Here is a 111983-nt window from a genome sequence, read left to right as displayed (position 1 = left end):
AGCCGATGACGAGCGCGGTGTCGCCGCTCTTTGCCTCGCCGGTCGCCAGAAGCCGCTCCATCGCGAGCGGAATCGAGGCGGCCGAGGTGTTGCCGGTGGTGCGGATGTCACGGGCGACCGTGACGTGCTCCGGCAGTTTCAGCGTCTTCACCATCGAGTCGATGATCCGCTCGTTGGCCTGGTGGGGAATGAAGACGTCCAGGTCGTCCGAGCTGATCCCGGCCGCGTCCAGCGCCTGCTGGGCGACCTTCGCCATCTCGAACACGGCCCAGCGGAACACCGCCTGGCCCTCCTGCGTGATCGCAGGGAACTTGTCGACCTCGCCGTTGCGGTAGTCCGTCCACGGCACGGTCTGCTTGATCGTCTCGGACTTGTCGCCCTCGGAACCCCAGACCGTGGGGCCGATGGCGGGCTCCTGGGCCGGGCCCACGACGACCGCGCCGGCGCCGTCGCCGAACAGGAAGGCCGTCGCGCGGTCCTCCAGGTCGGTCAGATCGCTCAGCCGCTCCACACCGATGACGAGGACGTACTCGGCGCTGCCCTCGACGATCATGCCCTTGGCGAGGGTGAGGCCGTAGCCGAAGCCCGCGCAGCCGGCCGAGATGTCGAAGGCGGCGGCCTTGGCGGTGCCGAGCTTGTCGGCGATCTCGGTGGCCACGGCCGGGGTCTGCTTGAAGTGCGAGACGGTCGAGACGATCACGCCGCCGATCTGCTCCGCGGAGATCCCCGCGTCGGCGATCGCCTTGCCGGACGCCTCGATCGACATCGCGGCGACGGTCTCCTCGTCGGAGGCCCAGTGCCGCGTCTCGATGCCGGAGCGCGAGCGGATCCACTCGTCGGACGAGTCGATCTTCTCAAGGATGACCTCGTTGGGCACGACCCGGGTGGGGCGGTAGCCGCCCACCCCGAGGATGCGCGCGTACGGGGCGCCCTTGCTGGGCTTGATCTTCGCCATGCTGCTCGGACTCCTTGTCAGGCCGTGTGCTCGGCGATCAGCTCGCGAGCCGCGTCGAGGTCGTCGGGGGTCTTCAGGGCGAGCGTCTGCACGCCCTTCATCGCGCGCTTGGCGAGACCGGTGAGCGTACCGCCGGGGCACACCTCGATCAGCGCCGTCGCGCCGAGGCCGACGAAGGTCTCCATGCACAGGTCCCAGCGGACCGGGTTGGCGACCTGGCCGACCAGCCGCTCCAGCACCTCGGCGCCGGTGGCGACGGTCTTGCCGTCCTTGTTGGAGACGTAGGCCAGCGTCGGGTCCGCGGCGGAGAGCTCCTTGGCGGCCTCGGCCAGCGTGTCGACGGCGGGAGCCATGTGGTGCGTGTGGAAGGCACCGGCGACCTTCAGGGGGACGACCTTGCGCACGCCCTCGGGCTTGTCCTCGGCGAGCGCGGCGAGCTGCTCCAGGGTGCCGGCGGCCACGATCTGGCCGGCGCCGTTGATGTTCGCCGGGGTCAGACCGAGCTTCTCCAGGTGTGCGATCGAGGTCTCGGGGTCGCCGCCGAGCAGCGCCGACATCCCGGTCTCGGTGATCGCGGCGGCCTCGGCCATGGCGAGCCCGCGCTTGCGTACGAGGGTCAGCGCGGCGGTGTCGTCCAGGACGTCGGCGAACGTGGCGGCGGTGATCTCACCGACGCTGTGTCCGGCGACGGCGCCCGGGGTCACGGCACCCAGTGCCGCGGCGGACAGGAGCCCGGCGGCCACCAGCAGCGGCTGGGCCACGGACGTGTCCCTGATCTCGTCCGCGTCGGCCTTGGTGCCGAAGTGGACGAGGTCGAGGCCGATGGCGTCGGACCAGGCGGCGACGCGGTCAGCGGCACCGGGCAGGTCGAGCCAGGGAGTCAGGAAGCCAGGCGTCTGGGCGCCCTGGCCGGGAGCGACGAGTACGAGCACTCTCACACTCTCTCTTGGGGACGGCCACGGCCGCCCGTGGGGACAGGGACGAAGAACACGAGGGGGTTTTGTGGGGCCCCGACAAAACCCTATGGCTGAGGATCCCCGTCGACCAGACGTCCCAGGATCAGCGCGATCCGCAGCGTGAACGCGGAGCGTACATCCGAAGGCGACCAACCGGTGACGTCAGTCACACGTCGAAGCCGGTAGCGCACGGTGTTGGGATGCACGAAGAGCATCCGGGCGGCGCCTTCGAGACTGCTCGCCTGTTCCAGATAGACGGAGAGGGTCTCCAGGAGCGCGGACCCGGCCTCCTCCAGTGGTCTGTAGATCTCCTCCACCAACTGCTCGCGCGCGCTGGGATCCCCGGCGATGGCGCGTTCCGGAAGCAGGTCGTCCGCCAGTACCGGCCGTGGGGCGTCCTGCCAGGCGGAACACGCCTTGAGCCCGGCGGCGGCGGCCTGCGCGGAGCGGGTGGCGGCCAGCAGGTCCGGCACGATGGGCCCGGCGACCACCGGTCCGGCGGCATACGGGCCGATCAGCGACTTGGCCACGGCGAGCGGATTGTCGTTGCCGCCGGCGATGACGACCAGCCGGTCCCCGAGCACCCCGGTGAGCACCTGGAGCTTGGCGTGCCGGGCGGCCCGCCGGATGGCCTCGACGGTCAGCTCGGAGTCCCCGTCGGGGGCGGTGCCGAGCACCACGCACACATGCTCGGGCGAGTTCCAGCCGAGCGCGGCGGCCCGGGAGACGGCGCCCTCGTCGGCCTCCCCGCTCAGCACCGCGTTCACCACCAGCGACTCCAGGCGGGCGTCCCAGGCACCGCGTGCCTCGGCGGCCTGGGCATAGACCTGGGCGGTGGCGAAGGCGATCTCGCGGGCGTAGACCAGGAGCGCCTCGCGCAGCAGGGACTCGTCGCCCGGGGCGGCCACCTCGTCGATGGCGGACTCCATGACTTCGATGGTGGTCCGCACCATCTCCACGGTCTGCCGCAGGGTGATGGCCCGGGTCAGCTCCCGGGGCGCCGTCCCGAACACATCGGTGGAGATGGCCTGAGGGGCATCGGGATGCCGGAACCACTCGGTGAAGGCCGCGATACCGGCCTGGGCGACCAGCCCGATCCAGGAACGGTTCTCCGGGGGCATCGCCCGGTACCACGGCAGCGTCTCGTCCATGCGCGTGATGGCCTGGGCGGCGAGGGATCCGGAGGACTTCTCCAGCCGCTTCAGGGTCGCGGAGTGCGGGTGGGCGTCATGTGCTGCGGCTTCGGACTTACGGGCTTCGGGTTCGGGCACGGGGACAAGACTGCCTTATCCGGACGGGACTGTGCGCTGCCGGGGTCTACGGTGGGGTCCGTGACGGATGTACGGCGCGCGGCTGAGCGCTACCCAGGCGGCGAGGCGGCAGCGGGAATCTCCTCCCGGCACGCCTTCTCCTTCGGCCCCCACTACGACCCGGACAACCTCCGCTTCGGCGCGATGATCGCGTGCAACGAGGAACGGCTCGCGCCGGGCGCGGGCTTCGACGAACACCCGCACAGCCACACCGAGATCATCACGTGGGTGGTGGAGGGCGAGCTGACCCACCGAGACTCCCAGGGTCACGAAACCCTGGTCCGCCCCGGCGATGTGCAACGCCTGAGCTCGGCGGCAGGCGTCCGCCATGTGGAACGCAACGACGGCACCGCCCCGCTCACCTTCGTCCAGACCTGGCTGGCCCCGCTGAACCCCGGCGGCACCCCGGTCTACGAGATCGTGCACGGCATCGCGGATTCGACGCCGTACGCGATCCCGGAGGCGGGCGCGCTGCTGCACGTCCGACGGCTGGGGGCGGGGGAGCGGACCGCGGTGCCGGACGGGGCGTACGTCTACGTCCATGTCGTACGCGGTGAAGTGCGGCTCGACGGCGTGGAGTTGGGGCCCGGTGACGCGGCGCGGATCACGGGCGCACGGGACGCGGAACTGGTCGCGGACGCGGGTGCGGAAGTGCTGCTGTGGGAAATGGCGGCGGCGTTTTCGAACGAGGGCTCGAAACCCGAACGTACGTAGCAGACAGTGCGGTAGTGATCACTGACTGTTTGGCTGGGTTCGAGGCCGCCGGCCCCGGCGCCCTCTCCCGTACAAGGAGAAAGCCCAGCATGAAGACCGTCAGCGCCCTGAAGCACGTCGTCGCCCCCGCCCTCGCCGCGGGAGTCCTCGTGACCGCGTTCGCCGCACCCGCCGTCGCGCAGGAGCCGCCCGGGTCCACGGTGGTCCGCAGCAGCGGGACCGTCTCGCTGAACGCGCGCAGCGGCGTCAGCAACTACGTCACCGTGTCGTCCGCCAGCGGCCGCCTCATAGTCGAGGACCAGTCGGGCATCACCGCGGGACCGGGCTGCACCCGGCTGAGCTCGACCGCGGCCGCCTGCGGCGCCACCGCCACCGCCACCCGGCTCGCCTTCTCGCTGGGCAACTGGTCGGACGTGCTGTCCGTGGGTGTGGCCGTGAGCAGCTCGGTGAACGCCGGATCCGGCACGGACGTCATCACGACCGGCGGTGGCAACGACTCCGTCAACGCCAGTGACGGCGTCGGCGGCAACGACTGGGTGACCTGCGACGGCGGCTCCAGCGACAGCGCGTTCGCCGACCCCGGCGACTCCGTCAGCCGTGACTGCGAGCGCCGGTTCCCCTTGTCCTAGGCGCGACCGTCCTGGGCGAGGTCGGCCGGTGCCACCGGCGGCTACCGGCGCAGCTCCGCCAGTACCGCGTCGGTGAACACCGGCCAGACCTCGACCGCCCAGGGCCCGAACGCCCGGTCCGTCAGCGCCACGCACGCGAGTCCGGCGTCCGGGTCGATCCACAGGAACGTGCCGGACTGGCCGAAGTGCCCGAAGGTGCGCGGCGAGGACGAGGAGCCCGTCCAGTGCGGGGACTTGCCGTCGCGGATCTCGAAACCGAGCCCCCAGTCGTTGGGGTTCTGGTGCCCGTACCCCGGCAGCACGCCCTTGGTCCCCGGGTACTGCACGGTCATCGCCTCGGCCACCGTCCGCGGGTCCAGCAGCCGCGGCGCCTGCACCTCGGCCGCGAACCGCAGCAGATCCTCGACCGTGGACACCCCGTCCTTGGCGGGAGAGCCCTCCAGCGAGGTCGCCGTCATGCCCAGCGGCGCCAGCACCGCCTGCCGCAGATACTCCGCGAACGGGATGTCCGTAGCCTTCGCGATGTGGTCCCCGAGCTGCTCGAACCCGGCGTTGGAGTACAGCCGCCGCTCCCCGGGCGGGGCCGTCACCCGGTGCTCGTCGAAGGCGAGCCCCGAGGTGTGCGCGAGCAGATGCCGCACCGTCGAGCCCGCGGGACCGGCCGGCTCGTCGAGCTCGACCGCGCCCTCCTCGTAGGCGACCAGTGCGGCGTACGCGGCCAGCGGCTTGGTGACCGAGGCGAGCGGGAAGCGGTGCCCGGCCGGGCCGTGGGTACCCAGCACCGTCCCGTCCGCCCGCACGACACCCGCGGCGGCGGTGGGGACCGGCCAGTTCTCGATCAACGCAAGACTGCTCAGCGACATGCCAGTGAGCCTAAGCCGCTCAGAGGTGCAGCCGCATCGAGGGGTCGGGGTCCCGGGTGAAGCCGAGTGAGGTGTACAGCGGTTCGGCGTCCGGGGAGGCGGTGAGCATGACATATCCGGCGCCCTGGTCGCGGAACCAGTCCAGCAGTTCCTCCATGCACGCGCGTGCGTACCCGCGGCGCCGCGCCTCGGGGTCGGTCGCGACGCTGAAGACGTACCCGATCAGCCCCTGTGGATTCCCGGCCCGCCCGATGCGGTACTCCAGCGTGCCCGCGGCCAGAGCCGCCAACGCCCCCGGCCGCTCCGGGTGGTCGACGACGTATGCCGCGAACTCCCCGTCCGGACCGGCCAGTCGGTCGCGCAGGGCCGGCAGCGACCGCGGGTGCCAGTCGGTGGCACCCGGCGCGGCCGCCAGTGAGTCGATCATCACCTGACGCAGCCGCAGTACTTCGACGGCGTCCTCGGTCGTGGCACGGCGTACGAGACTCATGTCCCGCACGCTAGCCAGGGCGATCACGTCATGTCCCGTGGTTTTCTTACCCTTTCGGCTTGCTTGGAGTCCACTCCAAGGCCATAGCGTTGAGCGCATGACGGTGACGGAGACCACGGCCACCAGGACCGACATCTGCGCGGGGCCACTGAGCCCCGGCCGGCGCCCGGACGGCCAGGACAGCTACACGATCAGCGAGGTCGCCGCGTTCACCGGCCTGACCGCGCACACCCTGCGCTGGTACGAGCGGATCGGCCTGATGCCGCACATCGACCGCTCGCACACCGGCCAGCGCCGGTACAGCAACCGCGACCTGGACTGGCTCGACCTCGTCGGCAAGCTGCGGCTCACCGGAATGCCGGTCGCCGACATGGTCCGGTACGCCGAGCTGGTGCGCGAGGGCGACCACACCTATGGCGAGCGCTACGAACTCCTGGAGGAGACCCGCCGGGACGTGCTGTCCCGGATCGCCGAACTCCAGGACACGCTCGCCGTGCTCGACCGCAAGATCGCTTTCTACGGCGACGCCGGGCAGGCCCTGGCGTCGGAAAGGCCCCGATGACCGAGAACAGCAGGATCGCGACCGCACGCCTCGGCGACACAGGCCCCGAGACGGGGGTGCAGGGCCTCGGCTGCATGGGCATGAGCTTCGCCTACGGCCCCTCGGACGCCAAGGAGTCCCGGGCCACCCTGGAACGGGCCCTGGAACTGGGCGTCACCCTCTACGACACGGCGGACGCCTACGGCGCCGGCGAGAACGAACTCTTCCTGTCCCCGTTCTTCCGGGCCCACCGCGACGAGGTCGTCATCGCGACCAAGTTCGCCCTGTCGATCCCGCCGGACGAGCCGACCCGACGGGTCATCCGCAATGACGCGTCCTACATCCGGCAGGCAGTCGAGGCGAGCCTGAAGCGTCTGGACGTCGAGACGATCGATCTCTACTACATGCACCGGCGTGATGTGAACGTCCCCATCGAGGACACCGTCGCCGTCATGGCCGAGCTGGTGCGGGAGGGCAAGGTCAAGCATCTGGGCCTGAGCGAGGTCACGGCCGCCGAACTGCGCGCCGCGCACGCCGTGCATCCCATCGCGGCCGTGCAGTCGGAGTGGTCGCTGTTCAGCCGGGACATCGAGGCGCAGGTGGTGCCCGCGGCCCAGGAGCTGGGCGTGGCCCTGGTGCCGTACTCGCCGCTCGGCCGGGGTTTCCTCGCGGGCTCCTTCGGCTCGGCCGACAAGGACCTCACCGCCGGTGACTTCCGCCGCCAACAGCCCCGTTTCACCGGCGACAACGCCACCGCCAACGCGGCCCTGCTGGCCCCCGTCCGCAAGGTCGCCGACTCCCACGGCGCCTCCCTCGGCCAGATCGCCCTGGCCTGGGTCCAGCAGCAGACCGAGGTCCACAACCTCCCGGTCGTCCCGATCCCCGGCACCCGCAAGCCCACCCGGGTGGAGGAGAACACGGGCGCCACCAGGATCCAACTGACGGGTGAGCAACTGGCGTTGCTGGACCCGATCGCGGCTCAGGTGGCGGGGGACCGGTACGCGGACATGACGTTCACGTCCGCGGGCAGGGAGTGATTCTCACAGCTCCGCCAGCAACTCCGCCTTCTTCACGGAGAATTCCTCATCGGTGACCAGCCCGGCCTGGTGAAGTTCCCCGAGATGACGGATCCGCTCGGCGATGTCGGCCGGGTCGCGGCGGGGAACCGCCGCGACCGGCGCCGGACCGCACTGCCGTACGGCTGCGAGGACCGCCGCCGCGAACGGCAGTGACTCGTGCACCGGCCCGTATCCGAGACCGAACACCACCGCCGCCGGATCATGGTCCACCTGCGCCGGGCCGGTCTCCCCGCGCCGCAGCAGCCGTAGATGACCCTCGAAGACCTCGGGGGAGCGCCACTCGACCCCGCTCAGCTCACTGATCGCGAAGGACTGGTCGCCGGCCTTCCACTTCGCCGAGGACGCGCCCGTCCAGAACCAGCGGAAGGAGACCGTGCGCCCGTCGAAGGACGCCTTGCCGTCGTACGCCTTGAACGACCGGGGCGGTTCGGGCGCCGGCACCAGGAAACGGTCCGCCGGACCGGTCTCCGTCAACTGTGCCGCCAGTTCGTCGGCGTAGTACTCGGCGAGCGTCTCCCGCTCGGCCGGCAGCACCAGCCGGTACGGATCGCACCCTTCCTTCAACTGCCCGTCGGCCGCCTCCAGCAGCGGATCGGCCCCGGGCCGCAGCTCCGCGCGCAGCACCACGGTGCCGCGCTTGCCGGGCGCCAGGGTCACCGCGGAGACCGCCGACAGCGGCACCCGGCGCTCCCCGAGCGCCTGTAGGAGCTTAGGTGTTCGAATCCCCCGTTCGTAACGGATGAGCACGGAGTCGGACTCGAACTCCCAGGCGGCATGAAATCCGGCCAGTACGTCACCCATGCGGCTCATCGTATGCGGCACGAGCTCCTCCGTCGCCTCCTCGCGCAGACCGTAGTTTCTGCGCCTCTACGCGCGTCCGGCCGTCGCGCCGCCGGACAAACCCTCCCGACATTCTTCGTCATCTCCGGCGCAGCGCACCGAGTCATACGCGCCAACTCCGATCCCGGCGAAGTTGCGCACGCTGTCCGTGCCCGGTTCGAAGTACCCGCTGTGCCCCTCGGCGTCCGCCGCCGACAGCACCCGCGCCCCGAACTCCGAGGACATCGGGTCGGCGCCATGGCCGAGCCCGCCCAGCTCCAGGTTCGGCACGTCCTGGATCCAGTCGTCGGCGTCCCGCATCGCCCAGACCCGCGCCGAGGTGCCCAGATGGGCGGCCTTGGCGACGCGCATCCCGGGGCTGCCGGCCACCGCGATGTCGGTCACCCGCTCCGGCGTCGTGTGCGCGGCGACCCCGCACACCACCGAGCCGTAGCTGTGGCAGAACAGCGACACCGGCGCGTTCCCGGGCAGCGCCCGCACGAGCGCGTTCAGCCGCACGGCGCCGCCCGCGGCACGGCCCGCGGTGGCCGAGTCGATGCCGAGTCCGCCGGGCGCGGTGTAGTCGGCCCAGGCGATCACGGCGGTGCGTGTGAACGGGGCGGCGGTGCGCTCGGCCGCGTACAGCGACTGCGCCATGCCGACCGGTGCCGAGTACTTGCGGTAGGTGCGCTGGAAGGTGAGCAGATCGGTGTCGACGCCGGGGACGACGACGGAGACCCGGTCGGCGCGGTCGAGATCGCCGAAGACCTCGGCGACCCGGCCCGAGCCCGCGGGGTCGAAGGCGAGGATGTGCCGGCCGGGGCTCATCAGCGCCTCGTAGCGGTTCATCCGCTCGCCGGCCTCCTGCTGCCCCGCGGGCGAGAGCCGTTTGTCGTGCATGCGCTTCAGCTCGACCTTGCGGGCCTGGAGCAGTGCGACACGGTTGGCGCGGTAGCGCAGCTTCACCGGGGCGCCGTTCATGTTGCCGACCGCGAGCGGGTAGCGGCGCACCAGGGCGGTGCTCTGGTCGCTGGTGAGCGTGGCGAAGAACCGGGACAGCAGCGCGGGCTCGGAGTCCGGGGAGGGCAGCCGGTGACCGGCGATCCGGCCGTGCTCCCAGGCGGACAGCGAGGCCTGGAGCGCGGGCGTCGGGCGCTGGTTGCGCAGGGCGGTCCAGCCGGTGGTCGCCAGCATGACGAACACCACGGCCAGCGCGAGCAGCGCGCGCCAGACGTTCAGTTGCGGGGGCGTGTCGAAGGAAGTCACTGGGAGGACACACTAGGAGAACGAACGAGTCTCCCGTTAACCGAGTGACGGGGATCACGTTTCGTGCTAGCGGAAGTTCAGCTGTCGCGCCAGCTCTCGGTCAGCGCGGGTCCTACCTGTTCCAGGTAGGAGATGGTCAGTTCGCGGATACCGGCCAGGCTGAAGTCGTCGCCCATGCTCCACTGCCGTTCGGTGACCCGCATCACCCCGCCGAAGACCGCCACCGCGAGCCGCGGCCGGGGATCGGCGTCCACGTCGAGGCCCTCCCGCTCGGCCAGCACGCGCGCGATCCGCTCCTCCGTCTCCGCGGAGCGCCGCAGATGCGCGGCGAGCAGCGCGGGCGTCGACTCCACCTGCCGGTACATGCGCAGGTGCAACTCCACCGGTACGACCGACTCGATGACCTCGCTGAGTCCGTCCCAGCCCTCCACCACGGCCTGCCGCAGCGCCTCCATCGGCGCCTCCTCGGGCGGCCGCCGCCGTACGGCCTCGACGTAGTAGTCCTCCGTCATCTCCTGCACGGCGAGGGCAGCCTCCTCCTTGTTCGCGAAGTAGCGGAAGAAGGTGCGCTGGGAGACCTCGACGGCGGCGGCGATGTCGTCGACCGTCGTCTCCTCGTAGCCGCGGGTGGTGAACAGTTCGAGCGCCGCGCGAAGCAGGGCGATCCGGGTGCGCTGCTTCTTGCGTTCGCGGAGTGTTTGCATATCCGTCAGTTACCGACTTGTGAATTGGTTTGTCAATTGTCAGAGGCTGTCACTAGCCTCGGGGCATGACTAGTCAGACCATCGTCGACAAGGCGCCCCAGGACGCCGTCCCGCCCTCAGGGCTTCGTGGGCATCCCTGGTTCACGCTCATAACCGTCGCCGTGGGCGTGATGATGGTGGCGCTGGACGGCACCATCGTGGCCATCGCGAACCCGGCCATCCAGAAGGACCTGGGCGCCACGTTCGCCGAGGTCCAGTGGATCACCAACGGTTACTTCCTGGCGCTCGCGGTCTCCCTGATCACCGCGGGCAAGCTCGGCGACCGCTTCGGGCACCGGCAGACCTTCCTCATCGGCGTGGTCGGCTTCGCGGCCGCCTCCGGTGCGATCGGCCTGTCCAGCAGCATCGGGTTCGTGGTCGCCTTCCGGGTGCTCCAGGGTCTGTTCGGCGCGCTGCTGATGCCGGCCGCGCTCGGTCTGCTGCGGGCGACCTTCCCGGCCGAGAAGCTCAACATGGCGATCGGCATCTGGGGCATGGTCATCGGTGCCTCCACCGCGGGCGGCCCGATCCTCGGCGGTGTCCTGGTCGAGCACGTCAACTGGCAGTCGGTGTTCTTCATCAACGTGCCGGTCGGTGTCCTCGCCCTCGTCCTCGGTGTGCTGATCCTGCTCGACCACCGCGCCGAGAACGCCCCGCGCTCCTTCGACCTGCTCGGCATCGCGCTGCTCTCGGCCGCGATGTTCTGCCTGGTGTGGGCGCTCATCAAGGCACCGGAATGGGGCTGGGGCGACGCCCAGACGTGGACGTTCATCGTCGTGTCGGTGGCGCTCTTCGCCTTCTTCGCGTTCTGGGAGACCAAGGTCCGCGAGCCGCTGATCCCGCTGGGCCTGTTCCGCTCGGTCGCGCTGTCGGCGGGCGTGGTCCTGATGGTCCTCATGGCCATCGCCTTCATGGGCGGCCTGTTCTTCGTGACGTTCTACCTCCAGAACGTGCACGGCATGAGCCCGATCGACGCGGGCCTGCACCTGCTGCCGCTCACCGGAATGATGATCGTCGGCTCGCCGCTCGCGGGCGCGATGATCACGAAGCTGGGCCCGCGGGTCCCGCTGGCGGGCGGCATGGCACTGACGGCGATCGCCATGTACGGCATGTCCACGCTGGAGACGGACACGGGCAGCGGCCTGATGTCCCTCTGGTTCGCCCTTCTCGGCCTCGGTCTCGCGCCGGTCATGGTCGGCGCCACCGAGGTCATCGTCGGCAACGCCCCCATGGAGCTCTCCGGTGTCGCCGGTGGTCTCCAGCAGGCCGCGATGCAGATCGGCGGCAGCCTCGGTACGGCCGTGCTGGGTGCCGTGATGGCCTCCAAGGTGGACAGCGACTTCGCCGGGAACTGGGCGGACGCGGGCCTGCCGAAGCTGACCGCGGCGCAGGAGGCACAGGCTTCCGAGGCGGTCCAGGTGGGCGTCGCTCCGGTGGCCCCGGGTACCCCTCAGGAGATCGCCGCGAAGATCACGGACGTCGCGCACGACACCTTCATCTCCGGCATGAGCCTGGCGTCCCTGGTCGCGGCCGCTGTCGCGGCGGTGGCCGTCGCGGTCGCCTTCCTGACCAAGCGCGGCGAGAACGCCGAGGCGGGAGCGGGCGCGGCCCACATCTAGCGCGGCCCTGTTTCCCCTATCAGGGTGACAGAGCTAAAGATTCCTCGTCCCCGGCACGCGCCGCGGTTCACAGTGGGTCAAGCCCTCCGTACGGCATGTTCCTCAGGCAAGTCCGTACGACCAGAAGGGCACCCGGTGCTGCGGCGCGCTGCCGGAGGGGGACAGCGCGCCGTCGGCCCGAGAATCCGGCGAAACCCCGCTAACGCGGGGGAGCGGACCCACCGGTCGGTGAGCGTTCCGACAGGGACGCCACCTCCGCACGCAGCTGGCGTATCTCCTCCGTCAGCGACTGGATCGCCTGGGTCTGGCGGCGTTCCACTTCGTCGTCCTTCTCGAAGCGGGCGATGAACCACGCCGCGATGTTCGCCGTCACCACACCGAGGAGGGCGATGCCGGAGAGCATCAGGCCCACCGCGAGTATGCGGCCCAGACCGGTGGTCGGCGCGTGGTCGCCGTAGCCCACGGTCGTCATCGTGGTGAAGGACCACCACACCGCGTCACCCAGCGTCTTGATGTTCCCATCCGGCGAGTCCCGCTCCACGGACAACACCGCCAGCGAACCGAACATCAGCAGTCCGACGACCGAGCCCACCACGTACGTCGTCAGCTTGACCTGCGAGGCCATCCGCGCCCGCCGGCCCACCAGCATCAGCGCCGACACCACCCGCAGCAGCTGCAGCGGCCGCAGCAGCGGCAGCACCACCGCGCACAGGTCGAGCCAGTGCCGCCGTACGAAATCCACCCGCCGCTCGGCCAGCCACAGCCGCACCAGGTAGTCCGCCGCGAACGCCCCCCACACCACCCACTCCACCGTCGTGCACGCACGCGCCAGCCCGGGGCCCGCCGGCGTGACCACGATCGGCACGGCGTACGCGACGGCGAACACCACTGCCAGCGCCATCAGCGGCTGTTGCGTGCGCTGTTCCCAACGGACCTGCGCGGTTCTCTCCTTCATCCCGGCATCGTAGGAAATGAGGAAGGGCCGGGAGGCAGATGCCCCCGGCCCTCCAGCCGCTCGCGAGCGGAGCTCTACGCGTCGCCGCCTGCCGCGCCCGGGTCCGCCGCCGACACATCCAGCAACTGGTACCGGTCGATCGCCTGCTTCAGCGCCGAACGGTCCACCTTCCCCTCCTTGGCCAGCTCCGTGAGCACCGCCAGCACGATCGACTGGGCGTCGATGTGGAAGAACCGGCGGGCCGCGCCACGGGTGTCCGCGAAGCCGAAGCCGTCCGCGCCCAGCGACTGGTAGGTGCCCGGCACCCACCGCGCGATCTGGTCCGGAACCGACCGCATCCAGTCGGAGACGGCCACGAACGGCCCCTGAGCGCCGGACAGCTTGCGGGTCACGTACGGCACCCGCTGCTCCTCCTCGGGGTGCAGCAGGTTGTGCTCCTCGCAGGTCACGGCCTCGCGCCGCAGCTCGTTGAAGGAGGTCGCCGACCAGATGTCGGCCTTCACGTTCCACTCCTCGGCGAGGATCCGCTGCGCCTCGACCGCCCACGGCACCGCCACCCCGGACGCCATGATCTGCGCCGGGATCGAGCCCGCGGTGCCCTCGCTGAAGCGGTGGATGCCCTTGAGGATGCCCTCGACGTCCACGTTCTCCGGCTCGGCCGGGTGCTGGATCGGCTCGTTGTAGACGGTGAGGTAGTAGAAGACGTCCTCGCCGGGCTTGCCGTCCGCGGTCGGGCCGTACATCCGGCGCAGACCGTCCTGCACGATGTGCGCGATCTCGAAGGAGAAGGCCGGGTCGTAGGCCACACAGCCCGGGTTCGTCGAGGCCAGCAGCTGGGAGTGGCCGTCCGCGTGCTGGAGCCCCTCACCGGTCAGAGTCGTGCGGCCCGCGGTCGCGCCGAGCACGAAACCACGGCTGAGCTGGTCCGCCATCTGCCAGAACTGGTCGCCGGTGCGCTGGAAACCGAACATCGAGTAGAAGACGTAGACCGGGATCAGCGGCTCGCCGTGCGTGGCGTACGCCGAACCCGCCGCGATCAGCGAGGCCGTGCAGCCCGCCTCCGAGATGCCGTCGTGCAGCATCTGCCCGTTCGGCGCCTCCTTGTACGCCAGCAGCAGCTCACGGTCCACCGACTCGTACTGCTGCCCGAGCGGGTTGTAGATCTTCGCGCTCGGGAAGAAGGAGTCCATGCCGAACGTGCGGTACTCGTCCGGCGCGATCAGCACGAACCGCTTGCCGATCTCCTTGTCCCGCATGAGGTCCTTGAGCAGCCGGACAAAGGCCATGGTCGTCGCGATGGACTGCTGACCTGAGCCCTTCTTCACGGTCGCGTACGTCTTCTCGTCGGGCAGCGCCAACGGCTTCGCCCGCACCACACGGGTCGGGACATACCCGCCCAGCGCGTTGCGGCGGTCGTGCATGTACTGGATCTCCTCGGTGTCCCGCCCGGGGTGGTAGTACGGCGGCGCGCCGGACTCCAGCTCCTTGTCGGAGATCGGCAGGTGCAGCCGGTCGCGGAAGCGCTTGAGGTCGTCGACCGTCAGCTTCTTCATCTGGTGCGTGGCGTTGCGGCCCTCGAAGTTGGGACCGAGCGTCCAGCCCTTGATCGTCTTGGCCAGGATCACCGTCGGCTGGCCCTTGTGCGCCTTGGCCGCCGAGAACGCCGCGAAGATCTTCTTGTGGTCGTGACCACCGCGCCCCAGGTGCAGGATCTGGTCGTCGCTCATGCCCTCGACCATCGCCCGCAGCCGGTGGTCGTCACCGAAGAAGTGATCGCGGATGTACGAACCGGACTCGGTGGCGTAGGTCTGGAACTGCCCGTCCGGCGTGGTGTTCATCTTGTTGACCAGCACGCCGTCCCGGTCCTGGGCCAGCAGCGGGTCCCAGGTGCGGTCCCACACCAGCTTGATGACGTTCCAGCCGGCACCCCGGAACTGCGACTCCAGCTCCTGGATGATCTTGCCGTTGCCGCGCACCGGACCATCGAGCCGCTGGAGGTTGCAGTTCACCACGAAGGTGAGGTTGTCCAGGCCCTCCCGCGCGGCGATGGACAGCTGGCCGAGCGACTCCGGCTCGTCCATCTCGCCGTCGCCGAGGAACGCCCACACCTGCGACTTGGAGGTGTCCGCGATCCCCCGCGCCTCCATGTACCGGTTCATCCGCGCCTGGAAGATCGCACCGATCGGGCCGAGGCCCATCGACACCGTCGGGAACTCCCAGAAGTCCGGCATCAGCCGCGGATGCGGGTACGAGGACAGGCCGTACGGCGCCTTGGACTTCTCCTGCCGGAACGCGTCCAGGTTCTGCTCGCTGAGCCGGTCCAGCAGGAAGGCGCGGGCGTAGATGCCCGGAGAGGCGTGCCCCTGGAAGAAGACCTGGTCGCCGCCGTCGCCCTCGTCCTTGCCCCGGAAGAAGTGATTGAAGCCCACGTCGTACAGGGAGGCGGAGGAGGCGAAGGTGGCGATGTGCCCGCCGACGCCGATGCCGGGACGCTGGGCCCTCGACACCATCACCGCCGCGTTCCAGCGGGTCGCGTTGAGGATCTTGCGCTCGATCTCCTCGTTGCCGGGGAAGAACGGCTCGTCCTTGGTCGCGATCGTGTTGACGTAGTCCGTGCTGCGCATCTCGGGCACGGCCACGCGCTTCTCGCGGGCCCGCTCGATCAGCCGGAGCATCAGGTAGCGGGCCCGCTCGCGGCCGCGCTCGTCCACGGCGGCGTCGAGGGAGTCGAGCCACTCCTGGGTCTCCTCGGGATCGAAGTCAGGAACCTGACTCGGAAGGCCGCCAATGATGATCGGGTTGCGATCGGATCCGGAAGCCACGCTGTTCCTTACCTGTCAGAGGGCTGGTTCTCGGGGCTTGCTTCGGGCTTGTGCTTCGAGGCTTGTTTCTGGGGTTTTGCTCTGTCTGCGCCGTTCCCCATCGTGTACCTCGGGGCGCCAAACGTCATCTCTACTGCGAGGTAATCCAAGCCTGGTCCCCCCGGAGGGTTCCCAAAAGCGCAAAGAGGGCAGAACGGTGTGGCGTGTGTCACCTTGGGGTGTGACGCCATGACGGCAGTTGCGGTGACACAGCCCGGAACGTCACCGTTTCGGCGGTCTGAACGGCCGGGTACTTGCGCGATCCGCCCCGCCCGTGTGGACTACGGCCAACGCCACGCGCACGCGCGCGGCTGAGTTATTCCCGAAGACATGATCAGGAGGCAACCCGTGAGCGCGACCGCGGACCACGCGGAGGAGCGGACCAACCCTGCCGTCAGGCTGGGTTTCCAGCCCGAGCAGGTGGTCCAGGAGATCGGCTACGACGAAGACGTAGACCAGGAACTCCGCGAGGCCATTGAGGAAGTCATCGGCAGCGACCTCGTGGACGAGGACTACGACGACGTCGCCGATGCCGTGGTGCTGTGGTTCCGCGACGACGACGGCGACCTGACGGATGCGCTGGTGGACGCCACCACGTACATCGAGGAAGGCGGCTCGATCCTGCTGCTGACGCCGAAGACCGGACGCGACGGCTACGTCGAGCCGAGCGACATCTCCGAAGCCGCCACGACGGCCGGACTGTCCGCGTCCAAGAGCGTCAGCGTCGGCAAGGACTGGAGCGGCAGCCGTCTGGTGACGCCGAAGGCGGCGAAGTCCGCCAAGAAGTGACCCTCCCCCGGACACACCGGACGGGCTGACTTCGGTCAGCCCGTCCGCGGGCCCTTCGCGATCACTGCGTAGGGTGGTTGCGACCACCCGAACAGCCCCATCGAAGGGACATGCCGGAAATGGCCATCCAGGTCGGCGACAAAGCCCCCGACTTCGAGCTCAAGGACAACCACGGCAAGACCGTGAAGCTGTCCGACTTCCGCGGCCAGAAGAACGTCGTGCTGCTCTTCTACCCGTTCGCCTTCACCGGCGTCTGCACCGGTGAGCTGTGCGAGCTGCGGGACAACCTGCCGAGGTTCGCGGACCGCGACACGCAGCTGCTCGCCGTCTCCAACGACTCCGTGCCCACCCTGCGGGTCTTCGCCGAGCAGGAGGGCTTCGAGTACCCCCTGCTGAGCGACTTCTGGCCGCACGGCGAGGTCTCCCGCGCCTACGGCGTCTTCGCCGAGGACAAGGGCTGCGCGGTGCGCGGCACCTTCGTCATCGACAAGGAGGGTGTCGTCCGCTGGACCGTCGTCAACGGTCTGCCGGACGCCCGTGACCTGAACGAGTACGTCGCGGCGCTCGACACCCTGTGATTCTTGGGTACCAAGGCCTTCGGGCTACGGGAACCCGTCACTAGGATCGATACGTTGATCCGGTATCAAACGCATGGCGGGGCTCCCCGCCCCTGGACATCTATGGAGGACTCGTGGGAGTCAGCCTCAGCAAGGGCGGCAACGTATCGCTGACCAAGGAGGCCCCTGGCCTCACCGCGGTCATCGTCGGTCTGGGGTGGGACATCCGCACCACCACCGGCACCGACTTCGACCTGGACGCCAGCGCGCTGCTGCTGAACTCGTCCGGCAAGGTCGCGAGCGACGCGCACTTCATCTTCTTCAACAACCTCAAGAGCCCCGACGGCTCCGTCGAGCACACCGGTGACAACCTCACCGGTGAGGGCGAGGGCGACGACGAGCAGATCAAGGTCGACCTGGCGGGTGTCCCGGCCGACGTCGAGAAGATCGTCTTCCCGGTGTCGATCTACGACGCCGAGAACCGTCAGCAGTCCTTCGGCCAGGTGCGCAACGCGTTCATCCGCGTCGCCAACCAGGCCGGCGGCGCCGAGATCGCCCGCTACGACCTCAGCGAGGACGCCTCCACCGAGACCGCCATGGTCTTCGGTGAGCTCTACCGGCACGGTGCGGAGTGGAAGTTCCGCGCCATCGGCCAGGGCTACGCCTCGGGCCTGCGCGGTATCGCGCAGGACTTCGGTGTGAACGTCTGATCCAGCAGTAACCCGCGCTCCGACCGCCCGGCGCCGCACGGTTTGCGTGCGGCGCCGGACGCGCAGGGAAACAACCAAAGAAGCTCGACCCGGGGAGGACCAGCATCATGGGCGTCACGCTCGCCAAGGGGGGCAATGTCTCCCTGTCCAAGGCCGCACCGAACCTCACCCAGGTGATGATCGGGCTCGGCTGGGACGCGCGCTCCACCACCGGAGCCCCCTTCGACCTCGACGCCAGCGCGCTGATGTGCAACGGCGGGCGGGTGATGGGGGATGAGTGGTTCATCTTCTACAACCAGCTCAAGAGCCCGGACGGCTCCGTGGAGCACACCGGCGACAACCTGACCGGCGAGGGCGACGGCGACGACGAGTCGCTGCTGATCGACCTCTCCAAGGTCCCCGCCCAGTGCGACAAGATCGTCTTCCCTGTCTCGATCCATCTGGCCGATGACCGCGGCCAGACCTTCGGGCAGGTCAGCAATGCCTTCATTCGCGTGGTGAACCAGGCCGACGGCCAGGAACTCGCCCGTTACGACCTCAGCGAGGACGCCTCCACCGAGACGGCGATGATCTTCGGCGAGGTCTATCGCTACCAGGGCGAGTGGAAGTTCCGCGCGGTCGGGCAGGGGTACGCGTCGGGTCTGCGGGGCATCGCCCTGGACTTCGGGGTCAACGTCTCATAACGCGTTATGAGCAAAAGTCGGGGGCCGGTGGGGAACGTGGGGCTGCCGACTACACTGCGGGTTCAAAAGTTCGTAAAGCCGAGTACGGCTCGGGGGAGACCCGTACACACAGGATTGGGTAGCCAGTGGTTCTGAAAACCTTCGGCTGGTCGTTCGCGGTCACCGCGCTCGGCCTCGTCGCGGCGGTCCTCTACGGGGGGTGGACCGCCTTCGGCGTCGTGGCGATCCTCTCCGTCCTTGAGATCTCGCTGTCTTTTGACAACGCAGTGGTCAACGCCGGGATCCTGAAGAAGATGAATGCCTTCTGGCAGAAGATCTTCCTCACCATCGGCGTGCTGATCGCCGTCTTCGGTATGCGACTGGTGTTCCCTGTCGTCATCGTCGCCGTCACCGCCTCGATGGGCCCGATCGAGGCCGTCGACCTCGCGCTCACCGACAAGGACCGGTACGAGCAGCTCGTCACCGACGCTCACCCGTCGATCGCGGCCTTCGGTGGCATGTTCCTGCTGATGATCTTCCTCGACTTCATCTTCGAGGAGCGGGACATCAAGTGGCTCGGCTGGCTGGAGCGCCCGCTGGCCAAGCTCGGCAAGATCGACATGCTGTCGGTCTGTGTCGCCCTGATCATCCTGCTCATCACCTCGATGACCTTCGCGACCCACGCCCATCTGCACGCCGGCCCGGCGGACAAGGCAGAGACGGTTCTGCTCTCCGGTATCGCCGGTCTCATCACGTACATGGTCGTCGGCGGTCTCTCCGGCTTCTTCGAGGACAAGCTCGAAGAGGAGGAGGAGCGCGAGCACGAGGCGGAGGAAGAGGCCGAGCGCACCGGCAAGCCCCGCTCGGCGGTGCTCCTCGCCGGCAAGGCCGCGTTCTTCATGTTCCTCTACCTCGAGGTGCTGGACGCGTCCTTCTCCTTCGACGGCGTGATCGGCGCCTTCGCCATCACCAACGACATCGTCCTGATGGCGCTGGGTCTCGGTATCGGCGCGATGTACGTCCGATCGCTCACGGTCTACCTGGTCCGCCAGGGCACCCTCGACGATTACGTCTACCTGGAGCACGGCGCCCACTACGCCATCGGCGCCCTCGCCGCGATCCTGCTGATCACCATCCAGTACGAGATCAGCGAGCTCATCACCGGCTCCATCGGCGTCATCCTGATCGGCTGGTCCTTCTGGTCCTCCGTGCGCCGCAACCGCCGCCTCGCGGCGGCCGAGGGAAAAGCGGAGACCTCGGACAAGACTGAGGTCTCGTCCGGGGTGTGACACCGCTCCGAGTGAGGAACGCTTCATGACGGGGCGGCCGGGTCTCCGGCCGCCCCGTTTCGATGGTCCGAGTGTGTGCGTGGGGGCGGGAAATGGGCTGGTTGGACGGGCTGCTCTGGCGTGGACGCGCCGCCCAGTTCGACACGGGCAGTGCGGCGAGCAACGCGATCGAGCTGACCAAACGGCACGGCACGGTCTCGCTGACGAAGCAGGACGCGGCCACCGGGCATCTGCGGATCAATCTGAACTGGCGGATGCGCAGCTCCGACATAGGCGGGCCGCAGCGGGAGAGTCTGCTGCGGCATCCGTTCAAGGCGCTGAAGCCGCCGGAGGTCGTCGGGCACAGCATGAGCATGGTCAACGTGGACCTGGACCTCGGGTGCCTGTACGAGCTGGCCGACGGGACGAAGGGGGTCGTCCAGCCGCTCGGCGGGTTCCTGGGGGACGTCAACTCGCCGCCGTACGTGAAGCTCAGCGGGGACGACCGGTTCGGGTCGGCCTCCGGCGAGACGATGTACGTCAATCTCGACCAGCGGGAGAACATCAAGCGGCTGCTGGTGTTCGTGTACATCTACGACCAGACGCCGGCGTTCGACCGGACGCACGCGACCGTCACGCTGTACCCCAGCAACGGGCCCCGGATCGAGATCGGTCTGGACGAGCGGCATCCGCTGGCCCGCTCCTGCGCGGTGGTGATGATCGAGAACGTGAAGGGCGAGATCGTCGTGCGGCGCGAGGTCAAGTTCGTGTACGGGTTCCAGGCCGAGCTTGACCGGTTGTACGGGTGGGGACTGCAGTGGGGGCGGGGTTACAAGGCGAAGGCGGATCGGTAGACCGGCTACCGTCCGATGAACTGCGGCCCCTGCGGAGGCAGGCGGAAATCTCCCGTCGGGACCGGGACCGGGGCCGGAGTCACCGGGGGCGGGTAGCCGTAGCCGCCGTAGGCGGGCTGGCTGGTGGGCTGGGGGTAGCCGTAGGCGGGCTGGGTCGCCGGCGGGGTCTGCGGGTAGCCGTACGAGGGCTGCGGCGGGACCGCCGTCGTGGGCTGCTCGGGCGGCAGGGGCTGGGCGCGGAGCTCCTCCGCCGGCTCCTCGGGGACCGTCACCTCCGACTCGTCCACCGAGATGCCGAAGTCCGTGGCCAGGCCCTTCAGACCGTTGGAATAGCCCTCGCCCAGGGCGCGGAACTTCCAGCCCTCGCCGCGGCGGTACAGCTCACCGCAGATCAGGGCCGTCTCCTTGCCCGTCTCCGGCTTGATGTCGAAGTGCAGCAGCGGCTCGCCGTCGGCCACGGACGCGTCGTACAGCAGGATGCGCAGCGAACGTACGAGGTCGAAGGTGGCGCCGTCCGCCGATGCGACCAGGTAAATCTGACTGACGTCGGGCTCGACACCGGAGAGATCTGTCTGGATCGTGTCGGTGAGGCCCTCGGCGCCCCGCTTCTTGCCGAGCCGCCAGACCTTCCCGGAGGGGTGCCGGGGCTGGTTGTAGAAAACGAAGTCCTCGTCGGACCGCACCCGACCGTCGGGGCCGAGGAGCAGCGCCGAGGCGTCGACATCCGGGACCCCCTGCCCGGGCGTCCAGCGGAGCACGGCACGTACGGTCGTGGCTTCGAGCGGGACGTTCGACCCCTTCAGCATCGCGTGCGTCATGCGGTCATCCTGCCCTCTCGGTAGTGATCACGACAACGCGGGGGTACATGATCGGCGGATGGTCTCCGCACCCGCGTTACCAGAAATTCATGCCCTGCGGGAACCCCTGACATAGGAATCTACGTACTATTACCGGCCACCTGTGAACAGATCACGGGGGTCGCTCAGCCACCACGGGGGAGTTTTATGCGTCATTTCGGGCACATCGCCCCTGAGGTGCGGCAGCGCCTGTTCCACCGGGAGCCGTGCGAGTTCGACGCGGACTCCCCGGCCCGGCTGCTCTCCACGGCCCTGGGCGCCACGCTCTACAGCCCGGCCACCCGGCCGCGGCTGGCGGACGACATCCGCAAGCAGGCCGCCCGTGGCGTGGTCTCGATGGTGCTGTGCCTGGAGGACTCCATCGGTGACGAGGACGTGGCGGCGGGCGAGGAGAACCTCGTCCGGCAGTTCACCGAGCTCGCCGGCCGCGCGCCGGAGCCGCTGCCGCTGCTGTTCATCCGGGTCCGTACCCCCGAACAGATCCCCGACCTCGTACGACGCCTGGGAACCGGCGTAGGGCTGCTGTCCGGATTCGTGCTGCCGAAGTTCACCGAGGAGCGCGGCATCCCCTTCCTGGAGGCGCTGACGGCCGCCGAGACGGCGAGCGGACGCCGGTTGTTCGCCATGCCCGTGCTGGAGTCGCCCGAGCTGCTGTTCCGGGAGTCCCGGGTGGAGACCCTGGAAGGGATCTTCCGGGCGGTCGACAAGTATCGTGAGAGAGTGCTCGCGCTGCGGCTCGGCGTGACCGACTTCTGCTCCTCCTACGGCCTGCGCCGCGCCTCCGACATGACGGCGTACGACGTCCAGATCGTCGCCTCCGTCATCGCCGACGTGGTCAACATGCTCGGCCGGGCCGACGGCACCGGGTTCACCGTGACCGGCCCCGTCTGGGAGTACTTCCGCGTGCAGGAACGTATGTTCAAGCCCCAGCTGCGCCGCAGCCCCTTCCTGGAGGGCCAGGCCGAGGAACTGCGCGAGGCCCTCATCGAGCACGCCATGGACGGCCTGCTCCGCGAGATCGCCCTCGACCAGGCCAACGGCCTCACCGGCAAGACCTGCATCCACCCCTCCCACGTGCTGCCCGTGCACGCGCTGTCCGTCGTCAGCCACGAGGAGTTCAGCGACGCACAGGACATCCTGCGGCCCGAACGCGGCGGCGGGGGCGTGCTGCGCTCGCAGTACACGAACAAGATGAACGAGGTGAAGCCGCACCGCGCCTGGGCCGAGCGGACCCTGCTGCGCGCCGAGGTCTTCGGAGTGGCCAACGAGGACGTCGGCTTCGTGGAGCTGCTCGCCGCCGGAATCCCCGGCTGACCACCGACAACCAAGGGACGCATGAACAAGGCAGTGAACAACGGGGTCTGGTCCGGCAGCTGGGTCGCCGAGCGACTCGGGGTCGAACTGAAGGGCGACGACACGCTGAAGGACCTGCTGGGCCTGGCCCTGCGCCGCAACCCCAAGCGGGCCCACCTCCTCGTCTCCCATGTGCTCGGCAAACACATCCCGCAGTCACCGACCGTGGTCTACGGCCATGGCTTCACCCTCGGCCGACAGGTGCGGGAGCTGCTGGGCGCCGAGGAGGCGGCCACCGCGGTCGTCCTCGGCTACGCGGAGACCGCGACGGGGCTCGGCCACTCCGTCGCCGACGGCATCGGCCTCGCGCCGTACCTGCACTCGACCCGCCGACCGGTCCCCGGAGTTGCCCCCGCGGGCGGCTTCGAGGAGTCCCACTCGCACGCGACCTCGCACCTGCTGCTGCCCGAGGACCCGGCCCTGCTGGTCGGCGACGGCCCCCTGGTCCTGGTCGACGACGAGTTCTCCACCGGCAACACGGTCCTGAACACGATCCGCGACCTGCACGAGCGCTACCCGAGGCGCCGGTATGTCGTGGTCGCCCTCGTCGACATGAGGTCGGCAGCGGACGCGGGGCGGCTGGAGGAGTTCGCGCGGGAGATCGGCGCGAGGGTGGACCTGGTGGCGGGTGCGAAGGGGACGGTACGACTGCCGGAGGGGGTGCTGGAGAAGGGGCAGGGGCTCGTAACGAAGTACGAGCAGACCAACTCCCCAGGGGCGCGGGGCTGTGTTGAATATGCGGCTACCGCCGCGCGGGGAACTGCGCGACCAGCCCCCACAGACCCGCGCCCGGCAGTCAACCGCATCGACCTCCAATGGCCCCGGGGCCTCCCCGACGGCGGTCGCCACGGCTTCACCCAGGCACACCGAATACGCCTCGAAAACGCCCTGCCGGCCATGGCAGCCCGCCTGGCAGAGGCACTCCCCGACAATGCGCACCGCGTGCACATCCTCGGTTTCGAAGAGCTGATGTACGCCCCCCTCCGCCTCGCCCGCGAGCTGGAGCAGATCACCGGCGACACCGAGATCCGCTACTCCACCACCACCCGCTCACCGGTTCTCGCGGTCGACGACCCCGGCTATGCGATCCGCACCCGCCTCGTCTTCCCGGCCCACGACAACCCGGCGGACGGCCCCGGCGACCGCTACGCCTACAACGTCGCCGGAGCGGGTTTCGACGCCATCGTCGCCGTGGTCGACTCCACCGCCGACACCCCGGAACTGCACGCCCCCGACGGACTGCTCGCGCAGCTCTCCGCGCACACCCCGCACGTCCTGCTCGTGGTCGTCCCCTCCTACGTCCCCGAGCCCCTGTACGTACCCGAAAGGCCCTCGATGCTGCCCGAGCCCCTCCGCGGCCCCGCCTTCTCCTCGTACGCCCCGCAGGAGGTCGGCTGGCTCCTCCAGGACCTGTCCGAGGTCACCCTGGAGGCACCGACCGAGGAGCGCGAGGAGGCCATCCAGAGCGGCGGCGCGCACTACGCGGAGTCACTGCCGGTGGAGTACCAGCCGAGCGCCCAGTACCAGGGCCTGTTCCAGACGGCGCTGGAGGAGTCGGCGTCCCGGCTCGCCCAGGCCGTCGGCGCGGTCACGGAGGTCGTGCTCGCCGAACGCTCCCCGCGCCCCGTACTGGTGTCCCTGGCCCGCGCGGGCACCCCCGTCGGCGTCCTGATGCGCCGCTGGGCCCAGCACCGCCACGGCCTCGACCTGCCGCACTACGCCGTCTCCATCGTGCGCGGCCGCGGTATCGACGCCAACGCGCTGCGCTGGCTCGCCGCCCACCACGACCCGCGTGACGTCGTCTTCGTCGACGGCTGGACCGGCAAGGGTGCCATCACCCGCGAACTGGCCGACGCCATCGAGGAGTTCGAGGCCGCCGAGGGCATCACCGGCTTCGACCCGGAGATCGCGGTACTGGCCGACCCGGGCTCATGCGTACGGACGTACGGCACCCGCGAGGACTACCTGATCCCGTCCGCGTGCCTCAACTCCACGGTGTCCGGCCTGATCTCCCGCACCGTGCTGCGCGCGGACCTGGTCGGCCCGAACGACTTCCACGGCGCGAAGTTCTACCGCGAACTCGCCGGCGCCGATGTCTCGGTGGACTTCCTGGACGCCGTCGCCGCCCGCTTCCCCGAGGTCGCGGACGCGGTGGACGCCCAGGCCAAGGAGCTGCTGTCGGCCGACCGGACGCCGACCTGGGAAGGCTGGGCGGCGGTCGAGCGCATCAGCGAGGAGTACGGCATCCATGACGTGAACCTCGTCAAGCCCGGCGTCGGTGAGACCACGCGGGTGCTGCTGCGCAGGGTGCCGTGGAAGATCCTGGCGCGGGCAGGGGCCGGCGCCGACCTGGACCATGTACGACTGCTGGCGGAGCAAAGAGGGGTACCCGTGGAAGAAGTGGCCGGACTGCCGTACACCTGCGTGGGGTTGATCCACCCCAAGTACACGCGGGGCGCGACGGGCGCCGACGGCAAGGCGGTGTCGCTCTGATGCCGGTGCTGGTGGCCAGCGACCTCGACCGTACGCTCATCTACTCCGCCGCGGCCCTCGCGCTGACCATGCCGGACGCGCGGGCGCCCAGGCTGCTGTGCGTGGAGGTGCACGAGTCCAGGCCGCTGTCGTACATGACCGAGACCGCCTCGCAGCTGCTGACGGAACTCGGCGACGTGGCCCTCTTCGTGCCGACCACGACCCGCACCCGCAAGCAGTACGAGCGCATCAACCTCCCCGGCCCGCAGCCCAAGTACGCGATCTGCGCCAACGGCGGCCACCTGCTGGTGGACGGAGTCTCCGACCCCGACTGGTACGCCCGCGTCACGGCCCGCCTCGCCGACGAGTGCGCGCCCCTGGACGAGATCCGCGAGTACCTGATGGCGACCGCCGACCCGATGTGGGTCCGCAAGCACCGGGTCGCCGAGGACCTCTTCGCCTACCTGGTCGTGGAACGGGAACTGCTGCCCGAGGAGTGGGTGAAGGAACTGGCGGCCTGGGCCGAAAACCGCGGCTGGACCGTCTCCCTCCAGGGCCGCAAGATCTACGCGGTCCCCAAGCCGCTCACGAAGAGCGCGGCCATGCACGAACTGGCGCGGCGCACCGGCGCGGACTTGACCCTGGCGGCGGGCGACTCACTGCTCGACGCGGACCTGCTGCTCGCGGCGGACAAGGGCTGGCGTCCCGGGCACGGGGAGCTGGCGGATGAGCAGTGGTCGGCGCCGCAGATCAGGGCGCTGCCGGAGCGGGGAGTACTGGCGGGGGAGAGGATCCTCAGGGAGTTCCTGAGGGAAACGAAGACGCCGAGGTAGCCGTTCCTGGGGGTGTGGGGGGCAAGAGCCCCCCCACAAAGGGGCGCGGGGAACTGCGCGACCAGCCCCCACACACCCGCAGACGCAATCGGCTCTGCCAGCGGAGCTACCCGCAGCACCCACCACCACAGCAGCCGCCGCCCCCCTGAGGCGCGGGCGCACCCGCACTGGCCGTACCGCCCACAGCCACCGTCGACAACAACTTCACCGTGTCCTCATGCCCCGAAGGACAGGAGGCAGGGTCGGACGACTGAGCCATAGGCCGGCTGACCTCGAACGTGTCACCACAGGTCCGGCACCGATAGTCATAGCGAGGCATGCCGACAGACTAGCCGCCGGAGCCACCCCGCTCCTCACGGATCCGAGCCACCACCCGCCCCACCGACTCCCGCACCCCCTCCAGCTCCATCAGGAAGTGCCAGTAGTCGGGGTGCCGCCCCTCCAGCGTCCCGATCGCCCGCTCCAGCCGCCCCACCGCGTCGTCCAGCGGCCGCGCGTCCCGGGGATCAGGCGTGTTCCGCCCGGCCATGGCCAACCGCTGCGCATCCCGGATCGCGAACCGCGTACGGTCGATCTCGACGGCAGGATCCTTCTGCACGGCGTTCAGCCGCCGCAGCCGGTCCCCCGCGGCGGACACCGACTCGTCCGTGGAGTTGAGCAACGCCCGAACCGTCGACAACAGCGCGGTCGCATCCGGCCAGCGCTGCTCGTCCCGCGCCGCCTGGGCCTCCTTCAGCCTCAGCTCGGCCTGCCGCACATTCTCGACGGCCTGGTCGGGCACGCCCTGAAGGTCCTGCCAGCAAGCCGCCGTGAACCGCCGCCGCAACTCGCTCAGCACCGGGTCGACCTGCCCGGACCGCGTGGTGAGCGCCTGCGCCCGGGTCCGCAGCGAAACCAGCCGATGATCGATCTCGGCGGCCCGCTCGGGCAACCGCTCAGCCTCGACCCTGACCGCCTCGGCCTCCCGGGCCACCCGCTCGGCACGCTCCAGCGTCTGCGGCACACCATGCTGCCCGGCACCCTGATTCAACCGGGTCAGCTCAGGAGCCAGCGCCGCAAGCCGCGCGGCGAGATCATCGGCCCTCAACCCGGACGACCGTACGGCGTCCAGGGCGTTGGACGCGCCGAGCAACCCCTGCCGGGCCCGCTCCACGGCGGGCGCGAGCCGCGCCAACTGCGTCTCCGCCTTGCCGAGCAGCGGCCCGAGACTGTTCTCGAACCTGTCCAGCTCCCGCTTGACGTCGGTGAGCGCGTCCTTGGCCCTGCTCAGCTCCGTACGCGCGCGTACGGCGGCCGAGGCTTCGAGATCGTCCCGGTCGAGATCATGGGCGTCGACGGCCTGGATGTACTGATGACTGACCTCGTCGATACGCCTGCTGACCGCCTGGAAGTCACTGACCGCCCGCCGGGCGGCGGGGGAGTCGTCGACGGCCGTGATGGTCTCTATCGAGATCCGCAGATCGCGCTGGGCGGTGTCCAGTTCGTAGAACGCGGCCGCGGCATCGTCCTTCGCGGCCTGCGCCTCGGCCCGCTGGCTCTCGGCCCGCCCGCCGAACCAGCGCCGGGTGCCGCCGCCGGCGAACGCGGCGGGCAGCACCAGCGCGGCGGCCAGCGGCAGGGCGAGCAGGGTGACGGTGTCCGCGAGTGCCTGCCGTACGGGACGGGGTCGGGGTGCGCGCGGCACCAACGGCGAGTACGGCTGCGATGGTGTCGCCGTCACATCCCTCTCCCGTGCTGTGGTCCGCCCTGCCCGGCGCTGTCATTCTCCCACCGGTTAAGGACGAACACACGGGCCCGTTAGTTCGCGGTTCGGACCGTGACTTTCCCGTCCCCGGTCCGCGCACCGATGACATGCGCGCTCGACTCGTCCCGGGGCACGGACACCTCGACCCCACCGTCGCCCGTCCGGGTAGTCACCCGGTACGTGGCCCGGGGCACCTCAATGGTCACCGACCCGTCCCCGGTACGGGACTCCACCAGGTCCGGTACGACGCCCAGTTCGAGCTTCACCGACCCGTCCCCGGTCTGCGCCCGCACCTCACGCGAGTCGACCTCGGCCCGCACGGACCCGTCCCCGGTCTGGACCCGCAGCGGCCCCCGGGAGTCGGTGACATGCACAGACCCATCACCGGTCCGAATGTTCAGCGGGTCCTCGAAGCCCCGGGCCCGCACACTGCCGTCCCCGTCCTGGACCTCCACGGAGATCCCCCGGGGCACCTCGATCAGATGCCTGGCGGCACAGTCGGCGACGACGCCGGAGCACTTCAGCCGCAACTCGAGCCGGTCGTCCTTCATCTCCCAGGTCACCTTGGGATCGCCCCCCATGACCACGGACCCCTTGAACCATCGGGTCACCCGCACCTCGCCCTCCGGGCTTCCCTCAGCGGCCACGATCTCCAGAGCCGAGTCATCGGAATCGATCACCAGGGTCCGCCCCTCGATCCCGAACGACCGCCGCTCGGGCTCGGTGTCCTCCCCGGCATCAGCGCAAGCCCCGAGCCCACCGACCAGCAACGCAACCACCCCGACAGCCCCGACCCGCCCCAGCCGCACACGCCCCACAACAGCCTCCCCACACCAGTTCCTCGAAGCTCCCACGAGCCTCTACGACCGTACGAACCGAGCCCCCACGCCGACGATCCGGACCGCTACCGGGTTTCGGGTGGGGTTAACCCCCGGGTTTGTGGGGCAGTGCCTCCGGCAAGGTACGCTGTCGACTCATCACGGGTGCGTAGCTCAGTGGTAGAGCGCCTGCCTTACAAGCAGGATGTCGGCGGTTCGAAACCGTCCGCGCCCACGTGTTGTGGAGGTCCCGGCCCTTTCAGGGTCGGGGCCTTCTTTGTGTCAGCTGGCCTTGCGGGTGGGGTGGCCTCGGATTTCGAGGCCGGCGAGGAGGGTTGCCGTGGCCTCGGTGATGGCGTCGACGGCCTGGTCGAAGACCTCGCGGTTGTGGGCGGCGGGGGCTCTGAAGCCGGAGACCTTGCGGACGTACTGGAGGGCGGCGGCCCTGATGTCGTCCTCGGTGGCCTCTTCGGGCATTACCGGGGGGCGGAGTGTCTTGATGCTGCGGCACATGCGTCCAGTCTTACTCCTGGCACTGACAATCCGCCCCCGAGTGGATGTCAGGTCTGTCATGATCGCCGGGTGGCGGCCACCGATCAGCGGGGCCGACCGATGAAGGGCTGGCTTCGGTCATGACTGAACTGCGTGTCGCGATACTTGGGCCCGGTGGGATCGGGGGGCTGCTCGCGGGGCTGCTCTCCCGTGCCGGGCATCGTGCGGTCTGTCTGGCGGGGGAGGGGACCGTCGAGACGCTGCGTGCCGACGGGATTCGGGTGCGTAGTGGCCTGTACGGCGACTTCACCGCGCCCGTGCAGGCCGACACCGTGCTGCGTGAGCCGGTCGACGTCTGTCTCGTCGGGGTCAAGCACACCTCGCTCGACTCGGCGCGCCAGCGCATTCCGGCCGGTGCGCTCGGTGAGGCTCTCCTCGTGCCGTTTCTCAATGGGGTCGAGCATCCTGGTGTCCTGCGGGAGCATCATCGGGCCGATCTCGTCGCGCCCGCTGTGATTCGGGTCGAGTCCACCCGGGTCGCTCCTGGTGTCATCGAGCACGGCAGTCCCTTCGCCGAGATCGATCTGACGTCGGACACTGTTCCGCGTGAGCGGGTGGAGGGGCTCGCTGAAGTGCTCGGGGCCGCTGGGCCCACTACTCGGGTGCTTGCGGGCGAGAGTGGTGTGCTGTGGGCGAAGATGTCCTTCCTCGCGCCGTTCGCGCTGCTCACCACCCGGTACGGGCTTCCGCTCGGTGAGGTGCGGACCCGGTACCGGGACGAGTTGGTCGCGCTCGTCGAGGAGGCCGCCGCCGTCAGCCGGGCCTGTGGTGGGCCGGGCGATCCTGGGCAGGCCCTCGGTCGGTACGACGCCTTCCCGGCCGCCACCAAGTCCTCCATGCAGCGGGACGCGGAGGCGGGGCGGCCCGTCGAGCTCGATGCCATCGGCGGGGCGCTGCTGCGGGCGGCGGACCTGCAGGGTGTGAAGGTGCCGGTGGCCGCCCGGCTGGTGGAGGAGCTGAGGGCCGCGGGGCACTGACGCGGTACGCGCGGGGGCCTCAGCAGATCTTGCCGGGGCCCTTCGCCGTAGCTCTGAGCAGGTCTCGTACCAGGTCGTAGTCGACGGCGGCCGGGCTGCGGAAGCGCAGGCAGCCCTTGCCCATGTCCTGGTCGGCCAGGCGTTCGGTGAAGGCTTCCCGGATGTCGTTTCGCATCAGGTAGAAGGAGATGTACTGCTTCTGGGAGGCGAAGGCGATCTCCGGTTCGCCGTCCCGGGTGTAGACGGGCATGCCGTAAGCCATCACCTCGGTGTGGGTGGGGAGTTCGGTGCGGCAGAGGGCGCGTAGGCGGGTCAGGGGGGTTCTGCGGTCCGCCGGCAGTTCGGCCAGGTAGGCGTCGACGTCCTTCGCTTCGCTGCGCATGTCAGATGCCGAAGGGCTTGGCGTAGCGGATGGTGCCGACGGGCAGGGGGTCGGCGTTGAGGGAGAGGGCCATCAGGGCTTCGTCGGGGACCTCGAAGGGGACGGCGATTCCGTGCGTGGTGGCTCGGGTGAAGCCGAAGCGCGGGTAGTAGTCGGGGTGGCCGAGGACCGTGACGAAGCGTTCGCCCTGGTGCGCGGCGGCGTCGAGGGCCGCCTGGATCGCCGCGCCGCCCGCGCCGGTGCGCTGGTGGTCGGGGTGTACGGCGACGGGGGCCAGGCACAGGGCCGGTACGTCGTCGATGTGGCAGCGGGTCAGCAGGGCGTAGCCGACGGGTTCCGCGGTGGTGCCGGTGGTGCCTGTGGTGACGTAGGAGAGGCCTTCGATCCAGGCCTCGTCGGTCCGCAGCGCGTCCACCAGGTCGGCTTCCAATGGCGTCTCGAACGCGGCCAGGACGATCTCACGGACGGCGTCGATGTCGGCGGCTGTCTCGGGGCGGGCGGTCCAGTGGGGAGTCAGTGGATTCATGGGTTCATTCTGGGCGGTGCGGGGTGCTGCGCGGACGTGGCCAGCCACTCCAGCGCGCTCTCGCCGGCGTCGAGGACGGAGATGTGGCCGTCCTCCGGCTTCAGCCACAGCTCGGCCGTCGGGCACTGATCCGCGAGCCATTGGCTGTGTGCGCTGGGGACCACGCGGTCCTGTTCGCCGTGCAGGAGGAGGAGTGGTGCGGTGATCCGGGCGGGGGCGAAGCCCCACGGGGATGTGTACGCCAGGTCATCGTCGATGAGGGCGGCCGGTCCCGGCTCCAGGGCGGGGCCCACGACCTCTCCGAACCAGGACCACTCCGCCAAGAGCGCGGTGTGGTCGGCCGGAGTGAACATCTCCGGGTCGTACTCGGCGGTCGCCTCGTGGGCCTCCTTCGCCGTACGGCCCTTCGCGGCGGCGCGCAGTGAGGCCACGCCGGAGTTCGACATGCCTGTGAACCAGTCGAGCCCTTCGGCGGTGAACGGGGCAAGGCCGGCCACCGCGGCCACGGCCAGGACCCGGTCGGGCAGGAGGGCGCCGCAGGCCAGGGCGTGCGGGCCGCCACCGGAGTGGCCCAGCACCGCGAACCGGTCGATGCCGAGGGCGTCGGCGACGGCGGCCACGTCACCCGCGGCCGAGGCGATGTCCCGTCCGGGGTGCGGGGTGGAACCGCCGTAGCCGGGGCGGTCGTACGACACCCAGCGGATGCCGAGCCGGGCGGCGGCGGGGAAGAGGGGCTGGGGCGGGGCGCCGATGTTCGGGGTGCCGTGGTGCCAGAGGACGACGAGGCGGGCCGCGGAGTCCACGGAACCGGAGGCTCCGGCGTCTTCGGCGTCGTAGATGTGCAGCGTCCGGCCGTCGCTCAGCTTCAGGTCTGTCTCCCTCACGCCGCGAACCTACTGGCGGCCACTGACATCACGCACCCGTTCGAATGAACCCCGCGAAGCAACTCGCCACCCAAAATCGAACAGGCGTACCATTGCGGCCGTGGCTACGACCTATGACTTTCCGAGTGACCTCCTCGCCGGTCAGGAGGAGCTGCATCAGGTCAGGGCCGAGCTGTCGGCCCTGCTCAAGCGGCTGCCCTGGTCGGTGGAGCCGCTGGACGGATTCAGTGACGACCACGGCTGGCGGAAGATCGAGCGGCCCGCTTCTCCCGGCTGGACCGCCGATGAGCAGGCAGCCGTGGAGAAGCTCCGGCAGCGTGAGCACGAGCTCGCCGTGTTCGTCAGCACCCACCGCTTCTGGGCCGAGGTGGCCATAGCGGATCGTGTCGACGCCCGGATGAAGGCCAAGCACCACCACGGGCCGTCAGGTGAGAACGACTAGGCGCTGGGTCGCCCGCGTCATCGCCACATAGCGGTCCACCGCTCCTTCGACCCCCTCGCCGAACCGCTCCGGGTTCACGACGACCACCAGGTCGAACTCCAGGCCCTTCGACAGCTCCGGAGTCAGCGAGCGCACCCTGGCCGTCTCCCGGAAGGTCGGGTCGCCGATCACACAGGCGATGCCGTCCTCGTTCGCGGCCAGCCAGGTCGAGATGATCGGGTCGCGGTCCGCGAGCGGGGCGTGGACGACCGGGATGCCCGAACTGCGGATCGACGTCGGCACGTTGGCGTCCGGGAGTGCCGCGCGGATCATCGGCTCGGCCTCCGTCATGACCTCCTCCGGCGTCCGGTAGTTGACGCTGAGCGACGCGACCTCGATGCGGGTCAGGCCGATCCGTTCGAGCCGTTCCCGCCAGGACTCGGTGAAGCCGTGCCGGGCCTGGGCGCGGTCGCCGACGATCGTGAAGCTCCGGGACGGGCAGCGCAGCAGCAGCATCTGCCACTCCGCGTCGGTCAGTTCCTGCGCCTCGTCGACGACGATGTGCGCGAACGGCCCGGCGAGCAGATCCGGGTCGGCGGTGGGCAGTTCGGACTCGTCGACCAGGTTGCGCTGGAAGTCCGCGCGGCGCAGCTGGGTCATCAGCCCCTCGCCGTCGTGGTCGGCGGCGATCAGGTTCTCCACGACCTGTGCCATCCGGTCGCGCTGGGCGTCCAGCGCGGCCCGCTGCCGGCGCTTGCGGCGGGCCGCCGCCGGGTCGCCGAGCCGCTGCCGGGCCGCGTCCAGCAGCGGCAGGTCGGACACCGTCCAGGCGTGCGGCGTCGCCTTGCGCTGCAGCAGGCGGACCTCGTCGGCGGAGAGCCAGGGCGCGCACAGGCGCAGATAGGCGGGCACCGACCAGAGGTCGCCGACCAGGTCGGCCGCCTCGATCAGCGGCCAGGCGCGGTCGAGGACCTCGGTCAGTTCCTCGTCCCGCAGCAGCAGCCGGCGGAACGGCTCGGGCGGGACCTGCTCCTCGTGCTTGTCCAGCAGGATGGCGACCAGTTCCTCGCGGATCAGCTCGCGGGCCTCGTTGTGCGGGGTGCTCGGGCCGGGGGCCTGGAACGCCTCGGCCCAGTCGCGGGCGGTGACCCGGACGTCGGCCCAGGGGGTGGTGACCGTCATCGGCTCGGTGGGCGGGTCCTCGTAGAAGCGGACGCCCTTCTCGATCGCCCGCACCAGGTCCGCGGACGACTTCAGCCGGGCCACCTCCGGGTCCGGTTCGTCCGGCGCCCCGGCCCCTTCGGCGACCAGGTCGCGCAGGGTGCAGGTCTGTACGCCCTCCTCGCCCAGGCTGGGCAGGACGTCGGAGACGTACGACAGATACGGCTGGTGCGGGCCGACGAAGAGCAGTCCGCCGCGCCGGTGGCCGAGCCGGGGGTCGGAGTAGAGGAGGTAGGCGGAGCGGTGCAGGGCGACGACGGTCTTGCCGGTGCCGGGGCCGCCGTCGACGACGAGGGCGCCGCGCGATCCGGCGCGGACGATGGCGTCCTGGTCGGACTGGATGGTGGCCAGCACATCGCGCATCCGGTCCGAGCGGTTGGTGCCGAGGCTGGCGATGAAGGCGGACTGGTCGTCGAGGGCGGCGTGTCCCTCGCGTCCGTCGGCGCTGAAGACCTCGTCCCAGTAGTCGCTGATCAGGCCGTCCTTCCAGCGGTACCGGCGGCGGCTGGCCAGGCCCATGGGGCCGGCGTGGGTGGCGGCGAAGAAGGGCTCGGCGGCGGGGGACCGCCAGTCGAGCAGCAGCCGGTGGCCCTCGCTGTCGGTGAGGCCGAACCGGCCGATGTAGACGGGCTCCGGGTCGTCGGCGGCGACGATGTGGCCGAGGACCAGGTCGAGTCCGAACCGGCGCAGGGCGCGCAGTCGGGAGGTCAGCCGGTGGACCTCGGCGTCCCGGTCCATGGCCGCGCGGCCCGCGCCGCCGGGCGCCCTGAGTTCGGCGGCGAGGCGGTCGGACAGTTCGGCGATGTTCTGCTCCAGGCTCTCCGCGATGGCCGCGAAGTGCCGTTCGTCGGCGGCGATCAGTGCGGGGTCGGCCTTCGCGGCGAGCCGCTCGGGAAGGTCGAACGCGCTTCGAACCAGAGGGGCACTCACTTCAGGAATCACTCATTTCCGCAGCTACTGGCGTTGGATGAGCGATTCTGCGGCACCAGGGGGGGCTTGCCGCAAGGCCCCCCATGCGCTATACGTTGAGAGTGGCAAGGGAAGCGAACTCCCTTGCCTTTGTTGTTTCCGCCGCCCCATGGGCCCTCGGACGTGCCCTCAGGCGGGCTGTCCCCGCCGCACCAGATACGTCGCTCCCGCGCCCGCCGCCGCCAGCGCCCCGAAGGACACCCCGGTGGCCAGCCAGCTCGCGCCCATCCACTGCGCGCCGAAGTAGCCGAGCGCCACGCTGTAGGTGGCCCAGGACAGTCCGGCCAGCGCGGACCAGGGCAGGAAGTCGCGGGCCCGGCGGTGTGCGGCTCCGGCGCAGAAGGAGACGACCGAGCGGCCGGCCGGGGCGAAGCGGGCGAGGACGACCAGGGCGCCGCCGCCGCGCGCGAGAGCCGCGCCGAGACGTTCCTGCGCGCTGGTCAGGCGCCGCGAACGGGCGATGGCGCGGGTCACCCGGTTACCGCCGTGCCAGGCGAGGCGGTAGGCCACCAGATCGCCGAGCACGGAGGCGGTGGCCGCGCAGAGCGTGAGCGCCAGGATGTCCGGCACCCGCGCGGCCGTACCCGCTGCCGCCGCGGTGGCGGCCATGATCACCAGCACCCCGCTGGGCAGCACCGGCACGAACACATCCAGCAGGACCGACAGGGCTACGGCCCCGTAGATCCATGGACTGGCGGCCAATGATCCAACACTTTCGAAACTCTCCAGCACCCCGACTCCCCGTTTCCCCCGTGGCTGTACAGCGTACGCCGCAGGCAGTGACGGGTGGTTCACAGGGGGCTCGTGTGTTCAATACGTGATGTTCACCCGGCTGCCGGTCCCCGGGGGCGGGGGCGGTGGGTGTCCCGTAGCACGGAGAGGGGGTCCCGAAACCCAGCAACGTAAGGAAGATCATGGTGGCAGGCATATGTGCGGGCGCCCTGGCGGCGGCCGTGCTCGCCGTCGGCGGCGGTGACGGCGCCGGTGGCTTCGAGATGCGGACGGACGCGCGGTTCGCGCCGCCCGGCGCCTTCGTCCCCTCGGCGGCGCTGACGTACGACATGGAACTGGTCCCGGCCGCCTCGTGGATCGAGGTCGAGCAGCGGACGACGACCGGCGGCGCGACGAGCGTGCGGCTGCGGGTCGAGGGGCTCAAGCCCGGACACGCGTACGGCGTCCATGTGCACCGCAAGCCCTGTGGCGCCGACCCGCTCGCGGCGGGCGGGCACTACCAGCACGTGGTCTCCGCGGAGGCGCACCACGTCAACGCCGAGAACGAGGTGTGGCTGGACTTCACCGCCGACGAGCGCGGCGCGGGCGGGGCGAGTGCCCGGCACTCGTGGGGCTTCCGGCAGGGCGAGGCGTCCTCGGTCGTCCTGCACGAGGAACCGGGCAGCAAGGGCGGCCGGGTGGGCTGCTTCACGGTGCCCTTCGGCTGGGTTGCCTGAGACACGACGACGGCGCCCGTCCCGGTGAAGGGGCGGGCGCCGTCGGCCGGGTCAGGCGGCGACCGGCGTCTGCTCCCGGGGCTGCTCCTCCCGCGCCGGGGAGCGCTTGACGAACAGCCGGTCGAGGCCGAAGGCGCCGGAGCCGGTGAAGATCAGCAGGAACATCGCCCAGCAGTACATCGCGGCGCCCTCACCGCTGTTCTGGATGGGCCAAAGGGCCTCCGGCTGGTGGACCTTGAAGTAGGCGTACGCCATCGCGCCCGAGGAGACGAAAGCGGCGGCGCGGGTGGCGAGGCCGAGCAGGACCAGGCTGCCGCCGACCAACTCGATGACGGCGGCGTACCAGTTGGGCCAGGCACCGGTCTCGACGGTCTGGCCGTCGAGCACGCCGAAGAGGGAAGAGGCGCCGTGGCAGGTGAAGAGCAGTCCGACGACTATGCGGAACAGGCCCAGAGCGTACGGCTGGGCGCTGTTGAGGCGGCCGGTCATGTGGGGGACTCCTTGGGGACGTGGGGACGGGAGTGCCTGTGGGCCCCCCAGGTTAGGCATGCCTAATGGTGCTTGCAAGTTCAACATTCAGCCGAACCCCGGGTTCCACTCCCGTTGCATCGGGCTCCGCTTCCGCCGTAGTGGTACGCAGAACGGCCCTCGCCACCGCGTCCGCGTCCGAAAGTGTGACCGAGTCCACGCCCGGCCTGGCCCCGGCCGCGGTCACCCAGTGCACCCCCTCGGTCGGCACCCCGAACGCGAACCGCGCGGTGTGCGGCCGCCCTTGACGGTCGATCAGGCGGTACGGCCGCCCGGTCACGTCCAGTCCGCCGGTCTCGTAGCCGTCGACCGTGTGCGGGCGGCACCGGCCGGTGCTCAGCAGCCGGGCGAGGAGTTCGTCGGCGGTGCGGCGCAGCCGGGGTTCGGGGAGGCGGGCCTCGACGAGCGTGGTGACGCGGACCGTTGAGCCCGGCACGAGGGGAGAGTGCGCGATCCAGGCGCCGTCCTCCTCGCGCACGTCGAGCCGGGGCCCGAGCACCTCGACCACACCCGCCTCGATCAGGGCCGTCAACTCCTCGATCCGGCGCCGGGGCGGGCCGATGGAGAGGAAGGCGTTGAGCGGGGTGTACCAGTGGTCCAGGTGGTCCCGGCGGGAGGCGCCGGCCAGTCCGCCGTGGTCCACGATCCGCCGCAGTTCGTTGCGCAGATCCCGCAGCACGTCCAGGGCCGCCTTGAGCGGGCCCGCCACATTGCCGAGGGCGGCCTGCTCGGCGTCCGCGCGCAAATACGCCAGCAGCCAGTCGCGCCAGGTCCCGGGCCCGGTGAACTCCCGCCCCGCGTAGGGCCGGGAGATGCGGTCCCAGGACCAGCGCCGGGCCTCCGGTATGCCAAGGTCGTCCAGTACGGCGGTCTCCTGGGCGCTGCGGTGCGGGGTGGCCGGAAAGCGGTCGGCGAAGTCGCCCGGGGCGCCGGTGAGGGCCGTGTAGTAGACCGTCTCCACCTCCTTCGCGACCAGCGGCCATATCTCCGTCAGGAAGTCCGGTGCCTCGCCGGAGTCGGCACGTTTGCGGAAGGCGGCGATCACCTCGGGGGTGAGCAGCAGCGGGCGATGGCGGCCGTAGGGGCCCTTGGCGTTGTCGCCGCGCGCCTGGTAGGGCAGGCCGCGGCGTGAACCGGCGTACAGCCGTGGCTCGTTGCCGGACGGCCGATAGCGCATCCCGGGCCCGGTGCCGACGAAGCGGCCGCCCCGGCCGGTGGTCAACAGGGCGATGTGGTCGAAGAAGTTGAGGCCGAGTCCGCGCAGCAGCACCGGCTCGCCCGGGAGTACGCCCGAGCGGTCGACGTCGGCCGGGTTGGCGGGCGGGACATGGCGCAGGCCGTGCCGTGCGGCGTACCGGGTGTGGTGGCGTTGCCCGGTGTCGGGGGCCGTGGGGAGGTGGCCCTGGGTGAGGACGACGGCGGACAGGCCGGTCAGGGTGCTGCCGTTGTCGAGGGCGAGGGTCTGGTGGCCGTCCGGGGTGTCGTCGAGGCGCGTCGCGCGGGCCGTGTGGGTCTCGACGCGCACCGAGGGCGGTGCCTCGCGGACCGTACGGGCGAACACCCACTCCAGGTAGCGGCCGTAATGGGCGCGGGTCGGGTACTCGTCCGGGCCGAGCGCGCCGTCCGCCCATTCGTACAGGCTCGGGCCCGGGCGCAGTGGGCCCGAGCAGTCGACGCTGTCGTCGGTGAACAGGGTGACCTGGCAGGCGACGGTGTTCATCAGCAGCTCGGGCGACTGGGTGGTGCGCCAGACGCGGCCGGGGCCCGGTGGGGCCGGGTCGACCAGGTGGACGGTCAACCGGGCGCCGGGGGCGAGGAGTTCAGGGGCGGAGGCGCACAGGCGTTCAAGGACGCTGGTGCCGCGCGGGCCGACGCCGACCACGGCGACGGAGGGGCAGGAGGGGGTGGGTGCGGGGACCGTGCTCGGTGCAGACAAAGGGGGTGACTCCCGGGCGGTGGGGCGCATGGCTGGAAGCGGAAGGTCCGCCTCATCATGCCGTCCGGAGGGGGGTGCTCCGAGCCCGGGTCGCGGTGACTGTGGGACGCGTCACAAGTGGGTCAACTCGCCAGCCTACAAGCTGAGTTCGGACTCCGCGAACCGTCCGAGGCCGCGCCCCGCCGCCCTTCTCGGGGCGGGCCTGCTGCGAGCGCAGGTCGCGCGGGGGTGCGGGACGTGCCATGAGCACTCGACCCGCCAGCCTGCGAGCTGAGTTCGGACTCCGCGAACCGTCCGAGGCCGCGCCCCGCCGCCCTTCTCGGGGCGGGCCTGCTGCGAGCGCAGGTCGCGCGGGGGTGCGGGACGTGCCACGAGCACTCGACCCGCCAGCCTGCGAGCTGAGTTCGGACTCCGCGAACCGTCCGAGGCCGCGCCCCGCCGCCCTTCCCGCGGCGGGCCTGCTCTGAGCTCAGGTCGCCAGGGCTGCGGGGCGCGTCGCAGGAATTCAACTTCCCTGCCTACGGACTGAGTTCAGACTCCGCGATCGTCCACAGCCGGGCCCCGCCGCCCTTCTCCGGGCGGGCCTGTTCGAATCTCAGGGTGGCCGAGCGGCCGCGCAGGACCAGGGTCATCAGCTGGTTGCCGAACCAGGGGCCGCCCGTGCGCCGCCAGTCGACGCTCGGCCGGGGCACCCCGCCGTGCCCCGCGATCCGCCGTCCCAGGGCCCGTGCGACGCCGCTCCAGCCGAAGCGGAAGCCGAGGCGGATGTATCGCGGTATCGAGTTGTGGACGGGGGAGCAGGTCAGCTGGACGACCCGGGCCTCGGGTCCGCCGCCCCCGGGCCAGGTCGGTTCGGCCACGTACGCGTGATGGACGTCCCCCGACAGCACGCACACCGTCGCCGGCGCCCCGGGCCCCGAGCCCGCCTCGCGCAGCGCCTCCGCCAGTTCCTCGAAGGAGGCCGGGAAGGCGGCCCAGTGCTCCAGGTCGGCCGCTCGTCTGAGCCGTTCCCCGAACCGGGCCCAGCGCTCGCCCCGGTCACCCCGGCACAGGGCCGCGTCCCACGCCTCGGCGTCATGCACCAGATGCGGGAGCAGCCAGGGCAGGGAGGTGCCGATGAGGAGATGGTCGTAGTCCCCGCGACCGTCCAACGTCTGCGCGCGCAGCCACTCCGCCTCCCCGGGGTGGATCATCGCGCGGCGGTCCTCGTCGAGGACCCGGGCCGCACGGGTGTCGATCATGAGCAGCCGGGTCCGGCCGAAGTCGCGCCGGTAACTCCAGCGCACCGCGGCGGGGTCGGCGTCGGCCTTGCAGGCGAAGACGCGCAACTCGTCGGTTCCGTCGGGGGTTTCGCGTACGGCGGCGAAGAGCGGGTCGGCGGCCAGCTCGGCCGGGGTGAGGTTGCCCAGGTGCTGGTGGACCCAGTACGACATCAGTCCGCTCAGCAGGCGCTCGCGCCACCACGGGGTGGCCCGCATGTCGGCGAGCCAGGCGGCGGAGGTGTTCCAGTCGTCTATGACGTCATGGTCGTCGAAGATCATGCAGCTGGGCACGGTGGAGAGCAGCCAGCGGACCTCGGGGTCGAGCCAGGACTCGTAGTAGAGGCGGGTGTACTCCTCGTAGTCCGCGACCTCGCTGCCCGGCGGCTCGCTCAGGTCGCGGCGGGCGGCGAGCCAGCGGCGGGTGTCCTCGGAGACCTCGTCGGCGTACACCTGATCGCCGAGCAGCAGCAGGACGTCCGGGCGCTCGCCCGCCGGGTCGGCCGCGATCCGGGCGGCGAGGGTGTCCAGCGCGTCCGGCCCGACCGGGTCGTGCCCGCCGTCCGGCGGCGCGGCCCAGCGGCAGGAGCCGAAGGCGACCCGGACGGTGTCCTCCGGGGCCGGGGTGCGGATCACCGAGGGCGGGAAGGGCGACTCGGGCAGCGGCCAGACCTGGGCACCGTCCAGGAAGACCTCGTACGACTGGGTCGTGCCCGGTGTGAGACCGCTCACCTCGACGAGCGCGTAGTGGTGCCCGGCGATCTGGAAGGTCCGGGACGTGCCGCGTGCGCCGTCGCTGCCGCGCACCTCCGCGGCGCACGGACGGCTCGCCTCGACCCAGACGGTCGCCGACGAGCCGTCGGCATACCTCAGCAGCGGTCCCAGCCGCAGTTCGGCCACGAGCGATCCCCTCTCCGTCGTCCCGTACGGTACGGAACGACGGAGGTCACTGGGTAGGTTCCGGGGCCTACGGGATCACCGGGATCACCGGGATCACCGTGTTCAGCAGGCGTTCAGGTAGCTGGTGAGGGCGCTCTTCTCGGCGGTGTCCACGGACAGGCCGTAGTAGTACTTCACCTGGACCCAGGCGCGCACGTAGGTGCAGCGGTAGGCGGTGCGGGACGGCATCCAGGTGGCCGGGTCCTGGTCGCCCTTGGCCTGGTTGACGTTGTCGGTGACCGCGATGAGCTGCGGGCGGGTCAGGTCGTTGGCGAAGGACTGGCGCTTGGAGCTGGTCCAGTTGTCGGCACCGGAGTCCCAGGCCTCGGCGAGCGGCACGAGGTGGTCGATGTCGAGGTCGGAGGCGGCCGTCCAGGTGGCGCCGTCGTAGGGGGAGTACCAGCTGCCGCTGGTGGAGGCACAGGCGGAGTCGGTGACGACGTTCGAGCCGTCGCGCTTGAGGACCGTCTCACGGGTGTTGCAGGTGCCGGAGATGGTGATCCAGTGGTTGAACAGGTCGCGGTCGTAGCCGGTGCGGTCCTCGGTCGCCACGGTGAGCGAGGCGAGGTAGGTGCGGGCCGTGGCGGCGCTGACCGGGGTGGGCAGCGCGGCGGAGGCGGCCGGGCCGTTGAAGAGGCTGACGGAGGCTATGAGGCCGGTGAAGGCGGCGACTATGCTCAGGCGTCGACGCGCGTAGAACTTGGACATGTGAACTCCCATGGGGTGTGGGGGCGTTGGGCGTGCACGAGCAGGGGAATGCTCGCCACGCCGCGTTGCGGGGAGGTGTGCGTTGCGTGAGAAGCTAGTGACACGTGCATGACATGACAAGGTTTACGGCGAAACGATCGCGTACCATGGTCGGAGCAGAAGGGGAGTAGCTCTTCGCCGGACCGTCGACATACTGCTCAGCTCGTCTGAGCCGGCGCCCGGAGGCGGACCTCGATCGGGGGTCCTGCCAGCGAGACCTTCGGCAACGCAGTGCATTGACCGTGTGCTGCCGTGCCGAGGTGTCTTCTTTCGCAAGAGGTACTGCACTCTCGGCGGGGCGGCCCCCGACCGATTGAGGAACCTTGATCAGCTTCAGTGTGATGGCGCTCGTGTTCGGCGTCGTCTTTCTCGCGGAACTGCCCGACAAGACCGCGCTCGCCGGTCTCGTCCTCGGCACCCGCTACCGGGCGTCGTACGTCTTCGCCGGGGTCGCCGCCGCCTTCGCGCTGCATGTCACGCTCGCCGTGGCGGCGGGCAGTGTGCTGACCCTGCTGCCGCAGCAGCTCCTGCACGCGCTCACGGGTGTGCTCTTCCTCGGCGGCGCGGCGATGCTGCTCCTGAAGAAGGACGAGGGCGAGGAGGAGATCCGCAAGCCGGAGAACCAGTCCTTCTGGAAGGTGTCCGGGGCGGGGTTCATGCTGATCCTCGTCGCGGAGTTCGGTGATCTCACCCAGATCATGACCGCGAACCTCGCCGCCCGCTACGACGATCCGCTGTCCGTCGGACTCGGTGCGGTGCTGGCGCTGTGGGCCGTGGCCGGGCTGGGGATCGTGGGCGGCAAGGCGCTGATGAAGCGGGTGCCGCTGAAGCTGATCACGCAGGTCGCGGCGCTGCTGATGCTCGGTCTCGGAGTGTGGAGCCTGTGGGAGGCGGTCACCGGCTGAGCCGGGGCCGAGCTGAACGGCCGGTGAACGTTTTCCGGGGGAGGTGGCGGGATCATGGAACGGTTTTGTACCGTAGAGAAACAAAGTGGATCCCGCTCGTTTTCCCTGACCGGCGGGCGGGACCACCTTGGTCTTTCCGATCCATGCTTTGCCGCCCCGTGCTTTGGAGCTGCCGATGACGGCCACCACCGTGCTCACCTGCCGCGCCCTCCTGCTGGACATGGACGGCACCCTCGTCAACTCGGACGCCGTCGTCGAACGGATCTGGCGCCGCTGGGCCGACCGGCACGGTCTGGACGGCGACGAGGTCATGAAGGTCGTCCACGGGCGGCAGGGCTATGCCTCGATGGCGCTGCTGCTGCCCGAGCGGCCCATGGCGCAGAACCACGCCGAGAACGCGTGGATGCTCGCCGAGGAGACGGCGGACATGGACGGCGTGGTGGCGGTCCCGGGCGCCGGGGAGTTCCTGTCCCGCCTGGTCACGGGGGCCGTCCCGCACGCGCTGGTGACCTCGGCGGATGTGGCGCTGTCCACGGCGCGGATGGCCGCGGCGGGGCTGGCCCTGCCCGACGTCCGGGTGACGGCGGAGTCCGTCGGCGCGAGCAAGCCGGACCCCGAGGGCTTCCTGAAGGGCGCGGCGGAACTCGGGGCGGCCCCCGCGGACTGCGTCGTGTTCGAGGACTCCGGGGCCGGGATCCAGGCCGGGCGGGCCGCCGGGATGCGGGTCGTGGGGGTCGGGCCGCGGGCCGGGATCCACAGGCCGGACGTGGTCGTACAGGACCTGACGCAGATCCGCGTGGAGCCCTTCGCCGACGGGGTCCGGCTGCACGTGGGCTGACCCGGCCCAGGGCATGTCGTTTGGATCAGGCCGGCTGCAAGAAGGGGGCTGGTCGGAGGGGCCGAGCGGGGTCGGATGCGCGTGCCAGGGCCCGCGACGCCGGGCTGATCCAAACGGCAGGCCCTACGGCTCGGACGTCTCCGACTCCAGGCTCGCCCGGGTCTCCGCCGTGTAGACGCCCAGGTCGTCCCGGCCCACGCCGCGGCTCCACTGGTAGTTGCGCAGGGCGTCCTCCAGCGGCCAGTTGAAGTTGCCGTTGATGTCGCCGTTGTAGAGATACAGCTGGCGCAGGCGGAGTTGGAGTTCCGTCACCTCGGGGCCCTTGTCGCCCCGGCGCAGGACCGGGGCGTCGGGCTCCGGCGTCGTCTCCTCGGGCGGGGCCTCCGAGGCCTGCGCCGTGGTCGGTGTCGGGCTGGGGGACGCCGTGGTCGCCGACGGGGACGGGGACGCGCTCGACGCCGACGGCGAGGGGGACTCGCTCTGCGTCGCCGAGGGCGTCGGGGAAGCCGACGTCGGTGATGCGGACGGCGACTTGGACGCCTTGGCCGACGGTGCCGGTGTGCCGTCGGGGACGCTCGCCCGAACCGCCTCCGGCAGGGCCGTGTCCCGGGTCGGGGTGTCGTAGCCGAACAGGCCGCTGGCCACGCCCGCCGCCGTGACGACCGCCACCACCGCCGCCGCCGATCCCAGCAGCAACAGCCTTCCGCGGCGGCTCCTCGGGCCATCCTCCCGCGCCGGGAACTCGTCCGCGTCCGGCGGTGCCTCGAACAGGCTGAGGTCGGTCTCGTTCGGCTCCGCCGGCGGCGGCACCACCGGCACCCGCAGCGGCATCGTCAGCTCCGCGTCCGCGGCGCCCTCCAGCTCCACGTACGGACGTATGCGCAGTGGGTTGAAGTCCTCCGCCGCTGCCGCCTGGGCCTCACGCGCGTCGCGCAGGGCCTCGGACGCGCGTTCCGTGCAGACGCACGACGGGGTGTGGTCGGCTCCCCGCGGTGCCCCGCACTCCGGGCACCCGTGGTCCTTCTGCTCAGTCACGCTCTTTGTCCCTCCCCTCGCGACTCCCCTCGCGAACTCCAGAGATTATGCAGATTTCCTTCACAGCGTCGGCGACGCGCCCCCCGAAACGAGACGATTCACAGGACTCAACAGGCCATAACCGGCCACACCGACCACGATGGAAGGTGCATCGAGCCCTTCGGGAGGCCACGGGAGGTCCGTATGGCCGGGGATACCCACGCGCGGCACGGCACCGCCGTCAAGGAGAACGTGCCGGGCAATGTCCTCGTCCCGATCGGCGCCCTGCTGCTCGGGATGCTGCTCGCCGCCCTCGACCAGACCATCGTGTCCACCGCGCTGCCCACCATCGTCAGCGATCTGGGCGGCATGGATCATCTGTCCTGGGTGGTCACGGCGTATCTGCTCGCGTCCACCGCGGCCACCCCGCTGTGGGGCAAACTCGGCGACCAGTACGGGCGCAAACGGCTCTTCCAGACCGCCATCGTCATCTTCCTCATCGGGTCGGCGCTGTGCGGCATGGCCCAGGACATGCCGCAGCTCATCGGGTTCCGGGCGCTTCAGGGGCTGGGCGGCGGCGGACTCATGGTGCTGTCCATGGCCATCGTGGGGGACCTCGTCCCCCCGCGTGAACGCGGGCGCTACCAAGGGCTGTTCGGGGCCGTCTTCGGCGCCACCAGTGTGCTCGGGCCGCTGCTGGGCGGACTGTTCACCCAGCATCTGAGCTGGCGTTGGGTGTTCTACGTCAACCTGCCCGTCGGGGTCGTCGCGCTCGCCGTCATCGCCGCCGCGCTGCACATCCCGCGCCGCACCGAGCGCCATGTCATCGACTATCTCGGCACGTTCCTGATCGCCTCCGTCGCCACCTGCCTGGTGCTGGTCGCCTCGCTCGGCGGCACCACCTGGGACTGGGGCTCGTGGCAGATCGTCGGGCTCGCCCTGCTCGGCGTCGTCCTCACCGCCGCCTTCGTGGCCGTGGAGCGGCAGGCCGCCGAACCGGTGCTGCCGCTCAAGCTGTTCCGGATCCGCACCTTCACCCTCGCCGCCGTCATCAGCTTCGTCGTCGGGTTCGCGATGTTCGGCGCGATGACCTATCTGCCGACGTTCCTCCAGGTTGTCCAGGGTGTGACACCGACGATGTCCGGTGTGCACATGCTGCCGATGGTGCTGGGGCTGTTGCTGTCGTCGACGCTCTCCGGGCAGATCGTCAGCCGCACCGGCCGCTGGAAGGTGTTCCCGATCGCGGGCACCGGCGTGACCACGCTGGGCCTGCTGCTGCTCCACCAGCTCCACGCCGACAGCTCCACGTTCGTGATGAGCACCTGCTTCTTCGTCTTCGGGCTCGGCCTCGGGCTCGTGATGCAGGTGCTGGTGCTGATCGTGCAGAACGCGGTGGCCTACGAGGATCTCGGCGTCGCCACCTCCGGCGCGACCTTCTTCCGGTCCATCGGGGCCTCGTTCGGCGTCGCCATCTTCGGCGCGGTCTTCGCGAGCCGCCTCGGCGACCAGCTCGCGGACGCCTTCCGCGGCGCCGAACTGCCCGCCGGGGTCTCGGTGGACACGCTGGAGGCGGACCCGCGCGGGATCGCCGAACTGCCCTCCACGCTCCAGCCCGCCGCGGTGGAGGCGTACGCCACCTCCATCACCGACGTCTTCCTCTACGCCGCCCCCGTCGCCCTCCTCGGCTTCGTCCTGGCCTGGTTCCTCAAGGAGGACCGGCTGCGCGGCTCGGTCACCGCGCCGGACATCACCGAGACGCTGGCCAGCAACCCCGTCGAGCGCTCCTCCTACGACGAGGTGTGCCGGGCGCTGTCGGTGCTGGGGACCCGGGAGGGCCGCCGCGAGATCTACGTGACGATCACCGAACGGGCCGGCTACGACCTTCTCCCCGGCGCGAGTTGGCTCCTGCTGCGGATCAAGAAGTACGGCTGGGTCGAGCCGGGCCAGCTCGCCGAGCGCAGCATGGTTCCCCTCCCGGTCGTCCTCGCCGCGGCCCGCCAGGTCGAGGAACGCCGCCTCGCCACCCGGGAGGGCCTGGACCTGGTCCTGACCGAGGAGGGCCGTACGGTCGCCGACCGGCTCGCCCTGGCCCGCGAGGACTCCCTCGCCGAACTCCTCGGCGACTGGTGGACCCCCGACCGCCCGACCGACCTCACCCGGCTCGTCCAGGAACTCAACACCGAACTCTGCGGCTCGGACCGCGAACGGCCCCACAACGGGTCCCGGACGCGGATCAGTTGAGCAGCTCCTTGCTGAACCAGTGCTCGGCATAGGGCTCGTCGTTGTGCGGCTCGGTCTCCGTGTAGCCGAGCCGGGCGTACAGCGCGCGGGCCTCCGTCAGATCGCCGCGGGTGTCCAGGACCATGCGCCCGGCGCCCATCGTGCGGGCGGCCTCCTCGGCGGCCCGGACCAGGAGCGGGGCGCCGCCCTTGCCGCGCAGGGGCTCCTGGACGAACACCCGCTTCAGCTCGGCGGTCCTGGGGTCCAGGAGCCGGACGCCGGCCGTCCCGGCGGGTTCGCCCGCGAAGCGCGCCACCAGCAACGCGCCCTTCGGGGGCGTGAGTTCGTCCCAGCTCTGGGCCGCGATCTCCCGCTCCAGCTCGGCCGGGTCGGTGCGGCGGCCCTCGTGCAGGAGGTAGTAGCGATCGCTGACCTCCGTGTAGTACGCCCGCCAGAGCGCCGTGGCGGCGGGGGAGTCGGCGGGTTCGGGGGCGATCGTCCAGGTCATGGAGGCATTGTCCGACGGTGCTGTTTGGCGGCGGCGCCCGGGGCTACCCGGACCCGGTACCGGTTCGCAAGGAGGGCCGGTTGGGTCGAGATACGTGGAAGGCGTTCATGTCCACTGGCCTCATCATCGCTTTGATCGTGATAGCGGCGCTCGCTGTCGTCGGCGCGGCCGTCGTCCTTCTGCGCGCCCGGGAGCCGGGAACGGGGCGGAGCCTGCGGCGGCGCTTCGGGCCCGAGTACGACCGGGCCGTGGCCCGGCACGACGGTGACAGCAAGGCGGCCGAGCGGGAGCTCGCCGAACGGGTGCGGCAGCACGGGGCGCTCAAGGAGCGGCCGTTGGAGCCCGCGCGGCGCCAGGAGTACGAGGCCCGCTGGGCGGCTGCCCAGGAGCGGTTCGTCGAGTCGCCCCGGGAAGCCGTCGGGGAGGCCGACCGGCTGCTCGCCGACGTCGCCGGGGACCGCGGGTTCCCCGACGGCGGACAGCACGAGGAGCAGCTAGCCGCGCTCTCCGTCCATCACGCCGGTCATGTCGACGGCTACCGCCGCGTCCACCGCGCCGTGGCGGTACACGGCGAGGGCGTCGACACCGAGGAGATGCGCGGCGCCATGGTCGAGGCACGGGAGCTGTTCCGGGAGCTGGTGGGCGCCGAGCCGTCCCGCCGGATGGACCCGGCCCGGGGGCCCGTCCTCGACAAGTCAGGGAACAAGGGGAGTTGAGTGACCATGCCCGAAAGCACCCCGCTCCTGCGCCGTGAGGAGTGCGACAAGCTCGAACTGCGCCTCCAGCACGCCCTCTCCGGGTTCGTCGAGGGCCCCCGCGCCGCCGTCGAGGAGGCCGACCAGGTACTGGAGGAGGTCTCCGAGCGGGTCACCGAGGCGCTGCACCAGCGCCGCCGCACGCTCCGGGGCTCCTGGCAGGACGACGAGTCCGCCGCCGACACCGAGCGGCTCCGGCTCGCCCTGCGGGACTACCGCGAGCTGGCCGACCGGCTGCTACGCGTCTGAGGAACCCTCGCGCCAACGCCGTACGACGTCCTCGACGTCGTACGGCTTCTTTCCGAGCGGAGGACCTGGCGGCGGCTTGAACATCATCTCGCGGATCTTGGCGTTGACCTCTGTGATGATCTTTCGGACCTGGTGTTCCGTGGGCGCCTTCAGGGCCGCTTCCAGGGCGTCCTCCGCCTCCTTGCGCAGGGCGAGGGTGGGCGGGAGGGAGACCAGGCCCTCGCGGGTCATCTTCTGCTTGATCCACCACAGTTCGTCGTACGTGGTGTCCGTGCCCGGCGGCAACGGCTGCCCCGCGCCCGGCAGATGGGCGAATTCACCGCGCCGCTCGGCATCCCGGATCTGCTTGTCCACCCAGGACTCGAACGGGACGCCCGGTGGCTTTCGCTCGGTCATGACTCCATTGTGCCGGACAGGGTCGGGCCGGGCGATTTAGTATGCGGCCGCTGTAGTAAGGACACTTCAGGAGGACGCACGTGCTCGAACTCACCATGGCCGCCGTCACCGCGGCGGAGGAGGGTGCCACGGCCGGCATGCTCATGGCCGACGCGCCCAGCGAGCCGGGCGCCGTGCTCCGCGTGGGCCGGGACAAGTCGGTGTGCCGGCTGGCCACGCCGGACGACTGGCTGTTCGTCTCCCGGGTGCACCTGGAGTTCCTGTGCGGCCCGGACGGTGTCTGGCAGGTGACCTGGCTGCGCGGCTCCCAGCCCGACCCGTCCTCCGAGGTCCGGCTCACCGTCGGCGAGTACGCCCAGACCCTCACCTACGGCGGCACTTTCCGGCTCCCGCGCGGCGGCAGCGGCGAGATCGTCGTCCACGACCGCACCGCCCCGCGCAGCGTCAACGTCGGCTTCTACCACGAGGCCTGAGGAGGGCCCGCTACGCCAGCACCCTCGCCAGCGCGAAACCGTCGTAGCCCTTGGCACCCACCGTCTGGACGGCGGTGCCGCTCAGGCGCGGGTGGCTGCCGATCATCTCGATGGCGGTCCGGGTGCCCCGGATGTCCGGCGCCGTGCTGTCGGCGTCGGTGACCCGGCCCTCGCGGACCACATTGTCGATGATGATCAGGCTGCCCGCGCTGGTGAGCTTCAGCGCCCACTCCAGGTAGTGCGGGTTGTTGGCCTTGTCCGCGTCGATGAAGACCAGGTCGAAGGGGGCAGGGTTCTCGTCGGCCAGGTGGGGCAGGGACTCCAGGGCCGGGCCGACGCGGACCTCGACCACCTTGTCCAGGCCCGCGCGGGCGATGTTGCGGGTGGCCACCTCGGCGTGGACCGGGCTGTACTCCAGGGAGACCAGCCGCCCGTCCGCGGGCAGGGCGCGGGCCAGCCAGATGGTGCTGTAGCCGCCGAGGGTGCCGATCTCCAGGATGGTGCGGGCGCCCTGGATCTGGGCCAGGAGCTGGAGGAGCTTGCCCTGCGGGGCGGTCACGGCGACCTGCGGGAGTCCCGCGGCGTCGCTGTCGCGCAGGGCCGCCCGGAGCGCTTCGTCGTCCGGTGCGAGGTGAGCGGTGAAGTAGGCGTCAACGGCGTGCCAGAGGTGCGACTCGCTCATGCAGTCGTGCCTTTCATATGGCTAGTTAGACCGGCTAAGTAGCGTTGCTAAGGAATATAGTCGCCCGCCGGTCGCCGTGAGCGGCGTACGAGAAACACCGACACCGCCGTGATCCCCAGGACCGCCGCGCCGGTGACCGTGAGCAGCCAGGCCGGGATCCCGGCCACCTCGCGCAGCCGGTCCTCGTGGATCACCTGCTGGAAGGGGTCGTCCGTCGGGGCCCGGCGCAGCAGATGATCGGCGGAGATCGACTCCGGGCGCGGGAACTCCTGGCCGATGGCGGTCAGATACGGCGTCCCGGAGGCCAGCTCGGCCAGCGGACCGGAGCCCGCCTTCACCCGTCCGGCGTAGGTCACCCGAGGGCGTTCGCCGCCGATCCGGGAGGCCGGTTCCATCCGGTGCGCGGCGAGGACGTACAGGCCCAGTGACTGCGGGTTCCCGGCCAGGCGGGACAGGCGCATCGGGTACACGGGCTCGGTGGCGGCGAAGGCGATGTGCAGGGGGTCGAGGTCGCCGCCGAGACGGTCGCCGGTGGCCTCGGGGGCGAGCCGTACGGCCACGTACTCCCAGCGGCGGTCCACGTACGGGCGCAGGGCGCCCGCCAGGCGGGGCGGGAGCGTGAAGCCGTTGGTCTCCAGCCAGCCGTCCAGGGCCTCGGGGTCGGTGGCGGTCAGCCGGGCCACGTCGAAGGGGCCGAGACGCTGCCGCCCCACCACGCCGACCGGACGCCCCGCCGGCCCGCCCGGCGGCGGCCCCGAGCTCCGGTCACCGCCGCTGACCAGCGGCCAGTCCCCGTCCCGCGGCCAGAAGTGGTACCGCTGCCGCCGCACCGGCGCGGTGACGGAGTGCAGCGCGTCGAACAGGGCCGGGTCACCGAGCCGTACGGTCGCCCGGCCGGGCACCGGCATGATCCACGCGGCCCGCTCCGCGTCCCCGGCGACCCGCAGCCTGAGGACGACCTGCTCGCGCCGTCCGTCCCAGCGGACCACGGACTCCTCCCGGTCCACCGCCACCCGCTGCCCGGCACCGGGCACCAGCGCCCCGCAGCCGCACGCGTGCGCGGGCGCCACCAGGCTCCCGGCCTGCGCGAGGAGGAGAAGCAGCCCCACGACAAGGACCCGCGCCCGCGGCCATCCCACCTCAGAAGCCCCCCGCCGATCGCTGCCGAGCCTCAGACGGTACGGGCGCGCGGGCCGGGCCGTGGGCGGGGGTCCGCATTGTGATCCATCTCGCGACCCGCGCGGGCGGGCGAAGCCGGGCCGGACTAACGTCATTCGGACAAAAGGCGAGCGGACGTCAGGTGAATCCGGGGTTGCCTGCGTCCCTTCCAGGGGTGGTGCGAGCCCCATAGGGTTCGTATCGGGATCTCTCGCGCAAGTCGCGCGAGACCGACGGGGCGGGAGGCCGACGCGGCGTGGCGAATGCGGAACACAGCGGGCGAGCGGCGGACGCGTTCGGAGCGACGGCCGTCGGCCCGGCCAGGGCACGCCTGCGAGCTGCCCGCATCGGGCTGTGGCTGATCGCCGCGGTCCTCGCCGTACGACAGGTGACCGTCGTCCTGAGCACCCCCCGCAGTGAGCGGCTGACGGACCTGGAGACCTGGGTCGGCCCCGAGGGCGTCCTCCATGTGAACGGCTCCCTCTACGACTCCACGCTCTTTACCGGCACTCCTTTCGGGGGACTTGTCCTCAAGCCCCTGACCAAGTCCGCCGAGCAGGCGCTCGGCTGGGGCTGGACCTTCGGCACCCTGCTCCTGGTGGTCGCCCTCGGCCTGGTCGCCGCCCGCGCCCTGCCGCAGCCGGTGAGCCGCCGCGCTTCCCTGCTCGCCGCCCCCGTCGCGGTGAGCCTGCTGATGCTGTCCCTGCCGGTCCGCAACAGCTTCTGGCTCGGCCAGACCAGCATCATCCCGGTCCTGCTGGTGCTGCTCGGCTGTTTCGCCGTGCGCGGCCAGCGGGCCTGCGGACTGCTCATCGGCGTCGCCGCGGCGCTCCAGCCGACGCTGCTGCTGTTCGCCCCGCTGCTGTGGTTCACCGGCCGCAGACAGGCCGCCGCGGCCACCGGCGCCACCTTCGCCGGTGCCACCGCGCTCGCCTGGGCCGCGATGCCGCACGACTCGTACACCTACTGGGTGCACCACATGGCGGGCGCCGGGCTCGGCGGGCGCGCGGACGACCTGGCGAACCAGTCGCTGCACGGCGCGCTGCTGAGACTGGGCCTGGGCGGGCCCCTGGAGATCGCGCTCTTCCTCGTGCTCGCCGCCGCCGTCGCCGCCCTCGGCATCCACCGGGCCGTGCGCTACGCCCGTGACGGACAGCTCCTGCTCGCCGTCGCCGTCACCGGCTGCGCGGCGATCGTCGCCTCGCCCACCGCCTGGCAGCACCAGCTGCTGTGGGTGCTGCTCGCGGTGGTCGGCCGGGTCGGCAAGAAGGCCGCCGACCGGTATCTGTGGCCGGTCGCGGTCGTCCTGGTGATGACCCTCCCGGCGAAGATGATGCTGCCGAACATGTCGGCGCTGTACCCGCTGCGGGACAACGTGGTGCTGCTGGCCGCGCTCGCCGCCGCCACCTTCGTGCCGTTCCTGTCGCGCACCTCGCCCTACTACCAGACGCCGATCCCCACCCGGTACGCCGATCCCGTCCCCACCCGCTTCCGGCACGTCCCGCTGGTGCCGTTCCTGCGCCGGGTGCTGGACCGCCCGAACCTGCTGCTGGAACTGCTGCTGATCCGGGTCACCTACGCCGCCTACGCCAAGGTGCGGCTGGCCGCGACCGGCGGTTCCAACTCGGCGGGCCGGGAGCGGGCCGAGGCGCACGGGCAGCAGATCCTCGACTTCGAGCGCTTCCTGCACATCGACATCGAGCACGCCCTCAACCACGCCGTGGTGAAGGTCGGGTTCCTGCGGGAGTTCTTCGATTTCTACTACACGTCCTTCCACTTCGTGGTCCCGCTGACCGTCCTCGGCCTGCTGTACTGGCGCCGCCCGGTCGACTACCGCTGGGCCCGCTCCGCGCTCGGCTTCGCCACCCTGCTCGCCCTGCTCGGCTTCTGGCTCTACCCGCTGGCCCCGCCGCGTCTGATGCAGGGCCTCGGGATCATCGACACCGTGCACGGCGTCCAGGACTTCTCCAAGCCGGACTACGGCACGCTCACCGCGCTCACCAACCAGTACGCGGCGATGCCCTCGCTGCACTTCGGCTGGTCCCTGTGGTGCGGACTGGTCATCGCGATCGTGGCGCCGAAGGTGTGGATGAAGGCCCTCGGCCTGCTCCACCCGTTCTGCACGCTCACCGCGATCGTCGTCACCGGAAACCACTGGATCCTGGACGCGGTCGGCGGCGCGGCCGTCGTCGGCGCCGGGTTCGGTCTCACGTACCTGCTCCAGGGCCCGCGGGCCCGGCTGGTCACCCGGACCGCCGTCAGCAGCGAGCCGCTGAAGGACCGTACTCCGAGCTGATCCGGTACTCGCCGGGCGCGTTCACCGTGAGGCGGGTGAACTCGCCCCGCCGGGACAGACAGCCGCCTTCCGCGCGCAGCCACGGCGAGTACGCCACCCGCACGGTCACCGAGCCCGCGCGCGGGAGGTGGACGACGAGGTCGGCGCCGGAGCCCCGCACCACGGTCGCGGGCGCCGACACCAGCGGTACGGCGTCCCGCACCCGGAAGATCCGCCAGTGCGCGTCCTGCCACACCGGCTCCAGCCAGTCGGGCCGCTCCTCGCTGATCAGCCGCGCCTCCGCCTCGGCGAACCCGTCGGGCTTGCCGAGCGGCAGGACCACCAGGCCGACCGCCCAGCGGTCCAGCCAGGCCCGGTAGCCGGCGGCGTCGAAGGTGCCGTCGTAGAAGAGGCGGGCGCGTTCCATGTCGAGCTGGCGGTTCCAGCCGCGGGCCATGTTGATGTGCGGGGCGAGGGCGACGGCCTCGCGGTGGTTGCGGGCCGGGACCACCTCGACCCGGGTGCGGTCGGCGCCGAGGCCGTCCAGGGCGCGTACCACCCCGTCCGTCTCGGCGGCCCAGGCGGGCACGACGGTGGAGACCCGCAGATCGTCGGCGGTCTTCTTGCCGACCCAGGCGATCGAGAAGACGAGGGCGGCGACGAGGAGATTGCGCCGCAGCCTCGCCAGTCCCGGCACGCCGAGCAGGGCCGCCAGCAGGACGGCGGGGGCGAACAGCTCCGCGAACCGCTCGACGTTCGTGCCGACGGGCGAGGCGATCAGATACGTCAGGACCGTCCCGGCCGCGTACACCGCACCGCTGAACCGGGCGACCCGCCAGGTGCGCGGGGCCAGCGCGGTGACGGCGAGCCCGAGCACGACGGGCGGCCAGACGCGGGCCGCGGGCATCAACTGCTCGCCGGTGAACGGGAAGAGGAGCATGGTCGCCCCGACCACGGCGGCCGGGGGGAGGAGCAGGGCGAGCGCCCGCCCCCAGTCCCGTACGACCAGCAGGGCCGCGCCCACGACCACCAGGAACAGGCCCGCGACCGGGCTCGCCATGGTCGCCAGCGCCGCGTACGCCACCGCCAGGGCGATCCGGCGCTCACGGGTCAGGAGCACACAGGCGGCCAGGCCGAGGGCGACCCCGAGGGCGAAGGTGGTACGGCCCGAGGCCACGTTGCACCACAGGGCGAGGGACGCCAACAGCGCCGGGCCGAGCGGCTTTTGGACTCCGGAGCGGATCAGGAGGACGGCGGCCAGCCAGGACGCGGCGAGCCCCGAGACCACGGTGACCGTGCGCACCCCGAGGCCGGCCATCAGATACGGCGAGATCAGGCTGTAGTTGGCGGTGTGCATGCCGCCGTACCAGAACAGGTTGTAGGCCGAGCCGCCGTGCCGGCTCGCGAAGCCCGCCCAGGCCTCCTGGGCCGCGAGGTCGCCGCCGCCGGTGGCCAGGAGGAACCACCACAGCGCGTACAGGGGGAGCAGGGGCAGGGTGGCGAGCAGGGGGATGCGGAGGCGGCTGTTCCGCGAGGTGGCCGTGCGGACACCGGAGTTGGCGGTGGTCGGCTCGGCGGGCAGGAGCATCACGAGCGAAGACGCCGTACCGCGCGGATACGTTCATCGGGCGTCGGGTATCGGGGGAGGCAGGGGCCAGGGCGGGGGATGAGGTGCTCCTGCCTCCCCCGGGTCTTCAGTCCAGGCTGACCTGGAGGTGTTTCACGCCGTTGATCCAGGCGGAGCGCAGCCGGTCCGGGTCGCCGGTCAGGCGCAGACCCGGCATGGCGTCGGCGATGGCGTTGAAGATGAGGTCGATCTCCAGTACGGCCAGGGACTTGCCGAGGCAGTAGTGCGGCCCCCCGCCGCCGAAGCCGAGGTGCGGGTTGGGGTCGCGGGTGATGTCGAAGGTGTCCGGGTTCTCGAAGACCTCGGGGTCGTGGTTGGCGGCCGCGTAGAAGACGCCGACCCGGTCGCCCTTCTTGATGAGCTTGCCGCCGAGTTCGGTGTCCTGAGTGGCCGTGCGCTGGAAGGAGTTGACCGGGGTCGCCCAGCGGACGATCTCCTCGGCGGCCGTCTCGGGCCGCTCCCTCTTGTACCGCTCCCACTGGTCGGGGTGGGTGAGGAAGGCGTGCATGCCGTGGGTGATGGCGTTGCGGGTGGTCTCGTTGCCCGCCACGGCCAGCATCAGCACGAAGAAGCCGAACTCGTCGGAGCCGAGGCTGCCTTCGTCCTCCGCGGTCACCAGCGTGGTGACGATGTCCTTCGCCGGGCACTGCTTGCGGTCGGCGGCCATGTTCATCGCGTAGGCGATCAGCTCGGTGGCCGACTCCGCGCCGACCTCCTCGGTGATCGCGTACTCCGGATCGTCGTAGGAGATCATCTTGTTGGACCAGTCGAAGATTTTCGCCCGGTCGTCCTGCGGGATGCCGATCAGCTCGGCGATGGCCTGGAGGGGCAGTTCACAGGCGACCTGGGTGACGAAGTCGAAGGGCCCGGGGTGGGCGCGGGCCTCGGTGACGATCGACTGGGCCCGGTCGCGCAGCCGCTGCTCCAGCGCCCGTATGGCGCGCGGCGTGAAGACCCGCTGCACGATCTGGCGGACCCGGGTGTGCTCGGGCGGGTCCATGTTCAGCAGGATCAGCCGCTGGGCGTCGATCGCGTCGCGCTGGATGTGCTCGTTGAAGCGGATGATCGCGGTGTTGACCCAGGAGGAGAAGAGCTCCGGGTGCGTGGAGACGTACTTGACGTCCGCGTGCCGGGTGACGGCCCAGTACCCCTCGTCCTGGAACCCGGCGATGTTGCCCGGCTGCGGGATCCAGCGCACCGGTTCGGCCCGGCGCAGTTCGGCGTACTCCGGGAAGGGGACGCGGTGTCGGAGGAGGTCGGGGTCGGTGAAGTCGAACCCCTCGGGAAGCGCTGGACAGGGCATGGCGGCTCCAGCCATCGGCCAACTCGGGCGGTGATCTGGGAGTAGTGATCTGACGGACCATCAGTTATCGCGCAAAGTAACGTCGGGCTCCGAAGACCGCAAGAGGCTTCCGCCGCGGAATTGCGCCAAGGATCACCGCATTGCGCCAAGGATCACCGCTGACCGAACAGCAGTGACTACGGTGGGCGAATGTCTGTTCAACGCAACGACGAGGCCGGGCACGTCGCTTTCGCCTGGCGGAAGATGACCGACTGGCTCGCCGAGCACGCCCCCGTCTCGCGCGCCTCGCTCCTGCCGCCCGCGACGGAGGAGGAGATCGCCTCGGCCGACTCCCTGCTTCGACAGCAGCTCGGGTTCGGGCTGCCCGCGGACCTCGCGGCGCTGTGGCGGCTGTGCGGCGGTGTGGAGCACCAGTACATCGAGGCCAACGAGGAAGAGGGCGAGGTCGGTTCGGGGGCGTTCCTGCCGGGCGGCATCCTGCTCGGCCCGGTCGGCGCGCTCAGGCCGCGGCTGCCGGAGACCGGCCGCGCCGATGTGTGGGGCGCCGCGGTGGTGCCGTGGCTGACCGGCGACGAGTCGGGCCCCGAGTCCGGGCACTACGTGGGCGCGGACGGTGTCGGCCGCTGGTCGCTGCCGGACAACCTGGGCTGCGACAAGCCCGACTTCCCGTCGATCGCCGCCTACCTGGAAGCCGTTCACCGCACGCTCACCGAAGGCCCGGCCGACGCCATGGGCCCGGACGTGCCCGGCCTGGTGTGGGGCTGCCTCATCTGGGACGACCCCGAGGCGCCCCTGCTGGACGACGCGCTGGAGCACTGGCACCCCGTCCACTGACCCATGCCTCTGCCCGGGGGCCGCCTGGACGGCGGATCCCCGGGCAGAGGGGGAGCGGCTACGGCTTCTTCATCTCGCAGACGAGAGTCGCCGCACCGGTGTTGCAGCCTTTGAACCACAGAACGCCCGGATCGATGGCGAACTCGTCGCCGTCGATGACCCGCATCTGCGTCAGGAACTCATTGCCGTACTTGTTCATCGCACCCTGGTTGACGTACCCCGACATCGAGGAGCGGCCGCACTTCTCGGTGAACGTCGGCGCGTCGTACCGGGTGTCATCCAGCAGGTGTTCACTGCCGTCGTCGACCTTCGCCGAGACGGTCTGGATGCACTCGCCGCCTCCGGCCTTGCCGGCCGGGTTCTTCCCGCCGTCGCTTGCGGGCAGGCCGACGGTCTCGTAGGTCGAGGCGAACGGCACCTCGTCACAGTTCACCTTGTCCGGGTTGGGCAGGGGGACCTGTGGGCGGAACTCCGGGTGCAGATAGGTCTTCGGGTGCGGCACGAACCCCTTGGTCGGGACGTACCCGTCGGTGCGGGTGCCGCCGTAGTAGCCGCAGACGCGGGCGCGGATCTTCTTCTTCGTCCAGGTGGAGTTCACCCGGCCGTTGTCCGCGTCGGGGCGGTAGTGCAGCGGCTTCTCGACGGTCCCGAGGTCCTTGAGCGCGGACTTGTTCTGCACCATCCACAGGTGCGCCGCGGCGGCCGGGTAACGGGCGGCGTCCATCTGGTACTTGGGCACGTACTGCGTCAGCACACACCCCGGCACGCCGTAGGAGTCGACCTTGTCGCAGCGCACGTCGATGCCGGGCGAGCGGCCGTCGCCGCCGTCGATCTCGTCGTCCTTGCCCTCGACCGGCTCGTACTCGCTCTCCGGGTTGAAGATGAACCAGACTGGCAGCTTCCTGGACAGACCGGCGTCGGAGGGGCCGGCCCCGTCCGTGGAGCCGTCCCACTTGTGCTCGGCGGTACCGGTGGCCATGTGGGAGTCGACCGGCGTGCCGTTGCCGCCGCCCTTCCAGCTGAGGTCGCCGTAGAAGTCGAAGTTCCGCACGTCCCTGCCGCCGGAGGACCCTTCACAGGCGCTGCTGAAGCACATCGAGTCCATGTGGGCGATGGGGTTGCCGTCGCCGAACAGGACGGACCGGTCGTGCCCGGGGAAGTCGTTGAAGACCGGGTTCAGCTGGATCCAGGTCTTGATCGTCCCGTTGTGCCGGTCGGTCTTGACCTGGAAGGCGATCTCGAAACGAGCGCGATGCTTCTCGGTCGGGATGCCGTGGAGGTAGTACTCCTTCGAGTAGTCGAGGTCATAGAAGACGCACGCCTCGTTCCGGGTGATCAGCGACTTCTGCGCCTCTCCGAACAGCGACGGCTGGCACCAGGAGCCGGTGACGATCGGATCGGGGTAGGACGGTGCCCGTAGCCTCTTCTGATCGGCGAGTTCCTTCGCTGCCTTACGGGTTCCCGCCAGCGACCGCTTGTCCTTCATCGTGATGGTGACCGTCTCGCCGCCCTTGCGCAGGGTGCGCGACGCGCTGCCCTGCTTCCAGTCGGCAATCCGCTGCGGGTCGTTGAGATACGCCGCGACGTCGGAGTTCAGGTCCGGCTGCGGCAGCTTGATGTCGATCTTCTGCGCGCGGTTGTAGTTCCGGTTCCCGGCGGTGAACCCGTAGTCCTTGATCGGGCCCACGTTGCCCGCCCGGTCCACGGTGCGCGTCTGCGTCACATGGTTGCCGTCGGCGGCCGGGGTCGCGGTGTAGGAGGCTTCGACCGCCGCAGCCGCCCGGGACGCCGTCGGTGTGGTGGTGCGCACCGATGCCCAGCCGTAGGTGTCGGCGTCGTCCTCGTACGGGTCGAAGCGGTACTGCACCTCGTACGGGGCCGGGTCGCCGGTCGTGACGTCGAAGCGGCCCGCGATTCCGGCACCGCCGCCGCCCCAGTTCTCCGGGTAGGTCGCGGAGACGATCTGCGTCGGCTCGGCGGGGGCGGTGGTGTCGACGACGAACTGGGTCCAGGGGGACCAGTTGAGGTTGTAGTGGGTGCCGTCGTAGGCGTTGGTGCGGAACTTGTAGGTCTTGCCGTCCTTGAGCTGCCCGGCCGGGACGGTCACACTGGCCGGCTTCCCGGAGGCGACGAAGTCCGAGACCAGCAGGCCCTCGCCCGTGGGCGTGGTGATGGGGGTGTTGGTGGCCGCGTCGTAGACCTGGAAGGTGCCGTTGACGGTGTCACCGTCGGCGTCCGTGAAGGTGTCACGCAGGGTGGGCGTGGTGCTGTTGACCGCCCACACCCCGGCGTACGACCGGAAGGGCCCGCCGGCCTGACGGTTGGTGCCGTCGGAGGGCCGGTAGTTGTAGGTCACGCTCAGCTTCGGCTGGTTGGCCGTGTTGTTGCCGGAGTTGACGCGCTTCCAGGCGCGGGTGTCGTCGGTGGCCGCGCGCAGGCCCATGTAGCCGCGGGTGACCTTGGCCGAGGCCCAGTTCTGCACCAGGGTGTCGACGTCGGCGTTGATCCACCCGTCGGGCTGGCTGCCGGTGCAGTCCGGGTTGCCGCGGGTCTGGGTGGAGGAGTGGTACTGCTGGTTCCAGGTCGGCTGGCTGGTCCAGCGCGAGGAGGTACCGGCCGCGGTGGTGTCCCAGATGGTCCACGACTGGTTGGCGCAGTCGGTGTTGCCGGAGTGGAAGTTCCACAGCGCCAGGTTCGTGTCGACGATCAGCGCGTCCTGGATCGGCGTGGTGTTCCAGTGGATGAAGGACCGCGCGGTGCGGGGCGTGCCGTCGGCGTTGGTGGTGCCGGGGTTGCCGAAGTCCAGCTCCGTGTCGGTGGACAGGTCCGTGGTCTCGCCCTGCTGCACGTACGTGTCGAACGTCGAGGCCAGGGCCGAGGTCGAAGGGTCGACGGTGACCGGGTACTGAGTCTTCGGGTCGCCGAGGAAGTCCGAGCTGGGGGTGACGACCAGGTCGACACGGCCGCTGCCCTTGTCGACGACCTTCATCCCGACGCGGGACCGCCGGGTGTGCTCACCGGACGTCTTGTCGACGGTCGCGTCCCACATGACCGGCGCGGGCATCGTGGCCCGCACCGCGCCCGTCCTGGCGTCGGTGAACGCGACGGACCCGTCCTTCTTGGCCTTGGCCTTGAGCCCCTTGGCCTGGACGGGGAGGGTGTAGGAGTAGGCGCCGCCCGGCCGCTCCTGGATCTCGACGAACTGCTCGAACCCGGTCCGGGTCGCCTCGACGATCAGGTCGGCGCCGGGCACCGCATCCGCGTAACGGGCGGTGGTGCCGTCGAGTCGGGGCTCCGGCAGGCCGCCCTTCCATTGCAGCGTGACACTCTCGTCCCCGGAACCGAGCGTGACGAGATCCCGGGCCGCGGCCTTCTTGGCGGAGGCGAGCGACCCCGGGACAGTGCCGCCCTTCCCGGCCAGGCGCAGCCCCTTGGGGTGCTGCTTCGCCTTCACCGATCCGTCGGCGGCCTTGGTCAGGTTGGCGTCGACGGTACGCCACTTGCCACCGCGCCAGACCCGCTCGGGGCCGGGCGTCATCTTGGTGGTGAGCGTGCCGTCGGGGTTGGCGACGGTGAGGGAGTCGGGGGTCGTCTCGTCGGTGACGACGACCTTCTTGCCGGTCTTCTCCGCCTCCAGGACCGCCCATGCCTTCGATCCCTTGGCGTGGGCGGCGGCCCATGGCATGTCGCCCTTGAGGACATCGGCCTCGGAGGGCTGGGTGGCCTCGGCCGCGCCCTGCGTGTCCTCGGGAACGGGGGCCGCGACGGCCGCCTGCCCGCTGAGCGCGGCGATGCCGATTTCGGCGGTCAGTAACAGGGCGGTGGCCAAAGCGAGTTGCTTGGTTCGTCCGGTGCGTCTGAAGTGAACTCCTGTTCGAAAGTGCATGGTGATCGACAGTAGGGAGGCCGAATGGCCGCCCTGTAGTGCATTTCAAGACAGTCCCGATCATGAAGAAGCGGCTGTGGCCAGGACCGCAGGCAGCGCCGAACGCGCCTAACGCAAACGTAAGTTGGATCACGCCCCAGGTGAGACCCCTGCAAGACCCTTGCGGTGATGGGCGTCACATCAGCAGACTGCACGGTAACTAGAACACGTACTAGTTGTGCGTGTGCCTTGTCAGGCCCTGCTGGCCTCTGGACGAGAGGACCGCCCCCCATGGCCTCCGAACCTGTGATCGTCGAAGCCGTTCGCACTCCCATCGGCAAGCGCGGCGGAGCGCTCGCCAACCTGCACCCGGCTTATCTGCTGGGCGAGACCTACCGTGAACTCCTAGGCCGCACCGGCATTCCCGCCGACTGCGTGGAGCAGATCGTCGGCGGCACGGTCACCCACGCCGGCGAGCAGTCCATGAACCCCGCGCGCACGGCCTGGCTCACGATGGGCCTGCCGTACGAGACGGCGGCGACGACGGTCGACTGCCAGTGCGGCTCCTCGCAGCAGGCGTCGCACATGACCGCGAACATGATCGCGGCTGGGGTCATCGACGTCGGTATCTCCTGCGGGGTCGAGGCGATGTCGCGGGTGCCGCTGGGGTCGGGTTCCAAACACGGGCCGGGCAAGCCGTTCCCCGACGAGTGGAACGTCGACCTCCCCAACCAGTTCGAGGCGGCGGAGCGGATCGGGCGTCATCGGGGGCTGACGCGCGAGAACGTCGACGCACTGGGGCTGCTGTCGCAGGAACGGGCCGCGGTCGCGTGGGCCGAGGAGCGGTTCAAGCGGGAGACGTTCGCGGTGCAGGTCCCGACGACCGAGGACGAACAGCGTGCGGGCCAGGGCATGTGGCGGCTCGTCGACCGCGACGAGGGTCTGCGCGACACCTCCATGGAGGCGCTGGCGGGCCTCAAGCCGGTCATGCCGACAGCCATTCACACGGCAGGCAACTCGTCCCAGATCAGCGACGGGGCGGCCGCCATCATGTGGGCGTCGAAGCGGATGGCACGGGCCCTGAAACTGCGTCCCCGGGCCCGGATCGTGGCGCAGGCGCTGGTCGGCGCCGACCCGCACTTCCACCTCGACGGACCGATCGACGCGACGAAGGCGGTGCTCGGCAAGGCGGGGATGTCCCTGAAGGACATCGACCTCGTCGAGATCAACGAGGCCTTCGCGTCCGTGGTGTTGAGCTGGACCCAGGTCTTCGACCAGAGCCTGGAGAAGGTCAACGTCAACGGCGGTGGTATCGCGCTGGGTCACCCCGTGGGGGCGACGGGGGCGCGGCTGATCGCCACGGCGCTGCATGAACTGGAGCGCGTGGACAAGGAGTTCGCGCTGGTCACAATGTGTGCGGGCGGCGGGCTGGCCACCGGCACGATTATTCAGCGGCTGTAGCGGCCCAGGTGGTGAAGGCGGAGAAGGCCGCGGGGTCGAGGGTGAGGATCGGCCCCGCCGGGTTCTTTGAGTCGCGGACGGCGATGGCGCTGGTGCCTTCGGCGATCTCGACGCAGGAGCCGCCCTGATCACCGCTGTACGACGACTTACGCCAGTTGCTCTCCATAGCGGTCCTCCATCACGCGCCGGATCAACTCCGCCGAGTCCTTGAGGGAGAGCGCGGCGGCCTGAAGATGATCGTAACGGAGCGAGCAGTCTTTGACGGTGGCTGGGTTCGCGGTTGGATGCCCGCTGCCGTAACCCTCCGTGTAGACGATGGTCGGATCGCTCGGGAAGCGGAAGATGTCGAACGAGCCTTGTAGACCTGCATGGGCCCCAGCCGAGAACGGCACCACCTGGATGTTGATTCGGGGATTGTTCTCGAAGGTCAGTAGGTGGGCGAGCTGTTCGCGCATCACCTCGCGGCTGCCGATTTCCTGATGCAGTGCTGCCTCGCTGAGAATCATCCAGAAGATCGGCGGCTCGTCCTTCTCGAAGATGCGCTGACGAGCGAGCCGGACGGCGGTGCGGTCGTCGAGGTTGGTTTCGTCGAGAACGCCCAGGACTGAGCGGGCGTATGCCTTGGTCTGAAGGAGACCGTGTACCAAGTGCGTGTGGAACGCGCAGATCTCTGTCGCCCTGGCCTCCAGCTCGGCTACTTGCTGGAACCAGGCCGGAAGTTGACTGCGCATCACCAGCGCGACCAGCCGGGACAGTAACCCGCCCGTGTTGAGCGCAGCGTCTGCTCGCTGGCTGAACTCCAGGGTCGGGAGTTTGCGGGCCGTCTCGATCTGGCCGACGAGGGACCCGGTGTAGTTGACGATCTCGCCCAACTGGCGCTGAGTGAGACCGGCGGCCTCCCGGTACCGGCGGAGTTCGAAGCCGTAGTAGTCGAGGGGCGATGCGCCCGGATCCAGAACATTGACGTGCGTCACGAAGTGCCCTCACTTCCGAGCATGTTGTGTTCGATCTGTAGCCCAGAGTAGTCGCGCGAGGTCAGCCTCGTACCGTGAACGAATACATTCCCCCCGCGCTCGCCACGCCCCACACGGTGCAGTACGCCCTGCACTTGACCGTGGGTGAGCACTCCGCGCGGCACATCCGCCGGATCGTCCGGTCCCTGCTGGCCGATTGGGACCTGCCGGAACTGTACGACGTCGTCGCACTGGGCGTGACCGAGCTGGTCGCCAATGTCGTACGCCATGTCCCGGACCGGCGTTGCCGGGTGCTGGTGCTGCGGCAGGAGGAGGGGGTGCGGGTGGAGGTGGCGGACGGGTGTGCCGAAGTGCCGTGCATGGAGGGCAGGTTGCTGCCGGACGCGGAGGGGGGCCGGGGTCTGGTGCTGCTCAGTGAGGTGGCGGACAAGTGGGGGGTCGACCGGCGGGGCTGGAGTGGGGGTGGGAAGACGGTGTGGTTCGAATGCCTGCGATGAGGAGGGCGAGGAGGTCGGCGAGGGCGAGGGCGCCGTGGGGGTCGTCGGCGCGCCGCTGGAGGCGTCGTACGGGGCCGACTTGGTCGAGAGTGACGCCCGCGCGGGCCAGCAGGAAGGTCAGGGTGAGGAAGGCGGAGCGGGCGTTGCCGTCGGTGAAGGGGTGGAAGAAGCAGACGTCGAGGTAGGCGCGGGCGGCTCGGGCGGTGAGGGGGAGGTCGTCGGCTTCGGCCTCGCGGAGGCAGGCGTCGAGTCGGGCGGGGAGTTCGGGGGAGATGTCGTAGCGCTCGCGGCCGGCTTTGGCGTAGGCGGGGTGGACGCGGAAGGAGGGGGCCTCGGGGGTGTCGAGGACCAGGCGCTGCCAGGAGCTGAGGAGTTGGAAGGAGAGCGGGGTGTCGGAGGCGGCGTCCGCGCGGGTGCGGGAGAGGGCGGCGAGGAGGTGGGCGGCGCGGCGGGGGTCGCGGGCGTGGTCGTGGGTGCGGATGTCGTGGGCGGCGCCGTCGCGGTGGGGGCGTGGGGCGGGGAGGGCGATGGGGCGGGCCTGGTGCCAGGGGACTTGGTCGCGGAGGGCGAGCCAGGTGCGGAGATGATCGGTGGTTGCGGTCATTCGTCGAGGTAGGTGTGAAGCCGGGCGGAAGTGAAGGTGTAGTTGCCGGGGTCGACAGGGGGCTGGGCATCCGTCTCGATGGAGGCGGCGAGCTGCTCGGCGACGTCGGTGACGAGGGTGTCCCGCGGCGCGGTCCAGCTCTCGAAGCGGCCGCCGATGGCGTCCTCGACGAGGGTGTGGGCGGTGGCCGGGTCGACGTCCCAGCGGGTGAGGAACCAGGTCAGGACCTGTCGGCAGTGCGCGTACCAGGCGTCTCCGGAGCCGGTGCGGTCCAGGGAGTGCAGGATCAGCTGGTGGGTGGCGCGCTCCCACGCGTCGAGGCGGTCCTCGGCGGGGAGTTGGGAGAGCGGATAGCGGTCGAAGAACCGCCCGAGGAACTCCAGCCAGTCCCGCCACTCGCGGAGGGCGTCGGCGACGCGCTCAAGGGTCTCGTCCGGGGTGGTGACGGAGTGCAGGGCGCAACACCAGCGCCCGACGGGCCCGCCCCCGAGATCCCCCTCATCATGCGACCACCGCCACCCACTGGCCCACACCCCGTACCGCTCGACCAGCGCCCGCGTCAGGGCGTCGGCCCACTCCCAGCCCACGGTGTGGGACCAGTCGCAGAGCTTCCTGTACTCCTCGTACGCCTTGTCCCGGTCCTTCGACCGCGGCCATTCCGGCCGCGTGGGGGTTCGCCCGGCGGGCCCCAACCCCCTGATGACGTCCAGCACTTCCCCACTCTCGAAGGGGTGCGTGGTGGGGTCCACCTCGGGCCAGGTGAGGTGATAGGGGCGTATGTGCGGTTCCACCGGACGGATGTTCCAGCACGGGAGGCTGTGAACTCAACCGAGTTCCCGTGTAATCGCGCCGGGGTGACGGACACAAACGGTCTGCGAGCATCGTCGGAAGGGGAGGCCGGGTGGGCGAGATCGCGGATGAGTGGTCCGTGTTCGAGGCGGTGTATCGGGACGCGTACCACCCGGTGGTGAGGTACCTGGTGCGCAGACTGGCCCCGGACCTCGTCGACGACGCCGCCTCGGAGGTCTTCGTCATCGCCTGGGAGCGATGGCCGACGAAGCGGGGCGACGCCCTGCCCTGGCTGTACGGCATCGCCCGGCGGGTCGCCGCCAACGCGCGGCGTTCCCAGGGGCGGGTGGACCGGCTGGCCGGCCGATTGCGAGGCGAGGAGGACTCGGCCGGCGGCGAACCGGGCGCGGATGTCGAGGTGTTGGAGCGCTTGGGTGCCGCCCGGGTTCTTGCGCGGTTGTCCGAGAGCGATCGTGAAGTGCTGATGCTGGTCTCCTGGGACGGCCTCGACGCGAACGAGGCGGCCCAGGCTCTCGGCTGCAGCAAGGCCGCCTTCGCGGTACGTCTGCACCGGGCTCGGCGCAGATTGGAGCGCGAGCTCGCGAAGGACGGTCCCGCGGTTGTCGACCAGCGCCCTGTGCCGGCGGAGAGGAATGCGACGTGAAGCGCGATGTGGAGCGGGTCCGGGAACTCCTGACCGCGGTCGGTGATCCGGCGGGACCCGTCGAGCGGGCCGGCGCCGAACTGCCGCCACGGGCGGAACACACGCTGCGGGCGCTGCGCGAGACCCGGCGTCCTCGGCGGCTCCCGCTGGGCCGGCGTCGGCTGCTCGTGGGGGCGGCGGTCGCGGGGGTCGGCGCGGCGGCGCTGGCCGTGGGCGGCCGGGATCTCCTTCCGGGCGGCGAGGCCCCGACGCCGGTCGCCTACACGCCTCCGGTGCTGTCACTGCGTCCCGTCGACGAGGGGTCGGCGCGGTCGGCGGGGGAGTTCCTCCTCGCCTTCGCGCGGCGCGTGGCCAGGCTCGAACCCGAGGTGGCGCGGGGGGCTTACCAGTATGCGAAGACGTGGGGCTGGTGGCTGAACACGGCCGGGGACGTGCCCGGCGGCGTGGCGAGTGCGGCCGTGCCCACGGTGACCGAGTCCTGGGTGGGCAAGGACGGTTCGGGTCGGCGGCGCAGCTCGTACGGTGACCCGCTCCACCCCGATTCCGCGCAGCGCAAGGATGCCGAGGAGGCGGGCCTGATCGCGGGCACCGGGGTCGAGGACGAGATCTTCGGGCCCGGCGAGTTCCCCACGCCGGAAGGCACGGACTGGGGGACCGTCGCGCCGTTCTCCACCGACTCCCGCGAGCTGGCACGGCAGCTGCGGAAGGTGAACTGGGAGGGCGGCATGATCGTCCTCGGAGTGCACGACCTCCTCACCTACGCGGCGCGCTCGGGCCCGGCGGACCCGCGACTCCGGGCGGCGGCGCTGGAGGTCCTCGCCGACAGCGCCGGGGTGACCGTGGCCACGACGACGACCTGGAACGGACGAAGCGCCGTCGCGGTGTCCCAGACCGAGACGCTGGACGGCAGCACCCAACGGGAAACGGCCCTGTTCGACCCGGAGACCGGCTACCCCATCGGCACCGAGTCGGCCCTGTTCGGCCACCCCCGAAGCCTCGACATCCCGGTCCCCGCCACCCTCGCCGTCACCGAGACTCTGACGAGGGCGAGAGTGACGACGACGGGCGGGAGGCCCTAGCGCGAACGATCGGAGCCGATGAGGCCGGCAGCGGGAAGTACTGAAAAACGAGAACCGCACCCGTGGGGACACGGGTGCGGTTCGCTATGCGCTGGTGGCTTCGGCTCAGTACCAGCCGTTGGCCTGCCAGAAGTTCCAGGCGCCGCAGGCGCTGCCGTAGCGGTCCTTCATGTAGTCGACGCCCCACTCGATCTGGGTGGCGGGGTTGGTCTTCCAGTCGGAGCCGGCGGAGGCCATCTTCGAGCCCGGGAGGGCCTGGACGAGGCCGTAGGCGCCGGACGAGGAGTTGGTGGCGTTCACGTCCCAGCCGCTCTCGTGCTCGACGATGTTGGAGAAGCACTGGTACTGGGCCGAGTCGCCGATCATCTTCTTCGCGGTCGCCTGTGCGGAGGCCCCGGTCGTGGCGGCCTGCGCGGGCGCCGCGGCGAAGATCGAGCCGGCGGCGGCAACAGCCACGGCGGTACCGGCGAGGGCCTTCTTCGGAGTGGCGATGCTGCGGAGGAAGGAAGCGGCGGACAAGGCGGTGACCTTTCGTCGGGGACGGGGCGGTCGCTGCGTGTCGTAGCCACGTGGTGTGGCGGTGACATGCGTTGGCGCCGAGGCCCGTGGGGCTCGTCGGCGCCGTGCGACGTCATCCAGAGAAGCAGCCCGGGAGGGGGTCCGCAATGACCCCTTTTGCTAGTTGTGGTCGTATGTGGGGTACACGCTTCTCGTGTGACGCGGCTCTCAATGTGCAGGTCAGACGCCATTTTGGTGTGGACATGGCGTCCGATATGTCCCACTAGGATGGATCGTAGGTGATGTGGGTCATGTGGGGTGCTTCACCGCGGCGCTGGCAGTCTGTCCGGGGCCCGTCACCGAGCGGGTTCGTCGAATGTGACCGGGGCCTCGAATGCCGCCCGTCGCGTCGCCCGGCGCAGCGCCTTGAGGATCGCCGGACCGAGGGTGAGCGTCAGGATCACGGTCACCAGGGCGCGGCCCAGGTCCCAGCCGAGGGAGGTGGCCAGGCAGTACGCGACGAAGCGGGCCAGATTCGCCGGGACGCCCGCGTCGGGGTCGAAGGCGATGTTCGAGGCCAGCCGGTCGATGAAGGGCCAGCCCGCGAGGTTCGTCAGGGCGCCGTAGGCGAAGGCCGCGAGGAAGCCGTACGCGGCGATCATCAGGCGCTCGGCGTGCCCACGGATGCGGTCGGGGCCGGGCAGCAGGCCCGCGCCCATCGTGAACCAGCCCATCGCCAGCATCTGGAACGGCATCCAGGGGCCGACCCCGCCCGTGAGCAGCGCTGACGCGAACATGCTGAGCGAGCCCAGGACGAAGCCGAAGCCCGGACCGAGGACGCGTCCGCTCAGCAGCATCAGGAAGAACATCGGCTCGATTCCGGCGGTGCCCGCGCCGATCGGGCGCAGCGCGGCGCCGGTGGCGGCGAGCACGCCGAGCATCGCCACGGCCTTGGGGCCCAGGCCGGACTCCGAGATCGTCGCCGCGACCACCGCGACGAGGAGGACCAGCAGACCCGCGAAGAGCCAGGGGGCGTCCTGCGAGTGGGCGCTGACCTGGGAGGTCGGCGGGGCGAAGAGGGGCCAGCCGAGGGCGGCCAGGCCGACGGCGCTGACGAGGGCGAGGGTGAGGAGAGAACGGGGGCCGAGGCGGATGGGGCGGGCCTGCGGGGTGGTCGTCCCTGCGGTCCCCTTATCTACGGTCCTCTTCTCTGCGGTCCTCTTTTCTGCGGTCCCCTGCTCTCCGGTCCTCTTCATGCGAGGGCCTGCTTGACCTGGGCGACCGTGAGCCAGTGCTGGGGGGCGAGGATCTTGGTGATCTGCGGGGCGAAGGAGGGGGAGGAGACGACCACCTCCGCCGTCGGTCCGTCGGCGATCACCTCACCCTCGGCCAGCAGGACGACACGGTCCGCCAGCTCCGCGGCGAGCTCCACGTCATGGGTGGCCAGCACGATCGCGTGGCCCTCCGCCGCGAGGTCGCGCAGGACGGTGACCAGGCGGGCCTTCGCGGCGTAGTCCAGGCCGCGGGTCGGTTCGTCCAGGAGCAGCAGGGGCGGGCGGGCGGTCAGGACGACGGCGAGCGCGAGCGCCAGGCGCTGGCCTTCCGAGAGGTCTCGGGGGTGGGTGTCGTCCGCGACACCGGGGAGGAGCTGTGTGACGAGGTCGCGGCAGGTGCCGGGGGGTGCGTCGGCGTCGGTGTCGGCGGCCGTGCATTCGGCGGCGACCGTGTCGGCGTAGAGGAGGTCCAGGGGTTCCTGGGGGACCAGGCCGACGTGACGGATCAGGTCGGGGGGTGGGGTGCGGTGGGGGGTTCTGCCGCCTGCCTGGACTGTGCCGTCGGTGGGGGTGATCAGGCCTACGAGGGAGTTGAGCAGGGTGGACTTTCCGGCGCCGTTGCGGCCCATGAGGGCGATGGTTTCGCCGGGGGCGATGGTGAGGGTGACGTGGTGGAGGGCGCGGATTTGGGCTCGGGTGACTGTGAGGTCTTTGACTTCGGCGGTGTGAGGGCTTTGGGGCGCGGGCTGGGGGGTGCGGCTGAACCAGCGACGGCGGGTGCGGGTGGTCTGTGGCTGGTCGCGCCCACGCGGCGGTAGCCGCAAATCGAGTACAGCCCCGCGCCCCTTCTCGGCGCCGAGGCTCCGTGTCTCCAGCTGTTCCCGAAGGGCTCCCGCCCTCCTCCTCGCGTCCCTCACCGTCAGGGGGAGCGGGGTCCAGCCTGCCAGTCTGCCCAGGTCCACCACCGGTGGAGTCACCGGGGAGATCGCCATCACCTCCGCCGGGGTGCCGAGGACCGGGGACGCGCCCGGGGACGGAAGAAGGGCCACCTGGTCCGCGTACTGGATCACTCGTTCCAGGCGGTGCTCGGCCATGAGGACCGTGGTGCCGAGGTCGTGGACCAGACGCTGGAGAACCGCCAGGACCTCCTCCGCCGCCGCGGGATCCAGGGCCGACGTGGGCTCGTCGAGGATCAGGACCTGAGGGTGAGGGGTCAGGACCGAGCCGATCGCCACGCGCTGCTGCTGGCCGCCGGAGAGGGTGGCGATCGGGCGGTCGCGGAGGTCGGCGAGGCCCAGGAGGTCCAGGGTCTCCTCCACGCGGCGGCGCATCACCTCGGGGGCCAGACCCAGGGACTCCATGCCGTAGGCGAGTTCGTCCTCGACCGTGTCCGTGACGAAGTGGGACAGCGGGTCCTGGCCCACCGTGCCGACCACGTCCGCCAGTTCGCGCGGCTTGTGGGTACGGGTGTCGCGGCCGGCGACCGTGACCCGGCCGCGCAGGGTGCCGCCGGTGAAGTGCGGGACGAGGCCGCTGACCGCGCCGAGGACCGTGGACTTGCCCACGCCGGACGGGCCTACGAGGAGGACGAGTTCGCCCTCCGGGATATCGAGGTCGATGTCCCGGACGGTGGGTTCGGTGTGGCCGTCGTACGTCACGGAGACGTTCTCGAAGCGGATCACGACGGCTCCTTGGGGGCGTTCGCAGAGGTGGGGGCCACGGCTGCCGGAAGCAGGCCGATGAGGATCGCCGCCGCGGGCCAGAGGGGGAGGGCGGGCGCCGTCAGCGGGATCACTCCCGGTTCCATGGCGGTGGGGTCCGCCGCCGCGGCCAGGAACATCAGCGCGGCCACCGCGACGCCGGAGGCCGTGACCAGCCAGGCCCGGGCGTCCCAGGGGTCGGGGCGGTAGCGGGTGCGGACGGCTCGGCGGCCGCCCAGGCGCAGGCCGACCAGGGCAGCGGTGAGGCCGGTGAGGAGGACGGGCAGGCCGTAGGTGCCGCCCTCCGCGGTGAGGACACCGTAGGTCCCGGCGCAGACGCCGAGCAGGCCGCCGAGGGTGAGGGCGGTGGTCGTACGGCGTACGGCGGGCGGGACGTCGGCGGTACGGCCGTAGCCGCGGGCGTCCATCGCGGCGGCGAGGGAGACCGAGCGTTCCAGGGCGCCTTCCAGTACGGGCAGGCCGACTTGGAGGAGGCCCCGGATGCCGCGGTCGGGGCGGCCGCGCAGGCGGCGGGCGGCCCGCAGGCGCTGGACGTCCGCGATGAGGTTCGGGGCGAAGGTGAGGGCGACGACCACCGCGACGCCGATCTCGTACAGGGCGCCGGGGAGGCATTTCAGGAGGCGGGTGGGGTTGGCGAGGGCGTTCGCGGCGCCGACGCAGATGAGGAGGGTGGCGAGCTTGAGGCCGTCGTAGAACGCGAAGACGACCGCCTCGGCGTGCACCCGGCCGCCCAGGCGGATGCCCTGGGCCCAGTCCGGCAGGGGGACTTCGGGGAGGGTGAAGAGGGTGTGAGTGCCGGGGATGGGGGAGCCGAGGAGGACCGCGAAGGCCAGCCGGATGAGGAGCACGGCGAGGGCGAGCTTGAGGAAGGCGTTGTAGGAGCGCGACCAGGGGGTGTTCTGCCGGCAGGTCGCCACGACGTAGGCGGACGTCGCGATGAGAAGGGCGAGGAGGAGCGGGTTGGTGGTACGGGTCGCCGCGGTCCCCAGCGCCAGGGCCCACAGCCACCAGGCGCCGGGGTGCAGGGGCTGGTTCCGTCGGTTACGCATTCCGGCGTCGGCGTGACTGCCAGAAGGCTGCCGCTCCCAGGGCCGCCACGCCTGCCGCTCCTGCCCACAGGCCCAGGGACGGGGAGTCGTCGTCGCTCTTCGCGCTCTTGGCCGCGGGCTTGCTGATCTCGTCTCCGCAACCGGCGCCCGGGTAGCCCTCGATCGCGCACAGCAGGGCGCTCGAGTCGTAGCGCAGCGGCTTGGCGACCTCGGCCAGGGCCTCCGCCGTCGTGGCGTCCTCGGCTACCTGCGCACAGGCCGTGCGGAGCTTCGGCGGGGTCTCCCCCGACGGGGCGTCCTTCGGGGTGCCGAAGTCGAGGACCAGGGCCACCCGCTTCTGGCCGTCCCGCGCGGGCGTCCGTGCGCAGATCGTGCCGAAGGTGGCCGTGCCGCGCGGCTGGGACGCGTCCGCCGAGTCCTCGCTCAGCGCGAAGCGGAAGCCCTTGACCTCGCCGTCCGACGGGACCGAGACGGAGGGGCCCTGGGTGGCGTACGTCCAGGTCGAGCCGTCGCGGTCCCAGAAGGACCAGTAGCGGTAGGTCGCGGCTTGCGCCGGCGCCGCCGTGCCCAAGGACAGCGCCGTCAGCAGCAGGGCGGCGCAGGCCCGGCGTATCACTGCTGCCGGCCCTTGTTGCGGCTGCTGATCAGGAAGCCGACGCCGATGCCCGCGACCAGGCCCACGCCGACGATCCACCAGACGCTGACACCACCGCCGTCCTCGTCCTTCTTCTCCTCGGCCGTCTCCGAGGCCGCGGCCGACGTCGCCGTCTTCGGCTCCGGCCCCGTGGCGTTGAGCTGCGCGACCAGGTCCGCGCCGCCGAAGTCACGCGGGTCGGCGCCCGCCGTCTTTGCCGCGAGGATCAGTTGGGCGTAGGCGGCGGGGCCGCTCTGCTTCGCCCAGTCGGCGGAGTTCTTCTCCAGCCAGGTCAGGGGCTGCCGGGCCGCCTCGGGGCCGCCGGTCACCGCGAGGGCGACGACCGCGTCGGCGGTGTTGCCGTAGTCGGGCTGGTCCTCCGCGCCGGGGAGGACGGACAGCAGGTAGCCGTCCTTCTTCATGGTCTCGGCGAGGTAGGACGCGCCGTTGGCGGCGGCCTGGTCGGGCTCGGGCTTGGTGGCGTCGGCGCAGTCGAGGTCGGTGTCGGCGGCGGCCTTCCCGGTCACCATGCCCATGCCCTTGATGCCGACCACGGCGGCGGCCGTCGCGTCCGCGTTGGCGGCCAGCTTGCCCTTCTTGTCCGGCTGGTAGCCGAAGGCGCCGCCGTCGGCGCACGTCAGGGCCAGCTCGCGCAGCGCGTCGAAGGCGGACTTGCCGCCGTTCACCACGGTGTCGGGGTCCTGGCCGGCCGCGGCGAGGGCGCCGGCGACGACGGCCGTCGAGTTGGCGTCACTCGGGCCGCCCGCGGTGTAGCCCCAGCCACCGTCCTTGTTCTGCACGCTCTTCAGCCACTCCGTGGCCTTCTGGGCCTTGGCCAGATGCGCCCCGTCGTCGAGCACGGACAGGGCCTGGGCCGCGGCGGCGGTGCTGTTGGTGTCGACCACGACCTTGGCGTCACAGTCCTTGGCCGGGTCGGCACGGAAGGCGGCGAACGCGCCGTTCGCGCACTGCTGGCCGAGCAGCCAGTCGACCGCCTTGTCGGCGGGCCGGACATCGGTGCGGTGCTGGGCGATCAGGGCGAGGGACTGACGCCAGACGCCGTCATACGTCGGGTCGGTGGTGCCGTAGAGCCCGGAGGGGATCGCCACGGACGGCGACGGCGACGGGGCGGCTACGGCGGTGACGGCGGGGGCGGCCAGGCCGATCACGGCGGTGGCGGCCAGGACCGCGGCGCTGCGGCGGACGTTCATGATCGGCGGGTGCCTCTCCCTGAAGGGAGTCGGGCAGCACGGGAGCACCCCGGGCGGCTCGGCTCCGTAGACCTCGACGGTGCCGTACGCCGACGGGCCGCCGACGCACGTGAGCCGTTCACTTCCGTGCGGGGCAGTCCGGCTCGCAGCCCTTCGCAGGCTGCTCACGGTTGCGGGTCAGCGCCGGATTTGCACCGGCTTCCCCCCGTACGGGTGTGATGACGACGCGGCCACTCTACCGGCCCGTAGGAAAGCGGCTGAGGGGAGGTTGGGGGTGGGGATAGGTTCACGGCCATGACGATCTTGGGGAGGCCGGGCCGGCTGATCGGCTCGGGGCGCGCGTCGGATGTGTTCGAGCTGGAAGAGGGGTGGGTACTGCGCCGGGACCGGGAGGGCTACGGCGACGGGCTCGCGGAGGCGGCCCTGATGGAACGCCTGCGCGGGCACGGCTATCCGGTGCCGCGAGTACGCCGTGCGGACTGCACGAGCACCGAGCTGGTCATGGAGCGGCTGCACGGGCCGACGATGCTGGAGGCGTTCGGGGCGGGGCGGATCGGTCCGACGGAGGCGGGGGAGACGCTGGCCCGGCTGCTGCGGAGGTTGCACGCCGTCCCCGGCCGCGTGATCCACCTGGACCTCCACCCGGACAACGTCATGCTCACTCCCGACGGTCCGGTAGTCATCGACTGGACGAATGCCGAGGAGGGCGAACCGGGCCTGGACTGGGGCATGTCGGCGGTGATCCTCGCGCAGGTGGCGGTGACGGACGAGGGCCTCGCCGCCCCGGTCCGAGCGACCCTGGCAGCCCTCCTCGCCGACCCCTCCGACCTCACGGAGACCGGCCTCACCGAGGCCAGGCGCCGCCGCGCCGCCAACCCGACGATGACGGCGCGGGAGGTCGACGCCCTGGGGGAGGCGGAGGAGTTGGTGCGGTCGTTCCTGCCTTAGGCGCGCGGCGTCGGTCCGGCGAAGGCCAGATGGAGAACTCGGGCGGACAGCAGCCAGGTGCCGTCGGGCCGACGTCGGAACTCGTCCTCGTAGTGGCCCACTTGGACGGGGGCGCCGGGCGGCACCAGGCCGCCTTCGAAACCGTCGACCCGGTACGTCGTGAAGTACGAGATCGCCGTCGCCGTGTCCGGGGACGTCACCGTGACGAGGATGTTGGACATCAGGCGGCGCGAGAGGCGGTCGGCGGGGCGGCCGCCGAAGTACTCGCGCAGCGCTGCGCGGCCCTTGACCAGCCGGTCGCCCGCGGGCCACGCCCAGGTGCCGTCCTCGGTGAACAGCGCGGCCACGGAGGCCGGTTCGCCGAGATCGAGGCGATGGACGAAGTCGATGACGAGGCGCTCGCAGGCGCGCTCGGCGTACAGGGACTCGGTGTGGGATTCAAAAGATTCAAGGGATTCCATGATCCCGTACTCAACACTCACACCGCCGTGTACGTCACCGGATTACTCCCCGCCACCGCCTCCGCCCTCCCCAGCTTCACCAGTCGGCGCAGATGCGACTCGGCCTCCGACACCGCGATGTTCCTTGATCCGTAGGGGATTTGGTCCCAGGGGCGGTTCCACTCCATGCGCTCGGCGAGCTGCCAGGCGGTGAGGGGCTCGGAGAGGAGGGAGAGGAGGTCGGTGAGGCGGGATTCGTGGTGGGTGAGGAGGGTGCCGACGCGGGCTCCGGCGTCGGTGAAGGGGTGCTGGTGGGCCGGGAGGATCTCGGCGGGGGCCAGCCGGGCGACGCGTTCCAGGGAGTCGAGGTAGTCGCCCAGAGGGTCGGTGACCGTGGCGTCGTCGGGGTCCTCGTAGAGGCCAATGTGGGGAGTGATCTCCGGGAGGACGTGGTCGCCGGAGAACAGGCGGCCGTTGCCCGTGAGTCCGGCCGGGTGGGCCTCCTCCAGGTGCAGACAGACATGGCCCGGGGTGTGGCCGGGAGTCCAGATGGCGCGTAGGCGGCGACCGGGGAGGGGGAGGAGGTCGCCGGGCACGATCTCGCGGTCCGGGAGGGCGGGGGTCAGGCCGGGCAGGTTACGGCGGCGGCGGGCGCCGCGCAGGGGCGCCACGTGTTCCTCCGGAGCCCCGGCCGCCGTGAGCTTGGCCGCCATGTACGTGAACCAGCGCTCGGGTTCGGCCGATCGCGTACGGCGCACGATCGCCGCGTCCGCCGCGTGCATCGCGATCCAGGCGCCGGACGCCTCGCGCACCTTGCCGGACAGGCCGTGGTGGTCGGGGTGATGGTGGGTGATGACCACGCCGTGGATCCCGGTGGGCGCGGTCCCGCAGGCCGCCAGCCCGTCGGCGAGCGTGTCCCAGGACGCCGGGTCGTCCCACCCGGTGTCGATCAGCACCGGCCCGCGGTCGGTGTCCACCACGTACACCAGCGTGTGCCCGAGGGGGTTGTCCGGGATGGGCACCCGAACGGACCGTACGCCCCCGCCGTGGTCGTGCGTGTTCGTCATCTGCCCTCCGCCTCACGGCCGTTGCTCACTCTAACTAGACCTGATGGTCTGTCAGATAGTCCAGAGGGAATGCCTGCGCGGGATGCTCAGACCGGCCGTGGAGCGACCGTTGTGCGTTCTTGCCTGTCGATCCTGAACTGACCCGCCCGGGTGTGGGCCCGGATCGCGTCCGGGACGCCTGGGCAATCGGTTCTGTGCCAGGTCTGGCCTGTGTCGTGAACGGCGGGCGGCTGGGGTTGGTGCACGGGTACGGTCGGGATGCTGATTCCGACCGTGTTCGAGGGGGTTTCGGTGGCGGGCAGCGCTGAGGACGGGGATCACATCGACTTCGGTGGGGGTGTGTTCAAGGGCTCGGTCACGGGCAAAGCCGAGTACCACTACTACGGGGCACGACGCGTTGTGGCGGAGTGGCCGCATCAGGTGGGGCTGATCCCACCGCGAGCGGGCTGCTTCCAGTCCCGGGCCGAAGTGGCACGGCTGCGGGAAGCCCTCACGGGCGGGCGAACCGCGGTCCTGGTGGGCCAGGACACGGTGCGCGGACAGGTGCTGGCCGGGATGGGCGGGGTGGGCAAGACTCAGCTGGCCGCCGACTACGCCCGTACCGCCTTGCAGGCTGGTGAGCTGGACCTGCTGGTGTGGATCACTGCGAGCAACTCCACGGCGGCCGCGTCCGGGTATGCACAGGCCGCCGTGGAGATCCTGGGCGCCGACCCCACGGACCGGGAAATGGCCGCGCGCGCGTTTCTGGCGTGGCTGGAGCCGAAGGCGAACGCGGCGCCGTGCCGGTGGCTGGTGGTCCTCGACGACGTCACCGACCCTGCCGACCTGAACGGGCTGTGGCCACCGCCCAGCGCGCACGGCCGCACTCTGGTCACCACTCGCCGCCAGGACGCCGCCTTGGCCGGCGCCGGCCGCCTGATCAAGGTCGGACTGTTCACCGAGGCCGAGTCCCTCGCCTACCTCACCGCCGCACTGAACGCCCGGGACCGCTACGAGCCCCCCGAGCAGCTCACCGCACTCGCCCAGGACCTGGGCCACCTGCCGCTCGCGCTGTCGCAGGCCGCCGCCTACCTCATCGACGCGAGTACCGGCGCAGCCGCCTATCGGGAGCTACTGGCCGACCGCGCCACTGTGCTCGCCGACGCCGCTCCCGAGGTCCTGCCCGACGGCCAGCACCAGAGCGCGGCGGCAGCCTGGTCCCTGTCCGTGGACCGAGCCGACACCCTGCGCCCGGCCGGACTGGCCCGCCCGATGCTCCAGCTCGCCGCGTTCCTCAACCCCAACGGCATCCCCGAGGCCGTCCTGACCAGCACCCCGGCGCTCACCCATCTCACCCAGCACCGCACCGCAGTGCAGGACGGGCCTGGTGCGCCTGTCACTGCGGGCGAGGCTGTCGGTGCCCTACGGGCGCTGGACCGGCTCAGCCTCATCAGCCACAACCCCGCCAACCCCCACCAGGCCATCCGCGTCCACCAGCTCATCCAGCGAGCCACCCGGGACACGCTCACCGCCGACCAGCACGACGAACTCGCCCGCATCACCGCCGACGCCCTCATCGCTACATGGCCCGAAATCGAACGAGACACCGAACTCGCCCAGGCTCTGCGCACCAACGCCACCGTCCTCACCCTCACCGCCGGAGATGCCCTACACGAGCCTGACGCGCATGGGGTGCTGCACCGGGCCGGACGGAGTCTCGGCGAAGCCGGCCAGGTCACCGCCGCCGTAGCGCACTTCGATCGCATGGCCGAGACCACCGGTTACTACCTCGGCCCCGACCACCCCGACACGCTGACAATCCGCAACAACCTTGCCCACTGGCGGGGGGAGGCGGGAGACGCAGCTGGCGCCTTGGCCGCGTTCGAGCAACTGCTGCCCGACCAGATTCGAGTGCGAGGGAAAGACCACTCCGAGACCCTGACTACCCGCCACAATCTCGCCTACTGGCGGGGGGAGGTGGGAGACGTGGCTGGCGCCGTGGCCGCGTTGGAGCAACTGGTGCCCGACGAGATTCGAGTGCGAGGGGAAGACCACCCCTTCACCTTGACCACACGCGGCAACCTCGCCCGGTGGCGGGGGGTAGCGGGAGACGTCGCTGGCGCCGTAGCTGCGTACGAGCAACTGCTTCACGACCAAGTCCAGACGCTCGGTGAGGATCACCCCAACACCCTGACCACCCGCCACGAGCTCGCCCGCTGGCGGGCGGAGGCGGGGGACGTGGCTGGCGCCGTGGCCGCGTACGAGCAGCTGTTGTCCGACCGAGTCCGGGTTCTGGGTGAGGACCACCCCTACACCCTGACCACCCGAGGCAACCTGGCCCGGACGTACGGGGAGGCGGGAGACGCAGCCAGCGCCGTAGCCGCACTCGAGCAACTACTGCCCGACCAGATTCGAGTGCTGGGCAAAGACCACCCCCACACGCTGACCACCCGCAGTCTGCTCGCCTACTTTCGCGGGAAGGTGGGAAACGCGGCCGGCGCCGTTGCCGCGTACGAGCAACTACTGTCCGACCAGATTCGAGTGCTGGGCAAAGACCATCCTGAGACTCTGATCACCCGCAGCAACATTGCCAACAAGTGTGGGGAGGTGGGAGGCGCAGCCGACGCCGTGGCCGCGTACGAGCAACTACTGCCCGACATTGTTCGGGTGCTGGGCGAAGACCATCCCGACACTCTGATCGCCCGCAGTAACCTCAACCATTGGAGGGGAGGGGCGGAGTAGCACCCAGCGACTGAGGCTGGCAGGACCCAATCGCCGTCCCCGGCCCATGACCCTCTAACGATGGCGCTGCCGCCTGCTCTAAGGGCTCGTAACAGGATCTTGCCGAAGTGCCCTGGTCGGGCGGGACCGATGTGATGATTCGACCGGTGCCGGACCGGCTGTGTCTGCAGGGCATTCTCTACGTCCTGCACCAGGACGTCGCCTGGACCGCTGGCAGAAGGCTGGAGTCTTCGAGCAGTTGCACCGGATCCTGCTCGCCGAGCTGCATGCGGCTGGCAAGCTCGACTGGACTCGCGCGTGCGTGGACGGATCACGTCCGTGCGAAAAGGGGGTGCCTCAACCGGTCCGTCACCGGTCGACCGGCGGAAGACGGGCAGCAAACACCACCTGATCTGCGACGGACGAGGCATCCCGCTCCACGTCATAACGACCGCGGCCAAACGAGGCGTACGACTCCCGAGCTCTGCGGCGCGAGCTGCAACGACGGCGCATCATGCCGGTGATCTGCCGCAAGGGCGCGCCGAACATCCAGGGGCTGGGCAAGCTCCGCTACGTCGTGGGGCAGACCTTCGAGCAGGAGCACGCCTTGGTGATCTTTGCGTGGAACCCCTTCGAGCCGCGCAGTAGGTTGATCATGATGGCAGGTTGCGACTCTCTGGCGACCTTGGCCGCACCTGCTGTCTTCTCTCCCGATTACGCGAGAAAGGCTCATACGGCGGTTCGAAACGTCCAAGTCTTTTGCATTGGTCCTGTCGGTAGAGAACGTGGACGGCTACGTACCGAAACCCAAGATCGTTGCAGGGGAACAGTTCACTCAGCCGAGCAGCGAATGAACCGCTGCTCAACGCAAGGACTGTCCTGAAGACGGAGAGCTGCCGAACCGCCGCCAGAACTCGTTGGCCCGGTCGCTACCCGACGCCGCGACCAGGCTGGTCGTCACCGGATGGAGCACTAGGTCGGTGACAGCCGCGGCAAGGGCGGGCAGGCGCCGGGCGAACCAACCTCGGACATAGTCCATGATGTTCAAATCAATGTCGCCTGTAATGGACTCCTCCAGCTCGTTGAGGAGTTCCTGCGCGCGGTCGGAATTTGGCTCCCCGATCGGCACCAGGGTGCGAACCCGGGCGAACTCTGCGCGCAGTTGCGCGATTTCCTGTTCGGTCGCCGGAGTCGGGGCAGTAATTCCGGACTCGGACCGAATGACAATGTTCCCACTGCCGACAACTACCTGTCCGGAGACATTGCCGGTCCGTACTTCGCCGCGGCCGACATCGCTCTCGCCCATGACAGAGTTACCCTTCCCGTCGAGTTCGCTGGTGCGCAAAGTGCACATGTCAGGGCTGTGGTGGAGGCGGCCCCTCGGATTCAACTGCGGTGCCGGTTACGGGGAGTTCCACGGTTGGGCGCCCCCAGTCGTCGAGAACGGTCACCTGCGCCTGATAGTCGCCAGGGGCTGCTGGGCGGAACGTCACGGAGAATACGCACATAGTATTCGGTGCTGTGGGAGGGCAGGATGTTCGCTCCACCTCCCACACATCCGGATCGGCGACCGAGAAGCTGTTCTCATCGTCGCAATCCAGCCACTTGAACTGGAATGACACAGACTCCTCACCACCTCCGGCATTCACCGGCCCGAACTGCGCGTCCCCATCAGACACGGGGACGGCCGAGGTTGGTAAGCAGTCTTCGGGACCCTTCGTGGTCTCTGATTCCGATATTGACGGCGGGGGAAAACCGGTAGTGGGGGTAAGGCTGGTGGGCGGCATGGAGCTGGCTGTGAGCGAGGGCTTGCTCGATGGGTCGGAAGGTATCGTGTGTGTCGCGCCAGGCGTCAGAGAACCTGGCGTATCGGACGCGCTGTCGGACGCCCGGATGCCGCTCTCCGTGGAAACGGGAGCCGCGTTCGACTGAACAGGAGCCTCCTCGCCGCCAGTTACGGCAAGAGCAGTGAAGATGCCGCCGGCCACCACTGCCGCTATGGCCGTGCCGATCACGGCGGGGTTTCCCGCTACGGCAGACACTCCCGATTTGGCAGGCGCGGATAACGCATGTCCCAGGGCCCCACCCGCCCCGGCAGCGGATGAAATCGCCAACCCTGTAGAAAGCTTCAGGACCTTCCTTCGCACATCTTCCTCATGCGCGAAGTAGGCCTCGTCCTCGGCTGCTCCCAACTCGCGTGCTGCCGCCCGACCCAGTTCCAGGACCTCGCGCCAGGCTCCCCAGCGCAGTGAGCGGGCAAGCCCGGGTGCCGCGGCCCGGGCAAGGTCTCGTACTGCGGTGTGCTTCCGCGTGCGGGCGGCAGCGGTCAAGGCTCGCCGGATTACGGCAGTCGCGGCAGCGACATCCTTGCCGGTGGACTTCGTTCCCACCCAAGCGGCCAAGGCTTGCGCGAACTGCCCTGCATCGCGTGCGGGGCCCGTTTGAGCTACGACGAGGGCGGTCAGTCGACCGTAGGGGCGGAAGCCGTTTCCTTCCGAGGTGATCAGCTGTAAGGACTTCAGCTCGCCTAAAGCAGCAGCGCGGTCCACGTCTCCGGCCAACACGCTCAGCAGGGGCCCAGGTACTGGCAGGGGGGCGAATGCATTGAGTATGTGCAGGAGTTCCGCAGCCTCGTCGCTCAAACGATCAGCCACCCCCGTGGCGATCGCCTGTTCATCCACCACGAACCCACTGGCATCAGCGGTGCCGTGGCGTCGACCGGCAGCTCGCACGGCGGTGGCTGCCTGGACCAGTGCCAGTGGATTTCCCTGCACCGCCTCGATGTACCGTTCGGCCGCCTCCCGTTCGTCGTCCCGCAGTGACCGGTCGAGTTTCTGGGCGATCAGCGCAAGGGCGGCTTCCTCGGGCAGGCCGTCCAGACGCAAGGTCCGTCCCTCGGCCTCCGCGCATCGTGCTGCGGAGGTGACCACGACATCGCAACCGGGAGCGGCGTCGAGAAGGTCTGCCAGGTCGTCCGCGGAGCCCTCGAAGTCGTCGACGAGAAGCAGGGCTTGAACGGAGCCCATCAGCCGCCGCCGCCGAGCAGGGTCGGGCTTGTAGTCCTCGGCGTCGTAGCAGGCATGGAAGAGATCCTCGACGAGATCTTCTACGGGCACTCCGGCGGCAGAGAGCAGCACCACCTCACGGTGGGCGGCTCCACGCTCCGCGGCAAGGTGACGTAGCAGGGCGGATTTGCCGCATCCCGGGGGCCCGTAGATCTGAACAGGGTGGCCTTCCGCCAGCCACCCCTCCAACTCGGCCAGTTGATCGCCACGCCCGAACAGCGCCAGGCCTCGGGTTGGTACTGCCCGCCCGGTGGGACGGCTGCGTCGACGGACCGAGGGCGGACCTTCCGTCCGCAGTGTGACGGTTGAGCCGTGCTCGGCATGGACGACGACGTTCTGATCGCCGACCACCATCTGTCCTGCGATGCCGCCGCTCACATGAACGGCCCCCGTGTCCCCCATGCACCTTCCCCCACCATGTCCGGACCCCAGCCGAGGACCAGAATTCAAACAACGGGATCCTGTGAAGAAGGTGTGATTTTTTCTTTTGGTCGGAATTTTTCATAACTGGCCAGGGCTCGGCGGGCGCGAGTTTCGGAGGGGAGTGCTGATCGCGGTGTTGCGGCGCGAGGGCGCCGGCCCTGGGTCTGGCCTACTTCAACTAGAACTGGTATCAGTTCTGATGCAGCGTCAGAAATCAAGCAATGCAACGGATCCCACCAAGAAGACCCGCTCCAGCTCCGCAGGAGGCGTCGGCCATGACCGAGCTCGTGGAACACGGACAGCTGTTCATCGGCGGGGAGTTGACCGACCCCCTCGGCAAGGACGTCATCGAGGTGATCTCGCCGCACACGGAGGAGGTCATCGGGCGGGTGCCGCACGCGTCCCCGGCCGATGTCGACCGGGCGGTGGCGGTGGCGCGCCGGGCCTTCGACGAGGGGCCCTGGCCGCGGATGAGCCTCGACGAGCGGATCGAGGTCGTCAGCCGGATCAAGGACGCCATCGCCGTACGGCACGAGGAGATCGCCCGGGTCATCTCCTTCGAGAACGGCTCCCCTTACTCCTGGAGCGTCCTCGCCCAGGCGCTCGGCGCGATGATGGTGTGGGACTCGGCGATCACGGTCGCGCGGAGCTTCCCGTACGAGGAGCACCGCGACGGAGTCCTCGGCAAGATCCTCGTACGGCGGGAGCCGGTCGGTGTCGTCGCGGCCGTGGTCCCTTGGAACGTCCCCCAGTTCGTCGCCGCCGCCAAGCTGGCCCCCGCGCTGCTCACCGGCTGCACCGTCGTCCTCAAGCCGTCGCCCGAGTCGCCCCTGGACGCCTACCTCCTCGCCGAGATCGCGACCGAGGCCGGGCTGCCGGAGGGCGTGCTGTCGATCCTGCCCGCCGACCGGGAGGTCAGCGAGTATCTCGTCGGGCATCCCGGCATCGACAAGGTCTCCTTCACCGGGTCCGTCGCCGCCGGGAAGCGCGTCATGGAGGTCGCCGCCCGCAATCTCACCCGCGTCACCCTTGAGCTGGGCGGCAAGTCCGCCGCGGTCGTGCTGCCGGACGCGGACGTCGAGGCGGCGGTGGCCGGGATCGTCCCCGCGGCCTGGATGAACAACGGCCAGGCCTGTGTGGCCCAGACCCGTATCCTCCTGCCCCGCTCCCGCTACGACGAGTTCGCCGAGGCCCTCGCCGCCGCCGCGAACGCCCTTGTCGTCGGCGACCCCCTGGACCCGGCCACCCAGGTCGGCCCGCTGGTCGCCCGGCGCCAGCAGCAGCGCAACCTCGACTACATCCGCATCGGCCAGGAGGAGGGCGCCAAGATCCTCGCCGGCGGCGGACGGCCACCGGGCCGGGACCGCGGCTGGTACGTGGAGCCGACGCTGTTCGGGGACGTCGACAACTCCATGCGGATCGCCCGCGAGGAGATCTTCGGCCCGGTCATCTGCCTGCTGCCCTACGGCGACGAGCAGGACGCCGTGAAGATCGCCAACGATTCCGACTACGGGCTCTCCGGCAGTGTCTGGACCGCCGACGTCGCACGCGGCATCGACGTCGCCCGCCGGGTCCGTACCGGTACCTACTCGGTCAACACCTTCAGCCTCGACATGCTCGGCCCCTTCGGCGGCTACAAGAACTCCGGCCTGGGGCGGGAGTTCGGGCCCGAGGGCTATGGCGAATACCTGGAGCACAAGATGATCCATCTCCCCGCGGGCTGGGAGGCGTAAGGGGGATGGGAGACCGCTGGCACGTCGAGGTCGACCGGTCGGTGTGCATCGGCTCGGCCCAGTGCGTCCACCGCGCCCCCGACGGGTTCCGGCTCGACACCGCCCGCCAGTCCCATCCGGCCGAGCCCGACATGGACGCGGGGGAGGGGGTTCTGGCGGCGGCGGAGAACTGTCCGGTGGAGGCGATCGTGATCACGCTGCTGGGGAGCGGGGAGCCGGTCTTCCCGCCGGAGGATTAGGGGCAAAAATAGGAGAAATTTCCCTTTTCATCCCATCGAGCGCGTTCTATTCTGGGAAGTGGCCTACGAGGCGAGCGAGGGAGTCCGAACCGGAGTAGCCGACTCGGTGGAAAGTGGAAGGATCGCTTACACCGCTGCCGACGTCGACGGTCCGGACCCAGAAGTCCGAACCTGTCTCGTAGGTCATTTACGTGTCCGAGGGCGCCGAGGGTGCCGCGGGCGCCGTCAGGTCGATCAACCGGCACACCGTCTCGATGTCGATCTTCACCTGGGCGATGGAGGCGCGGCCCGAGAGCCAGGTGATCAGCGCGGAGTGCCAGGTGTGCTCGATGACCCGGACCGCCGAGAGCTGCTCGGGCGTCACCTTCTCCTGGGCCGCCGGATCGGCCGCCGGGTAGCCCATCGCGTCCAGGATGATCAGGGTCGTCTGCCGGGACACCTGGTCGACCTCGGGAGAGACGCTGCGGTCCGCGAACGTCAGGGCGCGGACCATGGCGTCGGCCAGATGCGGCTCGCGCTGAAGGGCACGGAAGGCGCGCATCAGCGTCTCCGCCACCCGCTCCGCCGGGGTGTCGCCCGCCGGCGGCTTCTTCCGCAGGGTGCCGTGCATGTGCTCCAGCTGGTCCTGCATGGTCGCGACCAGCAGATGGATCTTGGAGGGGAAGTAGCGGTACAGCGTGCCGAGCGCCACCTGCGAGGACTCCGCGACCTCACGCATCTGCACCGCGTCGAAACCGCCCCGGCTGGCCAGCTGCGCGCTCGCGTGCAGAATGCGGCGGCGGCGGGCCTCCTGCCGCTCGGTGAGGGACGAGGTGACCGGTCTCGCGGGATTGGCTGCCACCTTGTCCACCTTGTTCCCCTCACCGTGGCCCGACCGTGGCGTGAATCACCTGATCCACTGCTCACGCCGTCTCTACCTGCCGGTAGATTCGGAGCCTCTTGAACGATCAAGTCTGTAACTTGTTCTAGATTAGCGTCCCGTCGTAATCTCGCGGGACAGTGCAGGGAGAAGGGGGCCCGGAGTGACCGCTGAGGCCAGTCGGACGGGTTCCCCCAAGGAGCCCGCCGCGGACGGCGAGCGACCGCTCGACATCGCGCTTCTCACCTACAAAGGGAACCCGTTCTGCGGCGGCCAGGGCGTCTACGTCCGCCATCTCTCCCGCGAGCTGGCCCGCCTCGGTCACCGGGTCGAGGTCATCGGCGCCCAGCCCTACCCGGTCCTCGACGAGGGCGTTCCCCTCACCGAGCTGGCGAGCCTGGACCTGTACCGCTCCCCGGACCCCTTTCGCACCCCCAAGCGGGACGAGTACCGCGACTGGGTCGACGCCCTCGAAGTGGCGACCATGTGGACCGGCGGCTTCCCCGAGCCGCTGACCTTCTCGCTGCGCGCCCGCCGCCATCTGCGCGCCCGGCGCGGCGAGTTCGACGTCGTCCACGACAACCAGACGCTCGGCTACGGCCTGTTGGGCGACGTGGGCGCCCCCCTCGTCACCACCATCCACCACCCCATCACCGTCGACCGGCAGCTGGAGCTGGACGCGGCCGAGGGCTGGCAGCGCCGCTACTCGGTGCGCCGCTGGTACGCCTTCACCCGCATGCAGAAGCGCGTCGCGCGCCGCCTGCCCTCCGTCCTCACCGTCTCCGGCACGTCCCGCTCGGAGATCGTGGAGCATCTCGGAGTGCGCGAGGACAGGATTCACGTCGTCCATATCGGCGCCGACACCGATCTGTTCGCGCCGGATCCCTCCGTGCCGCGGATACCCGGCCGGATCGTGACCACCTCCAGCGCCGACGTCCCCCTCAAGGGGCTCGTCTTCCTCGTCGAGGCGCTCGCCAAGGTCCGCACCGAACACCCCGACGCCCACCTCGTCGTCGTGGGCAAGAAGCCCACCGAGGGCCCGGTCGCGCAGTGCGTCGAGCGCTACGGCCTCGAAGGTGCCGTCGAGTTCGTCAAGGGCATCTCCGACGCCGAACTGGTCGACCTGGTCCGCTCGGCCGAGGTCGCCTGCGTGCCGTCGCTGTACGAAGGGTTCTCCCTGCCCGCCGCCGAGGCCATGGCCACGGGCACGCCCCTGGTCGCCACCACCGGCGGCGCGATCCCGGAGGTGGCCGGACGGGACGGCGAGACGTGCCTGGCGGTGCCGACCGGCGACGCGGGCGCGCTGGCCGCGGGGCTGAGCCGGCTCCTGGGCGACGCCGAGCTGAGGGCACGCCTGGGCCGGGCCGGCCGTGAGCGCGTACTGGCGAACTTCACCTGGGCGAAGGCGGCGGAGGGCACGGTGTTCCGGTACCGCGAGGCCATCGCCCGCTCCGCGGCCGTCCCGGCCCCCGAGCGCCCCACGCTGCGGACTCCCGGCCGCTCCGCGGCCCCAGAAGGTTCCTACTCCGAAAGCTCCGAAAGCAGGGCCACGTGCTGACCGTCGACTTCTCCCGGTTCCCGCTCGCCCCGGGCGACCGAGTCCTGGACCTCGGCTGCGGTGCCGGCCGGCACGCCTTCGAGTGCTACCGGCGCGGCGCCCAGGTCGTCGCGCTGGACCAGAACGCCGACGAGATCCGCGAGGTCGCGAAGTGGTTCGCGGCGATGAAGGAGGCCGGCGAGGCGCCGGAAGGGGCCACCGCGACGGCCATGGAGGGCGACGCGCTCGCGCTGCCCTTCCCCGACGAGTCCTTCGACGTCGTCATCATCTCCGAGGTCATGGAGCACATCCCCGACGACAAGGGCGTGCTCGCCGAGATGGTCCGGGTGCTCAAGCCCGGCGGCCGGATCGCCGTCACCGTCCCGCGCTACGGCCCCGAGAAGGTCTGCTGGGCCCTGTCCGACGCCTACCACGAGGTCGAGGGCGGCCACATCCGCATCTACAAGGCGGACGAACTCCTCGCGAAGATCAGGGAAGCCGGGCTGCGGCCGTACGGCACCCACCACGCCCACGCCCTGCACTCGCCGTACTGGTGGCTGAAGTGCGCGTTCGGCGTCGACAACGACAAGGCGCTGCCGGTGAAGGCGTACCACAAGCTGCTGGTCTGGGACATCATGAAGAAGCCGCTGGCCACCCGGGTCGCCGAGCAGGCGCTGAACCCGCTGATCGGCAAGAGCTTCGTGGCGTACGCGACCAAGCCGCACCTGCCGCGGGTGTCCGAGGCGGCCGCCAAGTGACCACTCCCCGGACGGAACACCTGGTCCTGCCCGGGGTCCTGACCGCCGAGCAGGCCGCCGCGACCGTCGCCGGACTGCTCGGCGTGCAGCGGGAGGACGGCGCGATCCCGTGGTTCCGGGGCCACCACCTGGACCCCTGGGACCATGTCGAGGCCGCCATGGGCCTGGACGCGGCCGGTGAACACGCCGCCGCCGAGCGGGCCTACGAGTGGCTCGCCCGCCACCAGAACGAGGACGGCTCCTGGTACGCGGCCTACGCGGACGGCGCCTTCGACGACGTCACCGACCGCGGCCGGGAGACGAACTTCGTCGCCTACATAGCCGTGGGCGTGTGGCACCACTACCTCTCCACGGGCGACGACACCTTCCTGGACCGCATGTGGCCGGCCGTCTACGCGGCCATCGAGTTCGTGCTGCGGCTCCAGCAGCCGGACGGTCAGATCGGCTGGCGCCGAGACGACGACGGCACGCCCACGACGGACGCGCTGCTGACCGGCTCCTCCTCGATCCACCACGCCCTGCGCTGCGCGCTCGCCATCGCGGAGCAGCGCGAAGAGCCCCAACCCGACTGGGAGTTGGCCGCCGGAGCCCTGCGCCACGCCATCCGCCGCCACCCCGAGCGGTTCCTGGACAAGGACCGCTACTCGATGGACTGGTACTACCCGGTGCTGGGCGGCGCGCTGATCGGCGCGGAGGCCAAGACCCGCATCGAGGAGTCCTGGGACCGCTTCGTCGTCCCCGGCCTCGGCGTGCGCTGCGTCGTCCCCAACCCGTGGGTCACCGGCGGGGAGTCGGCCGAACTCGCCCTGGCCCTGTGGGCGATGGGCGAGTCCGACCGGGCGCTGGACATCCTCCAGTCGATCCAGCACCTGCGCGACGAGGAGACCGGCCTGTACTGGACGGGCTACGTCTTCGAGGACCGGGCGATCTGGCCGCAGGAACTGACGGCCTGGACGGCGGGCTCCCTGCTGCTCGCGGTCGCGGCGCTGGGCGGTCACGAGGCGACCTGCCAGGTCTTCGGCGGGGAGCACCTGCCCACCGGCCTAGACCCCGACTGCTGCCTGTGACCTCAGTGGCGGTGCACCCGGTTCGCTATGGCGTGCCCGACGAACAGGTACACCACCGCGGCGAGTCCGTACCCCGCCACGACCCTGGCCCACGCCGCGTCGAAGGTGAACAGGTCGTGGGACCAGCCCGCCAGCCAGCGGGCCACGTCGTGCACGAACTGCACGAAGTCGTTCGCGCGGTTAGCGTCCAGCAGGTACATCAGGATCCACAGGCCCAGGACGAAGGCCATGACATCGGCGACGATCGCGATGACCGTGCCGGCCTGGTTGGCACCGTTGCGATATCGAGGGGACATGACCGACGGGTAGCCCATCGGCCGTGAACCAAACCCGGGTTCACCCGTTGAGCTCGGCGAGCACCCGCAGGGTCCGTGGGTCCGGGGCCAGCGCCAGCAGGTCGGTCACCGGGCCCTTGCGCCACAACTCCAGCCGCTCGGCGATGCGTTCGCGCGGCCCGACAAGGGAGATCTCGTCGGCGAAGGCGTCCGGGACGGCCAGTACGGCCTCCTGTCGGCGGCCCTCCAGGAACAGTTGCTGGATCCGCCGGGCTTCCCCTTCGTACCCCATGCGGGCCATCAGGTCGGCGTGGAAGTTGCGGGACGCGTGGCCCATGCCGCCGATGTAGAAGCCGAGCATGGTCTTCACGGGCAGGAGCCCTTCGGACACGTCGTCGCAGAGGCGGACCTGGGCCATCGGAGCGACCAGGAACCCCGGCGGGAGACCGGGCAGCGCGTACGCGTCCGGACGGCCGGGCGACCAGTACAGCGGGAGCCAGCCGTCGGCGATCCGCGTGGTCTGAGCGACGTTCTTCGGGCCCTCCGCGCCGAGGAGGACGGGGAGTGCGGGGCGCAGGGGGTGGGTGATGGGCTTGAGGGGTTTTCCGAGCCCGGTGGCGTCGTCGCCGCGGTAGGGGAGGGGGTGGAAGCGGCCGTCGAGCGCGACGGGGGCCTGCCGCCCCAGGACTTGCCGTACGACATCGACGTACTCGCGGGTCGCGGTGAGCGGCGACTTCGGGAACGGGCGGCCGTACCAGCCCTCGACGACCTGCGGGCCCGACAGGCCGAGGCCGAGCAGCATGCGCCCGCCGGAGAGATGGTCGAGGGTGAGGGCGTGCATGGCCGTGGTCGTCGGCGACCGGGCCGCCATCTGGGCAACCGCCGTGCCCAGCTTGATCCTTGAGGTGTGCGCCGCGATCCAGGTGAGCGGGGTGAAGGCGTCGGACCCCCAACTCTCGGCGGTCCACACGGAGTCGTACCCGAGCCGCTCCGCCTCCTGGGCCAGCGGCAGATGCTCCGGGGAGGGGCCACGCCCCCAGTATCCGAGCGCGAGACCGAGCCGCATACCTGCCTCCTGACGGTGCGTCAGCCAAGGGAGGCGACTGTACGACAACGGCCCCTCACCGGGAAGGGTGAGGGGCCGTCGTACGACTGCTGTGTCTCTGCCGCGGATCAGCCGCGCTGGATGCCGCTGGTGTCCTGGAGCACACCGCGACGACCGTCCTGCGTCTGCGCGATGAGCTGCGGGCCGCGCTGCTCCACGGCCAGGTACCAGGTGCCGGGCGCCAGTTCGGCGATCGGCGTGGGCGAACCGTCCTCCGCGAACAGCGGACGGGCCACCGGCACGGCGAACCAGAACGGGGAGAAGTCCCCGCCGGGCTGCGGCGCGGGCGCCTGCGGCTGACCGCCCTGCGGCTGGCCGCCGAACGGCTGCGGACCGCCCTGCGGCTGACCGCCGAACGGCTGCCCCGGCTGCGGCGCCTGCGGCTGCTGGGCACCCGGGTACCCGTAACCGCCCTGCGGCTGCCCGCCGTACGGCTGCGGGGCCGCGGGGCCGGGGGCCGGCAGGAGGGCGCCCTGGAGGGCGGGCAGCAGCGGGGACGCCACGGCGGCACCCGCCAGCAGGAGGGCGGCGATCAGGCCGAGGATGAGACCGGCGCCCACCTCGACGTCGAAGCCGTCCGTGTCGATCGAACCCGCCGGGTCGATGATCGTCCAGAACGAGGTCCAGGCGGCGAAGACCGTCAGCGCGACGCCGAGCTGGCCCAGGTCGAGGCCAACGACCTTGCGGGGCTGCGGCAGCGCGCGGGCCACGACGATCAGGACTGCGCCCGCGATGCCGGCGACGTACATGCTCATCAGCATGCCGAGGTTGTCCCAGGCGCTGGGAATGCTGCTGCTGTCGCCACCGTAGGTGTCGAGGAACGACGCGACGAAGAGCAACACCGCTGCTCCGATCACCACGCCGTCGCCTCTAGTGAGGGAGCGGATATTCACTTCAAGGTCCTTCAGTTCAGTCGTCTCGTCATCAGTGGAGGCGTCGCTGTCACCATGTCGCCCTCAGGCCCCGGTGTGAAGCGCAGGGGTGGCCCCTCATCGTAGGAACGACCCTATCGTTCGAACGATCAGGCTGTCCGCCGGGATCAGTGTGCTGATCACTACCCGCGCAGAAAACTCACGATTCCGTCAGAGATCCCTTGCGCCGCCTTCTGTCGCCAGGCACCGCTGGTCAGCTGTGCCGCGTCCTTGCTATCGCGCATGTTGCCGCACTCGATGAACACCTTGGGAACCGTTGACAGATTGAGACCGCCGAGATCCTTACGCGTGACGAGACCGGTGCCGTCGCCCACGTAGTTGGAGGGCGCGCTTCCGGTGGCCCTGACGAAGTTGCCCGCGATGCGTTCACCGAGGTCGCGCGAGGGGGCGACGATCGGACGGGTGTCGGCGGCACCGGAGTTCACCGGGCCGGGGAGGATGACGTGGAAGCCGCGGTTGCCGGTACCGGCGCCGTCGGCGTGGATCGAGACGACCGCGTCGGCCTCGGCCTTGTTGCCGATGCGCGCCCGCTCGTCGATGCAGGGGCCGTACGAACGGTCCCCGTCCTGGGTCAGTTCGACCGTGGCGCCCTGCTTCTCCAGCAGCGTGCGCATGCGGTGGGCGACGTCCAGGGTGAACTTGGCCTCCGTGTAACCGGAGTTCGTGGCCGTGCCGGTGGTGTCGCACTCCTTGAACCCGGTGCCGATGTCCACCTTGCGGTTGATCTCGGCGGTGTGCTGGAAGTTGCTCGGGTTGTGCCCCGGGTCGATGACGACGACCTTGCCCTTGAGGGGGCCGGAGGCGGTGGGCTCCAGGGAGTCCTTCGGGGACTCCTCCGGGGAGTCCGAGGGGCTCGGCTCCTTGGCGTCGCCGGTCGCGGGCGGCGACGAGGCCGTCGGTGTCCCCACGGCCGCCTTGTCCGAGCCGCCTCCGTCGTCCGAGCCGCCGAGCGCCTCGTACGCCACCCATCCGAGCAGCGCGCCCGGCACGAGCGCGACGAGCGCCACGGTGAGGGGGCTGCGACGGGGGCGGCGGGGCTGCGGATCGAAGTCCGGTCCTACGTACGACACGTCTGCGACTCTAACCGCGCCCTCAGATCCCCGCCCCCGTTCGCCGCAGCACGCGCAGGGAGTCCGTGACGGAGATCTCCTCGAAGGCGCCCGACTCCAGCGCGCGCAGGTAGATGCGGTACGGGGCCTGGCCGGTGAACTCGTCCGCCGGGTCAGGGAAGACGTCGTGGATCACGAGGAGGCCGCCTTCGGCCACATGGGGGGCCCAGCCCTCGTAGTCGGCGGTGGCGTGCTCGTCGGTGTGGCCGCCGTCGATGAAGACCAGGGCCAGGGGTGCGGCCCAGACGCGGGCGACCTGCGGTGAGCGGCCGACCAGGGCGATCACGTGCTCCTCCAGGCCCGCCTTGTGCAGCGTCCTGCGGAACGTCGGCAGCGTGTCCATCAGGCCGAGCTCGGGGTCGACCGTCTCGGGGTCGTGGTACTCCCAGCCCGGCTGCTGCTCCTCGCTGCCGCGGTGGTGGTCGACCGTGAGAGCCGTCACACCGGCCGCGCGGGCCGCGTCGGCGAGGAGGAGGGTGGAGCGTCCGCAGTAGGTGCCGACCTCCAGGAGGGGCAGGCCGAGCCCGCCCGCCTCCACCGCCGCCGCGTACAGGGCCAGGCCCTCACCGACCGGCATGAACCCCTTCGCCGCCTCGAACGCGGCCAGGATCTCGGGCTTGGGGGCCGGGGTCATCGGCAGGGGCCTTCCGGTCGTACGGACGTTTCGGCGGCCCATGCTGCCGTACCCCCCGGCCGAGGAGCGACCGGGGGGTACGGCGGGGAAGGTGCGCGTGGATCAGGGGGCGTCCGAGATGTCCAGCCTGTTCACCTTGATGCGGGAGGTGTCGAACTCCCACGCCACGTAGAACTTGCCGGGCGCGTACTCGTCGGCCATGGCGTAGGTGTCCCAGCCCTTGCCGGTGGTGCCCGCCTGGTCGGGGTCCTCGTCGGCTGCCGAGCCGTTGGCGAATTGACGGCCCGCGTTCCAGGCCGCTCCGGCCCGCTTGGTCTTGTAGTTCAGGACGTCGCGGTTGGTGGCCGTGTTGTAGATCGAGAGGTACCGGCCGGTGCTGTCCTTGATGAACTGGACCTTCACGTTGTAGCTCGGGATGTTGTTGTCGAGCGTGAAGGGCGTCCAGGTCAGTCCGCCGTCGGAGCTGGTGGCGGTGGCGGCGCGGGTGTAGGCCGCGTCACTGCGGGCGACCATGACGAGCTTGTTCGGGTCGTCCTGGGAGACCGCAACCTGCGACTCGCCGGGCTTGAGCCCGCTCGGGTCCGGTACGACGCCACCGGCCGTCCAGGTCTTCAGGTCCGAGGAGATCAGCACGCCGTTCTCCCGGTTGGAGGCCCAGAAGGGGATGACGTGCTTGCCGCTGGCCAGCTTGGTCGGGCGCCCGGCGATGATGAGGTTGGCGAAGCCCTCGTCCGCGCCGGTGTCCGGGAGGTCGAGCGGCATGGTGACGGGGTAGTCCTGCCAGGTGTGGCCCTCGTCGGTGCTGCGCTTGACGACGATGGCGTCGATCGGCAGGCCGTTCTTGTTGTCGCTCGCGGCCTTGGTGCGGCCCATGTAGGCGAAGAGCTCGTTGCCCGACTGGTAGAGGATCACGTAGTGCCAGGTGTACTCGCTGGTCTCCTGGGCGAGCACCTTCGGGTGGGTCCAGCTCGCGCCGCCGTCGGTGGTGTACGCGTACCGGATGTATCCCTGATCGACCTTGCCGGGGACGGTGCCCTCGCGCCAGGCCACGACCGCGTTGTCGGCGCTGGTGGCGATGATGTCGGGGGTGCGGGGGCCGTCGCCCTCGGTCACGGCGTCGATATGGGCGACCGACTCGCCCGAGGTGCCCTCGGCGACAGCCGGTCCGGGCAGCAGCAGCCCGGTCAGTACGGCGAGGACCAGTGCGCTCAGGAGCGCGGTCCAGGCGCGCTTACGGGTCACGGGGGGCACCGGGGTCACGGGGGTCACCACAGCCATCGCTGGTCCTTGTTCGTCGAGCAGGTCCACTGCATGGCCTCGATGCCGGCGGTCGTGCTGGAGCTGGGGATGGCGAGGCAGAGGCCGCTCTTCTTGTTGACCAGCCGCTCGTTGCCGTCGTGCGCCCAGACCTGCTCGGCGCCGGTGCCGCAGGTCCACTGGATGGCCTTGGCACCCGGGGTCTCGGAGCCGCTGCCGATGGCCAGGCACTGTCCGCTCGCCTTGTTGACCACGTGGTAGCCGCCGGTGACGGGCTCCAGCGACCAGAAGTTGCTGGCGCTGTAGCTGCACGTCCACTGGATCATCACGGTGCCGGGGTCCTGGTCCGAGCCCGGGTTGGCCAGGCACAGACCGGTGCCCTGGTTGAACAGACGGGCCTCGGGCACTGCTTGGACGGCCACCGCGGTCTCGGCCATCGCGGTCCTGGCCACCGCGCCTTCGGCCGCCGAGGCCGAGCCGGTCAGCGACGAACCCGTCAGTACGGGCGCGCAGATAAGGGCGGCGGCCGCCAGAACGGCGGCCGCCTTTCTGTGCAGGTTCATGACAGGGAAGATTCCTTCGTCACTTCAACGGCCGGGTGTCAGAAAGCCCACCGCTGGTTGAAGTTCTCGGAGCAGGTCCACTGGATGATCTCGGTGCCGTTGGCGGTGCTGGAGTTCGGGACGGCGAGGCACTTGTCGCTGTTGACGTTGCGCAGCCGACCCCAGCTGTCCTTGATGAAGACCTGGTCGGTGTTGGCGGAGTCGCAGGTCCACTGGATGGCCTGGGTGCCGTTGGCGGTGCTGGACTGGGGGATGGCGATGCACTTCAGGCTGTTCTGGTTCCTGATGGTCCAACGGTCGCCGTTGCCGCCCGCGACATGGGTCAGGGTCCAGTTCTGCTCCGAGTAGCCGTTGCAGCCCCACTGGATGAGGCCGGTTCCGTTGGCGGTGCTGGCGTTGGGAACGGCCAGACACTTGCCGGTGGCGCGGTTGGTGAGGGGCCGGAAGTCGTCCTCGGCCTGCGCCGGGGTGGCGAAGGCGAGGGCGCACAGGGCGCCGGCGGCGACTGCGGAGATCTTCGTCAGGGACTTCACGTGCATGAGAGCGGTCAACCTCTCTGACTGTGTCGATGCGGTGTGGTGCGGCTGCCCGATCAGCATGCGAGGTGAGCCCCGGTGGAGTCGTTAGCAATGGGTCCACAGTGACTTGACAGTGCGTCTACGGCCGCGCGGGCCCCTTTGTCCGTGTGTACGCGTTTGTCTGTCTGTGCGCGGCCAGCGCACGCTGCCGGAACTCCCTCGGCGGCAGTCCGTACGCGGCGCGGAAGCCGCGGGAGAAGTCGGAGGCGCGGGGCAGGCCCCAGCGGGCGGCGATGGTGTGGATCGGGGTGGAGCCGAGCGCCGGGTCGGCGAGGTCGCGGCGGGCGCCTTCGAGACGTAGCCGCCGGATCCGGGCGGCTACGGTCTCGCCGCCCGTCTGTTCCTGGAAGACGCGGTGCAGATAGCTGAGGGAGATGTGGTGCGCCGCGGCGATCACGGGCGGTGTCAGCTCCGGATCGTGCAGGTTCTGCCGGATGAACGCGTGGATCTCGGTGATCAGCGCCCGTTGCCGGGTCTCCGGCGGCAGCGCCCGTTCCGCCTCCAGCACCTGTGCCACCCAGGTCGACACCAGGTCGAGCAGGACCGTGCCCAGGCGTGGCGCGTCGGACGGGCGCAGGGTGTCGGCCTGCCGGACCAGCCCGGTGACGAAGTCCTTGAGCAGCGCGCCGGTCCCCTCCCGGCCGGACAGCCGTCTGCCCAGCAACTCCCGGTGCGGGGGCACCGGGAACAGCACCTTGGGCACCTCGACGCCCACGCCGGTGACCGGGCTGCGCTCCCCGTCGTCGTACGAGCGCACATCGCCCGGCCGCGAGCTGTCCGCCAGATACATGTCGCCCGGACCGTAGGTGTCGGCCCGGCCGTCGTGATCGACGGCCAGACCGCCGCGCACGACCAGTCTGAGGTGGTACAGCTCGGGGTCGGACTGCCGCACCATCCTCGCGCTCCGGCGGAACCGCGTCGGCAGGAACGAGGCCGGCCAGATCGTGACCGGCCCCAACTGCAACAGCCGTTGCTCCGCCCAGTAGTCGGTGGCGTAGTCACTGGTGACGTCGGCGGGGGCGACGGTCCGTCCGACCCGCTCCCGCCAGTACTCGAACCTGTCCTCGGCCGGCACGTCCGCGCACCGGAATACCGTCCCGATCATCCCGCCCGCACCCTCCGTCCCCGTTCACACGAAGATCACAGGGACGGATGGTGCGTGGGAGAACCCTGCTCGCCGTGAACGGCGGGTGGATTCGAGGGGAAGAGATGCTCTCGGGTTGATGGGGGGGGCGAGTTGACCGGGGCGCGTTGATCGATGGCGGGTTGATCAGGGATCGGGTCGGGTCAGGCCGTAGGGAGCGCCAGGTCCACGTCGACCGCGCCGTCGCCGCCCGCGTGGGTCGCCGAAGAGGCGTGCGGGCCATGGCCGTTGGCCTTCGCGGCCAGGACATAGGCGCCCTGCGCCGGGACGGAGAGGGCGTAACTGCCGTCCTCCGCCGAGAGCGTGGCGCCCGCCTGGCGGCCGCTGTGGTCGATCAGGGTGACCTTGGCGCGGGCGACCGGTGCGCCCCCGGAGTCCAGGACCCGGCCGCGGAAGCCGCGCAACGCCTCCTCGGCGCGGGCCAGGTTGGCCTCCTCCTCGCTGCTGGCCCGCAGTCGCGGCGCGCGGTCCGGCTTCGGCAGGAACAGCGCCAGCAGCAGGCCGATCGCCACCGCGCCGGTCGCGATCAGGAACGAGACACGGAAACCCTGCATCGTCGGGATCTCCACACCGCCCACGGTGTTCGCCGTGTTGGCCAGCACCATGCCGATGACGGCGCTGGAGACGGACGTACCGATGGACCGCATCAGCGTGTTGAGACCGTTCGCCGCACCCGTCTCCGAGGCCGGGACCGCGCCGACGATCAGTGCGGGCAGCGAGGAGTAGGCGAGGCCGATGCCCGCGCCGAGCAGGACCGCGATGACGAGGGACTGCCAGGCCGCGCTCATCAGACCGAGGCCCGCGCCGTAGCCGACGGCGATGATCAACAGGCCCAGGATGAGGGTGAACTTGGGGCCGTGCTTGGCCGAGAGGCGGGCGTAGACCGGTGCGGTGAACATCATCGTCAGGCCCAGCGGGGCGACCAGCAGACCCGCGACCACCATCGACTGGCCGAGGCCGTAACCGGTGCTCGTGGGGAGCTGGAGGAGCTGCGGCAGGACCAGGGAGACCACGTAGAAGGAGACGCCGACCATGATCGAGGCGAGGTTGGTGAAGAGCACCGCGGGGCGGGCCGTCGTGCGCAGATCGACCAGGGGTGCCTTGGAGCGCAGCTCGTAGACGCCCCACAGGAGCAACACCGCGGCGGACGCGGCGAACAGGCCGAGCGTGGTGGCGGAGGTCCAGCCCCAGTCACTGCCCTTGGTGATCGGCAGCAGGAAGAGGACCAAGCCGGTGGAGAGGCCGAGCGCGCCCGGCAGGTCGAAGGTGCCCTCGGCGCGCATCGGGGACTCCGGTACGGCGAACAGGGTGAGGGCGATGGCGAGGATGCCGAGGCCGGCGGCGCCGTAGAACAGGGCGTGCCAGTCGGTGTTCTGGGCGACCAGGGCCGCGGCGGGCAGCGCGAGTCCGCCGCCGACGCCGATCGAGGAACTCATCAGCGCCATCGCCGAGCCGAGCTTCTCGCGGGGCAGCATGTCGCGCATCAGGCCGATGCCGAGCGGGATGGCGCCCATCGCGAAGCCCTGGAGGGTACGGCCGACGATCATCGGGAGCAGGGCGCTGGTGACGGCGCTGACCAGGGCGCCGACCACCATCACGGCGAGGCTGAGCACCAGCATCCGGCGCTTGCCGTACAGGTCGCCGAGGCGGCCCATGATCGGGGTGGCGACGGCGCCGGAGAGCAGGGTGGAGGTGAGGACCCAGGTGGCGTTGGAGGGGGAGGTGTCCAGCAGCTGCGGCAGGTCCTTGATGACCGGCACAAGCAGGGTCTGCATCACCGCGACCACGATGCCCGCGAAGGCGAGGACGGGGACGACGGCGGGCCGGTCGTTGGTCGTACGTGTCATGTGTACTGCGAACTCGGTGCGCCGGGGCAACTATTCCGATGCTTTGGCTCACTAACGAATTCTTGACCTTTCCTTGAAGCGCGCGGCTTTCGGCGTAGGTCGAAATTCCGATGTCAGGAGTGTCCAGCGGTTGAGAGCATGACGGGCATGCTCGAAGCCACTGAGGTCTCCCGAGGGTCCCGTCGCGCCGCCCCGCCCACCTGGCTGGTGGTGGCGCTCGCATGCGCGGGCCAGTTCCTGGTCGTCCTCGACGTGTCCGTCGTGAACACCGCGCTGCCGTCGATGCGCACCGGACTGGGACTGAGCGAACAGGGACTCCAGTGGGTGGTGAACGCCTACGCCATCGCCTTCGCCGGGTTCATGCTGCTCGGCGGCCGGGCCGGCGACCTCTACGGCCGCAAGCGGATGTTCCTCGTCGGCCTCGGCTTGTTCACCCTGGCCTCCCTCGGCGGCGGACTCGCCCAGGACGACTGGCAGCTCCTGCTCGCACGGGCGGTACAGGGCCTCGGCGCGGCCGTACTCGCGCCGTCCACCCTGACGATCCTCACCTCGGCCGTCCCCGAGGGCCCGGCGCGGGCACGGGCGATAGCCACCTGGACCGCGGTCGGCGCGGGCGGCGGCGCCGCGGGCGGACTCGTCGGCGGACTGCTGGTCGAGGTCCTGTCCTGGCGCTGGGTCCTGCTGATCAACGTCCCGGTCGGCGCGGTCGTCCTCTTCGGCGCCGCCCGATGGCTCGCCGAGAGCCGCACGGGCGACGGACGCCGCCTCGATCTGCCGGGCGCGGTCCTGGTGACCGCGGGACTGGCCACCCTCGCCTACGGCATCTCCCAGACCGAGGCCGCGGGCTGGACGGCGACGGCCACCCTGGTGCCGCTGGTCGCCGGGCTCGCCATGATCGGGCTGTTCCTCGCCGTCGAGGCACGGACGACCGCACCGCTGATGCCCCTTGGACTGCTCGCGCGCCGCTCGGTGTCCTCGGCGAACGTGTCGATGTTCCTGTGCGGCTCCGCGATGTTCTGCATGTGGTTCTTCATGACGCTGTACACCCAGAACGTCCTCGGCTACACCCCGTTGGAGGCCGGCCTCGCCCTGGTGCCCAGCTCCCTGGCCGTGGTCGCGGGCTCCAAGCTCGCGCCCCGCTGGATGCCCCGGTTCGGCGCCCGCGTCCTGGCCGCCCTCGGCACGCTGGTGGCGGCGATCGGCTTCGCCTGGCAGTCGACGATGACCGTGGACAGTTCCTACGTCCTCACGATCATGATCCCCGGGATCCTGATGATGTTCGGCGCGGGACTCACGGCCACCCCACTGGCCGCGCTGGCCATCTCGGGAGCACCGCCGCAGGAGGCGGGCCTGGTATCGGGTCTGGTCAACACCTCCCGCGTGATGGGCGGTTCACTGGGCCTCGCGGTGATGTCCACGATCGCCGCCGCCCGCACCGAGCACAGCTCCGGCAGCACGGCACGAGCCCTGACGGAGGGCTACGCCCTGGTGTTCCGCACCGGCACCGGCGTGCTCCTGGCCGGGACACTGCTGATGCTGCTGTGGCTGCCGCGGAGAATATCGGCGGAGTGAGGCAACGGTCCGGGCGGCTCATGGACTCCTTCATGCATCTAGGAGGTGCCCATGGGGGAACGACAACAGGCTCGGGACGAGGAGTTCCAGCACTTTGTCACCGGCCGCTGGCCGCGGCTGATGCGCACGGCATTTCTCCTCACGGGGGAGCAGCACGCCGCGGAGGACCTGGTCCAGACAACGCTCGAACAGGTCTATGTGGCCTGGCGGAAGGTCGGCTCGGCCGATGAACCCGAGGCATACGTACGGCGCGTGATGATCAACGCCCACGCGCGCAGGCACCGCAAGCGCCTCAGGGAGTTCCTGGCGCCGAAGGACGACTCGGGCCTGGTGCGCGAGGTGCCGGACACCGGGGACCGCATCGCCCAGGCCGACGACCGGGGCGTCCTGCTGACGGCGCTGGCCCAACTCCCGCCCCGGCAGCGGGAGGCGGTGGTCCTGCGCTACTGGGAGGACCTCACCGAGTCCCAGACGGCGGAGGCGATGGGCTGCTCCGTCGGCGCAGTGAAGAGCAACGCGGCCAAGGGGATCGCGAAACTGCGCGCCATACCGGGCCTGGCGGAGACGGTGACGTACGGAGGGCGGATGCGATGAGCGTGGACCGGGAGACGAACGGCGACATGACACACAGGGACATCGCCCTCCTGCTGGCCGAGGCGGCGGACGAGGTCGAGATCGGTATAGCCCCCACCCAGGCGGTACTCCGCGGCGGACGCAGGCGCAGGGCGCGCCGTTGGGCGGTGGCGGCGGCCACGACACTGGTGATCGCGGGGACTTCGGGGGCCGTGGCGGTGGCGGGGCTGCCCGGCGGCACGGACAAGGGACAGGTGGCCACCCGGCCCTCGTCGGAGCAGCGGGACCTGTCGGCTCCCTACCGGACCACGCTGGCGACCGGAACGGACCAGGGCGAACAGTGGTCGGTCTTCGTGGACGTGTGGCCGGTGCCGCGCAACGAGGCGGAGGCGGCCACCGTGTGGAACGCGCTGGTGGAGGCCGACGGCACCCCACCGGACGCCGAGGCGCCCGCCGACCTGATCGGGACGGTCACCTACTTCGTGAAGCGCAGCTACGGCGAGCGGACCTCGAAGGTGATGGAGAACAGGATCCCCGCGTCGGACACGATGTCCGGCAGGGACCTCCAGACCGCCGCCATCCCGCTGGCGCCGGATACCGACGGCCCCCAGCGCCTGGTCATCGGGCAGGTGGCCGGGACGGCCCAATTCCTCAGCTGCCACTGGAAGGACGGCACCAGCACAAAGGTGGGCCGCGCCCGCCCGGGCGAGGAGGCCGGCACCGACGAAGCGCTGATCCGCCCCGCCCAGGGTTCCCCCGTGGACTGGTTCGTGTGCGTGGCACCGCGAGGGACGTCCTACAAGGAAGTGCTGGTCACGCTACCCGCCTTGCCGTAGGGCGCCCAGTAGCCCTAAACCCACCCCTGCTGCCGGGCCGCCCGCAGGGCCTCCGCGCGGTTTCGCGTGCCCGTCTTGCCGATGGCGGAGGAGAGGTAGTTGCGGACCGTGGACTCGGAGAGATGGAGGTCGGCGGCGATGTCGGCGACCGTCGCGCCGTCCGCCGAGGCGCGCAGCACATCGCACTCGCGGGCGGTGAGCGGACTGGGCCCGGCGCTCAACGCGGCCGCCGCGAGCGCCGGGTCGATCACCGTCTCCCCGGTCAGCACCCGGCGGATCGCCACCGCCAGGTCGTCCACCGGACCGTCCTTCACCAGGAACCCGACGGCGCCCGCCTCCATGGCCCGCCGCAGATACCCGGGGCGGCCGAAGGTGGTCAGGATCAGCACCCGGCAGTCGGGCACCTGGTCACGCAGGTCGGCGGCGGCGTCCAGCCCGCTGCGGTTCGGCAGTTCGATGTCGAGCAGGGCCACGTCGGGCCGGTAGGTGAGGGCCGCGTCCACGATGGCGTCGCCCGTCCCGACCTGCGCGACGACCTCCAGATCCGGCTCCATCCCGAGCAGCAGCGCCAGCGCGCCGCGCATCATGCCCTGGTCCTCGGCGAGCAGCACCCTGATGGACTTGGCGGGCCGGTAGTCCCGGGGCATCTCGTTCACGGGGCAAGAGTAGGTCGGGAGGGGGCGATCGGAGCCGTGTCGGCGGAGGGTTCTTGCAGGTGGGTGGGGGAGGGGAGGGGGAGGGAGGGCGAGGCAGAAGCCAACTCTCCTTCCCTGTAGGGCAGTTCCGCCGTCACCAGGAAGCCGCCTCCTGCGCCCGCTTTGGCGCCGAGCGATCCGTCCGCCTTCGCGCCGAGCGATCCCCCCGCTTCCGCGCCGAGCGATCCGCCCGCCTTCGCGCCCAGCGGTCCCCCCGCTTCCGCGCCGAGCGATCCGCCCGTCTTCGCGCCCAGCGGTCCCCCCGCCTCCGCCCTCAGCGACCCGCCCACCGTGGCCAGACGCTCCCGCAGCCCCAGCAGCCCCGTCCCGTCCACCCCGGAACCGAGGTCGCCATGCCCGTCATCGGCAACCGTCAGCCGTACCGACCCCTCGCCCCCCGACACCGTGATCGCGCACCGTGCCGCCCCGCTGTGCCGCAGTACATTCGTCGCCGCCTCCCGGACCACCCAGCCGAGCAGGGCCTCGGTCCGAGGCGGGAGCGGAGGTCCGGAGCGGTCCACCGTCACCGAGATGCCCGCCGCCGTCAGCGCCGAGCGCGCCCGGTCGAGGTCGGCGGCCAGGCTGCCCTCCCGGTACCCCGTCACCGCCTCGCGGATCTCGGTCAGCGCCTGGCGTCCCACCGACTCGATGTCCGTGATCTGCGAGACGGCCGCGTCCACGTCGGCGCGGGCCAGCCGGCGGGCGGCCTCGGACTTCACGACGATCACGGACAGGGTGTGGCCGAGGAGGTCGTGCAGGTCGCGGGAGAAGCGCAGGCGTTCCTCCTCGACCGCGCGCCGGGCGAGTTCCTCGCGGGCGGCGCGCAGGTCGCGTACCGCGTCGGAGAGGGAGAGGATCGCCGCCGTGACCATCGCGGAGATCGCCGTGGCGTACGCCGTGTCCAGGCCGCCCCAGCCGTCCTTGACGACACAGACCACCCCGGCGAGCGCCGTCACCCCGGCGCCGGCGAGGCGCAGCTGCGGCATCCGTACCGCCGCGCCCGTGGCCAGTCCGAGCAGCGGGAAGAACAGCAGCCAGGTGCCGCCGTAGCCGAGGCCCAGGGCGCAGGTCACCGCGGTCAGCAGGACTAGGGCCACCCGGGTGGAGAGCGCCTCGCGGGTCTCCTTCAGGAAGGCGCGGAAGGTCACATAGATGTAGAGGGAGTTGAAGGTGAGCAGGCCCAGGCCGCCGATCCACGGGTTGGGTGCCTCGGCCCGGAAGATGTTGGAGAAGGCGCCCATGCCCAGCAGCAGCCAGGGGAGCAGGGTCAGACCGGTGGGGGCCCGGCCCCTGCGGTCCCGCTCACGGCATTCGTCGTTCTTCTCGCAGTGGTCCTGCGTCATGTTCCACCCCGTTCACACGTTGGAGCGCCCAGCGTAGGAAAGCGACCCGCCGCCAGGGCAGGGCCGGGAATCCGCACTCCGGCGGTACAAATGTCACCGTCCGCCAAGTGAGCTGACGCCACGTCAGGAGTCTTCACAAGTGCGGGGCGCTCGGCTATAACGAGTCCGCCGGACTGGAACGCGTTCTAGGTCGTCCTGTCGTTGAAATCCCCAGTCCGCCCATGCGCGACCTCGGCGCGGCCGACGGTGCGGACGACCGCGCCGAGGTCTCAGACCCACCGTCAGGACCCGTTCGACCCATCAGGAGCAGGAGCCCCATGCCCATCGACGCAGCGAAGGCCCTAGCCGCCGAACCCCGGTCCGGGGAGATCTCCTGGACCGCCAAGGACGTGCTGCTCTACCACCTCGGCATCGGCGCCGGAATCCCGGCCACCGACCCGGGCGAGCTGCGCTACACCCTGGAGTCCCGGCTGCAGGTGCTGCCCAGCTTCGCCACCGTCGCCGGGTCCGGCGCCCCTGGTGTGATCAGCGGACTCTCCATGCCCGGCATCGAGGTCGAGCTGGCCCGCGTCCTGCACGGCGGGCAGACCCTGGAGATCCACCGCCCGCTCCCGGTCGAGGGCACCGCCACCACCGTCAACCGCATCGCCGCCGTCTATGACAAGGGCAAGGCCGCCGTCCTCGTCCTGCGCACCGAAGTCGCGGACGAGGACGGGCCGTTGTGGACCAACGACTCCCAGATCTTCATCAAGGGAGAGGGCGGCTGGGGCGGCGACCGCGGGCCGTCCGCCCGGCTGGAGCCGCCCACCGGCGAGCCCGACAAGACCGTCGAGCGCACCCTGCGAGAGGACCAGGCGCTGCTCTACCGGCTCTCCGGTGACTGGAACCCCCTGCACGCCGACCCCGACTTCGCCGCGCAGGCCGGATTCGACCGGCCCATCCTGCACGGGCTGTGCACCTACGGTGTCACCCTGAAGTCGGTCGTCGACACCCTGCTGGGCGGCGAGGCGAGCCGCGTGCGGTCGTACGCCACCCGGTTCGCCGGGGTGGTGTTCCCGGGGGAGACCCTGCGCATCCGGATGTGGGACCAGGGCGACACCGTCCGGGTCACCGTCACCGCCGTCGACCGGGACGACGCGCCCGCCCTCACCGACACCGTCGTCCGCCACGTCTGAGTCCCGCGTCTGAGCCCAGGTCCGAGCCATACGTCCGAGTCCGGGGCCCATTCAGCTCATCACCGAGGGGAGCCGCACCATGCGCGCAGCCGTACTGCACGAGACCGGCCAGGACAAGCTGGAGGTCCTCGACGATGTCGAGGCGGTGGGCTTCGGGCCCGGCCGGGTGAGGATCCGGGTGCGGGCCACCGGCCTGTGCCACTCGGACCTGTCCGCGATGAGCGGCGTACTGCCCCAGCCGGTGCCCTTCGTGCCCGGTCACGAGGGCGCGGGCGAGATCGTCGAAGTCGGCGAGGGCGTAAGCCACTTGAAGCCCGGCGACCGGGTCGTCGTGTGCTGGCTGCCCGCCTGCGGCGCCTGCCCCGCCTGCAAGCGCGGCCAGACCGAGCTGTGCCTGGCCGGGTTCATGAACGCGGGCACCCCCAACTTCAAGCGCCCCGGCGGCGATGTCTTCGGCTTCGCCGGTACTGGCACCTTCGCCGAGGAGGTCGTCGTCGACGCCGGGTGCGCGGTGCCGATGCCCGAGGACGTGCCCTTCGACATAGCCGCCCTGATCGGCTGCGGGGTCACCACCGGACTCGGTGCCGCCATCAACACCGCCGCGGTGGAGGCCGGTTCCTCGGTCGCTGTCATCGGCTGCGGCGGCGTCGGCATCTCCGCCATCCAGGGCGCCCGCCTCCAGGGTGCCGCCGAGATCGTCGCGGTCGACCCGGTCCTCAGCCGCCGTGAGGCCGCGCTGAGGTTCGGCGCCACCAAGGCCGTGTCCCCCGAGGAACTCCCGGGCGCCAAGCAGGAGATCACCGCCGGTGAGGGCTTCGACTACGTCTTCGAGGTCGTCGGCAAGTCCGCCACCGCCCGCACCGCCTACGAGAACACCCGGCGCGGCGGCACCCTGGTGATCGTCGGCGCGGGAGCCATGGACGACTTCCTCCAGCTCAACATGTTCGAGCTGTTCTTCGACGAGAAGCGGATCCTGCCCTCCCTGTACGGCGGCGGCGATGTGCTGCGCTCCTACGAGCGGACCATCGCCCTGTGGCGGGCGGGCCGGGTCGACCTGGCCGGACTCATCACCCACCGGGTGCCGCTGGCGGAGATCAACGAGGCGCTTGACCAGATGCGTACGGGCAGCGCGCTGCGTACGTGCGTCGAGCTGTGATGCCCACCCCGAAGGAAGGCCCGCTGGAAGGGCTCACCGCGATCGTCACCGGCGCCGGACGCGGACTCGGCCGCGCCGAGGCACTGGAGCTGGCCCGGCTCGGGGCGGCCGTCGTCGTCAACGACTACGGGCAGCCCGGCCGGGACGGCTCCGGCGATTCGTCCTCCGGTCCCGCCGAGGAGACCGCCGCCGAGATCCGCGCGGCGGGCGGCCGGGCGCTGGCGCACGCCGGGGACGTCGCCGACTTCCATCAGGCCGCGCGGCTGGTCGGGTTGGCGATCAGGGAGTTCGGCAAGCTGGACATCCTCGTCAACAACGCGGGCATCCTGCGCGACCGGATGGTCTTCTCGATGACCGAGGACGAGTGGGACTCGGTGATCCGCGTCCACCTCAAGGGCCACTTCAACACCACCCGGTTCGCGGCCGCGCACTGGCGCGAGCGGTCCAAGGCGGACGGGGGACCGGTGTACGGGCGGATCGTGAACACCTCCTCGGAGGCGTTCCTCGCCGGATCCGCCGGGCAGCCCAACTACGCGGCGGCCAAGGGCGGGATCGTCGGACTCACTACCTCCTCGGCCCTGGCGCTCGCCAAGTACGGGGTGACCGCCAACGCCATCTGCCCGCGGGCGCGGACCCGGATGACGGAGGACGTGTTCAGCAAGCCTTCGGAAGACGGCCTCGACCCGCTCGCCCCCGAGCATGTCGCCCCGCTCGTCGGCTACTTGGCCTCGCCCGTCGCGGGCCGGATCAACGGTCAGCTGCTCGTCGTGCACGGCGGCATGGTCGCGGTCGTCGAACGGCCGCGGGTGCGGGCGCAGTTCGACAGCAAGCAGGACACCTTCTCCTACGACGAGCTGGACGCCGTACTCACTCCGCACTACGCGGACCGGCCGCCGGGGGAGACGTTCGCGGCGGCGGAAGTGCTCGGGTTGAAGCGGCAGTAGACGCAGGAAGGCCCCGCCCCCTTGCAGACGAAGGGTGCGGGGCCGTCCGTGGCCGTTCAGGCCGCCGTCTCGGTCCGTTCCATCGGCTTGCGGTGACGGCCGCGCGGGGCCGCCTCGCCCTCGTGGGACGAGACCGGACCGCGGTGCCTGCCGTGACCTGCGGTCTCCTGGTCCTGGGCAGGCGGCTGGGTCGTTGTGTCGCTCATCGGAAGAAATTCACCCCGTCAACATGATCTTTCAGACAGCCGGGCGAGTTTATCCGTCGCACCTCGTGCCGGATCCAGCCGCACACGCCGACCGCCACTAGTTCGTTACAAGACGCCCCAATGGCGCCTGTTGCAACGGCACCGGACGGGCCACGACCGGCTCCGGGGGATCCGTGTCCGCGGGCTCCCCGGCGTCGGCCGGCAAGGCCCCCGCCGCTGAAGCCGCACCGTCCAGGACCGGATCCCCCGAAGCGTCCTCCCCCTCCCCAGTGGGAGGTCCGGCGGGGTCGAAGGGAGCCGTCCGCTGCACACCGCACGGCACCTCACCGGTGGCGTACGGCAGCAACAGCTCCCCCTCCCGCGTCCACAGCCCGGCGCCCGCCAGCCAGCCCCCGGGCGCCGGAAGATGACGCATCCGACGCTCGGCGGGCCGCCACACGCCGAGCCAGCCGCCGAGCACGCCGTGCACCCGCAGCGCCACCCCGCAGCTCTCCGGCATCAGCACCTGCCCGGGCTGGATCGCGAACGGCGTCACCTTGCAGTCCGGCACCCGCAGACACTCCGGGAACCGCACCGGCAGCGTGCTGCCCAGCACCCCCCAGCCGAGCCGTGCCCCGCGCCCCGGCTCGGGCGCGTCCGAGCCGATCAGCAGCAGTCCGCTGTCCGGGTCGGCGAGCAGCAGCCGGTCGTCGCTGTCCGCCGCGATCTGAAGCAGCGGGGAGACCTCGCCGCCGCGCTCCAGATCCACCACGATCGCCTTGGTCCGCCCGCCGACCTCCCGGTCCAGCGCCAGCATCCGGCCCGTGCGGTCCAGCCAGACCCCGCCCGAGCAGCGCCCCGGCAGCTCGGTGACGTGCTCGGGACCGAAGGCGCCGCCTGCCACCAGCCAGACGGTGCTGGTGTGTCGGCCCACGGCGAGGGCGTACGCCTTGACCCCGCCCGGCGCCGGGGGCAGCAGCCGTAGCCGGGTGTCGGGTTCGGGGCACTCCACCGCGCCGATCAGCAGCTCGCCGGTGCCGGGCCCGGTCGGGTAGAGCAGGGTGAAGACATGGCGTCCGTCGGCCTCGCGGCGGATCAGGACCCGTCCGTCGCCCATCGGCTGCACCTCGGTGCCGGGCTCCTCCGGCTGGTTGCCGGGCAGCGGCACCGCGTACGGCTCGGGTCCGTCGAGCGTCCAGCGCTCCGGGAACCAGCAGTCGCCGGCCGGCGCGAGACGGGCCGCGTAGGCGCCGTCCGCGGTGATCGCGCACTCCGCCCGCGGTGCCTCGGAGTCGGCAGCCGGGAAGTCGATGGATTCCATGGGCTCGCCGGCTTCGCCGGCTCTGCTCGATTCGATGGATTTGCTGGATTCGATGGCACAGGCCGTCATCGTCCGGTCACCTCCGGCGACGAAGGTAGTTTTCGCACGCACAGACGTGGGACCGGCAGGCTTTCGCTTCACACAAAGGGGTGGCCCAGGAACGATTCGCCTGAGGAAACGGGGACAAATGTGCTGAGCGGGAGCCGTGCGGTCCAGGAGGCCCCGCGACGGTTCCACGGCACGGAAACAGGGACGGTGCTACGGCACAGAACAGGCAGGTAGCCTTTTCCCCGTGCCCCGTCTGTCTGAAGTCATCGCCGCGCTGGAGAACCTGTGGCCCGCCGAGCGGGCCGAGTCCTGGGACGCGGTCGGCACCGTGGTGGGCGACCCCGACCAGGAGGTCGCCCGGGTCCTGTTCGCCGTCGACCCGGTCCAGGAGATCGTCGACGAGGCGGTGAAGCTGGACGCCGACCTGCTCGTCACCCACCACCCGCTCTACCTCCGCGGTACGACGACGGTGGCGGCCTCGCACTTCAAGGGCCGCGTCGTGCACACGCTGATCAAGAACGACATCGCGCTGCACGTGGCCCACACCAACGCCGACACGGCCGACCCGGGTGTGAGCGACGCGCTGGCCGGCGCCCTGGACCTGCGGGTCGTACGGCCGCTGGTGCCGGACCCGGCCGACCCCTCCGGCCGCCGCGGCCTCGGCCGGGTCTGCGAGCTGGACCACCCGACGACCGTCCGCGAGCTCGCCGCCCGCGCCGCCGCCCGCCTGCCCGCCACCGCGCAGGGCATCCGCGTCGCCGGTGACCCGGAGGCGAGGGTCCGCACGATCGCGGTGAGCGGCGGCTCCGGAGACAGCCTCTTCGACGTCGTACGCGCCTCCGGCGTCGACGCCTTCCTCACCGCGGACCTGCGCCACCACCCGGCGTCCGAAGCCGTCGCCCAAAGCCCCCTCGCGCTGCTCGACGCGGCGCACTGGGCCACCGAGTGGCCCTGGTGCGAGCTGGCCGCCGCCCAGCTCGACGAGATCTCCGACCGCCATGGCTGGGACCTTCGCGTCCATGTCTCGAAGACGGTCACCGACCCCTGGACCAGTCACTCCCCTTCACCTGGAGCCCCCAACTGAACGCCGCGCCCGCCGACCAGATCCGCCTTCTCGACGTCCAGGCCCTCGACGTCCGCCTCCAGCAGCTCGCCCACAAGCGCCGCTCGCTGCCCGAGCACGCCGAGATCGAGTCGCTGACCAAGGACCTCACTCAGCTGCGCGACCTGCTGGTGGCCGCGCAGACCGAGGAGAGCGACACCGCCCGCGAGCAGACCAAGGCCGAGCAGGACGTCGACCAGGTGCGCCAGCGCGCCGTCCGCGACCAGCAGCGCCTGGACTCCGGGGCCATCACCTCGCCGAAGGACCTGGAGAACCTCCAGCGCGAGATCGCCTCCCTCGCCAAGCGCCAGGGCGACCTGGAGGACGTGGTCCTTGAGGTCATGGAGCGCCGTGAGTCCGCGCAGGAGCGGGTCACCGAGCTGACCGAGCGGGTCGGCTCCGTGCAGTCGAGGATCGACGACGCGACCGGGCGCCGGGACGCGGCGTTCGAGTCGCTGGACGGCGAGGCGGCGACGGTGACCAAGGAGCGTGAGGTCGTGGCCGGGGCGATCCCCGCCGACCTCCTCAAGCTCTACGACAAGCTGCGCGAGCAGCAGGGCGGGATCGGCGCGGCCAAGCTGTACCAGCGCACCTGCCAGGGCTGCCGCCAGGAGCTGTCCATCACCGACATCAACGACATCCGCGCGGCGGCGCCGGACACGGTGGTGCGCTGCGAGAACTGCCGGCGCATTCTGGTGCGTACGGCGGAGTCGGGTCTGTAGGAACGGTAAGGAGTCCCGGGCGTGCGGGAGTTCATCGTCGAGGCGGACGGCGGGTCACGGGGCAACCCCGGGCCCGCGGGCTACGGAGCGGTGGTCAGCGACGCGGCGACGGGGGAGACGCTGGCCGAACGGTCCGAGTTCCTGGGCGTGGTCACGAACAACGTCGCCGAGTACCGGGGCCTGCTGGCGGGCCTGCGAGCCGCCTTCGACCTGGACCCGACCGCGTCCGTGCACGTTCGGATGGACTCCAAGCTCGTAGTGGAGCAGATGTCGGGCCGCTGGAAGATCAAGCACCCCGACATGAAGCCCCTGGCCATGGAGGCGTCTCGAGTGTTCCCAGCGGAGCGGGTGACGTACGAGTGGATCCCGCGCGCCCAGAACAAGCACGCGGACCGGTTGGCGAACGAGGCGATGGACGCGGGGACTTCGGGAGCGACGTCGGCCGCTGCGGCCGCGGCTGATTCCCGGGTTTCCTCTTCGCGGGCTGCCGAGGCATCTGCTGCTTCTTCTTCCGCAGCGGCGGAGCAGCCGGGTGGCGGAGCCGCCAAGGCCGACGCTGATGTGCGGGCCGCGAAGGTCGTCGCCACCCCCGGCTGGGCTCCCGCCGACATGGGCGCGCCCGCGACCTTCGTGCTGCTGCGGCACGGGGAGACCGCGCTGACCCCGCAGAAGCGGTTCTCGGGGAGCGGCGGCAGTGATCCCGTGCTGTCGGAGATCGGACGGGACCAGGCCGAGCGGGTAGGCGCGGCTCTGGCGCGGCGCGGGACGGTCCAGGCCATCGTGGCGTCGCCGCTCGCCCGTACCCGGCAGACCGCCCAGGCCGTGGCCGACCGGCTCGGACTTGAGGTGACCGTCGAAGAGGGCCTGCGCGAGACGGACTTCGGCGCCTGGGAGGGCCTCACCTTCGGCGAGGTCCGCGAGCGCTACCCGGACGACCTGAACGCCTGGCTCGCCGACCCCGGGGCCCGCCCCACCGGCGACGGCGAGAGCTTCACCGAGACCGCCACCCGGATCGCCGCCACCCGCGACAAGCTGGTCGCCGCCTACGCGGGCCGCACGGTCCTCCTGGTCAGCCACGTCACGCCGATCAAGACCCTCATCCGCCTAGCCCTCGGCGCCCCGCCAGAGTCCCTGTTCCGCATGGAACTCTCGGCGGCTTCGCTCTCAGCGGTGGCCTACTACGCCGACGGCAACGCGAGCGTCCGGCTCTTCAACGACACGTCCCACCTGCGCTGAGCCCGGCCGCCACCCGCGCCAGCGACTCGATCCGCGCCCAGTCCCGCGCGGCGACCGCCTCCGCGGGCAGCATCCAACTCCCGCCCACACAGCCCACGTTGGGCAGCGCCAGATACTCCGGCGCGGAGTCGGGCCCGATCCCCCCGGTCGGACAGAACCGCGCCTGCGGCAACGGCCCCGACAGGGACTTCAGATACGCAGTCCCGCCGGCGGCCTGAGCCGGGAAGAACTTCATCTCCCGCACCCCGCGCTCCAACAGCGCCACGACCTCCGAAGTCGTAGAAACCCCCGGCAGAAACGGCACCCCGGACGCCCGCATGGCCTCCAGCAGTACGTCCGTCCACCCCGGACTGACGAGAAACCGCGCCCCGGCCCCGACGGCATCGGTCACCTGCCCGGGCGTGATGACGGTCCCTGCCCCGACCACGGCATCCGGCACTTCCCCCGCCACGGCCCGTATCGCGTCCAGCGCCCCCGGAGTCCTCAGCGTCACCTCGATAGCGGGCAGCCCACCGGCGACCAGCGCCCGAGCGAGCGGCACGGCGTCGGCGGGATCGTCGATCACGACGACGGGCACGACGGGGGCAAGGTCCAGCACGGAGGTCATGCGGACATCCTGCCGACGGTTTGCAGTGTGCGCAAAGACCGTTGCGCACACTGCAACGGCTCAGTGAATCTCGTCCACGAGCACATCCAGCGACCAAGCCGCACCGGCCTTCTTCGGCGCCTCCGCCTCCACCACGTACCCGAGATCCCGCAACGCCTCCACCAGCTCGGCGGGCCCGCCCGGCCGCACCCCGCCCGCCAGCAGACTCCGTACGATCCGCCCCTTCGTCGCCTTGTTGAAGTGGCTGACGACCTTCCGGGTCGGCGCGTGCAGCACCCGCACGCTCGCCGTACGCCCGGCGATCTCACCCTTCGGCTTCCAGGCCGCCGCGTACGCCGCCGACCGCAGATCCAGCACCAGACCGTTCCCCGCGACCTCGGGCAACGTGGCCGCCATGGCCGTACGCCAATGAGTCCCCAGCGCACCGAGCCCCGGCAGCTTCACCCCCATCGAGCAGCGGTAGGAGGGAATCTTGTCGGTGACCCGGACCGCACCCCACAGCCCCGAGAACACGAGCAGCGACCGAGCGGCGCGCTTCTTGGCGGCGGCGTCTAGCGAGGCGAGCCCGAGGGAGTCGTAGAGGACACCGGTGTAGATCTCCCCGGCGGGCCGGGCACCGGCGGTCCGGAGCGCGCCGTTCTTCGCGATCTCGCCCCGCAGCCCCTCACTCAGCCCGAGGACCTCCCGCGCCTTCTCCTCATCCCCGAGGCACAGCTCGACCAGCTCGTCGAGGACGGCCGCACGGGCCTCCGCGAGCCCAGGCAGCGACAGCGACTCCGGCTTCAGCGGGGCGCCACGGCCGGAGGGCGCCTTGCCTTCGGAGGGCGGCAGCAGGACAAGCACGGGTGGATCTCCTTCTGTAGAGCTCGGCCACAGCGTACGGCGTGCCGCCGGGCGGCCCCCGCCCTACGCTCGCTGTATGCCCCGCCGCCACATCCGCGTGACCGGCGCCCCCGAAGCCCCCCTCCGGGCCGCGCTCGCAGCGTTGCGCACCGAACTGGACATATCCGAGACCTTCCCGCCCGAGGTACTGGCGGAGGCCGAACGAACGGCAAGGGACCCATCCCTGCCGGTGGAGGACGCGACGGACGTCCCCCTGTTCACCATCGACCCATCCACCGCAAC

At 70.6% G+C, this 111983-nt stretch carries 109 protein-coding genes, 1 tRNA gene and 1 riboswitch (2 of these 111 only partly in view); of the genes, 47 read left to right on the top strand and 63 right to left on the bottom strand.

Annotation, left to right across the window (positions count from 1 at the left end):
* The 3 genes from STRCI_RS13150 to fasR all read right to left on the bottom strand — a co-directional run.
* Positions 1-955: the 5' portion of a ketoacyl-ACP synthase III gene (locus STRCI_RS13150; RefSeq protein WP_269659105.1), read on the bottom strand. Its footprint begins 47 nt before the window's first position; 955 of the gene's 1002 nt are visible here — the first part of the coding sequence; the start codon lies at positions 953-955; its stop codon lies off the left edge, out of view.
* A 17-nt stretch (positions 956-972) separates the two neighbouring features.
* Positions 973-1887 carry an ACP S-malonyltransferase gene (locus STRCI_RS13145; RefSeq protein ID WP_269659104.1) on the bottom strand — a complete coding sequence of 305 codons (915 nt, stop codon included), beginning with the start codon at positions 1885-1887 and terminating at the stop codon, positions 973-975.
* A gap of 89 nt (positions 1888-1976) precedes the next feature.
* Complete coding sequence (gene fasR, locus STRCI_RS13140; RefSeq protein WP_269659103.1) at positions 1977-3182, bottom strand: fatty acid biosynthesis transcriptional regulator FasR; 1206 nt, start codon at positions 3180-3182, stop codon at positions 1977-1979.
* A gap of 60 nt (positions 3183-3242) precedes the next feature.
* On the opposite strand from fasR, the gene STRCI_RS13135 reads away from it, so the two are divergent.
* Positions 3243-3935, top strand: coding sequence for a pirin family protein (locus tag STRCI_RS13135; protein ID WP_269659102.1), 693 nt, complete (start codon positions 3243-3245; stop codon positions 3933-3935).
* A gap of 89 nt (positions 3936-4024) precedes the next feature.
* The gene (locus STRCI_RS13130; RefSeq protein WP_269659101.1) at positions 4025-4564 is read left to right on the top strand and encodes a hypothetical protein; all 540 of its coding nucleotides are present in this window, start codon (positions 4025-4027) and stop codon (positions 4562-4564) included.
* 41 nt (positions 4565-4605) lie between these two features.
* Here the strand turns inward: STRCI_RS13130 and STRCI_RS13125 are convergent, their stop codons facing one another.
* Both STRCI_RS13125 and STRCI_RS13120 read right to left on the bottom strand, forming a co-directional pair.
* Positions 4606-5427 carry a serine hydrolase domain-containing protein gene (locus tag STRCI_RS13125; RefSeq protein WP_269659100.1) on the bottom strand — a complete coding sequence of 274 codons (822 nt, stop codon included), beginning with the start codon at positions 5425-5427 and terminating at the stop codon, positions 4606-4608.
* A gap of 19 nt (positions 5428-5446) precedes the next feature.
* Positions 5447-5917, bottom strand: a complete 471-nt coding sequence (locus STRCI_RS13120) for a GNAT family N-acetyltransferase (RefSeq protein WP_269659099.1) — start codon at positions 5915-5917, stop codon at positions 5447-5449.
* A gap of 97 nt (positions 5918-6014) precedes the next feature.
* Here STRCI_RS13120 and STRCI_RS13115 point away from each other — a divergent pair, with 97 nt between their 5' ends.
* Complete coding sequence (locus tag STRCI_RS13115; RefSeq protein ID WP_269659098.1) at positions 6015-6479, top strand: MerR family transcriptional regulator; 465 nt, start codon at positions 6015-6017, stop codon at positions 6477-6479.
* Positions 6476-7495 (top strand): aldo/keto reductase, encoded by a 1020-nt coding sequence (locus STRCI_RS13110; protein ID WP_269659097.1) that lies wholly within the window; start codon positions 6476-6478, stop codon positions 7493-7495. The genes STRCI_RS13115 and STRCI_RS13110 overlap by 4 nt, the downstream gene beginning before the upstream one ends.
* Positions 7496-7498: 3 nt before the next feature.
* Here STRCI_RS13110 and STRCI_RS13105 read toward each other — a convergent pair whose 3' ends face one another.
* From STRCI_RS13105 to STRCI_RS13095, 3 genes are all read right to left on the bottom strand, one after another.
* On the bottom strand, positions 7499-8347 hold the full coding sequence (locus STRCI_RS13105) for a DUF4429 domain-containing protein (protein ID WP_269664540.1): 849 nt from the start codon (positions 8345-8347) through the stop codon (positions 7499-7501).
* 57 nt (positions 8348-8404) lie between these two features.
* Complete coding sequence (locus tag STRCI_RS13100) at positions 8405-9622, bottom strand: alpha/beta hydrolase (protein ID WP_269659096.1); 1218 nt, start codon at positions 9620-9622, stop codon at positions 8405-8407.
* A 77-nt stretch (positions 9623-9699) separates the two neighbouring features.
* Positions 9700-10326, bottom strand: a complete 627-nt coding sequence (locus STRCI_RS13095; protein WP_269659094.1) for a TetR family transcriptional regulator — start codon at positions 10324-10326, stop codon at positions 9700-9702.
* Between the two features lie 65 nt (positions 10327-10391).
* Between STRCI_RS13095 and STRCI_RS13090 the strand changes: the two genes are divergently transcribed.
* Positions 10392-11984, top strand: coding sequence for an MFS transporter (locus STRCI_RS13090; protein WP_269659093.1), 1593 nt, complete (start codon positions 10392-10394; stop codon positions 11982-11984).
* A gap of 199 nt (positions 11985-12183) precedes the next feature.
* Here STRCI_RS13090 and STRCI_RS13085 read toward each other — a convergent pair whose 3' ends face one another.
* Both STRCI_RS13085 and aceE read right to left on the bottom strand, forming a co-directional pair.
* Positions 12184-12939: a potassium channel family protein gene (locus STRCI_RS13085; protein WP_269659092.1), complete on the bottom strand. Its 756-nt coding sequence runs from the start codon at positions 12937-12939 to the stop codon at positions 12184-12186.
* Positions 12940-13013: 74 nt separating this feature from the next.
* Entirely contained in the window at positions 13014-15761 is a 2748-nt protein-coding gene (gene aceE / locus STRCI_RS13080) for a pyruvate dehydrogenase (acetyl-transferring), homodimeric type (protein ID WP_269659091.1), read from the bottom strand.
* Between the two features lie 387 nt (positions 15762-16148).
* Here aceE and STRCI_RS13075 point away from each other — a divergent pair, with 387 nt between their 5' ends.
* The 6 genes from STRCI_RS13075 (at position 16149) to STRCI_RS13050 (ending at position 20640) form a co-directional block, all read left to right on the top strand.
* Positions 16149-16589, top strand: coding sequence for a DUF3052 domain-containing protein (locus tag STRCI_RS13075; protein WP_015660695.1), 441 nt, complete (start codon positions 16149-16151; stop codon positions 16587-16589).
* A gap of 119 nt (positions 16590-16708) precedes the next feature.
* On the top strand, positions 16709-17167 hold the full coding sequence (locus STRCI_RS13070; RefSeq protein ID WP_269664539.1) for a peroxiredoxin: 459 nt from the start codon (positions 16709-16711) through the stop codon (positions 17165-17167).
* A 113-nt stretch (positions 17168-17280) separates the two neighbouring features.
* Complete coding sequence (locus STRCI_RS13065; RefSeq protein ID WP_269659090.1) at positions 17281-17856, top strand: calcium homeostasis/redox stress adaptation protein; 576 nt, start codon at positions 17281-17283, stop codon at positions 17854-17856.
* A gap of 107 nt (positions 17857-17963) precedes the next feature.
* Positions 17964-18539 carry a TerD family protein gene (locus STRCI_RS13060; RefSeq protein ID WP_269659089.1) on the top strand — a complete coding sequence of 192 codons (576 nt, stop codon included), beginning with the start codon at positions 17964-17966 and terminating at the stop codon, positions 18537-18539.
* 125 nt (positions 18540-18664) lie between these two features.
* A complete protein-coding gene (locus tag STRCI_RS13055) occupies positions 18665-19807 on the top strand; it encodes a DUF475 domain-containing protein (RefSeq protein ID WP_269659088.1) in 1143 nt (380 codons plus the stop codon).
* A 92-nt stretch (positions 19808-19899) separates the two neighbouring features.
* A complete protein-coding gene (locus STRCI_RS13050; protein WP_269659087.1) occupies positions 19900-20640 on the top strand; it encodes a TerD family protein in 741 nt (246 codons plus the stop codon).
* A gap of 5 nt (positions 20641-20645) precedes the next feature.
* Here STRCI_RS13050 and STRCI_RS13045 read toward each other — a convergent pair whose 3' ends face one another.
* Positions 20646-21458: a TerD family protein gene (locus tag STRCI_RS13045; RefSeq protein ID WP_269659086.1), complete on the bottom strand. Its 813-nt coding sequence runs from the start codon at positions 21456-21458 to the stop codon at positions 20646-20648.
* A gap of 186 nt (positions 21459-21644) precedes the next feature.
* Here STRCI_RS13045 and STRCI_RS13040 point away from each other — a divergent pair, with 186 nt between their 5' ends.
* Genes STRCI_RS13040 through STRCI_RS13030 form a run of 3 tightly spaced genes read left to right on the top strand, consistent with a single transcriptional unit; the run spans position 21645 to position 26155 of the window.
* A complete protein-coding gene (locus STRCI_RS13040; RefSeq protein ID WP_269659085.1) occupies positions 21645-22811 on the top strand; it encodes an HpcH/HpaI aldolase/citrate lyase family protein in 1167 nt (388 codons plus the stop codon).
* A gap of 21 nt (positions 22812-22832) precedes the next feature.
* Positions 22833-25343, top strand: a complete 2511-nt coding sequence (locus STRCI_RS13035) for a phosphoribosyltransferase (protein WP_269659084.1) — start codon at positions 22833-22835, stop codon at positions 25341-25343.
* Positions 25343-26155: an HAD family hydrolase gene (locus tag STRCI_RS13030; RefSeq protein WP_269659083.1), complete on the top strand. Its 813-nt coding sequence runs from the start codon at positions 25343-25345 to the stop codon at positions 26153-26155. The genes STRCI_RS13035 and STRCI_RS13030 overlap by 1 nt, the downstream gene beginning before the upstream one ends.
* Positions 26156-26261: 106 nt before the next feature.
* Here the strand turns inward: STRCI_RS13030 and STRCI_RS13025 are convergent, their stop codons facing one another.
* The 3 genes from STRCI_RS13025 to STRCI_RS13015 form a co-directional block, all read right to left on the bottom strand.
* A complete protein-coding gene (locus STRCI_RS13025) occupies positions 26262-26474 on the bottom strand; it encodes an FmdB family zinc ribbon protein (protein ID WP_269659082.1) in 213 nt (70 codons plus the stop codon).
* Positions 26475-26483: 9 nt separating this feature from the next.
* Positions 26484-27875: a hypothetical protein gene (locus STRCI_RS13020; protein WP_269659081.1), complete on the bottom strand. Its 1392-nt coding sequence runs from the start codon at positions 27873-27875 to the stop codon at positions 26484-26486.
* A gap of 77 nt (positions 27876-27952) precedes the next feature.
* The gene (locus tag STRCI_RS13015) at positions 27953-28717 is read right to left on the bottom strand and encodes a DUF4097 family beta strand repeat-containing protein (protein ID WP_269659080.1); all 765 of its coding nucleotides are present in this window, start codon (positions 28715-28717) and stop codon (positions 27953-27955) included.
* Positions 28718-28880: 163 nt separating this feature from the next.
* Here STRCI_RS13015 and STRCI_RS13010 point away from each other — a divergent pair.
* Positions 28881-28952 (top strand) — tRNA-Val (locus STRCI_RS13010).
* Positions 28953-28999: 47 nt separating this feature from the next.
* Here STRCI_RS13010 and STRCI_RS13005 read toward each other — a convergent pair.
* Entirely contained in the window at positions 29000-29230 is a 231-nt protein-coding gene (locus STRCI_RS13005) for a DUF2277 domain-containing protein (RefSeq protein WP_269659079.1), read from the bottom strand.
* Positions 29231-29349: 119 nt separating this feature from the next.
* On the opposite strand from STRCI_RS13005, the gene STRCI_RS13000 reads away from it, so the two are divergent.
* Positions 29350-30246, top strand: coding sequence for a ketopantoate reductase family protein (locus STRCI_RS13000; RefSeq protein ID WP_269659078.1), 897 nt, complete (start codon positions 29350-29352; stop codon positions 30244-30246).
* Positions 30247-30265: 19 nt separating this feature from the next.
* Here STRCI_RS13000 and STRCI_RS12995 read toward each other — a convergent pair whose 3' ends face one another.
* The 3 genes from STRCI_RS12995 to STRCI_RS12985 are packed head-to-tail and all read right to left on the bottom strand — an operon-like array spanning position 30266 to position 32038.
* Complete coding sequence (locus STRCI_RS12995) at positions 30266-30628, bottom strand: iron chaperone (protein WP_269659077.1); 363 nt, start codon at positions 30626-30628, stop codon at positions 30266-30268.
* A gap of 1 nt (position 30629) precedes the next feature.
* Complete coding sequence (locus STRCI_RS12990) at positions 30630-31154, bottom strand: GNAT family N-acetyltransferase (RefSeq protein ID WP_269659076.1); 525 nt, start codon at positions 31152-31154, stop codon at positions 30630-30632.
* Positions 31151-32038, bottom strand: coding sequence for an alpha/beta fold hydrolase (locus STRCI_RS12985; RefSeq protein ID WP_269659075.1), 888 nt, complete (start codon positions 32036-32038; stop codon positions 31151-31153). Before STRCI_RS12985 ends, STRCI_RS12990 begins: the two co-directional genes overlap by 4 nt.
* A 100-nt stretch (positions 32039-32138) precedes the next feature.
* Here STRCI_RS12985 and STRCI_RS12980 point away from each other — a divergent pair, with 100 nt between their 5' ends.
* Complete coding sequence (locus tag STRCI_RS12980) at positions 32139-32480, top strand: hypothetical protein (protein ID WP_269659074.1); 342 nt, start codon at positions 32139-32141, stop codon at positions 32478-32480.
* Here the strand turns inward: STRCI_RS12980 and helR are convergent.
* Together helR and STRCI_RS12970 are read right to left on the bottom strand one after the other, a co-directional pair.
* A complete protein-coding gene (gene helR, locus STRCI_RS12975) occupies positions 32463-34610 on the bottom strand; it encodes an RNA polymerase recycling motor ATPase HelR (RefSeq protein WP_269659073.1) in 2148 nt (715 codons plus the stop codon). The genes STRCI_RS12980 and helR overlap by 18 nt on opposite strands.
* Before the next feature lie 168 nt (positions 34611-34778).
* Positions 34779-35381 (bottom strand): DedA family protein, encoded by a 603-nt coding sequence (locus STRCI_RS12970; protein WP_269659072.1) that lies wholly within the window; start codon positions 35379-35381, stop codon positions 34779-34781.
* Positions 35382-35563: 182 nt separating this feature from the next.
* On the opposite strand from STRCI_RS12970, the gene STRCI_RS12965 reads away from it, so the two are divergent.
* The gene (locus STRCI_RS12965; protein WP_269659071.1) at positions 35564-36097 is read left to right on the top strand and encodes a superoxide dismutase family protein; all 534 of its coding nucleotides are present in this window, start codon (positions 35564-35566) and stop codon (positions 36095-36097) included.
* A gap of 51 nt (positions 36098-36148) precedes the next feature.
* Here the strand turns inward: STRCI_RS12965 and STRCI_RS12960 are convergent, their stop codons facing one another.
* From STRCI_RS12960 to STRCI_RS12945, 4 genes are all read right to left on the bottom strand, one after another.
* Positions 36149-36586: a DoxX family protein gene (locus STRCI_RS12960; RefSeq protein WP_269659070.1), complete on the bottom strand. Its 438-nt coding sequence runs from the start codon at positions 36584-36586 to the stop codon at positions 36149-36151.
* Positions 36587-36638: 52 nt separating this feature from the next.
* Positions 36639-38591 (bottom strand): FAD/NAD(P)-binding protein, encoded by a 1953-nt coding sequence (locus STRCI_RS12955; RefSeq protein WP_269659069.1) that lies wholly within the window; start codon positions 38589-38591, stop codon positions 36639-36641.
* A 488-nt stretch (positions 38592-39079) separates the two neighbouring features.
* Positions 39080-40720: an alkaline phosphatase D family protein gene (locus STRCI_RS12950; protein WP_269659068.1), complete on the bottom strand. Its 1641-nt coding sequence runs from the start codon at positions 40718-40720 to the stop codon at positions 39080-39082.
* A gap of 102 nt (positions 40721-40822) precedes the next feature.
* On the bottom strand, positions 40823-41467 hold the full coding sequence (locus STRCI_RS12945; RefSeq protein ID WP_269659067.1) for an HNH endonuclease family protein: 645 nt from the start codon (positions 41465-41467) through the stop codon (positions 40823-40825).
* A gap of 362 nt (positions 41468-41829) precedes the next feature.
* Between STRCI_RS12945 and STRCI_RS12940 the strand changes: the two genes are divergently transcribed.
* The gene (locus STRCI_RS12940; RefSeq protein WP_269659066.1) at positions 41830-42411 is read left to right on the top strand and encodes a TMEM165/GDT1 family protein; all 582 of its coding nucleotides are present in this window, start codon (positions 41830-41832) and stop codon (positions 42409-42411) included.
* Positions 42412-42586: 175 nt separating this feature from the next.
* Positions 42587-43249 (top strand): HAD family hydrolase, encoded by a 663-nt coding sequence (locus STRCI_RS12935; RefSeq protein ID WP_269659065.1) that lies wholly within the window; start codon positions 42587-42589, stop codon positions 43247-43249.
* Positions 43250-43372: 123 nt separating this feature from the next.
* Here STRCI_RS12935 and STRCI_RS12930 read toward each other — a convergent pair whose 3' ends face one another.
* Positions 43373-44284, bottom strand: a complete 912-nt coding sequence (locus STRCI_RS12930) for a peptidoglycan-binding protein (protein WP_269659064.1) — start codon at positions 44282-44284, stop codon at positions 43373-43375.
* 183 nt (positions 44285-44467) lie between these two features.
* On the opposite strand from STRCI_RS12930, the gene STRCI_RS12925 reads away from it, so the two are divergent.
* Positions 44468-46504, top strand: coding sequence for an MDR family MFS transporter (locus STRCI_RS12925; protein WP_269659063.1), 2037 nt, complete (start codon positions 44468-44470; stop codon positions 46502-46504).
* On the opposite strand, the gene STRCI_RS12920 is transcribed toward STRCI_RS12925, so the two are convergent.
* Positions 46497-46991, bottom strand: coding sequence for a GNAT family N-acetyltransferase (locus STRCI_RS12920; protein WP_269659062.1), 495 nt, complete (start codon positions 46989-46991; stop codon positions 46497-46499). The two genes, STRCI_RS12925 and STRCI_RS12920, sit on opposite strands and share 8 nt — an antisense overlap.
* 107 nt (positions 46992-47098) lie before the next feature.
* Between STRCI_RS12920 and STRCI_RS12915 the strand changes: the two genes are divergently transcribed.
* Together STRCI_RS12915 and STRCI_RS12910 are read left to right on the top strand one after the other, a co-directional pair.
* Positions 47099-47707 (top strand): hypothetical protein, encoded by a 609-nt coding sequence (locus tag STRCI_RS12915; protein ID WP_269659061.1) that lies wholly within the window; start codon positions 47099-47101, stop codon positions 47705-47707.
* 6 nt (positions 47708-47713) lie between these two features.
* Positions 47714-47995, top strand: coding sequence for a hypothetical protein (locus STRCI_RS12910; protein WP_418953330.1), 282 nt, complete (start codon positions 47714-47716; stop codon positions 47993-47995).
* Here STRCI_RS12910 and STRCI_RS12905 read toward each other — a convergent pair.
* Positions 47984-48391: a DnaJ family domain-containing protein gene (locus STRCI_RS12905; protein WP_269659060.1), complete on the bottom strand. Its 408-nt coding sequence runs from the start codon at positions 48389-48391 to the stop codon at positions 47984-47986. The two genes, STRCI_RS12910 and STRCI_RS12905, sit on opposite strands and share 12 nt — an antisense overlap.
* Before the next feature lie 80 nt (positions 48392-48471).
* Between STRCI_RS12905 and STRCI_RS12900 the strand changes: the two genes are divergently transcribed.
* Positions 48472-48864 (top strand): hypothetical protein, encoded by a 393-nt coding sequence (locus STRCI_RS12900; protein ID WP_269659059.1) that lies wholly within the window; start codon positions 48472-48474, stop codon positions 48862-48864.
* A gap of 10 nt (positions 48865-48874) precedes the next feature.
* Here the strand turns inward: STRCI_RS12900 and STRCI_RS12895 are convergent, their stop codons facing one another.
* Together STRCI_RS12895 and STRCI_RS12890 are read right to left on the bottom strand one after the other, a co-directional pair.
* Positions 48875-49546 (bottom strand): O-methyltransferase, encoded by a 672-nt coding sequence (locus STRCI_RS12895; RefSeq protein WP_269659058.1) that lies wholly within the window; start codon positions 49544-49546, stop codon positions 48875-48877.
* A gap of 47 nt (positions 49547-49593) precedes the next feature.
* Positions 49594-50655 carry a DUF2330 domain-containing protein gene (locus tag STRCI_RS12890; protein ID WP_269659057.1) on the bottom strand — a complete coding sequence of 354 codons (1062 nt, stop codon included), beginning with the start codon at positions 50653-50655 and terminating at the stop codon, positions 49594-49596.
* A gap of 305 nt (positions 50656-50960) precedes the next feature.
* On the opposite strand from STRCI_RS12890, the gene STRCI_RS12885 reads away from it, so the two are divergent.
* Positions 50961-53000 (top strand): bifunctional glycosyltransferase 87/phosphatase PAP2 family protein, encoded by a 2040-nt coding sequence (locus STRCI_RS12885; protein WP_269659056.1) that lies wholly within the window; start codon positions 50961-50963, stop codon positions 52998-53000.
* Here STRCI_RS12885 and STRCI_RS12880 read toward each other — a convergent pair.
* Positions 52963-54567, bottom strand: a complete 1605-nt coding sequence (locus tag STRCI_RS12880; RefSeq protein WP_269664538.1) for a hypothetical protein — start codon at positions 54565-54567, stop codon at positions 52963-52965. The genes STRCI_RS12885 and STRCI_RS12880 overlap by 38 nt on opposite strands.
* A 106-nt stretch (positions 54568-54673) precedes the next feature.
* The gene (locus STRCI_RS12875) at positions 54674-55909 is read right to left on the bottom strand and encodes a cytochrome P450 (RefSeq protein ID WP_269659055.1); all 1236 of its coding nucleotides are present in this window, start codon (positions 55907-55909) and stop codon (positions 54674-54676) included.
* A gap of 189 nt (positions 55910-56098) precedes the next feature.
* Between STRCI_RS12875 and STRCI_RS12870 the strand changes: the two genes are divergently transcribed.
* A complete protein-coding gene (locus STRCI_RS12870; protein ID WP_269659054.1) occupies positions 56099-56743 on the top strand; it encodes an SMI1/KNR4 family protein in 645 nt (214 codons plus the stop codon).
* 58 nt (positions 56744-56801) lie between these two features.
* Here STRCI_RS12870 and STRCI_RS43380 read toward each other — a convergent pair whose 3' ends face one another.
* Positions 56802-60572, bottom strand: coding sequence for a DNRLRE domain-containing protein (locus tag STRCI_RS43380; RefSeq protein ID WP_418953329.1), 3771 nt, complete (start codon positions 60570-60572; stop codon positions 56802-56804).
* A gap of 327 nt (positions 60573-60899) precedes the next feature.
* Between STRCI_RS43380 and STRCI_RS12860 the strand changes: the two genes are divergently transcribed.
* A complete protein-coding gene (locus STRCI_RS12860; protein WP_269659053.1) occupies positions 60900-62069 on the top strand; it encodes a steroid 3-ketoacyl-CoA thiolase in 1170 nt (389 codons plus the stop codon).
* On the opposite strand, the gene STRCI_RS12855 is transcribed toward STRCI_RS12860, so the two are convergent.
* Both STRCI_RS12855 and STRCI_RS12850 read right to left on the bottom strand, forming a co-directional pair.
* Positions 62053-62235, bottom strand: a complete 183-nt coding sequence (locus tag STRCI_RS12855; RefSeq protein WP_269659052.1) for a DUF397 domain-containing protein — start codon at positions 62233-62235, stop codon at positions 62053-62055. The two genes, STRCI_RS12860 and STRCI_RS12855, sit on opposite strands and share 17 nt — an antisense overlap.
* Positions 62216-63043, bottom strand: coding sequence for a helix-turn-helix domain-containing protein (locus tag STRCI_RS12850; RefSeq protein ID WP_269659051.1), 828 nt, complete (start codon positions 63041-63043; stop codon positions 62216-62218). Before STRCI_RS12850 ends, STRCI_RS12855 begins: the two co-directional genes overlap by 20 nt.
* 74 nt (positions 63044-63117) lie before the next feature.
* Between STRCI_RS12850 and STRCI_RS12845 the strand changes: the two genes are divergently transcribed.
* Positions 63118-63540 carry an ATP-binding protein gene (locus tag STRCI_RS12845; protein WP_269659050.1) on the top strand — a complete coding sequence of 141 codons (423 nt, stop codon included), beginning with the start codon at positions 63118-63120 and terminating at the stop codon, positions 63538-63540.
* Here the strand turns inward: STRCI_RS12845 and STRCI_RS12840 are convergent.
* Positions 63455-64144: a Fic family protein gene (locus STRCI_RS12840; RefSeq protein ID WP_269659049.1), complete on the bottom strand. Its 690-nt coding sequence runs from the start codon at positions 64142-64144 to the stop codon at positions 63455-63457. The genes STRCI_RS12845 and STRCI_RS12840 overlap by 86 nt on opposite strands.
* Positions 64141-64935, bottom strand: a complete 795-nt coding sequence (locus STRCI_RS12835; protein ID WP_269659048.1) for a hypothetical protein — start codon at positions 64933-64935, stop codon at positions 64141-64143. The genes STRCI_RS12840 and STRCI_RS12835 overlap by 4 nt, the downstream gene beginning before the upstream one ends.
* A gap of 110 nt (positions 64936-65045) precedes the next feature.
* On the opposite strand from STRCI_RS12835, the gene STRCI_RS12830 reads away from it, so the two are divergent.
* Together STRCI_RS12830 and STRCI_RS12825 are read left to right on the top strand one after the other, a co-directional pair.
* On the top strand, positions 65046-65597 hold the full coding sequence (locus STRCI_RS12830) for an RNA polymerase sigma factor (RefSeq protein WP_269659047.1): 552 nt from the start codon (positions 65046-65048) through the stop codon (positions 65595-65597).
* Positions 65594-66676 carry a hypothetical protein gene (locus STRCI_RS12825; RefSeq protein ID WP_269659046.1) on the top strand — a complete coding sequence of 361 codons (1083 nt, stop codon included), beginning with the start codon at positions 65594-65596 and terminating at the stop codon, positions 66674-66676. Before STRCI_RS12830 ends, STRCI_RS12825 begins: the two co-directional genes overlap by 4 nt.
* A 105-nt stretch (positions 66677-66781) precedes the next feature.
* Here STRCI_RS12825 and STRCI_RS12820 read toward each other — a convergent pair whose 3' ends face one another.
* The 6 genes from STRCI_RS12820 to STRCI_RS12795 all read right to left on the bottom strand — a co-directional run bounded on the left by STRCI_RS12820 (position 66782) and on the right by STRCI_RS12795 (position 73063).
* A complete protein-coding gene (locus STRCI_RS12820) occupies positions 66782-67195 on the bottom strand; it encodes a lytic transglycosylase domain-containing protein (protein WP_269659045.1) in 414 nt (137 codons plus the stop codon).
* Positions 67196-67530: 335 nt separating this feature from the next.
* Positions 67531-68430 (bottom strand): ECF transporter S component, encoded by a 900-nt coding sequence (locus STRCI_RS12815; protein WP_269659044.1) that lies wholly within the window; start codon positions 68428-68430, stop codon positions 67531-67533.
* Complete coding sequence (locus STRCI_RS12810) at positions 68427-70130, bottom strand: ABC transporter ATP-binding protein (RefSeq protein ID WP_269659043.1); 1704 nt, start codon at positions 70128-70130, stop codon at positions 68427-68429. The genes STRCI_RS12815 and STRCI_RS12810 overlap by 4 nt, the downstream gene beginning before the upstream one ends.
* A complete protein-coding gene (locus STRCI_RS12805) occupies positions 70127-71218 on the bottom strand; it encodes an energy-coupling factor transporter transmembrane component T (RefSeq protein ID WP_269659042.1) in 1092 nt (363 codons plus the stop codon). The genes STRCI_RS12810 and STRCI_RS12805 overlap by 4 nt, the downstream gene beginning before the upstream one ends.
* On the bottom strand, positions 71211-71834 hold the full coding sequence (locus tag STRCI_RS12800; RefSeq protein WP_418953328.1) for an SCO2322 family protein: 624 nt from the start codon (positions 71832-71834) through the stop codon (positions 71211-71213). Before STRCI_RS12800 ends, STRCI_RS12805 begins: the two co-directional genes overlap by 8 nt.
* Positions 71831-73063, bottom strand: a complete 1233-nt coding sequence (locus STRCI_RS12795) for a prenyltransferase/squalene oxidase repeat-containing protein (protein ID WP_269659041.1) — start codon at positions 73061-73063, stop codon at positions 71831-71833. Before STRCI_RS12795 ends, STRCI_RS12800 begins: the two co-directional genes overlap by 4 nt.
* A 131-nt stretch (positions 73064-73194) precedes the next feature.
* Positions 73195-73268, bottom strand: a riboswitch (cobalamin riboswitch).
* An 89-nt stretch (positions 73269-73357) separates the two neighbouring features.
* On the opposite strand from STRCI_RS12795, the gene STRCI_RS12790 reads away from it, so the two are divergent.
* The gene (locus STRCI_RS12790; RefSeq protein ID WP_269659040.1) at positions 73358-74011 is read left to right on the top strand and encodes a phosphotransferase; all 654 of its coding nucleotides are present in this window, start codon (positions 73358-73360) and stop codon (positions 74009-74011) included.
* Here STRCI_RS12790 and STRCI_RS12785 read toward each other — a convergent pair.
* Together STRCI_RS12785 and STRCI_RS12780 are read right to left on the bottom strand one after the other, a co-directional pair.
* Positions 74008-74472: a nuclear transport factor 2 family protein gene (locus STRCI_RS12785; RefSeq protein WP_269659039.1), complete on the bottom strand. Its 465-nt coding sequence runs from the start codon at positions 74470-74472 to the stop codon at positions 74008-74010. The two genes, STRCI_RS12790 and STRCI_RS12785, sit on opposite strands and share 4 nt — an antisense overlap.
* Positions 74473-74489: 17 nt before the next feature.
* Positions 74490-75518, bottom strand: a complete 1029-nt coding sequence (locus STRCI_RS12780; protein ID WP_269659038.1) for an MBL fold metallo-hydrolase — start codon at positions 75516-75518, stop codon at positions 74490-74492.
* Between the two features lie 258 nt (positions 75519-75776).
* Between STRCI_RS12780 and STRCI_RS12775 the strand changes: the two genes are divergently transcribed.
* Positions 75777-78239: a tetratricopeptide repeat protein gene (locus STRCI_RS12775; RefSeq protein WP_269659037.1), complete on the top strand. Its 2463-nt coding sequence runs from the start codon at positions 75777-75779 to the stop codon at positions 78237-78239.
* Positions 78240-79080: 841 nt separating this feature from the next.
* Here STRCI_RS12775 and STRCI_RS12770 read toward each other — a convergent pair.
* Entirely contained in the window at positions 79081-79563 is a 483-nt protein-coding gene (locus STRCI_RS12770; RefSeq protein WP_269659036.1) for a hypothetical protein, read from the bottom strand.
* Positions 79564-79573: 10 nt separating this feature from the next.
* Positions 79574-81661 carry a hypothetical protein gene (locus STRCI_RS12765; RefSeq protein WP_269659035.1) on the bottom strand — a complete coding sequence of 696 codons (2088 nt, stop codon included), beginning with the start codon at positions 81659-81661 and terminating at the stop codon, positions 79574-79576.
* Between the two features lie 320 nt (positions 81662-81981).
* Here STRCI_RS12765 and STRCI_RS12760 point away from each other — a divergent pair, with 320 nt between their 5' ends.
* Both STRCI_RS12760 and STRCI_RS12755 read left to right on the top strand, forming a co-directional pair.
* The gene (locus STRCI_RS12760) at positions 81982-83439 is read left to right on the top strand and encodes an aldehyde dehydrogenase (protein WP_269659034.1); all 1458 of its coding nucleotides are present in this window, start codon (positions 81982-81984) and stop codon (positions 83437-83439) included.
* A 5-nt stretch (positions 83440-83444) separates the two neighbouring features.
* Positions 83445-83678 (top strand): ferredoxin, encoded by a 234-nt coding sequence (locus STRCI_RS12755; protein ID WP_269659033.1) that lies wholly within the window; start codon positions 83445-83447, stop codon positions 83676-83678.
* Positions 83679-83865: 187 nt separating this feature from the next.
* Here the strand turns inward: STRCI_RS12755 and STRCI_RS12750 are convergent, their stop codons facing one another.
* Positions 83866-84528, bottom strand: a complete 663-nt coding sequence (locus STRCI_RS12750) for a TetR family transcriptional regulator (RefSeq protein ID WP_269659032.1) — start codon at positions 84526-84528, stop codon at positions 83866-83868.
* 172 nt (positions 84529-84700) lie between these two features.
* On the opposite strand from STRCI_RS12750, the gene STRCI_RS12745 reads away from it, so the two are divergent.
* Genes STRCI_RS12745 through STRCI_RS12735 form a run of 3 tightly spaced genes read left to right on the top strand, consistent with a single transcriptional unit; the run spans position 84701 to position 87899 of the window.
* Complete coding sequence (locus STRCI_RS12745) at positions 84701-86095, top strand: glycosyltransferase family 4 protein (RefSeq protein ID WP_269659031.1); 1395 nt, start codon at positions 84701-84703, stop codon at positions 86093-86095.
* On the top strand, positions 86089-86832 hold the full coding sequence (locus tag STRCI_RS12740) for a class I SAM-dependent methyltransferase (RefSeq protein ID WP_269659030.1): 744 nt from the start codon (positions 86089-86091) through the stop codon (positions 86830-86832). Before STRCI_RS12745 ends, STRCI_RS12740 begins: the two co-directional genes overlap by 7 nt.
* Positions 86829-87899: a prenyltransferase/squalene oxidase repeat-containing protein gene (locus STRCI_RS12735; RefSeq protein WP_269659029.1), complete on the top strand. Its 1071-nt coding sequence runs from the start codon at positions 86829-86831 to the stop codon at positions 87897-87899. The genes STRCI_RS12740 and STRCI_RS12735 overlap by 4 nt, the downstream gene beginning before the upstream one ends.
* Before the next feature lie 2 nt (positions 87900-87901).
* Here the strand turns inward: STRCI_RS12735 and STRCI_RS12730 are convergent, their stop codons facing one another.
* The 10 genes from STRCI_RS12730 to STRCI_RS12685 all read right to left on the bottom strand — a co-directional run bounded on the left by STRCI_RS12730 (position 87902) and on the right by STRCI_RS12685 (position 97343).
* Positions 87902-88195 (bottom strand): hypothetical protein, encoded by a 294-nt coding sequence (locus STRCI_RS12730; RefSeq protein ID WP_269659028.1) that lies wholly within the window; start codon positions 88193-88195, stop codon positions 87902-87904.
* Positions 88196-88235: 40 nt separating this feature from the next.
* Positions 88236-89240 (bottom strand): LLM class F420-dependent oxidoreductase, encoded by a 1005-nt coding sequence (locus STRCI_RS12725; RefSeq protein ID WP_269659027.1) that lies wholly within the window; start codon positions 89238-89240, stop codon positions 88236-88238.
* A 107-nt stretch (positions 89241-89347) separates the two neighbouring features.
* Positions 89348-90172, bottom strand: coding sequence for a DUF5336 domain-containing protein (locus STRCI_RS12720; RefSeq protein ID WP_269659026.1), 825 nt, complete (start codon positions 90170-90172; stop codon positions 89348-89350).
* A 161-nt stretch (positions 90173-90333) separates the two neighbouring features.
* Positions 90334-91281, bottom strand: a complete 948-nt coding sequence (locus tag STRCI_RS12715; RefSeq protein ID WP_269659025.1) for an N-acetylmuramoyl-L-alanine amidase — start codon at positions 91279-91281, stop codon at positions 90334-90336.
* 22 nt (positions 91282-91303) lie between these two features.
* On the bottom strand, positions 91304-91954 hold the full coding sequence (locus tag STRCI_RS12710) for a class I SAM-dependent methyltransferase (protein ID WP_269659024.1): 651 nt from the start codon (positions 91952-91954) through the stop codon (positions 91304-91306).
* Between the two features lie 102 nt (positions 91955-92056).
* The gene (locus tag STRCI_RS12705) at positions 92057-93232 is read right to left on the bottom strand and encodes a sialidase family protein (protein ID WP_269659023.1); all 1176 of its coding nucleotides are present in this window, start codon (positions 93230-93232) and stop codon (positions 92057-92059) included.
* Complete coding sequence (locus tag STRCI_RS12700; protein WP_269659022.1) at positions 93220-93774, bottom strand: RICIN domain-containing protein; 555 nt, start codon at positions 93772-93774, stop codon at positions 93220-93222. Before STRCI_RS12700 ends, STRCI_RS12705 begins: the two co-directional genes overlap by 13 nt.
* 38 nt (positions 93775-93812) lie before the next feature.
* Positions 93813-94313: an RICIN domain-containing protein gene (locus STRCI_RS12695; protein WP_269659021.1), complete on the bottom strand. Its 501-nt coding sequence runs from the start codon at positions 94311-94313 to the stop codon at positions 93813-93815.
* Positions 94314-94431: 118 nt separating this feature from the next.
* A complete protein-coding gene (locus STRCI_RS12690; RefSeq protein ID WP_269659020.1) occupies positions 94432-95457 on the bottom strand; it encodes a helix-turn-helix domain-containing protein in 1026 nt (341 codons plus the stop codon).
* A gap of 182 nt (positions 95458-95639) precedes the next feature.
* Positions 95640-97343, bottom strand: a complete 1704-nt coding sequence (locus STRCI_RS12685; RefSeq protein ID WP_269659019.1) for an MFS transporter — start codon at positions 97341-97343, stop codon at positions 95640-95642.
* 138 nt (positions 97344-97481) lie between these two features.
* Here STRCI_RS12685 and STRCI_RS12680 point away from each other — a divergent pair, with 138 nt between their 5' ends.
* Genes STRCI_RS12680 through STRCI_RS12670 form a run of 3 tightly spaced genes read left to right on the top strand, consistent with a single transcriptional unit; the run spans position 97482 to position 100324 of the window.
* On the top strand, positions 97482-98915 hold the full coding sequence (locus STRCI_RS12680; protein WP_269659018.1) for an MFS transporter: 1434 nt from the start codon (positions 97482-97484) through the stop codon (positions 98913-98915).
* A gap of 51 nt (positions 98916-98966) precedes the next feature.
* Entirely contained in the window at positions 98967-99509 is a 543-nt protein-coding gene (locus STRCI_RS12675; RefSeq protein ID WP_269659017.1) for a SigE family RNA polymerase sigma factor, read from the top strand.
* Positions 99506-100324, top strand: coding sequence for a hypothetical protein (locus STRCI_RS12670; RefSeq protein ID WP_269659016.1), 819 nt, complete (start codon positions 99506-99508; stop codon positions 100322-100324). The genes STRCI_RS12675 and STRCI_RS12670 overlap by 4 nt, the downstream gene beginning before the upstream one ends.
* Positions 100325-100338: 14 nt before the next feature.
* Here the strand turns inward: STRCI_RS12670 and STRCI_RS12665 are convergent, their stop codons facing one another.
* A complete protein-coding gene (locus tag STRCI_RS12665) occupies positions 100339-100971 on the bottom strand; it encodes a response regulator transcription factor (protein WP_269664536.1) in 633 nt (210 codons plus the stop codon).
* A gap of 5 nt (positions 100972-100976) precedes the next feature.
* On the bottom strand, positions 100977-102362 hold the full coding sequence (locus STRCI_RS12660; RefSeq protein ID WP_418953327.1) for a sensor histidine kinase: 1386 nt from the start codon (positions 102360-102362) through the stop codon (positions 100977-100979).
* Positions 102363-102679: 317 nt separating this feature from the next.
* Between STRCI_RS12660 and STRCI_RS12655 the strand changes: the two genes are divergently transcribed.
* The 3 genes from STRCI_RS12655 to STRCI_RS12645 all read left to right on the top strand — a co-directional run bounded on the left by STRCI_RS12655 (position 102680) and on the right by STRCI_RS12645 (position 105637).
* On the top strand, positions 102680-103537 hold the full coding sequence (locus STRCI_RS12655; RefSeq protein WP_269659015.1) for a MaoC/PaaZ C-terminal domain-containing protein: 858 nt from the start codon (positions 102680-102682) through the stop codon (positions 103535-103537).
* A gap of 79 nt (positions 103538-103616) precedes the next feature.
* Positions 103617-104693 (top strand): Zn-dependent alcohol dehydrogenase, encoded by a 1077-nt coding sequence (locus STRCI_RS12650; RefSeq protein WP_269659014.1) that lies wholly within the window; start codon positions 103617-103619, stop codon positions 104691-104693.
* Positions 104693-105637 (top strand): 3-oxoacyl-ACP reductase, encoded by a 945-nt coding sequence (locus tag STRCI_RS12645; protein ID WP_269659013.1) that lies wholly within the window; start codon positions 104693-104695, stop codon positions 105635-105637. Before STRCI_RS12650 ends, STRCI_RS12645 begins: the two co-directional genes overlap by 1 nt.
* 56 nt (positions 105638-105693) lie before the next feature.
* On the opposite strand, the gene STRCI_RS12640 is transcribed toward STRCI_RS12645, so the two are convergent.
* The gene (locus STRCI_RS12640) at positions 105694-105843 is read right to left on the bottom strand and encodes a hypothetical protein (protein ID WP_269659012.1); all 150 of its coding nucleotides are present in this window, start codon (positions 105841-105843) and stop codon (positions 105694-105696) included.
* 97 nt (positions 105844-105940) lie between these two features.
* The gene (locus tag STRCI_RS12635; RefSeq protein ID WP_269659011.1) at positions 105941-107212 is read right to left on the bottom strand and encodes a hypothetical protein; all 1272 of its coding nucleotides are present in this window, start codon (positions 107210-107212) and stop codon (positions 105941-105943) included.
* A 223-nt stretch (positions 107213-107435) separates the two neighbouring features.
* Between STRCI_RS12635 and STRCI_RS12630 the strand changes: the two genes are divergently transcribed.
* From STRCI_RS12630 to STRCI_RS12620, 3 genes are read left to right on the top strand one after another with little or no spacing between them, the layout of a single operon-like run.
* Entirely contained in the window at positions 107436-108275 is an 840-nt protein-coding gene (locus STRCI_RS12630) for a Nif3-like dinuclear metal center hexameric protein (RefSeq protein WP_269659010.1), read from the top strand.
* Positions 108272-109015: a zinc ribbon domain-containing protein gene (locus tag STRCI_RS12625; RefSeq protein ID WP_269664534.1), complete on the top strand. Its 744-nt coding sequence runs from the start codon at positions 108272-108274 to the stop codon at positions 109013-109015. The genes STRCI_RS12630 and STRCI_RS12625 overlap by 4 nt, the downstream gene beginning before the upstream one ends.
* A gap of 21 nt (positions 109016-109036) precedes the next feature.
* Complete coding sequence (locus STRCI_RS12620; RefSeq protein ID WP_269659009.1) at positions 109037-110251, top strand: bifunctional RNase H/acid phosphatase; 1215 nt, start codon at positions 109037-109039, stop codon at positions 110249-110251.
* On the opposite strand, the gene eda is transcribed toward STRCI_RS12620, so the two are convergent.
* A complete protein-coding gene (eda, locus tag STRCI_RS12615) occupies positions 110226-110858 on the bottom strand; it encodes a bifunctional 4-hydroxy-2-oxoglutarate aldolase/2-dehydro-3-deoxy-phosphogluconate aldolase (protein WP_269659008.1) in 633 nt (210 codons plus the stop codon). The genes STRCI_RS12620 and eda overlap by 26 nt on opposite strands.
* A gap of 60 nt (positions 110859-110918) precedes the next feature.
* Positions 110919-111701, bottom strand: coding sequence for a peroxide stress protein YaaA (yaaA, locus tag STRCI_RS12610; RefSeq protein ID WP_269659007.1), 783 nt, complete (start codon positions 111699-111701; stop codon positions 110919-110921).
* A gap of 76 nt (positions 111702-111777) precedes the next feature.
* Between yaaA and STRCI_RS12605 the strand changes: the two genes are divergently transcribed.
* Positions 111778-111983, top strand: partial view of an RNB domain-containing ribonuclease gene (locus STRCI_RS12605; RefSeq protein WP_269659006.1) — the beginning only. Its footprint extends 1231 nt past the window's final position; the window shows 206 of its 1437 coding nt (coding positions 1-206); it begins with the start codon at positions 111778-111780; the stop codon falls past the right edge of the window.

Origin of the sequence: Streptomyces cinnabarinus, from assembly GCF_027270315.1 — a bacterium.
Classification (GTDB): domain Bacteria; phylum Actinomycetota; class Actinomycetes; order Streptomycetales; family Streptomycetaceae; genus Streptomyces; species Streptomyces cinnabarinus.
Note: the sequence above shows the minus strand (reverse complement) of the source record. Positions and strands in the feature narration are given on the sequence as shown.

Excerpts from the sequence above, each read along its gene's own strand:
- STRCI_RS13130 (WP_269659101.1), top strand. The coding sequence starts at position 4,025 with ATGAAGACCGTCAGCGCCCTGAAGCACGTCGTCGCCCCCGCCCTCGCC.
- STRCI_RS13125 (WP_269659100.1), bottom strand. The coding sequence starts at position 5,427 with ATGTCGCTGAGCAGTCTTGCGTTGATCGAGAACTGGCCGGTCCCCACC.
- STRCI_RS13120 (WP_269659099.1), bottom strand. The coding sequence starts at position 5,917 with ATGAGTCTCGTACGCCGTGCCACGACCGAGGACGCCGTCGAAGTACTG.
- STRCI_RS13115 (WP_269659098.1), top strand. The coding sequence starts at position 6,015 with ATGACGGTGACGGAGACCACGGCCACCAGGACCGACATCTGCGCGGGG.
- STRCI_RS13110 (WP_269659097.1), top strand. The coding sequence starts at position 6,476 with ATGACCGAGAACAGCAGGATCGCGACCGCACGCCTCGGCGACACAGGC.
- STRCI_RS13105 (WP_269664540.1), bottom strand. The coding sequence starts at position 8,347 with ATGAGCCGCATGGGTGACGTACTGGCCGGATTTCATGCCGCCTGGGAG.
- STRCI_RS13095 (WP_269659094.1), bottom strand. The coding sequence starts at position 10,326 with ATGCAAACACTCCGCGAACGCAAGAAGCAGCGCACCCGGATCGCCCTG.
- STRCI_RS13090 (WP_269659093.1), top strand. The coding sequence starts at position 10,392 with ATGACTAGTCAGACCATCGTCGACAAGGCGCCCCAGGACGCCGTCCCG.
- STRCI_RS13085 (WP_269659092.1), bottom strand. The coding sequence starts at position 12,939 with ATGAAGGAGAGAACCGCGCAGGTCCGTTGGGAACAGCGCACGCAACAG.
- STRCI_RS13070 (WP_269664539.1), top strand. The coding sequence starts at position 16,709 with ATGGCCATCCAGGTCGGCGACAAAGCCCCCGACTTCGAGCTCAAGGAC.
- STRCI_RS13060 (WP_269659089.1), top strand. The coding sequence starts at position 17,964 with ATGGGCGTCACGCTCGCCAAGGGGGGCAATGTCTCCCTGTCCAAGGCC.
- STRCI_RS13050 (WP_269659087.1), top strand. The coding sequence starts at position 19,900 with ATGGGCTGGTTGGACGGGCTGCTCTGGCGTGGACGCGCCGCCCAGTTC.
- STRCI_RS13045 (WP_269659086.1), bottom strand. The coding sequence starts at position 21,458 with ATGACGCACGCGATGCTGAAGGGGTCGAACGTCCCGCTCGAAGCCACG.
- STRCI_RS13040 (WP_269659085.1), top strand. The coding sequence starts at position 21,645 with ATGCGTCATTTCGGGCACATCGCCCCTGAGGTGCGGCAGCGCCTGTTC.
- STRCI_RS13035 (WP_269659084.1), top strand. The coding sequence starts at position 22,833 with ATGAACAAGGCAGTGAACAACGGGGTCTGGTCCGGCAGCTGGGTCGCC.
- STRCI_RS13030 (WP_269659083.1), top strand. The coding sequence starts at position 25,343 with ATGCCGGTGCTGGTGGCCAGCGACCTCGACCGTACGCTCATCTACTCC.
- STRCI_RS13025 (WP_269659082.1), bottom strand. The coding sequence starts at position 26,474 with ATGCCTCGCTATGACTATCGGTGCCGGACCTGTGGTGACACGTTCGAG.
- STRCI_RS13005 (WP_269659079.1), bottom strand. The coding sequence starts at position 29,230 with ATGTGCCGCAGCATCAAGACACTCCGCCCCCCGGTAATGCCCGAAGAG.
- STRCI_RS13000 (WP_269659078.1), top strand. The coding sequence starts at position 29,350 with ATGACTGAACTGCGTGTCGCGATACTTGGGCCCGGTGGGATCGGGGGG.
- STRCI_RS12995 (WP_269659077.1), bottom strand. The coding sequence starts at position 30,628 with ATGCGCAGCGAAGCGAAGGACGTCGACGCCTACCTGGCCGAACTGCCG.
- STRCI_RS12990 (WP_269659076.1), bottom strand. The coding sequence starts at position 31,154 with ATGAATCCACTGACTCCCCACTGGACCGCCCGCCCCGAGACAGCCGCC.
- STRCI_RS12965 (WP_269659071.1), top strand. The coding sequence starts at position 35,564 with ATGGTGGCAGGCATATGTGCGGGCGCCCTGGCGGCGGCCGTGCTCGCC.
- STRCI_RS12960 (WP_269659070.1), bottom strand. The coding sequence starts at position 36,586 with ATGACCGGCCGCCTCAACAGCGCCCAGCCGTACGCTCTGGGCCTGTTC.
- STRCI_RS12955 (WP_269659069.1), bottom strand. The coding sequence starts at position 38,591 with ATGCGCCCCACCGCCCGGGAGTCACCCCCTTTGTCTGCACCGAGCACG.
- STRCI_RS12945 (WP_269659067.1), bottom strand. The coding sequence starts at position 41,467 with ATGTCCAAGTTCTACGCGCGTCGACGCCTGAGCATAGTCGCCGCCTTC.
- STRCI_RS12935 (WP_269659065.1), top strand. The coding sequence starts at position 42,587 with ATGACGGCCACCACCGTGCTCACCTGCCGCGCCCTCCTGCTGGACATG.
- STRCI_RS12925 (WP_269659063.1), top strand. The coding sequence starts at position 44,468 with ATGGCCGGGGATACCCACGCGCGGCACGGCACCGCCGTCAAGGAGAAC.
- STRCI_RS12920 (WP_269659062.1), bottom strand. The coding sequence starts at position 46,991 with ATGACCTGGACGATCGCCCCCGAACCCGCCGACTCCCCCGCCGCCACG.
- STRCI_RS12915 (WP_269659061.1), top strand. The coding sequence starts at position 47,099 with ATGTCCACTGGCCTCATCATCGCTTTGATCGTGATAGCGGCGCTCGCT.
- STRCI_RS12910 (WP_418953330.1), top strand. The coding sequence starts at position 47,714 with ATGCCCGAAAGCACCCCGCTCCTGCGCCGTGAGGAGTGCGACAAGCTC.
- STRCI_RS12905 (WP_269659060.1), bottom strand. The coding sequence starts at position 48,391 with ATGACCGAGCGAAAGCCACCGGGCGTCCCGTTCGAGTCCTGGGTGGAC.
- STRCI_RS12895 (WP_269659058.1), bottom strand. The coding sequence starts at position 49,546 with ATGAGCGAGTCGCACCTCTGGCACGCCGTTGACGCCTACTTCACCGCT.
- STRCI_RS12880 (WP_269664538.1), bottom strand. The coding sequence starts at position 54,567 with ATGCTCCTGCCCGCCGAGCCGACCACCGCCAACTCCGGTGTCCGCACG.
- STRCI_RS12875 (WP_269659055.1), bottom strand. The coding sequence starts at position 55,909 with ATGCCCTGTCCAGCGCTTCCCGAGGGGTTCGACTTCACCGACCCCGAC.
- STRCI_RS12870 (WP_269659054.1), top strand. The coding sequence starts at position 56,099 with ATGTCTGTTCAACGCAACGACGAGGCCGGGCACGTCGCTTTCGCCTGG.
- STRCI_RS12860 (WP_269659053.1), top strand. The coding sequence starts at position 60,900 with ATGGCCTCCGAACCTGTGATCGTCGAAGCCGTTCGCACTCCCATCGGC.
- STRCI_RS12855 (WP_269659052.1), bottom strand. The coding sequence starts at position 62,235 with ATGGAGAGCAACTGGCGTAAGTCGTCGTACAGCGGTGATCAGGGCGGC.
- STRCI_RS12840 (WP_269659049.1), bottom strand. The coding sequence starts at position 64,144 with ATGACCGCAACCACCGATCATCTCCGCACCTGGCTCGCCCTCCGCGAC.
- STRCI_RS12815 (WP_269659044.1), bottom strand. The coding sequence starts at position 68,430 with ATGAAGAGGACCGGAGAGCAGGGGACCGCAGAAAAGAGGACCGCAGAG.
- STRCI_RS12805 (WP_269659042.1), bottom strand. The coding sequence starts at position 71,218 with ATGCGTAACCGACGGAACCAGCCCCTGCACCCCGGCGCCTGGTGGCTG.
- STRCI_RS12795 (WP_269659041.1), bottom strand. The coding sequence starts at position 73,063 with ATGAACGTCCGCCGCAGCGCCGCGGTCCTGGCCGCCACCGCCGTGATC.
- STRCI_RS12790 (WP_269659040.1), top strand. The coding sequence starts at position 73,358 with ATGACGATCTTGGGGAGGCCGGGCCGGCTGATCGGCTCGGGGCGCGCG.
- STRCI_RS12785 (WP_269659039.1), bottom strand. The coding sequence starts at position 74,472 with ATGGAATCCCTTGAATCTTTTGAATCCCACACCGAGTCCCTGTACGCC.
- STRCI_RS12780 (WP_269659038.1), bottom strand. The coding sequence starts at position 75,518 with ATGACGAACACGCACGACCACGGCGGGGGCGTACGGTCCGTTCGGGTG.
- STRCI_RS12775 (WP_269659037.1), top strand. The coding sequence starts at position 75,777 with ATGCTGATTCCGACCGTGTTCGAGGGGGTTTCGGTGGCGGGCAGCGCT.
- STRCI_RS12760 (WP_269659034.1), top strand. The coding sequence starts at position 81,982 with ATGACCGAGCTCGTGGAACACGGACAGCTGTTCATCGGCGGGGAGTTG.
- STRCI_RS12755 (WP_269659033.1), top strand. The coding sequence starts at position 83,445 with ATGGGAGACCGCTGGCACGTCGAGGTCGACCGGTCGGTGTGCATCGGC.
- STRCI_RS12730 (WP_269659028.1), bottom strand. The coding sequence starts at position 88,195 with ATGTCCCCTCGATATCGCAACGGTGCCAACCAGGCCGGCACGGTCATC.
- STRCI_RS12725 (WP_269659027.1), bottom strand. The coding sequence starts at position 89,240 with ATGCGGCTCGGTCTCGCGCTCGGATACTGGGGGCGTGGCCCCTCCCCG.
- STRCI_RS12710 (WP_269659024.1), bottom strand. The coding sequence starts at position 91,954 with ATGACCCCGGCCCCCAAGCCCGAGATCCTGGCCGCGTTCGAGGCGGCG.
- STRCI_RS12705 (WP_269659023.1), bottom strand. The coding sequence starts at position 93,232 with ATGGCTGTGGTGACCCCCGTGACCCCGGTGCCCCCCGTGACCCGTAAG.
- STRCI_RS12700 (WP_269659022.1), bottom strand. The coding sequence starts at position 93,774 with ATGAACCTGCACAGAAAGGCGGCCGCCGTTCTGGCGGCCGCCGCCCTT.
- STRCI_RS12695 (WP_269659021.1), bottom strand. The coding sequence starts at position 94,313 with ATGCACGTGAAGTCCCTGACGAAGATCTCCGCAGTCGCCGCCGGCGCC.
- STRCI_RS12690 (WP_269659020.1), bottom strand. The coding sequence starts at position 95,457 with ATGATCGGGACGGTATTCCGGTGCGCGGACGTGCCGGCCGAGGACAGG.
- STRCI_RS12685 (WP_269659019.1), bottom strand. The coding sequence starts at position 97,343 with ATGACACGTACGACCAACGACCGGCCCGCCGTCGTCCCCGTCCTCGCC.
- STRCI_RS12680 (WP_269659018.1), top strand. The coding sequence starts at position 97,482 with ATGACGGGCATGCTCGAAGCCACTGAGGTCTCCCGAGGGTCCCGTCGC.
- STRCI_RS12675 (WP_269659017.1), top strand. The coding sequence starts at position 98,967 with ATGGGGGAACGACAACAGGCTCGGGACGAGGAGTTCCAGCACTTTGTC.
- STRCI_RS12670 (WP_269659016.1), top strand. The coding sequence starts at position 99,506 with ATGAGCGTGGACCGGGAGACGAACGGCGACATGACACACAGGGACATC.
- STRCI_RS12665 (WP_269664536.1), bottom strand. The coding sequence starts at position 100,971 with ATGCCCCGGGACTACCGGCCCGCCAAGTCCATCAGGGTGCTGCTCGCC.
- STRCI_RS12660 (WP_418953327.1), bottom strand. The coding sequence starts at position 102,362 with ATGACGCAGGACCACTGCGAGAAGAACGACGAATGCCGTGAGCGGGAC.
- STRCI_RS12655 (WP_269659015.1), top strand. The coding sequence starts at position 102,680 with ATGCCCATCGACGCAGCGAAGGCCCTAGCCGCCGAACCCCGGTCCGGG.
- STRCI_RS12650 (WP_269659014.1), top strand. The coding sequence starts at position 103,617 with ATGCGCGCAGCCGTACTGCACGAGACCGGCCAGGACAAGCTGGAGGTC.
- STRCI_RS12645 (WP_269659013.1), top strand. The coding sequence starts at position 104,693 with ATGCCCACCCCGAAGGAAGGCCCGCTGGAAGGGCTCACCGCGATCGTC.
- STRCI_RS12640 (WP_269659012.1), bottom strand. The coding sequence starts at position 105,843 with ATGAGCGACACAACGACCCAGCCGCCTGCCCAGGACCAGGAGACCGCA.
- STRCI_RS12635 (WP_269659011.1), bottom strand. The coding sequence starts at position 107,212 with ATGACGGCCTGTGCCATCGAATCCAGCAAATCCATCGAATCGAGCAGA.
- eda (WP_269659008.1), bottom strand. The coding sequence starts at position 110,858 with ATGACCTCCGTGCTGGACCTTGCCCCCGTCGTGCCCGTCGTCGTGATC.